General features: G+C 64.5%; 109 protein-coding genes, 1 tRNA gene and 2 pseudogenes (2 of these 112 running past the window's edge). 48 read left to right on the forward strand and 64 right to left on the reverse strand.

The genetic code is table 11. The annotated features are described in order from the left end of the window. The 3 genes in view from AADV58_RS06300 to AADV58_RS06310 are tightly spaced (each overlapping or abutting the next) and all read right to left on the reverse strand, a layout consistent with a single transcriptional unit that may run on beyond the window. Positions 1-2,571, reverse strand: the 5' portion of a protein-coding gene (locus AADV58_RS06300) for a PAS domain-containing hybrid sensor histidine kinase/response regulator (protein WP_341744335.1). The gene continues 1,728 nt to the left of window position 1, outside the view; only the first 2,571 of its 4,299 coding nucleotides appear in the window; it begins with the start codon at positions 2,569-2,571; its stop codon lies beyond the left edge, outside the window. Beyond that, positions 2,550-3,191, reverse strand: a complete 642-nt coding sequence (locus AADV58_RS06305) for a histidine phosphatase family protein (protein ID WP_341744336.1) — start codon at positions 3,189-3,191, stop codon at positions 2,550-2,552. Before AADV58_RS06305 ends, AADV58_RS06300 begins: the two co-directional genes overlap by 22 nt. Next, complete coding sequence (locus AADV58_RS06310) at positions 3,188-4,342, reverse strand: response regulator (protein ID WP_341744337.1); 1,155 nt, start codon at positions 4,340-4,342, stop codon at positions 3,188-3,190. Before AADV58_RS06310 ends, AADV58_RS06305 begins: the two co-directional genes overlap by 4 nt. 214 nt (positions 4,343-4,556) lie before the next feature. Here AADV58_RS06310 and AADV58_RS06315 point away from each other — a divergent pair, with 214 nt between their 5' ends. Then, positions 4,557-5,393: an SIR2 family protein gene (locus AADV58_RS06315; RefSeq protein ID WP_341744338.1), complete on the forward strand. Its 837-nt coding sequence runs from the start codon at positions 4,557-4,559 to the stop codon at positions 5,391-5,393. Position 5,394: 1 nt separating this feature from the next. On the opposite strand, the gene AADV58_RS06320 is transcribed toward AADV58_RS06315, so the two are convergent. Genes AADV58_RS06320 through AADV58_RS06330 form a run of 3 tightly spaced genes read right to left on the reverse strand, consistent with a single transcriptional unit; the run spans position 5,395 to position 9,406 of the window. Next, a complete protein-coding gene (locus AADV58_RS06320) occupies positions 5,395-7,794 on the reverse strand; it encodes a putative bifunctional diguanylate cyclase/phosphodiesterase (RefSeq protein ID WP_341744339.1) in 2,400 nt (799 codons plus the stop codon). An 8-nt stretch (positions 7,795-7,802) separates the two neighbouring features. Continuing rightward, positions 7,803-8,219, reverse strand: coding sequence for a hypothetical protein (locus tag AADV58_RS06325; protein ID WP_341744340.1), 417 nt, complete (start codon positions 8,217-8,219; stop codon positions 7,803-7,805). Positions 8,220-8,230: 11 nt separating this feature from the next. Next, positions 8,231-9,406 (reverse strand): porin, encoded by a 1,176-nt coding sequence (locus tag AADV58_RS06330; RefSeq protein WP_341744341.1) that lies wholly within the window; start codon positions 9,404-9,406, stop codon positions 8,231-8,233. Between the two features lie 269 nt (positions 9,407-9,675). Here AADV58_RS06330 and AADV58_RS06335 point away from each other — a divergent pair, with 269 nt between their 5' ends. From AADV58_RS06335 to AADV58_RS06350, 4 genes are all read left to right on the forward strand, one after another. Next, complete coding sequence (locus AADV58_RS06335; protein ID WP_341744342.1) at positions 9,676-10,227, forward strand: hypothetical protein; 552 nt, start codon at positions 9,676-9,678, stop codon at positions 10,225-10,227. Then, positions 10,227-10,607 (forward strand): hemerythrin family protein, encoded by a 381-nt coding sequence (locus AADV58_RS06340; RefSeq protein WP_341744343.1) that lies wholly within the window; start codon positions 10,227-10,229, stop codon positions 10,605-10,607. The genes AADV58_RS06335 and AADV58_RS06340 overlap by 1 nt, the downstream gene beginning before the upstream one ends. Positions 10,608-10,703: 96 nt before the next feature. Next, positions 10,704-11,918 carry a cache domain-containing protein gene (locus tag AADV58_RS06345; protein WP_341744344.1) on the forward strand — a complete coding sequence of 405 codons (1,215 nt, stop codon included), beginning with the start codon at positions 10,704-10,706 and terminating at the stop codon, positions 11,916-11,918. A gap of 12 nt (positions 11,919-11,930) precedes the next feature. After that, complete coding sequence (locus AADV58_RS06350) at positions 11,931-13,700, forward strand: putative bifunctional diguanylate cyclase/phosphodiesterase (RefSeq protein ID WP_341744345.1); 1,770 nt, start codon at positions 11,931-11,933, stop codon at positions 13,698-13,700. Between the two features lie 7 nt (positions 13,701-13,707). Here AADV58_RS06350 and AADV58_RS06355 read toward each other — a convergent pair whose 3' ends face one another. Continuing rightward, complete coding sequence (locus AADV58_RS06355) at positions 13,708-14,916, reverse strand: YbfB/YjiJ family MFS transporter (protein WP_341744346.1); 1,209 nt, start codon at positions 14,914-14,916, stop codon at positions 13,708-13,710. Positions 14,917-15,009: 93 nt separating this feature from the next. Here AADV58_RS06355 and AADV58_RS06360 point away from each other — a divergent pair, with 93 nt between their 5' ends. Beyond that, on the forward strand, positions 15,010-15,852 hold the full coding sequence (locus tag AADV58_RS06360) for a LysR family transcriptional regulator (protein ID WP_341744347.1): 843 nt from the start codon (positions 15,010-15,012) through the stop codon (positions 15,850-15,852). Between the two features lie 75 nt (positions 15,853-15,927). Here the strand turns inward: AADV58_RS06360 and AADV58_RS06365 are convergent, their stop codons facing one another. The 15 genes from AADV58_RS06365 to AADV58_RS06435 all read right to left on the reverse strand — a co-directional run bounded on the left by AADV58_RS06365 (position 15,928) and on the right by AADV58_RS06435 (position 26,093). Continuing rightward, positions 15,928-16,512 (reverse strand): YkgJ family cysteine cluster protein, encoded by a 585-nt coding sequence (locus AADV58_RS06365; protein ID WP_341744348.1) that lies wholly within the window; start codon positions 16,510-16,512, stop codon positions 15,928-15,930. A 74-nt stretch (positions 16,513-16,586) separates the two neighbouring features. Then, positions 16,587-17,540 (reverse strand): ADP-ribosyl-[dinitrogen reductase] hydrolase, encoded by a 954-nt coding sequence (draG, locus tag AADV58_RS06370; protein ID WP_341744349.1) that lies wholly within the window; start codon positions 17,538-17,540, stop codon positions 16,587-16,589. Continuing rightward, positions 17,519-18,091 (reverse strand): nitrogen fixation protein NifQ, encoded by a 573-nt coding sequence (locus AADV58_RS06375; protein WP_281984741.1) that lies wholly within the window; start codon positions 18,089-18,091, stop codon positions 17,519-17,521. Before AADV58_RS06375 ends, draG begins: the two co-directional genes overlap by 22 nt. A gap of 4 nt (positions 18,092-18,095) precedes the next feature. Beyond that, positions 18,096-18,458 (reverse strand): 2Fe-2S iron-sulfur cluster-binding protein, encoded by a 363-nt coding sequence (locus AADV58_RS06380; protein WP_281984743.1) that lies wholly within the window; start codon positions 18,456-18,458, stop codon positions 18,096-18,098. Positions 18,459-18,523: 65 nt separating this feature from the next. Next, positions 18,524-18,811, reverse strand: a complete 288-nt coding sequence (locus AADV58_RS06385) for a 2Fe-2S iron-sulfur cluster-binding protein (protein WP_281984746.1) — start codon at positions 18,809-18,811, stop codon at positions 18,524-18,526. Between the two features lie 16 nt (positions 18,812-18,827). Then, positions 18,828-20,120, reverse strand: a complete 1,293-nt coding sequence (locus AADV58_RS06390) for an FprA family A-type flavoprotein (protein WP_341744350.1) — start codon at positions 20,118-20,120, stop codon at positions 18,828-18,830. Then, the gene (locus AADV58_RS06395; RefSeq protein WP_281984750.1) at positions 20,077-20,544 is read right to left on the reverse strand and encodes an ArsC/Spx/MgsR family protein; all 468 of its coding nucleotides are present in this window, start codon (positions 20,542-20,544) and stop codon (positions 20,077-20,079) included. The genes AADV58_RS06390 and AADV58_RS06395 overlap by 44 nt, the downstream gene beginning before the upstream one ends. Further along, complete coding sequence (locus AADV58_RS06400; protein ID WP_298398669.1) at positions 20,544-20,834, reverse strand: 4Fe-4S binding protein; 291 nt, start codon at positions 20,832-20,834, stop codon at positions 20,544-20,546. Before AADV58_RS06400 ends, AADV58_RS06395 begins: the two co-directional genes overlap by 1 nt. Beyond that, positions 20,835-22,337 (reverse strand): nitrogenase cofactor biosynthesis protein NifB, encoded by a 1,503-nt coding sequence (nifB, locus tag AADV58_RS06405; protein ID WP_341744351.1) that lies wholly within the window; start codon positions 22,335-22,337, stop codon positions 20,835-20,837. 105 nt (positions 22,338-22,442) lie between these two features. Further along, on the reverse strand, positions 22,443-22,976 hold the full coding sequence (locus AADV58_RS06410; RefSeq protein ID WP_341744352.1) for a YgjP-like metallopeptidase domain-containing protein: 534 nt from the start codon (positions 22,974-22,976) through the stop codon (positions 22,443-22,445). Positions 22,977-23,057: 81 nt separating this feature from the next. Then, complete coding sequence (locus AADV58_RS06415) at positions 23,058-23,450, reverse strand: bacteriohemerythrin (protein WP_281984756.1); 393 nt, start codon at positions 23,448-23,450, stop codon at positions 23,058-23,060. Positions 23,451-23,605: 155 nt separating this feature from the next. After that, positions 23,606-24,754, reverse strand: a complete 1,149-nt coding sequence (locus tag AADV58_RS06420) for a Fic family protein (RefSeq protein WP_028996151.1) — start codon at positions 24,752-24,754, stop codon at positions 23,606-23,608. Between the two features lie 102 nt (positions 24,755-24,856). Further along, the gene (locus AADV58_RS06425; protein WP_028996150.1) at positions 24,857-25,084 is read right to left on the reverse strand and encodes a zf-HC2 domain-containing protein; all 228 of its coding nucleotides are present in this window, start codon (positions 25,082-25,084) and stop codon (positions 24,857-24,859) included. After that, positions 25,078-25,716, reverse strand: a complete 639-nt coding sequence (locus tag AADV58_RS06430; RefSeq protein WP_341744353.1) for a sigma-70 family RNA polymerase sigma factor — start codon at positions 25,714-25,716, stop codon at positions 25,078-25,080. The genes AADV58_RS06425 and AADV58_RS06430 overlap by 7 nt, the downstream gene beginning before the upstream one ends. Beyond that, the gene (locus AADV58_RS06435; protein ID WP_341744354.1) at positions 25,713-26,093 is read right to left on the reverse strand and encodes a thioredoxin family protein; all 381 of its coding nucleotides are present in this window, start codon (positions 26,091-26,093) and stop codon (positions 25,713-25,715) included. Before AADV58_RS06435 ends, AADV58_RS06430 begins: the two co-directional genes overlap by 4 nt. Before the next feature lie 293 nt (positions 26,094-26,386). Between AADV58_RS06435 and AADV58_RS06440 the strand changes: the two genes are divergently transcribed. Then, complete coding sequence (locus AADV58_RS06440; protein ID WP_341744355.1) at positions 26,387-26,863, forward strand: J domain-containing protein; 477 nt, start codon at positions 26,387-26,389, stop codon at positions 26,861-26,863. Between the two features lie 243 nt (positions 26,864-27,106). Here the strand turns inward: AADV58_RS06440 and AADV58_RS06445 are convergent, their stop codons facing one another. From AADV58_RS06445 to AADV58_RS06465, 5 genes are all read right to left on the reverse strand, one after another. After that, entirely contained in the window at positions 27,107-27,835 is a 729-nt protein-coding gene (locus AADV58_RS06445; protein ID WP_341744356.1) for a DNA-binding domain-containing protein, read from the reverse strand. A 2-nt stretch (positions 27,836-27,837) separates the two neighbouring features. Beyond that, positions 27,838-28,680, reverse strand: a complete 843-nt coding sequence (locus AADV58_RS06450; protein WP_341744357.1) for a DUF692 domain-containing protein — start codon at positions 28,678-28,680, stop codon at positions 27,838-27,840. Then, entirely contained in the window at positions 28,680-29,213 is a 534-nt protein-coding gene (locus AADV58_RS06455; RefSeq protein WP_028996145.1) for a peroxiredoxin-like family protein, read from the reverse strand. Before AADV58_RS06455 ends, AADV58_RS06450 begins: the two co-directional genes overlap by 1 nt. Positions 29,214-29,267: 54 nt before the next feature. Further along, positions 29,268-29,582, reverse strand: a complete 315-nt coding sequence (locus AADV58_RS06460) for a hypothetical protein (RefSeq protein ID WP_341744358.1) — start codon at positions 29,580-29,582, stop codon at positions 29,268-29,270. An 85-nt stretch (positions 29,583-29,667) separates the two neighbouring features. Next, the gene (locus AADV58_RS06465; protein ID WP_028996143.1) at positions 29,668-30,402 is read right to left on the reverse strand and encodes a cytochrome c biogenesis CcdA family protein; all 735 of its coding nucleotides are present in this window, start codon (positions 30,400-30,402) and stop codon (positions 29,668-29,670) included. Between the two features lie 230 nt (positions 30,403-30,632). Here AADV58_RS06465 and AADV58_RS06470 point away from each other — a divergent pair, with 230 nt between their 5' ends. The 7 genes from AADV58_RS06470 (at position 30,633) to AADV58_RS06500 (ending at position 36,785) form a co-directional block, all read left to right on the forward strand. Beyond that, positions 30,633-31,421, forward strand: coding sequence for a DeoR/GlpR family DNA-binding transcription regulator (locus AADV58_RS06470; protein ID WP_043421927.1), 789 nt, complete (start codon positions 30,633-30,635; stop codon positions 31,419-31,421). Then, a complete protein-coding gene (locus AADV58_RS06475) occupies positions 31,418-32,440 on the forward strand; it encodes an ABC transporter substrate-binding protein (protein ID WP_245580575.1) in 1,023 nt (340 codons plus the stop codon). Before AADV58_RS06470 ends, AADV58_RS06475 begins: the two co-directional genes overlap by 4 nt. A 62-nt stretch (positions 32,441-32,502) precedes the next feature. Then, the gene (locus AADV58_RS06480) at positions 32,503-33,315 is read left to right on the forward strand and encodes an ABC transporter permease (protein ID WP_028996140.1); all 813 of its coding nucleotides are present in this window, start codon (positions 32,503-32,505) and stop codon (positions 33,313-33,315) included. 9 nt (positions 33,316-33,324) lie between these two features. Further along, the gene (locus AADV58_RS06485; RefSeq protein WP_121458384.1) at positions 33,325-34,149 is read left to right on the forward strand and encodes an ABC transporter permease; all 825 of its coding nucleotides are present in this window, start codon (positions 33,325-33,327) and stop codon (positions 34,147-34,149) included. After that, positions 34,146-35,183, forward strand: coding sequence for an ABC transporter ATP-binding protein (locus AADV58_RS06490; protein WP_341744359.1), 1,038 nt, complete (start codon positions 34,146-34,148; stop codon positions 35,181-35,183). The genes AADV58_RS06485 and AADV58_RS06490 overlap by 4 nt, the downstream gene beginning before the upstream one ends. Before the next feature lie 9 nt (positions 35,184-35,192). Next, positions 35,193-36,008: a phosphodiesterase gene (locus AADV58_RS06495; RefSeq protein ID WP_341744360.1), complete on the forward strand. Its 816-nt coding sequence runs from the start codon at positions 35,193-35,195 to the stop codon at positions 36,006-36,008. Between the two features lie 15 nt (positions 36,009-36,023). Further along, positions 36,024-36,785 (forward strand): HAD family phosphatase, encoded by a 762-nt coding sequence (locus AADV58_RS06500; protein WP_341744361.1) that lies wholly within the window; start codon positions 36,024-36,026, stop codon positions 36,783-36,785. Here the strand turns inward: AADV58_RS06500 and AADV58_RS06505 are convergent. From AADV58_RS06505 to AADV58_RS06520, 4 genes are all read right to left on the reverse strand, one after another. Next, positions 36,693-37,322 (reverse strand): LysE family translocator, encoded by a 630-nt coding sequence (locus AADV58_RS06505; RefSeq protein WP_341744362.1) that lies wholly within the window; start codon positions 37,320-37,322, stop codon positions 36,693-36,695. The genes AADV58_RS06500 and AADV58_RS06505 overlap by 93 nt on opposite strands. A gap of 68 nt (positions 37,323-37,390) precedes the next feature. After that, positions 37,391-38,215 carry an AraC family transcriptional regulator gene (locus AADV58_RS06510; RefSeq protein WP_028996136.1) on the reverse strand — a complete coding sequence of 275 codons (825 nt, stop codon included), beginning with the start codon at positions 38,213-38,215 and terminating at the stop codon, positions 37,391-37,393. A gap of 106 nt (positions 38,216-38,321) precedes the next feature. After that, positions 38,322-39,713, reverse strand: coding sequence for a cytochrome c oxidase accessory protein CcoG (gene ccoG / locus AADV58_RS06515; RefSeq protein WP_341744363.1), 1,392 nt, complete (start codon positions 39,711-39,713; stop codon positions 38,322-38,324). 110 nt (positions 39,714-39,823) lie between these two features. Further along, positions 39,824-41,236, reverse strand: a complete 1,413-nt coding sequence (locus AADV58_RS06520; RefSeq protein ID WP_341744364.1) for a PLP-dependent aminotransferase family protein — start codon at positions 41,234-41,236, stop codon at positions 39,824-39,826. A gap of 84 nt (positions 41,237-41,320) precedes the next feature. Between AADV58_RS06520 and AADV58_RS06525 the strand changes: the two genes are divergently transcribed. Together AADV58_RS06525 and AADV58_RS06530 are read left to right on the forward strand one after the other, a co-directional pair. Continuing rightward, complete coding sequence (locus AADV58_RS06525; protein WP_341744365.1) at positions 41,321-42,046, forward strand: uracil-DNA glycosylase family protein; 726 nt, start codon at positions 41,321-41,323, stop codon at positions 42,044-42,046. 126 nt (positions 42,047-42,172) lie between these two features. Beyond that, positions 42,173-43,516, forward strand: a complete 1,344-nt coding sequence (locus tag AADV58_RS06530) for a (Fe-S)-binding protein (RefSeq protein ID WP_341744366.1) — start codon at positions 42,173-42,175, stop codon at positions 43,514-43,516. A gap of 27 nt (positions 43,517-43,543) precedes the next feature. On the opposite strand, the gene AADV58_RS06535 is transcribed toward AADV58_RS06530, so the two are convergent. Next, positions 43,544-44,035 carry a hypothetical protein gene (locus AADV58_RS06535; RefSeq protein WP_341744367.1) on the reverse strand — a complete coding sequence of 164 codons (492 nt, stop codon included), beginning with the start codon at positions 44,033-44,035 and terminating at the stop codon, positions 43,544-43,546. A gap of 90 nt (positions 44,036-44,125) precedes the next feature. Between AADV58_RS06535 and AADV58_RS06540 the strand changes: the two genes are divergently transcribed. The 3 genes from AADV58_RS06540 (at position 44,126) to AADV58_RS06550 (ending at position 46,985) form a co-directional block, all read left to right on the forward strand. Continuing rightward, entirely contained in the window at positions 44,126-45,352 is a 1,227-nt protein-coding gene (locus AADV58_RS06540; RefSeq protein ID WP_341744536.1) for an IS256 family transposase, read from the forward strand. Between the two features lie 333 nt (positions 45,353-45,685). Next, positions 45,686-46,036: a hypothetical protein gene (locus tag AADV58_RS06545; RefSeq protein ID WP_341744368.1), complete on the forward strand. Its 351-nt coding sequence runs from the start codon at positions 45,686-45,688 to the stop codon at positions 46,034-46,036. 13 nt (positions 46,037-46,049) lie between these two features. Continuing rightward, positions 46,050-46,985 (forward strand): GlxA family transcriptional regulator, encoded by a 936-nt coding sequence (locus AADV58_RS06550; protein WP_341744369.1) that lies wholly within the window; start codon positions 46,050-46,052, stop codon positions 46,983-46,985. Positions 46,986-46,995: 10 nt separating this feature from the next. Here the strand turns inward: AADV58_RS06550 and AADV58_RS06555 are convergent, their stop codons facing one another. The 10 genes and pseudogenes from AADV58_RS06555 to nifL all read right to left on the reverse strand — a co-directional run bounded on the left by AADV58_RS06555 (position 46,996) and on the right by nifL (position 54,968). Beyond that, the gene (locus tag AADV58_RS06555) at positions 46,996-48,630 is read right to left on the reverse strand and encodes a diguanylate cyclase (protein WP_341744370.1); all 1,635 of its coding nucleotides are present in this window, start codon (positions 48,628-48,630) and stop codon (positions 46,996-46,998) included. A gap of 63 nt (positions 48,631-48,693) precedes the next feature. Then, on the reverse strand, positions 48,694-48,999 hold the full coding sequence (locus AADV58_RS06560; protein ID WP_281985348.1) for a hypothetical protein: 306 nt from the start codon (positions 48,997-48,999) through the stop codon (positions 48,694-48,696). Beyond that, positions 48,996-49,529: a flavodoxin gene (locus tag AADV58_RS06565; RefSeq protein ID WP_341744371.1), complete on the reverse strand. Its 534-nt coding sequence runs from the start codon at positions 49,527-49,529 to the stop codon at positions 48,996-48,998. Before AADV58_RS06565 ends, AADV58_RS06560 begins: the two co-directional genes overlap by 4 nt. Before the next feature lies 1 nt (position 49,530). Further along, a complete protein-coding gene (locus AADV58_RS06570; protein WP_341744372.1) occupies positions 49,531-49,797 on the reverse strand; it encodes a nitrogen fixation protein NifZ in 267 nt (88 codons plus the stop codon). A gap of 4 nt (positions 49,798-49,801) precedes the next feature. Beyond that, positions 49,802-50,131 carry a (2Fe-2S) ferredoxin domain-containing protein gene (locus AADV58_RS06575; protein ID WP_028996125.1) on the reverse strand — a complete coding sequence of 110 codons (330 nt, stop codon included), beginning with the start codon at positions 50,129-50,131 and terminating at the stop codon, positions 49,802-49,804. Positions 50,132-50,251: 120 nt separating this feature from the next. Continuing rightward, positions 50,252-50,641 carry a CZB domain-containing protein gene (locus AADV58_RS18635; RefSeq protein WP_424243844.1) on the reverse strand — a complete coding sequence of 130 codons (390 nt, stop codon included), beginning with the start codon at positions 50,639-50,641 and terminating at the stop codon, positions 50,252-50,254. 66 nt (positions 50,642-50,707) lie between these two features. Beyond that, a pseudogene (locus AADV58_RS18640) lies at positions 50,708-51,409 on the reverse strand (methyl-accepting chemotaxis protein); the annotation flags it as partial. Continuing rightward, positions 51,404-51,721 (reverse strand): annotated as a pseudogene (locus AADV58_RS18645) (HAMP domain-containing protein); the annotation flags it as partial. The pseudogenes AADV58_RS18640 and AADV58_RS18645, both read right to left, overlap by 6 nt. Before the next feature lie 98 nt (positions 51,722-51,819). Further along, a complete protein-coding gene (gene nifA, locus AADV58_RS06585; protein ID WP_341744374.1) occupies positions 51,820-53,433 on the reverse strand; it encodes a nif-specific transcriptional activator NifA in 1,614 nt (537 codons plus the stop codon). 14 nt (positions 53,434-53,447) lie between these two features. Then, positions 53,448-54,968 carry a nitrogen fixation negative regulator NifL gene (nifL, locus tag AADV58_RS06590; RefSeq protein ID WP_028996123.1) on the reverse strand — a complete coding sequence of 507 codons (1,521 nt, stop codon included), beginning with the start codon at positions 54,966-54,968 and terminating at the stop codon, positions 53,448-53,450. A gap of 275 nt (positions 54,969-55,243) precedes the next feature. On the opposite strand from nifL, the gene rsxA reads away from it, so the two are divergent. From rsxA to nifS, 19 genes are all read left to right on the forward strand, one after another. Next, on the forward strand, positions 55,244-55,822 hold the full coding sequence (rsxA, locus tag AADV58_RS06595; protein ID WP_028996122.1) for an electron transport complex subunit RsxA: 579 nt from the start codon (positions 55,244-55,246) through the stop codon (positions 55,820-55,822). Positions 55,823-55,834: 12 nt separating this feature from the next. Further along, positions 55,835-56,362 (forward strand): RnfABCDGE type electron transport complex subunit B, encoded by a 528-nt coding sequence (locus tag AADV58_RS06600; protein ID WP_028996121.1) that lies wholly within the window; start codon positions 55,835-55,837, stop codon positions 56,360-56,362. 11 nt (positions 56,363-56,373) lie between these two features. Continuing rightward, positions 56,374-57,921, forward strand: coding sequence for an electron transport complex subunit RsxC (gene rsxC, locus AADV58_RS06605; protein WP_341744375.1), 1,548 nt, complete (start codon positions 56,374-56,376; stop codon positions 57,919-57,921). Further along, entirely contained in the window at positions 57,918-59,003 is a 1,086-nt protein-coding gene (locus AADV58_RS06610; RefSeq protein WP_281985331.1) for an RnfABCDGE type electron transport complex subunit D, read from the forward strand. Before rsxC ends, AADV58_RS06610 begins: the two co-directional genes overlap by 4 nt. Further along, the gene (gene rsxG, locus AADV58_RS06615; protein WP_028996118.1) at positions 59,003-59,617 is read left to right on the forward strand and encodes an electron transport complex subunit RsxG; all 615 of its coding nucleotides are present in this window, start codon (positions 59,003-59,005) and stop codon (positions 59,615-59,617) included. Before AADV58_RS06610 ends, rsxG begins: the two co-directional genes overlap by 1 nt. 9 nt (positions 59,618-59,626) lie before the next feature. After that, a complete protein-coding gene (locus tag AADV58_RS06620; protein WP_043421917.1) occupies positions 59,627-60,301 on the forward strand; it encodes an electron transport complex subunit E in 675 nt (224 codons plus the stop codon). A gap of 11 nt (positions 60,302-60,312) precedes the next feature. After that, positions 60,313-60,585 carry an RnfH family protein gene (locus tag AADV58_RS06625; protein WP_028996116.1) on the forward strand — a complete coding sequence of 91 codons (273 nt, stop codon included), beginning with the start codon at positions 60,313-60,315 and terminating at the stop codon, positions 60,583-60,585. A 118-nt stretch (positions 60,586-60,703) separates the two neighbouring features. Next, positions 60,704-61,732 carry a helix-hairpin-helix domain-containing protein gene (locus AADV58_RS06630; RefSeq protein ID WP_341744376.1) on the forward strand — a complete coding sequence of 343 codons (1,029 nt, stop codon included), beginning with the start codon at positions 60,704-60,706 and terminating at the stop codon, positions 61,730-61,732. Positions 61,733-61,853: 121 nt separating this feature from the next. Continuing rightward, complete coding sequence (gene nifE / locus AADV58_RS06635) at positions 61,854-63,251, forward strand: nitrogenase iron-molybdenum cofactor biosynthesis protein NifE (RefSeq protein WP_341744377.1); 1,398 nt, start codon at positions 61,854-61,856, stop codon at positions 63,249-63,251. A 361-nt stretch (positions 63,252-63,612) separates the two neighbouring features. Next, positions 63,613-65,016, forward strand: a complete 1,404-nt coding sequence (nifN, locus tag AADV58_RS06640; RefSeq protein ID WP_341744378.1) for a nitrogenase iron-molybdenum cofactor biosynthesis protein NifN — start codon at positions 63,613-63,615, stop codon at positions 65,014-65,016. Next, a complete protein-coding gene (locus AADV58_RS06645; protein WP_281983604.1) occupies positions 64,979-65,458 on the forward strand; it encodes a NifB/NifX family molybdenum-iron cluster-binding protein in 480 nt (159 codons plus the stop codon). The genes nifN and AADV58_RS06645 overlap by 38 nt, the downstream gene beginning before the upstream one ends. 8 nt (positions 65,459-65,466) lie before the next feature. Continuing rightward, positions 65,467-65,925 carry a SoxR reducing system RseC family protein gene (locus AADV58_RS06650; RefSeq protein WP_157272561.1) on the forward strand — a complete coding sequence of 153 codons (459 nt, stop codon included), beginning with the start codon at positions 65,467-65,469 and terminating at the stop codon, positions 65,923-65,925. Next, the gene (locus AADV58_RS06655; protein WP_028996108.1) at positions 65,915-66,364 is read left to right on the forward strand and encodes a NifX-associated nitrogen fixation protein; all 450 of its coding nucleotides are present in this window, start codon (positions 65,915-65,917) and stop codon (positions 66,362-66,364) included. The genes AADV58_RS06650 and AADV58_RS06655 overlap by 11 nt, the downstream gene beginning before the upstream one ends. An 11-nt stretch (positions 66,365-66,375) precedes the next feature. Next, a complete protein-coding gene (locus AADV58_RS06660; protein ID WP_245580574.1) occupies positions 66,376-66,597 on the forward strand; it encodes a CCE_0567 family metalloprotein in 222 nt (73 codons plus the stop codon). A 25-nt stretch (positions 66,598-66,622) separates the two neighbouring features. Next, complete coding sequence (locus tag AADV58_RS06665; protein ID WP_043421913.1) at positions 66,623-66,964, forward strand: hypothetical protein; 342 nt, start codon at positions 66,623-66,625, stop codon at positions 66,962-66,964. Then, positions 66,961-67,377, forward strand: a complete 417-nt coding sequence (locus tag AADV58_RS06670) for a hypothetical protein (protein ID WP_157272560.1) — start codon at positions 66,961-66,963, stop codon at positions 67,375-67,377. The genes AADV58_RS06665 and AADV58_RS06670 overlap by 4 nt, the downstream gene beginning before the upstream one ends. Before the next feature lie 122 nt (positions 67,378-67,499). After that, on the forward strand, positions 67,500-67,823 hold the full coding sequence (locus tag AADV58_RS06675) for a HesB/IscA family protein (protein WP_028996105.1): 324 nt from the start codon (positions 67,500-67,502) through the stop codon (positions 67,821-67,823). 10 nt (positions 67,824-67,833) lie between these two features. Continuing rightward, complete coding sequence (gene nifU, locus AADV58_RS06680; RefSeq protein ID WP_028996104.1) at positions 67,834-68,730, forward strand: Fe-S cluster assembly protein NifU; 897 nt, start codon at positions 67,834-67,836, stop codon at positions 68,728-68,730. A 42-nt stretch (positions 68,731-68,772) separates the two neighbouring features. After that, positions 68,773-69,978, forward strand: coding sequence for a cysteine desulfurase NifS (nifS, locus tag AADV58_RS06685; protein ID WP_341744379.1), 1,206 nt, complete (start codon positions 68,773-68,775; stop codon positions 69,976-69,978). 144 nt (positions 69,979-70,122) lie between these two features. On the opposite strand, the gene secF is transcribed toward nifS, so the two are convergent. Genes secF through AADV58_RS06715 form a run of 6 tightly spaced genes read right to left on the reverse strand, consistent with a single transcriptional unit; the run spans position 70,123 to position 76,052 of the window. Beyond that, on the reverse strand, positions 70,123-71,070 hold the full coding sequence (gene secF, locus AADV58_RS06690) for a protein translocase subunit SecF (RefSeq protein WP_341744380.1): 948 nt from the start codon (positions 71,068-71,070) through the stop codon (positions 70,123-70,125). Positions 71,071-71,082: 12 nt separating this feature from the next. Continuing rightward, the gene (secD, locus tag AADV58_RS06695; RefSeq protein WP_341744381.1) at positions 71,083-72,960 is read right to left on the reverse strand and encodes a protein translocase subunit SecD; all 1,878 of its coding nucleotides are present in this window, start codon (positions 72,958-72,960) and stop codon (positions 71,083-71,085) included. Positions 72,961-73,008: 48 nt separating this feature from the next. Continuing rightward, positions 73,009-73,332, reverse strand: coding sequence for a preprotein translocase subunit YajC (gene yajC / locus AADV58_RS06700; protein ID WP_028996100.1), 324 nt, complete (start codon positions 73,330-73,332; stop codon positions 73,009-73,011). A gap of 45 nt (positions 73,333-73,377) precedes the next feature. Beyond that, a complete protein-coding gene (gene tgt / locus AADV58_RS06705) occupies positions 73,378-74,487 on the reverse strand; it encodes a tRNA guanosine(34) transglycosylase Tgt (RefSeq protein WP_341744382.1) in 1,110 nt (369 codons plus the stop codon). Then, entirely contained in the window at positions 74,477-75,523 is a 1,047-nt protein-coding gene (queA, locus tag AADV58_RS06710; RefSeq protein WP_028996098.1) for a tRNA preQ1(34) S-adenosylmethionine ribosyltransferase-isomerase QueA, read from the reverse strand. The genes tgt and queA overlap by 11 nt, the downstream gene beginning before the upstream one ends. Positions 75,524-75,536: 13 nt before the next feature. After that, positions 75,537-76,052 (reverse strand): TIGR00645 family protein, encoded by a 516-nt coding sequence (locus tag AADV58_RS06715; RefSeq protein WP_028996097.1) that lies wholly within the window; start codon positions 76,050-76,052, stop codon positions 75,537-75,539. A gap of 231 nt (positions 76,053-76,283) precedes the next feature. On the opposite strand from AADV58_RS06715, the gene AADV58_RS06720 reads away from it, so the two are divergent. Then, positions 76,284-77,627 (forward strand): hemolysin family protein, encoded by a 1,344-nt coding sequence (locus AADV58_RS06720; protein ID WP_341744383.1) that lies wholly within the window; start codon positions 76,284-76,286, stop codon positions 77,625-77,627. 3 nt (positions 77,628-77,630) lie between these two features. Then, complete coding sequence (locus AADV58_RS06725; RefSeq protein ID WP_051295542.1) at positions 77,631-77,948, forward strand: hypothetical protein; 318 nt, start codon at positions 77,631-77,633, stop codon at positions 77,946-77,948. Between the two features lie 77 nt (positions 77,949-78,025). On the opposite strand, the gene AADV58_RS06730 is transcribed toward AADV58_RS06725, so the two are convergent. From AADV58_RS06730 to AADV58_RS06775, 10 genes are all read right to left on the reverse strand, one after another. Beyond that, entirely contained in the window at positions 78,026-78,337 is a 312-nt protein-coding gene (locus tag AADV58_RS06730; RefSeq protein ID WP_028996094.1) for a HigA family addiction module antitoxin, read from the reverse strand. 10 nt (positions 78,338-78,347) lie between these two features. Then, positions 78,348-78,626 (reverse strand): type II toxin-antitoxin system RelE/ParE family toxin, encoded by a 279-nt coding sequence (locus AADV58_RS06735; protein WP_341744384.1) that lies wholly within the window; start codon positions 78,624-78,626, stop codon positions 78,348-78,350. Between the two features lie 142 nt (positions 78,627-78,768). Next, positions 78,769-78,912 carry a hypothetical protein gene (locus AADV58_RS06740; protein WP_341744385.1) on the reverse strand — a complete coding sequence of 48 codons (144 nt, stop codon included), beginning with the start codon at positions 78,910-78,912 and terminating at the stop codon, positions 78,769-78,771. Positions 78,913-78,977: 65 nt separating this feature from the next. Further along, positions 78,978-79,062, reverse strand: a tRNA-Leu gene (locus tag AADV58_RS06745). 25 nt (positions 79,063-79,087) lie between these two features. After that, on the reverse strand, positions 79,088-79,489 hold the full coding sequence (locus AADV58_RS06750; RefSeq protein WP_028996092.1) for a Rap1a/Tai family immunity protein: 402 nt from the start codon (positions 79,487-79,489) through the stop codon (positions 79,088-79,090). Then, complete coding sequence (gene cobA, locus AADV58_RS06755; protein WP_341744386.1) at positions 79,486-80,250, reverse strand: uroporphyrinogen-III C-methyltransferase; 765 nt, start codon at positions 80,248-80,250, stop codon at positions 79,486-79,488. Before cobA ends, AADV58_RS06750 begins: the two co-directional genes overlap by 4 nt. After that, positions 80,243-82,825 carry a cyanophycin synthetase gene (gene cphA, locus AADV58_RS06760; RefSeq protein WP_341744387.1) on the reverse strand — a complete coding sequence of 861 codons (2,583 nt, stop codon included), beginning with the start codon at positions 82,823-82,825 and terminating at the stop codon, positions 80,243-80,245. Before cphA (AADV58_RS06760) ends, cobA begins: the two co-directional genes overlap by 8 nt. Before the next feature lie 21 nt (positions 82,826-82,846). Beyond that, positions 82,847-85,087: a cyanophycin synthetase gene (gene cphA, locus AADV58_RS06765; protein ID WP_341744388.1), complete on the reverse strand. Its 2,241-nt coding sequence runs from the start codon at positions 85,085-85,087 to the stop codon at positions 82,847-82,849. Between the two features lie 128 nt (positions 85,088-85,215). Next, on the reverse strand, positions 85,216-85,686 hold the full coding sequence (locus AADV58_RS06770) for a DUF1854 domain-containing protein (RefSeq protein WP_028996089.1): 471 nt from the start codon (positions 85,684-85,686) through the stop codon (positions 85,216-85,218). A 10-nt stretch (positions 85,687-85,696) separates the two neighbouring features. Beyond that, on the reverse strand, positions 85,697-87,988 hold the full coding sequence (locus AADV58_RS06775; protein ID WP_341744389.1) for an ABC transporter ATP-binding protein: 2,292 nt from the start codon (positions 87,986-87,988) through the stop codon (positions 85,697-85,699). 115 nt (positions 87,989-88,103) lie between these two features. On the opposite strand from AADV58_RS06775, the gene AADV58_RS06780 reads away from it, so the two are divergent. From AADV58_RS06780 to AADV58_RS06790, 3 genes are read left to right on the forward strand one after another with little or no spacing between them, the layout of a single operon-like run. Then, positions 88,104-88,655 carry a pseudouridine synthase gene (locus tag AADV58_RS06780; protein WP_341744390.1) on the forward strand — a complete coding sequence of 184 codons (552 nt, stop codon included), beginning with the start codon at positions 88,104-88,106 and terminating at the stop codon, positions 88,653-88,655. Continuing rightward, the gene (locus AADV58_RS06785; protein ID WP_043421907.1) at positions 88,639-89,106 is read left to right on the forward strand and encodes a DUF192 domain-containing protein; all 468 of its coding nucleotides are present in this window, start codon (positions 88,639-88,641) and stop codon (positions 89,104-89,106) included. Before AADV58_RS06780 ends, AADV58_RS06785 begins: the two co-directional genes overlap by 17 nt. Positions 89,107-89,156: 50 nt before the next feature. Next, positions 89,157-89,648: a chorismate--pyruvate lyase family protein gene (locus AADV58_RS06790; protein WP_341744391.1), complete on the forward strand. Its 492-nt coding sequence runs from the start codon at positions 89,157-89,159 to the stop codon at positions 89,646-89,648. Here the strand turns inward: AADV58_RS06790 and AADV58_RS06795 are convergent. The 3 genes from AADV58_RS06795 to AADV58_RS06805 form a co-directional block, all read right to left on the reverse strand. After that, positions 89,602-90,009, reverse strand: a complete 408-nt coding sequence (locus AADV58_RS06795; protein ID WP_051295540.1) for a hypothetical protein — start codon at positions 90,007-90,009, stop codon at positions 89,602-89,604. The two genes, AADV58_RS06790 and AADV58_RS06795, sit on opposite strands and share 47 nt — an antisense overlap. Before the next feature lie 126 nt (positions 90,010-90,135). After that, positions 90,136-91,992 (reverse strand): sodium:solute symporter family protein, encoded by a 1,857-nt coding sequence (locus tag AADV58_RS06800; protein ID WP_028996085.1) that lies wholly within the window; start codon positions 91,990-91,992, stop codon positions 90,136-90,138. 9 nt (positions 91,993-92,001) lie between these two features. Continuing rightward, complete coding sequence (locus AADV58_RS06805) at positions 92,002-92,256, reverse strand: DUF4212 domain-containing protein (protein ID WP_028996084.1); 255 nt, start codon at positions 92,254-92,256, stop codon at positions 92,002-92,004. A 383-nt stretch (positions 92,257-92,639) separates the two neighbouring features. Between AADV58_RS06805 and AADV58_RS06810 the strand changes: the two genes are divergently transcribed. The 3 genes from AADV58_RS06810 to AADV58_RS06820 all read left to right on the forward strand — a co-directional run bounded on the left by AADV58_RS06810 (position 92,640) and on the right by AADV58_RS06820 (position 104,960). Beyond that, entirely contained in the window at positions 92,640-94,325 is a 1,686-nt protein-coding gene (locus tag AADV58_RS06810; RefSeq protein ID WP_028996083.1) for a ShlB/FhaC/HecB family hemolysin secretion/activation protein, read from the forward strand. A gap of 13 nt (positions 94,326-94,338) precedes the next feature. Further along, positions 94,339-104,415 carry a hemagglutinin repeat-containing protein gene (locus tag AADV58_RS06815; RefSeq protein WP_341744392.1) on the forward strand — a complete coding sequence of 3,359 codons (10,077 nt, stop codon included), beginning with the start codon at positions 94,339-94,341 and terminating at the stop codon, positions 104,413-104,415. 101 nt (positions 104,416-104,516) lie between these two features. Then, positions 104,517-104,960, forward strand: a complete 444-nt coding sequence (locus AADV58_RS06820; RefSeq protein WP_051295539.1) for an SET domain-containing protein-lysine N-methyltransferase — start codon at positions 104,517-104,519, stop codon at positions 104,958-104,960. Positions 104,961-104,967: 7 nt separating this feature from the next. Here the strand turns inward: AADV58_RS06820 and AADV58_RS06825 are convergent, their stop codons facing one another. The 3 genes from AADV58_RS06825 to xseA all read right to left on the reverse strand — a co-directional run bounded on the left by AADV58_RS06825 (position 104,968) and on the right by xseA (position 110,668). Next, positions 104,968-108,723: an AAA family ATPase gene (locus AADV58_RS06825; RefSeq protein WP_341744393.1), complete on the reverse strand. Its 3,756-nt coding sequence runs from the start codon at positions 108,721-108,723 to the stop codon at positions 104,968-104,970. 95 nt (positions 108,724-108,818) lie between these two features. After that, entirely contained in the window at positions 108,819-109,406 is a 588-nt protein-coding gene (locus AADV58_RS06830) for a superoxide dismutase (RefSeq protein ID WP_028996082.1), read from the reverse strand. A gap of 38 nt (positions 109,407-109,444) precedes the next feature. Continuing rightward, complete coding sequence (gene xseA / locus AADV58_RS06835; protein WP_341744394.1) at positions 109,445-110,668, reverse strand: exodeoxyribonuclease VII large subunit; 1,224 nt, start codon at positions 110,666-110,668, stop codon at positions 109,445-109,447. Between the two features lie 285 nt (positions 110,669-110,953). Here xseA and AADV58_RS06840 point away from each other — a divergent pair, with 285 nt between their 5' ends. Both AADV58_RS06840 and AADV58_RS06845 read left to right on the forward strand, forming a co-directional pair. Further along, the gene (locus AADV58_RS06840) at positions 110,954-111,559 is read left to right on the forward strand and encodes a MotA/TolQ/ExbB proton channel family protein (protein ID WP_028996080.1); all 606 of its coding nucleotides are present in this window, start codon (positions 110,954-110,956) and stop codon (positions 111,557-111,559) included. Positions 111,560-111,562: 3 nt separating this feature from the next. Continuing rightward, a protein-coding gene (locus tag AADV58_RS06845) for an ExbD/TolR family protein (RefSeq protein ID WP_028996079.1) crosses the window boundary here: on the forward strand, positions 111,563-111,576 show its 5' portion. It continues 403 nt past the right edge of the window; the window shows 14 of its 417 coding nt (coding positions 1-14); it begins with the start codon at positions 111,563-111,565; its stop codon lies off the right edge, out of view.

Raw genomic sequence — 111,576 nt, forward strand, 5'->3', positions numbered from 1 at the left:
GTTCATGCCGATCCCGCTGTCCTGGACTTCGAGGCGGATCAGCAGGTCTTCCGGGGTTTCGTCGAGGATGCTGCCGCGCACGACGATGCTGCCGCGCTCGGTGAACTTGACGGCATTACTCAGGAAATTGATCAGGATCTGGCCGAGCCGGAGACCGTCGCCGTGCAGGGCGGGGGGCAGCGAGGAAATGTCGGCGACCAGTTCGAGGCCCTTGGCCTGGACCTTTTCGCTGACCAGCGTGCACACGTCGCCGATGACGCGGTCGACGTCGAAATCGGTGGGTTCGAGCGACATCTTGCCGGCCTCGATCTTCGAGAAGTCGAGGATGTCGTTGATGATGCCGAGCAGGTGGGTGGCGGCACCGGCCACCTTGTCGAGTTGCTGGGCCTGGCGTTGATCGCCGATTTCGCGGCGGAGCATGTGGGTGAGGCCGATGATGGCGTTCATCGGGGTGCGGATTTCGTGGCTCATGTTGGCCAGGAAGGAACTCTTGGAGCGGCTGGCCGCCTGCGCGGCATCGCGCGCTTCAGCCAGTTCTACGGTACGGGCGGTGACCAGTTCTTCGAGGTGATTGCGGTAGCGTTCGAGGTCTTCTTCGGCTTGCTTGCGCTCGGTGATGTCGCTCCAGACAATGGCGGCCTGCGGCGTGTCGTCGAGATGGATGGCCTTGACCGACAGCGAGAAGATGCGGCTCGAGCCGTCCTTGCAACGGTAACTTCTCTCGAACGAGGCGTTGCCGTCACGGAGTACCAGGCGGATGTCGTCATCGACCTCGGTGCGCTTGCCGGCATCGGTCTGGATCGCATACAGGTCGAGGTCGGCGAACTCCTCGCGGCTGTAGCCAAGGTGGCGGCAGGCGGCGTCGTTGAACTCGACGAAGCCCATGCGCTTGATGTCGATCAGCAGGATGCCGTGTTCGGCCTGGCCGACGATGGTCGAGAACAGTTCTTCGCGACGGCGCAGCGCTTCGGTGGCGATCTTGATCGACGTGATGTCCTGGACCATGCCGTTGGCCCGGCGGGCCTTGCCGTTTTCGTCGAATTCGATCTCGGCGCGCTGGCGGACCCACTTGTTGCGGTCGCCGGCGGTGATCCGGTGTTCGACGTCGAAAATGCCGTGATGCACGGCCTGCTGCCAGTTTTCCCTGACCCGTTCGCGGTCGGCGGCGTCGATGGCGGCGAAGAAATCCTGCGGGGCGATGCCGCCCTGCAGCGGCAAGCCCATGATGCTGGCCGCCTCGGCTGAACCGCTCAGGCGATTGCCGGAAAAATCGAAACTCCAGCTGCCGATCCGGGCAATCGCCTGGGTGCGGGCCAGGACTTTCTGGCTGGCAAAGACCTCCTCCTCGGCCAGGTGTTCGGCGGTGATGTCGCGACCGACGCCGAGGATGCCGTAGAGAAAACCGTTTTCGTCGCGCACCGCGACCTTGTGAATGGTCTGCAGTTCGCGGTGGCCGTCGTGGAACTGCCGCCATTCCTGATGGGCGACCGGGTAGCCGGCGTCGATGGCGATCCGGTCGAGCTTGCGATAGCGCTGGGCGTCTTCCTCGGGAAACAGTTCGAGGTCGGTCTTGCCGACGATCTCGGCCTCGCTGCGCCCGGCAAAACTTTCGAAACGCGGGTTGCAGCGTTGATAGCGGCCGTCGGCATCCTTGAACCAGATCAGGTCGGGCATGCTGTGCAGCAACAGCGTCAGTTGCTGGCGTTCCTGGCGCAGGCCGGCCTCGGCTTGCGCCCGGCCGCGCAGGCTGTCGCCGAAGGCCATGACCGCCTGTGACAAATCCTTGAGGAAGAAGCCCTTGACCTGGCGCAGTGCGCTGACATTCCCCGCTTCCAGGGTGCCGCCCTCGCCCAGGCGCTTGAGGGCGGTGGCGACAATCGCCATGTAGCGGGCGGTGGCCCAGACGACGGCCACCCAGAAAAGGACCATCAGCAAGAACAGCAACCAGGAAGTGCTGGCTGCGCGCGCCATGCTTTCCTGGCGCTGCTGCTGGGCAATGGCCATGCGCTCCAGCGACGCCTGGCTGAGGTTGGCGGCCAGTTCGTGCATCTGGGTCGCGAATTTCATGTAGAAGACGTAGGCGTTTTCCACGTGTGTGCCGGCCACGGTCGGGTCGATGCTGACGATGTCGGTGGTCGAAATCGCCTGTGCCCGGTAGTCGAGAAAGGCGCCGTGGGCGCGCTTGAACGCTTCCTCCAGCTCAGGGTGCGGGTTATCACCTTGCAGCGTGGCCAACCGTCTTTCAATCGTGGCCAGGGCATCGACGACTGCGGTATGGACCTCGTAGGCCCTGCCTTCGCTGGTCTTGCCGGCACGGGCTTCGCCCAGCAGATCGATGAGCAGGCCCTGGATTCTCTGCATGTCGAGCGCCAGGCGGCCGGCATCGGCCTGGACGCGCAGGTCGCCGGCGTGGGCGTCGGCCTGGCGGCGGTTGTCGTCTTCATACTGCGTCAGCGTCTGCCAGCCAAACAGGAATGCCGTGGCGATGCCCAGCACCACGGGCATGAAGAACAGCAGCAGGAATTGCAGGCGACGCAGCAGCATCGGGGTCAGCGCAGCAGTTGCGGCCACAGCCCCGGCGGAATGCTGGCGACGTATTCGTAACCGGCGTCACCGCGCTGGGCAAAGATCACGACCGTGCCTTCGGGTTTGACGAAGAATCCGATCAGGTCGGCGAGGTTGGGGGCGTGGGCGACCAGTACCCGGTTGCTGCCGGCGGCGACCGGGTCGCGCAGGATACGGGCGAGCGCGGCCAGGCGCGGCTTTTTTTCTTCGCTGGTCATGTTGGCCGAATACATCAGCGGTTCGCTGACCGTAAAGCGTTCGCCGAACATCAGGTTGGCCGATTCGCGGGTGCAGCACATCGGGCTGGCGAGAATCTCGCCGACCGGAATCTTCGCCACGCGCAACTGCTTGCCGATATCGCGCATCAGCTTGCGGCCGTCATCGTTGAGGATGCGTTGTGTCTCGCAGTCCTTGAGATCGACGTTGGGGAAACGGTCGGCACGGCTGTTGTCGGTATTGCCATGGCGGATGTACAGCACATGACCGCCGGCACGCAGCTGATCGAGGGTGGCGCGGGTGGCCATGACTTCGGTGAACGCCTTCTTGCCGTTTTCAGGGGTGGCCTGGGCAAAGGCGAGGGTGGGCAGGCAGGCCAGTACGGCCAACAGCAGGCGGCGTGCGTTCATGGGGTTTCCTTTCCGGCTTCGTCGGGATGGTCTGCATAGCGGTCGGCGATGCTGGTGAAGTCTTCGATGCGCTGCAGGAAGCAGTCGACGATGCGCGGGTCGAAGTGCTTGCCCCGGCCGTCGACGATGATGCGAATGGCTTCCTCGAGCGGGAAGGCGATCTTGTAGTGCCGTTTGGAAATCAGCGCGTCGAAAACATCGGCCAGGGCCATCAGGCGGGCCGACAGGGGAATTTCGTCGCCCTTGAGACCGCGCGGGTAGCCGCTGCCGTCCCATTTTTCGTGGTGTCCGCCGGCAATTTCGCGGGCGGCTTCGAGAAAGTCGAGCGAATAGCGATCCTCTTCGGCTGGCTGATTCTGCTGGCGATCGGTGAGCACGCGGGCGATGGCTTCGTCGAGCGCGTCGGCGCCGATGCGTGCGTGCGTCTTCATGATCTCGAACTCTTCCGGCGTCAGGCGGCCGGGCTTGAGCAGAATGGCGTCGGGGATACCGACCTTGCCGATATCGTGCAGCGGTGCCGCCTTGGCAATCAGCTTCTGGCGCAGCGGCGTCAGTTCGGCGAATTCGGGGCGTTGCGCCAGATCGGTCATCAACACCTCGATGTAACCGCGCGTGCGCAGCAGGTGGTTGCCGGTCTCGTTGTCGCGCTTTTCGGCCAGCGTGGCCAGCGCGTGCATGCCGACATCCTTGATCAGCTCGACTTCTCGTGTGCGCTTGGCGACGCGGGCTTCGAGGATTTCGTTCTGGCGGGCCAGGTGGTCACGGGCGGCCTGCAGTTCGAGGCGGGTGCGGATGCGGGCGAGCAGGATGGCTGGGCGGATCGGCTTGGTCACGTAATCAACGGCGCCCATCTGCAAACCGACGGCCTCGTCGTTGTCGGCGTCCATGGCGGTGACGAAGATGACCGGGATGTTGCGGGTGGCCGGGTCTTCGCGCAGGCGGCGCAGGGTTTCGTAGCCGTCCATGCCGGGCATCATGATGTCGAGCAGGATCAGTTCCGGGCGCGGGTCGCTGTTGGCGACATGCAGGGCGCGCTCGCCAGAGTTGGCAACCCGGACGCGGTATTCGCTGCCCAGTATGCCGCCGACGACGGCCAGATTATCCGGTGTGTCGTCGACGACCAGGATGGTGGGACGGGATTCGTTCGCCATTAGGGTTTTGCTCCGCCTGTTGTTTTTGTTAATTGTTGGTCATTAACAGATTTTTGCCTAGTTTGCACTTATGCCTGTGGTTTGTCTAACGCTCTTCCCTGTCGTAAATCCGACATGTTGCAACGGGGGAAAACGCAATTGACGGTATATGGTCGATAACGGATGGGCCTGGATTTTGCATTGACGGTGATCGACCCAACTCAAGAGAAAAAACATGACTCCCGAACTGCGTGAAAAATTGCTGGCCGGCCTGCGCGACGGCAGTATCGTTCCTTATCTTGGCCCGGGCGTGCTCGCCGATGTCAGGGATGCCGCCAGCGGTGCGCCGATTCCCGCCGACAGCGACTCCCTGATCATCGCCATGAACGGTGGCAAGCCGATGGCGCCCAAGCTGATGTACGAATTCCCCCGGGCGGCGATGAATGTCGAACTCAAGCGCGGACGCAGCGCCGTCACCCGCTTCCTGAACAAGACCTATGGCGACACCCAATGGACGCGGGCGGCGGTGCATGACTGGCTGAAGACGATTGCGCCGGCCTACGTCATCGACATCAATCGCGACACCCAGCTACAGGCCTCCTACGCCGGGGTGCCGCATACCCTGATCGTCGGCATCGCCCGCATCGCCGGGACGGCCTTCCGCTACAAGATATTTTCCTGGGACGGCAGCAGCTACCAGCGGGTCGAACAGATCCCGCCGGGCCGGCCCATCCTGTTCAAGCCCATGGGCACGCCCTTGCCGGAAGGCGACTACATCGCCTCGGATGCCGACTACGTCGACTTCATCACCGAGCTGATGGGCGGTTTCTCGATTCCGCCCGAGGTCAAGGAGTTGCGTAAGGGCAAGCAGTACCTGCTGATGGGCATGCGCCTGAACCGCGACACCGAACGCATGGTCATGGCCGACATGATCTACTCCGCCGCCCAGCCGGCCGGCTGGGTGTTCATTCCCGAGCCGACGGCCAAGGAGCAGCGCTACTGCAAGAAGATCGGGCTGGAGATCATCGACGGCGACATCTTCGAATTCATCGGCGCAGCGGTGCCGGCCTGAATCAGCTCACTGGCTCGGTCTGCGCCAGCCGGCGGTCGATTTCCTGCAGTGCTTCGGAAAATTCCGCCGGCGGTAGCGGGCGCGCCAGGTGATAGCCCTGGGCGTGGTGGCAGCCCATGCGGGCCAGCATGCCCAGTTGTTCCGTGGTTTCCACGCCTTCGGCCACGACCTTGAGCCCCAGGCTGCGGGCCATGGCGACGATGGCTTCGACCAGTGAGTATTCACTGTTGCCGACCTGCATGTCCTGGACGAAGGAGCGGTCGATCTTCAGCGTATCGAGCGGGAAGCGCTTGAGATAGGAGAGCGACGAATAGCCGGTGCCGAAATCGTCGAGGTAAACGCGCAGCCCGAGCTGCTTGATCGCCTGCAGCCAGGCCTGGGCTTCGGCAATGTTGTTGAGCAGGACGCCCTCGGTGATTTCCAGAACCAGGCTTGCCGGCGATACGCCGTGGCGTTGCATGGCCTCGGCAATGGCCGCCGGCGGCAGCCCATTGGGTATCTGGCGACCGGAAACGTTGACCGACAGGTAGCAGGGAATGCCGGCCGCCCGCCAGTCGGCCAACTGGCGGCAGGCGGTCTCGATGACCCACAGGCCGATTTCGTTGATCAGGCCTGTCTGCTCGGCAATCGGGATGAAACGGTCGGGTGGCACCAGGCCGCGTTCCGGGTGGCGCCAGCGAATCAAGCCCTCGGCGCCGGTGACGCGACGGCTGGCCAGGTCGGCGATGGGCTGGCAGTAAAGTTCGAATTGCCCGCCGGCGACAGCCAGACGCAGATCGTTTTCCAGGTGTCGCCGTTGCTCGGCGGCCTCGGCCAGGTTCGGCGCGAAAAAGGCTGGCTGGTTGCCACCGGCGTTCTTGGCCTTGTCGCAGGCCAGTTCGGCATTGCGCAACAGGCTGGGGGCGTCGGTCGCATCGTGCGGGAACAGGGTGATGCCGATGCTGGCGGTCAGCTGGATCGGTGAGCCGTCGAGCAGGTAGGGCTGGCGCAGGCTGAGCATCAGACGCTCGACCACCTTGCCGATGGTCTCGTCGTCGCCGAGATTCTGCAGAACCACGGCAAAGATGTCGCCGGACAGCCGGGCCAGTGTGTCGTTGCCCTTGACCTGGGCGCCCAGGCGGGCAGCGACCACGCGCAGGATTTCGTCGCCAGCCGGCACGCCGATGCCTTCGGTGATCTGCCGGAATTTGTCGAGATCGACATGCAGCAAGGTGAAGCAGGGGGTGGCCTGCTGGAAATGCTGGCGAATCCGCGTGCCCAGCAGATGTTCCAGGCTGGCGCGGTTGGCCAGCCCGGTCAGCGGATCGGTCATCGCCTGCCGTCTCGCTTCCGCTTCGGCCTCCTTGAGCGCCGAGACATCATGCGCGACGCCTTGCAGGAGATCGTCGCCAACCGGGCTGAGCATGATGTTGAGCCAGAAGTGCGTGCGGTCCTGGCGTTGCAGCATCAGGTCGCGCTCGGCTGCCTCGCCGGTGACGAACACCCGTTCGATCAACATGCCGATGGCGGTCGGTTCGGACCAGGGCAGGTCGAGCAGTAGTAGTTCGCCGGTGAACTTGTCGGCGCGGGCAATACCCAGCAGGCGCGCCAGTGCCGGATTCCAGGAGGCGACGCGGCCATTGCGCCTGACCAGGAAAATGCCGCTCTCGGCATTTTCGAAGATGGCGTGGTACTTCTGTTCGTCCAGTTCCTGCTGCAAGCGCAGGGCATGCTCTTCGTCGAGGGCACGGACCAGGTCGCCGGCCAGTGCATTGACGTCGGTGACCAGTCGACCGATCTCGGTCTTGGCGTGGCCGGGCGGGATTTTCAGCCGGTCGCCGGCCGTCGGGCTCATCCGGTGCAGTTCGCGGGAAATGGCGCTGATCGGGTGAATCACGAAAGCCAGCAGGGTGACCACCATGACGCCCGAGATCAGCGCCAGTTGCCAGACCAGTTGCCAGGTCCGGTCAATGACTTCGGTCCGGATGTGTCGTTCGATGACGTCAGGGTCGGGTGTCAGTCGTATCTCGCCGATGACTTCGCCGCCGACGAAAGGCGAGTGGATGTCGCGGACCAGGTTGTCGGCCTGTATCTCGCCGGATGGCGGCTGGCTTCGGCGTGCCAGGTCGGCCAGCAGGTTTCCGTTTTCGCGGATGGTGACGCGCAGGACCACCGGGTTGCTGAGCAGCCCCTGGGCAACCTCGCGGGCCAGTTCCCTGTCCTTGACGAAGCCGGCAACCTGCAAGGTGCTCTGGACAGTGTCGAGCAACTGCTCGATGCGTTCGCGGGATTGTGCTTCGGCCTGGGCGCGCGCCGATTGCATCGTATAGGCCACAGTAACCACGCCGACCAGGCAGAAGGCCAGGATGGTGACCAGGATGGAACGGAGCAGGATGCCGTCGCGGACGAATGCGGTTTTCATCGGCAGACCTAGGGTGGAAGCTCGAACACGATGCGCAGCCGGCTATCGACCTGGGCGCGCCTGACATAGGCTATGCCCCCGGGCTGGCGCAGCACCTGGCGGATGACCTCGTCTTCACTGGCGGTCTGCAGCGGCGGACTCGCCTTGCCGGAGAAGTGCAGTCGGCTCCAGTAGGCGTTTATGCTGGTCTGGTCCTTGTTGACCAGACGTTGATAGAAGTGGGCGCGCAAGGGGGAATCCCGCGGCTGGTCGATTGGCTGGGCCGGGTTGCCGGAGGGCAGTGCGCGGAAACGGCCCATGAAGATGTTGGTCACGGCTTCGTGGCTGAGGGTTTCCGCCGTCTGGGCGCGCATCACGACGACCGGTTCCGCCTGCACAGCAAGGTGAACCGACAGGATCAGGAGGGCGATGAGTGCGCGCAACATGATCGTGGTGCTCAGAAAACGAAGTCCAGCGTCAGGCTGAACACGTTCAGCCGGCCGTCCCAGTCACGCTGGGTATTCCGTTGCGGGAAACGCGAGTCGGATTTTCCGTGCACCATGTCGATCTGGGCCTTGAGCGCCATGTTCTGCCTCAGGTCCCAGCGGGTGCCAAGTGTCAGGGTAGCTTGGTCGGCGTGGGTTTCGGCGATGAAGTCGCGGACCGCGGTGGCCAGTGCCGGTGCCATCGGCGTGGTCAGCCGGGCCGCCGTCGAGCGGGTGCGCGAATAACCGATATAGGGTGTGGTCTGGCCGATCCGGTAGGCGAGGGTCAGATAGCCGGCATGGGTGTCCTCATAGGCGGCCGTGTCGTAGCGAATCCGGCTGATCTGCCCCTGGGCCTGAAAGCGCCCCTCGTCGTAGGCGAGACCCACGGAGTCGTAGGTGGCCGTGCGACCGACGACTGAAAGCTCCGGGGCCGCAGCCAGGATGTCGAAGCCGGCGACCTCTCGCAGTGGTTGCTGATGCTTGAAGCGGATCTGCGAGCGTCCGACGCGTAATTGCCAAGGGCCGTTGAGATAGTCGAGATGCCCGCCAAGCATGCGCGAGCCGCGCAAGTCCCAGGTGTGAGGCTCGACGAAGGGGGTTTTCTCCGCTGCCCAGCCGGCGAACAGCTTGCCGCGCAGCAGGCCGCTGCCGGTATCGGTGGTCAGGCTGGCATCGATGCCGTCAAACCAGGAAACGACGATGGGCCCGAAATAATCGGCGGGAGGACGCACCGTCAGGTTGGCGTAGCCGATCATCCGAGAGTCGGCCTGCAGGTAGAACTCGGTACCCATGCGACCGAGGCGCACGGTGAAATCCGGCGAAATGTCGTGGCGCAGGAAAGCCCAGCTCAGTTCGGGGCGCCAGCTGCCGTCGTAACGATAACGGGCAATGCCCTGAACGACGGCTTCTGTCCTGGCGTTCAGCCGCAGATTGGTCTGCAGGCCGAGGATGGAATCGATCTTGCCGCTCCAGTGTCGCCCCAGACCATCTGGTTGCGACAGGTCGCGAACGTACTCCGTCCTGTCTTCGTCGGAACGGGCAAGACCCAGCGTACCAAAACCCTTGATTTCGAGTGCTGACCAGAACGTCTCGTTGCTCGCCGTTTCGGCGTAGGCCGCTGGCGTTCCAGCCAGACTGAGGGTCATCAGGAGTGGGAGCCAGGCGCAGCGTTTCATGGAAAAGCCGATCTGTTTGCTATTCGAATTCTATTGAAATGGATTATGCGCTTTCTCTTATGGATTTGTCGCCGGGATATTCCAGGAATGCCGTCATCCGCTTTGTCCGGAATCCGACATTCGGCTTCGCGCATTGTGCCGATTCCGCGTGGTTGGTGGCTTCCAGCGAAGGCAAGAAAATTGCTAACTAGCTGCTACCAACAATATTTCAACTCAGGGAAGGAAAAAGCAAAATGCTGATGGATCGTTACGAATCGTTGTTTTTCAACGCCAATTTCAAGGAAGCCGCCAGTGAAGCCGGCTGGGTCGCCTACCGTGGCGAACTGATCTTGAAGGAAGGCGAAGTTGCCGATGCCCAGGGCCGCCGCAAGCCGCCGGTCGAAGTCCTGAAACAGGCCATCCTTCTCACCGCCGGCGACGAACTCAAGCTGCTGGTCGGTTCCATCGACGAGCTGCAATTCTTCCCCGCGCTAATGGATAAATACGGTGCCGATATCAAGCCGGGCAGCCTGGTCGTGCTGTACACCGTCAATATCGACAATCCCTTCGTCTACACCGTGAATGGCGCACCGGTCGTCTTCATTCCCATGGTTCAGGGCATGGTGTGGACCGAACTGTGCGAAGTCCTTGGTCTCGAAAAGGGCGATTTCAAGGGCATGGGCGCTGCCGACAAGGTGGTCAAGGTGTACGAGGAGCTCAAGAGCCATGACTTCAAATGCCCGGAGGTGGCAATTGAGGAAGCACTCCGCAAGACCAATGCCAACAAGCGCGAAAACCACGGCGCCATCTGATGCCCTGGGATGAGCGTATGGCGCTCGGGGTGGCGGACATGGACGCCACCCATCAGGAATTCGTTGCCCTGGCCGATGCCTTGCAGACGGCTTCGGACGACGAATTTCCCGCCCTGTTCAAGCAATTGGCTGAACACACCCGGGCGCACTTCGAGCACGAAGGCAAGTTGATGAAAGCCTGTCGTTTTCCTGCCATCGGCGAGCACAACAGCGAGCATCTGCGCGTGCTTGGCGAACTGGCGCATTTCGGCCGCGGTGTCGCTGCCGGTCGCCTGAAGTCGGCCCGTGATTACGCCCGCGGCCTACCCGCCTGGTTCGCTACCCATCTGGCAACCATGGATGCCGCGCTGGCAGCATCTCTCAAGCGAATGCCGCCTTGAGCTAAACCGTCCCTTCTTTCCTGCGCTGATGAGGTTTAGACATGTAAGTCACATGCTAGACTGCAAAAAAAATTCAACAGATTGCAGGGGAAAATAATGGCAGCCACGTGGTCGTTGCGTGTCGGGACCTTGTTCGTCACGGCTGTTTTTCTCGGAATGTTCGCTTGGGTTGGACTCGATCTCCAGCAGTCACGCGAGCGGGAGTTACTGGCGGCAGAACAACAGGGTGGCACGCTGACCAGGCTGCTTGAAGGCCATTTCCAGGGCTCGGCCCGTCAGATCGATCATTACCTTTCCGATTTTGTTGAACGTTTCCAGCATGCTGTGGCAGACCGTCAGTCGCGTGCCGTTATCGAATACGAGCTGCAGCGCTACCAGCAACATTTTCCCGAAGTGCATAGTTTCCGGGTGGCCGATCCGGAAGGCCGTTATCTCTACGATGCGAGCGGCGTCCTGGCCGCAGCCAATATTGCCGACCGTCCGTATTTCATGCGCCTGCGCGATGATCCCGACGCCGGATTGGTCATTTCGCCGCCCATCGTCTCCCGGGTGACGGGCGATGTAGTGATCGTTTTTGCCCGGCGCCTCGAGGATCGTGACGGGCAGTTTGCCGGCATCATTCTAGGGGCCTTGCGTGCCGACTATTTCGAACGTTATTACCAGTCACTGGATATCGGGAAGCACGGCATCGTCGCCCTGTGGAGCCGGGATCTCGAACTGTTCGCCCGCTGGCCGGGAATTCCGGGACAGCAGATACGACGCCTGGACAACAGCGTGATTCCGGAGCGCCTGCAGGCCGGCGAGGTCGCCGGCAGTTTCCGGCGCACCGGCGAGCTTGATGGGGAGTCCCGGGTGTTTGCCTATCGTGTGGTCGAAGGTTTTCCCTTCATTTTCACCGTCGGTCTGGCCGAGCAGGAAGTCCTGCGCGAATGGCAGCGTCGGGCGTTGATCTACGCGGTACTCGGTACGGTTCTGCTGCTTGCCCTGATCGCCTTGATGCGTTCGTGGCGTCGCGGTTATCGCCAGGCCGAGGCGCTGGCCGAAAAGATGAGTCGCGCCTATACCGAGAAAACCCGTCAGGGCCGGGCCTTGCTCGACTCGATTCCCGATCCGGCCTGGTTGCTTGATAACGACGGGCGCTTCCTGGCAGTCAACGAGGCTTTTTGTCGCCAGCGGGGCCTGCCGATGGAGGCGGTCGTCGGCAGCACGGTGGATGATCTGTTTTCCGCCGAAGAAGCACGGCGGTTGCGCGAAGGCCAGCTTGAGGTCTATCGCAAGGGGGCGCCGGTGCGTCAACTGGTCTGGTTGTAGTTGAAGGGAGAGTTGCGGCCCTTCGAGTTCCTGCGCGTTCCGGTCTATGGTGATGCCGGTGAGGCCTGCGGCCTGGCTGGCGTTGCCTGGGACATGAGCGAGCGTTTCGAAGCCGAGGAGCGCCAGCGCCTGATCACGCACTTCTTCGATCATGCCAGTGACGCCGTGCTGATTCTCGACAAGGAGCGTCGTGTGCTGACGCTGAATCAGGCCGTCACCAAGATGAGTGGCTATGAACTGGCCGACATGCAGGGGCGCTTGCCACGTTTCATCGTCGAGAGTTTCGAGGATGCCGCGAAGCTGGAGAGCATTGTTCATATGCTTGAGGAGCAGGGGCGCTGGCAGGGTGAGTTACGGGCGATGCGCAAGGATGGCAGTCCTCTGCCGATCAGTTGCAACATCAGCGCGATCCATAACGACGCCGGTGAACTGGTCAACTGGTCGGTATTCGTCGCCGACCTGAGCGAGCGCAAGGCCGCCGAGGCGCGCATCGAGTCGCTGACGCATTTCGACCAACTGACCGAACTGCCGAACCGGCAGGGCTTTGCCCGCCTGATGGGGGAATGGCTGGCCGCCGGCAGACAGGGGATTTTGATCATCATCGATCTCGATGACCAGCTCAGCCGCATCAATGATGCCTTTGGGCATGCTGCCGGTGACGCCGTATTGCGCCGGATGGGCGCGCGCCTGAGTCGCTCGCTGCGCGATGGCGATGCGCTTGGTCGTCTCGGTGGCGACCAGTTCGGTGTTCTGGTGCTGCAAGGCAACAACCCGAAAACTGCCGAAGTGGTTGCCCGCAAATTGTTGGACAACCTGGCGCGGCCGGTTGCCATCGAAGGCAGCGATGTGGTCCTGACAGCCTGTGCGGGGATCTGCAGCCTGTTCGAAGATGGTGCCGACGTTTCCACGCTGCTGCGCAATGCCGATGCCGCCTTGCATCACGCTCGCGCGTCGACCGGCCAGAACCGTTTCCGTTTCTTTGCCGCCGACATGAATGTGCGCATGGCCGAGCGGCTGCGACTGGAAAGCGAGTTGCGTGGTGCGCTGAATCGCGGTGAACTGGAATTGCACTATCAGCCGCAAGTCGATCTGACGAGCGGCGAGATCGTCGGTTTTGAAAGCCTGTTGCGCTGGTTTCATCCCGAGCTTGGCATGGTCTCACCGGTCAAGTTCATTCCGATTGCCGAGGAAAGTCGCCTGATCCTGCCGATCGGTGTCTGGGTGCTGGAAGAAGCCTGTCGCCAGAACAAGGCCTGGCAGGATGCCGGGATGCCGCCGAAGGTGGTGGCGGTCAATCTTTCCGCCGTGCAGTTTCACGGGGTCGACATCGTCGCAATGGTCAAGAATGCGCTAGAGATGTCCGGGCTGGAAGCACGTTATCTCGAACTGGAAATCACCGAAAGCGTCATCGTCGAGGACCCGGAGCGGGTCATCCAGTTGATGCAGGCCTTGAAGGAAATCGGCGTCAGCCTGTCGATCGACGATTTCGGCACCGGCTACTCCAGCTTGTCCTACCTCAAGCGTTTCCCCATCGACAAGATCAAGATCGACCGCGCTTTTGTTCGCGATCTCGAACACAACACCAACGATGCGGCGATCGTCCGTATGGTGATCGGGATTGCGGCCGAACTGGAGCACAAGGTCATTGCCGAAGGGGTCGAGACCGACGAGCAGCTCGACTTCCTGAGGCGGCACAAGTGCGACGAATACCAGGGCTTCTACTGCAGCCCGGCCTTGCCGGCCGGGCGTATTCCCGAACTGGTTGCCGAGTGCCAACGCTGAAGGCCAGTCAAGGCTGCAGGACGCTGGCCAGCGGCGCGTCGGCCATGGCCTCGCGCCGCTGAACCACCTTCAGCACCAGCAACAGCACGCTGCCGACCAGCATCACCCCGGCCGCCAGGTAGAGGCCGACCGCGTAGTCGCCGGCACGGCTGGCGGCCAGCCAGCCGGTGATGGCCGGCGCCAGGATCTGGGCGACGCCGTAGGAAACGGTCATCTTGCCCATCATCTTGGCCGGGCGGGTCGGGTAGTAGCGGCCGGCCATGGTCAGCACCAGGCTGACCATGCCGATGAAGGTGCCGCCGAACAGCATCGCTCCGGCCAGCGCCGCCGGCAGGCCGCCGGCCAGCGGTAGCAGGATGCCGGCGATCTGCAGCACGGCGGCGGCGATCAGTGCGTTGAGATCGCCGATGCGCCGCGCGATCAGATCCCAGACGATGCAGGCCGGTGCGGCGCCGACGCCGAGCGCGAGGAAGACCAGCGTGCCCTGGCCGGCCATGCCGGGCAGGCGGTCGACGATGGCGACGATGAAGGTGGCGCTGACCACGTAACCGACGCCGGCGCAGAAGTAGGCGGCCATGAACAGGCGCATGAACAGCGGCGACGGCGGGTTGTCCTCGAGCTTTTCGCCGCTGCGCGTCAGACCGCTGGTGTCCGGTGCCGGCAGCCAGCGCAGCGCCGGGATGGCGAGCAGGCAGCCGAGGGCGGTCAGCGCGAACCACTGCTCGCGCCAGTCCAGCCAGTGCTGCATCAACGCCACGGCAGCGGCACAGCCGGCAATGCCGAGCCCGATGCCGGCAAAGTGGATGCCCAGTTCGCTGCGATGCTGGTGGCGGATCAGCCAGTTGAGGATCAGCCCGGTGCCGAACAGCATCGCTGCCGCGCTGCTCAGGCCGGCGACGAAGCGGGATATTGCCCACACTGTTGGATCGGTGCTCAGCCCCATCATTGCCGTACTGGCGATGGCCAGGATCATGCCGATCCGGTAGAGCTTGTCCTTGAGCACCAGATCGCTGACCAGCGAGGCGAGCAGGGCGCCGCACAGGTAGCCGCCGTAATTGATCGCCGCCAGCCAGCCGGCGTCGGCGATGCCCAGGCCGGCCTGCTGCTGCATCAGCGGCAGCAGTGGCGTGTAGGCGAAGCGGGCGACGCCCATCGCCAGCAGCAGGCTGAATATCCCCGCGCCCAGTACCTTGAGCCGTTCTCGTTGTTCGTTCATTGTTGTCTCCTGTTGGTGCGACAACGATAAACGGGCTAAGCTATCTCAACAATTGATTTATCAAGAACGAATCGTTCGTTATTGGAGATGGTTATGGAACTGGTCGCGCTCAGAACCTTTCAGGCGGTGGTCGAGGAAGGCGGCATCCTGGCTGCGTCGCGCAAGCTGAATACGGTGCAATCCAACGTCACCGCGCGCATCCGCCGGCTGGAAGAAGAGCTCGGTGCCGAGCTGTTCTTCCGCAAGGGACGCGGGCTGGAACTGGCACCGCCGGGCCGCGTGCTGCTTGACTACACCCGGCGCATGCTGATGCTGGAGCGGCAGACGACGGCGGCGGTGCGCCAGGTCGGCGAGAGCACCGGCGAGTTGCGTATCGGCGCCATGGAAACCTTTGCCGCCCTGCATCTGCCGCGCGCGCTGAAGGCGGTGCGGGCCAGCCATCCGGGCATGGAGCTGCGGGTGTTTACCGACACCAGTGCGGCGCTGGCCGACAAAGTTCGCCAGCACAAGCTCGACTGCGCCTTCATTGCCGGACCGGTGGTCGATCCCGATCTGCAGTTCGAGGAACTGGTGGTCGAGGAACTGGTACAGGTGCATGCCGCCGGCAGCGATCCGCTGCAGCAGCCCCTGATCCTGTTCCGCGAGGGCTGTGCCTACCGGGCCCGGGCGCAGGCCTGGCAGCGCAGCCAGGGACATACGCTGAGCGATGCGATGGAATTTGGCACGCTCGAAGGCATTCTCGGCTGCGTTTCGGTCGGCCTCGGCTGGACGCTGATGCCGCGCCGGGTGGTCGAGCAGTCGCTGCACGCCGACGATCTGGTCGTGGAAACGGTGCCGCCGGAAATCGCCCGGGTACCGACCGGCATGATCAGCCTGCGCGAAGCGCCGCCGCTGGCCGCCCTGAAAACCCTGGCCTCGGCGCTGCTGCCCACCTGAAAGGGCGAAAGCCTCGCACCGGGGGGAGTACGAGGCTTTCAGGACGGTTTGGGGGAGGGGGAGGAGACCCGACCGTCAGGGCTGATGTCTGTTCAGCTCATGGATCACAGCATAAGGGGGCGCCGGCTCGCCCTCAAGTAACGGTTTGCAACAGTCGGTATCCGCCTGTGCGGGGGCGCTTGGCAGGCATTCGCTCAGGGTGGCGAGCGGGTCGCTCAGCTGCACCGGTTCGCTGGTGTGCGGCGGGGTCGGCGCCACTGGTTGCAGCGGCGGCAGGCCGATGGTGGCTCGCAGGCGCTGGCAATCCGGGTTGGGGCTGCCGTCGTCGAGCCAGGTCGGAAATTCGCGGCAGGGGGTCGGCCGGTTGGCATAGATGCCGCAGGCAATGCCCGGCTGGCCGATGGTGCCCTGCAAGGCAACGCAGCGGGCGCCGCCGGCTTCGGTGCCTTTCATGCAGGCCATCACCGGGTTGAGCATGGTCACCAGTTCGGCCGGAACGAAGCCGCCGCTGCCGCCGGCAACCTCGCCGCAGTAGAAGGAAACACGGAAATGCTGGCAACAGGCCCCGCAGGAAAAGCAGGGGTTATCCGGGGTATCCGGCATGTCGAGAAAAACGCGGTTGTCTTCCTGAATCAGGCGAATCTGGATGTCGTTGTCCATGGCGTAACCCGTGTGAGCGGCGCGCGAATTTACCCAATCCGCCGGAAAAAGTCATCCACGCCCGGAGAGGCTTGTCAGACAGCCTTTTCCGCCAGCGCGATCAGCGCTTCGGCCTGCTTTTCACAACGGACGCGGGTCAGTTCGTCGAGACCGCGCAACCAGCGCCGCGGGATGCCCTCCAGCCCGTAACGGGCGCCGGCCAGCATGCCGGCGATGGCGCCAGTGGTGTCGGCATCGCCGCCCCGGTTGACGATGTCGATCAGGCAGTCCTCGAAGCATTCGGTGGCAAACAGCGACTGGAAAACCGCCTGTATCGTGTCGACCACGTAACCGCTGGGATTTTCGCTGTGCTTGCGATCCCAGGCGAAGACCGGGAAGGCCTGGACCAGGCCGCCGGCGCGTTCGCGTTCGACGTCGATGACATCGCGGCCGGCGAGGAAGTCCTGGACCATGAAGATCAGGGTTTCGCAGGCGGCGTCGGACAGCAGGTTGTGGTGCGTGACATGGGCCTGCGCCCGGCTGGCGGCGCGGACTGAGGATGCCGGTTGACCGTAGCAGGCCAGCGCCACTGGCAGCACGCGCATCGCCGCGCCGTTGCCGGCGTCGTGCTCGGACAGCGGGGCTTCCGGCTGGCGCGTGCTGCGGAAGCTGACCAGGTTGCGGCGCACGGTGTTGCCGATGTCCACCGGCTTGGCGCGCATCCAGGCGTCGAAGGCGTCGGCGGCGGCCAGTGCATCGACACGGCCTGCAGCGAGGATGGATTCGCCGAGCGCCAGCGCCATGGTCGTGTCGTCGGTGACCTGGCCGGCCTTGAGGCGCAGCCAGCCGCCGCCGACGATGTTTTCGTGGACGCCGTGGTGGGCGCGGATTTCCTTGGGCGTCATGAACTCGACTGTGGCGCCGAGGGCGTCGCCGATGGCCAGGCCGACATAGGCGGCGACGGCACGCTCGGTCAGCGGCGAGCGTTCGGCGGTGACGCGGCGGCGAACCGGCGCGTTGCGGGCGATCAGTTCTCCGGTCCAAAACATTTGGCGTAATCCTTGCAAACCCCGCAGGAGGGGGCGGGGCAGACGTAAATGCCTTCCCTTGAACAGAACTGGCGATAGAGGAATTTCTTCCATTTCATGTCGCCGGTGTTGGCCGCGGCCAGCGTCGGGAAATTGACCTGCATCAGGCGGGTCAGTTCGTCGCGCCCGGTGAAGCCGAGGTCCTGCCACAGATGGTCCATGCCGACGCAAGCCGTGGTCAGGATGTCGACGACCCACAGTTCGGATTCGCGCAGGCCGGCGCGATGGTCGAGCAGCAGGCGCTGCAGTTCCTCGAATTCGGGCAGATCGACCGCTGGCGTATTTCTGCGGTCAACCGTCTGGCCGGGGAAAAAACCGGCCAGCAGGCTGGCGTAACGGGCTTCGCCCAGGCCGAGGTCGGCGGGCAGGCAGCCGGCACCGTCAGCCTGGCCGGCGACGATGCTGGCGAGCAGCGGGCGATTCGGATCGCATGCCGCCGCACCGACTGCCGGCGCGGCCAGCAGTCCGGCGAAGAGCATTGCCCGGGTGGGCAGGCGATCCGGACCGTTCATGACATCACTTGCTCGGATACTCGACCAGGATGTCCTCGTCGCGGACGATCATCTGGCAAGCCAGGCGCCACTGGGTCGGCGGGATGTCGTCGAGGTACATCTGTTCGACTTCGGCCTTGGTGATGTGGCCGAGGTCGAGCAGCGCGGCAACTTCGCGGACGTTGAGCGGGCCGCCCATCGGACGGCGCTTGCCTTCAACGGAGGAGACCTTGACCAGGCAGGTACCGCAGTTGCCTTCCTGGCAACCGAAGTCGATCGGGATGTGATGTTCCTTGGCCAGCGCCAGGATGGTCTGGGTGTGGCTGCCAGCAACGGCATAAACGGTTTTGTCCTTGTGCATCGGACTGCTGAAAGTAATGAGGGCCATGTTCGGTTTCTCCGGTTGAGCGGGTTGATTGGGATTTCTCTGTTGGGGTTGGCGTGCTTTTAGTCTTATGCGGGTTTGACGACGATTTCGCCGCCAAGAATCTGGGCCTGGCAGGCCAGGCGGTGGCCGCGCGGGGCCATGTTGTCCTTCAGCACCTGGTCTTCAAGGACGCTCGGCGGGGCGAGGTTTTCGCCGCCTTCGATCACCTTGGTCAGGCAGGTGCAGCATTCGCCTTCGCGGCAGCCGTAGGTGATGCCGGCACCGACCTTCTCCGAGACTTCGATCAGCCGGGTGCCGGCGGGAACGGTCACGGCGACGCCGATATCCTGGAAGGTGACTTTTGCTTTGGGCATTGTTTTTTCTCCTGTTTCAGGCCAGTTCGGCCATGTCGATGACGCGCGTTTCGAGGCGGCCGGTCAGGTGGCGCGCCAGTTGTTCGCCGAGGTCGCGGCAGGCGTCGAGTTCGCCGGCATCGGGGACGAGCTTGATGCGCAGGCCTTCGACCGGCACCCGCAGCTTGAGTCCGCGCAGGCGATCCTCGATCAGCCGCACCGCTTCGCCGCTCCAGCCGTAGGAGCCGAAGGCGGCGCCGAGCTTGCCCTTGACGTTGACCGTGGTCAGCGACGAGAGCACGTCCCACACCGGCTTGACCGCGTCGGCGTTGATCGTCGGGCTGCCGAAGGCGAGGCCGTCGGCTTCCTCGATCAGGTCGGTGAAGATGCCGTCCTCGCCGCCTTCGAGGTCGTACAGCGAGACGCGCACGCCTTCAATGCGCTCGGCGCCGGCGGCCAGGGCTTCGGCCATGCGCCGGGTGTTGCCGTAGGCCGAGATGTAGAAGACGACCAGCGTCTTTTCACTTTTTGCTTCGTTGAACAGCCGCGGTGTCGCCAGTTCGCGGTAGCGGTGCAGGTAGTCACGCGGCTGATGGCGCAGGATGGGGCCGTGCGCCGGGCAGAGGGTGGCCAGCTCGAGCGGCTCGATCAACGCCACCGCGTCGAGCACGTGCTCGCGGAATGGGCGCATGATGTGCGCGTAGTAGTACTCGAAGGAAAAGCGGAAATCACCGACCCGGTCGTTGAACAGCCGGGCATCGCAGAAATGGCAGCCGAAGATGTCGCCGGAGAACAGGATGCCGTCCTCGACCAGGTAGGTGCATTGGGTGTCCGGCCAGTGCAGGTAGGGCGTGTGCAGGAAACGCAGGGTGCGCCCGCCGAGGTCGACTTCGTCGTCGGTGGTGACCGGGATGTATTCGGGCGGCTTTTCGCCGGTCGGCTTGAGCAGCGCCTTCAACATCATCTGCGCGCGGCTGGACAGGTACACCTTGGCCTGCGGCGCGCGCTTGAGCAGTTCCGGCAGGGCGCCGCTGTGATCCGGTTCGAGGTGGTTGAGGACGATGGTGGTGATTTCGTCGTAACGGGCCACCGATTCGAGCCGGGTGAAGAAGGTGTCGGCGAAGCTTTCCTTGACCGTGTCGATGACGGCCACGCCCTTTTCGCCGCGCACGACATAGCTGTTGTAGCTGGTGCCGTTGGCGGTTTTCAGGATGATGTCGAAGGAACGCAGGTGCGGGTCGAGGGCGCCCACCCAGTGGACGCCCGGGGCAATCTCGACGGCGCCGTCAGTGAGTCCCGCAACCGGCATGTTCTTCCTCGTCGTGCTCATGGCTGCCACAGCTGCCATGGCCCTCCGGCCCGTGCACGCAGGCTTCGATATTGCCAGCCGGCAGCTCGACGCCGTTGAGTCCGACCCAGGCGTCGACTGCGTCCGGATCGAAACCGACCATGCGTTCGTCGCCGATTTCCATCAGCGGGCGGCGGATCAGCAGCGGGTTCTCCAGCAGCAACTGCAGCGCGTGTTCGAAGCTGATGTTCTCGGGCACGATCTCGCCGCTCTTGATCGCCGGCGCCGCCGGGTTGAACCAGCGGGCGACCGGCAGCTTGCCGATGAACTGGAGCAGGCGCTCGGCCGTCCAGGCCTCGGTTTTCAGGCTTTTCGCCTGGACGGTGTGACCGGCGGCGGCAAGCAGCGTCTTCTGGCGCAGATTGCCTTTACAGCCGGGTTTTTCGTAAAAAGTGATGACCGCCATCAGGCTGCCTCCCGCCACAAGCCGAATTCCTTCAGCTTTTCGATTGGAATGCCGGTCAGTGATCCCGGCGGATTGAGGAATTCCCCGAGTTCATTGACGATTGCCATTTCGATCGGGCAGATCGCCGCGCATTGCGGATCGGCATGGTCGCCCAGGCATTCGGTGCATTTGTCCGCGCTGATCAGGAAGTGCGGTGCTTCGTCGCGATCCGGCTGGTAGATGGCGTCGTTCGGACAGACATCGACGCAAGCCCAGCAATTGACGCAGGATTCGGTAATCTGGAGTGCCATTTACGCCACCTTCAGAGAGTCGGTTTGCGGCAGCAATTTGCCGGTCGCCGCGATTTCCTTGTACACCGCCATCACCGCGTCCTCGATCGGCTCCATCGCGTGTTCGCCGTTCGGCGCAATGCCGGCGGCTTCCAGCTTGGCCCAGGGTTCGTAACCGACCTTGGAACAGAGCACGACCTCGCAGCCTTCGAGGATGCGGATGTTGCGGTCGAGCAGCGATTCGCTGGCGCCCGCCTCGACCACGTCGCCGTCGCCGCAGGCATCCATGCCGCCGCAGTAGAGCTCGGTCTTGCGGTGGCTGATGAAACGCACACCTTCCGGCGAAGCCTCGTAGATCAGGAACTCGCGGGCGTGGCCGAAGTGTTCGGCAACTAGGCCGTTCTTGCCGGCTACCGCCATCAGCACCGGGCGCGAACCTTCGGGGATGTCGGTCGGCTTCGGCTTGGCGACACCGCGCTCGGCTTCCAGCTTCTCGATGATCGAGTCATGCACCGCCTTGCGGCGGACCATGGCGGCTTCGTAATCGACGTCCATGACGTCGATCTTGTCCATGGTGAACTCGTCGCCGCGATCCTCGCCCAGCAGGCCGACCGCGTCGGCGCGGCACTGGCGGCAGTGGCGCATCATCGCCATGTCGCCGGCACAGGCATCCTGCAGCTCCTGCAGCATTTCCTGGGTCGGTTCCGGCTGGCCCATGATGCCGTAGTAGGTGCCGTGTTCGGCCTCGGCGATCAGCGGCATGACGTTGTGCAGGAAGGCGCCCTTTTCCTTGACCACCTTCGAGACTTCCTTGAGGTGCTGGTCATTGACGCCGGGGATCAGCACCGAATTGACCTTCACCAGGATGCCGCGGTCGGTCAGCATCTGCAGACCCTTTTGCTGCTGCTCGATCAGGATGCGCGCGCCTTCGATGCCGAAGATGCGCTTGTTCTCCCAATAGATCCACGGGTAGATCTTGGCGCCAACTTCGGGGTCGACACAGTTGATGGTGATCGTCACGTGGTCGATGTTGTGTTTGGCGATCTCGTCGACGTGCTCGGGCAGGGACAGCCCGTTGGTCGACACGCACAGCTTGATGTCCGGGGCCTTCTCGGAGAGCTGGCGGAAAGTGTCGAAAGTGCGGCCCGGATTGGCCAAGGGGTCTCCGGGTCCGGCGATGCCGAGCACCGTCATCTGCGGGATCTCGGCCGCCACCGCGAGCACCTTCTTGATCGCCTGGTCCGGCGTCAGCAGCTCGGAGACGACGCCCGGACGGGATTCGTTCGAGCAGTCGTACTTGCGGTTGCAGTAATTGCACTGGATGTTGCAGGCCGGCGCCACGGCGACGTGCATGCGGGCAAAGTAGTGGTGCGCCTGTTCCGAGTAGCAGGGGTGATCCTGTACCTTGGCACGGATGTGATCCGGCAGATGGGCCAGGCCGTCCGGCGCCGTGCCGCAACCGCTGGAAGAACAGCCGCCGCCTTCGGCGGCCGGTGCGTTGTTGCTGATGACTGGAAGTTCCACGATGAGGGCTCCAAGAAAACTGTTCGGAGTCCTTTCAGCAATCGCTGTGCCAGTGGTTTATTGTTCAATAAATCAATGGCTTGCGTGGTTTGTGTTTTTGCCCTGTCAGGCCGGATGTCGCAAACCGGACATCGCCGGCCACAAACCCTCGCCGCCGGTAGCGAGATGGCATAGATAGACGCGCAGATCGAATTCCAACTGGTGGTAATCCGGCTCGATGCGTCGGCACAACTGGTAGAAGGCCTTGTCGTGCTCGGCTTCCTTGAGGTGGGCGAGTTCGTGGGCGACGATCATGCGCAGGAATTCCGGCGGCGCCTCGCGGAACACGGCGGCGATCCGGATTTCATGCTTGGTCTTCAACTTGCCGCCCTGCACCCGCGCCACGCGGGTGTGCGTGCCCAGCGCCCGGCCGACCGACTGCAGCTTGCCGTCGAAAACGATCTTGCTCGGCTGCGGCGCATTGCGCAGGAACTCGCCACGCAAATCCTGCACGTAATCGTACAAGGCCCGGTCGGTGCGTACCGCGTGCGCCTCCGGATACTTCTTGCGCAAAGCCTCGCCCAGACGCCCCTGCTCAAGCAGGCGGGCGACCGGTTCGGTCAGGTTGGGCGGATAGCCGGCGAGGTAGGCGGTGGGCACGAATGGAGGCGGTCAGCGCTGAGGGCGCGATTGTCCCGGTAATTGACCGGTTTGGGTAGCACCCTCGGCTGGCCTCCGCCTTCAATGCAGACGCTGGATGAACGGGGCGAAATGGCGGTCGGATTCAAGAATATGGCCCATGCACCAGCGCGGCAGATAGTCACTCAAGGCCTCGGGCGTGATCAGTCCGGCGTGGGCGTCGGCAAACATCTTCGCCAGCGCTGTCTGGCACTGACGATGTTCTTCGCGATGGCGGGCGAAGGCAACGTAGCCGGTCAATTCCAGCACCTTTTCCTCGGCCGAAAAGTGCTCGGCCGTGACCACGAGCAATTCCTGCCCGACCGAATTGAAAGACAGGTCGTCGGCGATCCTGTCCATCGTTTGCTGGCAAAGGGCGAGGATGTTGCGGTGCTGGTTGTCGAGCATCCAGTTGCCAACGCTGTAACTGCGTTCCCAGTAGGACAGATCCTGCATGGCGGTGTCTCCAGTTCATGTGATGATGCTGGTGTCCAGTCAGGGGGCTCCGCGCAAATTCTTCCGGTCGGGGGCCCGCGTATGCCTTGATCATGCTTCTGACGCGTGTTTTGACTGGTGGTTGGAGCGATTGTTCCTGATAAGTTGCTCGGGGCTCAGCCCGTCAACAACGCGATGTAAGCCGGATAGCTGTAGCTGCGGTTCTTCTTCTGGCCGGTCAGTTCCTGCACGATGCCCAGACCCTCAAGCAGCTTTACTGCTGCGTTGGCTGTGGGGAAGGTGGTGTCGAGTGACTGTCGCGCCAGTTCGACAGTGAAGCGCGGCATCATCGGCAGTGTTTCGAAGAGGCGGTAACAGGCCGGGCCCGCCTTGGGCGAAGCGAGCAGGCGACGACGGTCGCTGGCGATCAGGCTGGCCATGGCAACGATGCTGCGCTCGGCTTCACTGGCCGCAGCGGCAACACCATCGAGAAAGAAATCGACCCAGCCTTCCCAGTCACCTTGAGTGCGGATGGCCGACAAGCGCTGGTAGTACGCTGTCTGATGCTGTTTCAGGTAACCGCTCAAGTACATCAACGGCTCGGGAAGCAGCCGCCAGTGTTCCATCAGTGCTGCGATCAGCAAACGCCCGATGCGCCCGTTGCCATCAAGGAAGGGGTGGATGGTTTCGAACTGGGCATGGACCAGGGCGATTTTTACCAGTGGCGGTAAGTCTGATGCCGCATCATCGTGGATGAAGCGTTCGATGTCGGCCAGCAAATCCGCTACCTGCTCGGCTGGTGGCGGCACAAATGCCGCGTTCCCCGGTCGTGTGCCGCCGATCCAGTTCTGCGAACGCCGCAATTCGCCGGGTTGCCTGCCGTTGCCGCGTACGCCGTCGAGCAGCAGCCGGTGGGCATCGCAAAGCAGACGCACGCTGATCGGCAGTCCGGCTGGATCGCGCAGATTGTCCTGGACCAGTCGGAAAGCCCGCAGGTAGTTGGTCACCTCTTCGACATCGTCAGCATTGCCGATGGCAAAGCCGGCCTCTTCTTCAAATAGATCGACCAGCGTTGCCTGCGTGCCCTCGATCTGGGATGTCAGCAAGGCCTCCTTGCGCACCGCGCCGTAGAGTAGCCAGTCCACTGACGGCACCAGCCCCGAAACACCGGACAAGCGTGCTAACGCCAGCTCCGCAGCGCGATTTCCTGCCACGAAACATCCGCTCGCCAAGGCTGGCTCGCGCGGCGGCAAGGGCAGCGGGACAAAGGCCTGAACGGTTTCGCCCAGCGTGGTGGAAACGGCGTAAGTGCCAGTACGGCGCATGGTGTGAAAGGAGGCTTTAAACGATGCTTAAGATATTAAAGCAATGTTTAATACAATGTCACGCCCTGTTTCCGTAAGCGGTTTGCCTTTGGGGCATGCTGGTCAGTGCTTCGATTCGCCGCCTTCCGCCGACGAACGTTCATGATTTTCTCCCGCCATCGTTTCGCGATATCCCCGGCAGGCATCGCGCAACACCTGCAGGTGCTGCTGGTAGTTGCGGCAGCCCTTGCACAGGGCGAGGTGCATGCCGAGTTCGAGACGTTCGCCGAGGCCGAGTTCGCGGTCTTCGGCTTCCGACATGCGGCGGGTGGCGTCCTTGCAGTTCAACATGGGCGTTCTCCGGCGAGGAACCAGCTTTTTTCCAGGCGACCGCGCAGCGCGCTGCGGGCGCGGTGCAGGATGACGTGGCAGTTGCTGGTGCTGATGCCGGCGGCAGAACAGACTTCGCCGGTATCGAGTTCGAGAAACTCGCGCATCATGAAGACGCGCGCGGTGTTCTTGGGCAGATGCGTCAGGCAGGCGTCGAAGACGGCCCAGAAGTGCTTGTCGCGCAGCGAGCTTTCCGGATCGCCCCAGGCGGCCGGGCGGTGCGCCGGCTGCCAGTGGGCGTTTTCCTTGAACAGGGCGTCGAAGGCCTGGTCCAGGCTGTCCTCTTCATCGCCGAAGGCCGAAATCGGCGTTGTCCGCGATTGCTGGCGGATCAGGTCGACGATCTTGTGGCGCAGGATGCCGAAAACCCAGGTCTTCAGCGCCGAGCGGCCGGCGAAATCCTTGCCGCTGGTCAGCGCGGCGGTCAGGGCGTCCTGGACGGCGTCTTCGGCGAGCGCGGCATCGCGCAACTGGAGCTGGGCGAAAGCCAGCATGTCGCGGCGGACCTGTTCGACAAAGGCGTTGTCGATGCTGGCTGGGGGAGCGATGGCGGCCTCCGTGGCACGGGCGTCAAAGCCGCCATGGTAGCTCAACGGGCGGCTTCCAGCGCAGCACGCAGCTTGGCCGGATCGGTGTCGCCAGCCAGGCGCGCGACTTCCTTGTCACCCTTGAAGACGATCAACGTTGATTGCATGCGCACGCCCAACTGGCGGCGTAGTTCGCGGGCGTTGTCGTAATCGACGACGAGCAGGCGGCCGGGTACGGCGGCATCGCCGCGCCAGCCGTCGAAAACCTTCTGCTGCGCCCGGCAGGTCGGGCACCAGTCGGCGTGGAAATGCAGAGCGACAGCCTTGCCGGCAGCCTGTTGCTGGGCAAAGTCGGCCGCCGACCACGGGGCGATGTCGAGCGCCTGGGCAAAACCGGCGATGGTGGTGAAGGCGAGGGCCGCGAGCAGGCGGATGGTTTTCATGTTGGACTCCGAGGGTTTGAGGATGGTGATGATTGGTCGGAGTTGGTGGGGGAATTCTTACACTGCGATGTCTGGATCGGGCTGAATGAACGCATAGCAATGCACTAGACCGGAAAATATCGTCGTGTTGGTCATTGGTTGTCAGGCGGCATTCGGCCAGAAGCGGCCTGTGGCGATATTGCCGCAAAGTTGTCGTTCAGGTAACAATCAGCGGCCACTTATACCCCATTTGGTTTACAGCGCGATGCATTTATGAAATAAGTTCTCCACAACGTCGTCATGCATCCTAAATCATGCCCAGCATTCACTCTCATTACGAAAATCTGCGTATAGCTCGCAATGCGCCGCCAGCCGTCATTCGTGCCGCTTATCGAGCGTTGGCGCAGGAGTATCACCCTGACAGAAACCATGGCTCAACTGACGCAGCTCGGATTATGGTTCTTCTAAATGAGGCATATCGAGTACTTTCAGACGATACACTCCGAAAGGAACATGATGAATGGCTTCGCCAAGCGGAAACAGCATTGGCGCCAGAACCAGTAAGTGAGGGCAATCCAACTTCGTCGAGCAGTAAAGACAATGGAGGGGCTTCAACGCGAGCTACTGGAAATCCTAGCGCAGCAGCGCATACATCTGGCCACTACGGTGAAACCAGCAATAGCGTAAATAGCGTCTTTGGGGAAATCACCAGTAATCCCAAACAGCATTTACCTTATCTCATTGGCCTTGGCTTACTCGCTTTACTGTTGCTTTGGGGATATGCGGGGTAATGCTTCGCATCCCGTCAGGCAACAACTAAGCCTATGCGTTTCAAAGAACTATCGGCTTTTCCTGGCTACCTGCTGCCGCAATTACTCGAGGCACTTGCACCACAACCCAGATGTCATTACATGTCTGACGGCAAAAAGTAGAACGAGTGAAGCGCCTCTCGTCGACACTCATGTCCGCTGTTTTCATTAACGTACTACCGCTTTGGGTCGATTCGAGCCGGTCAAAGTACTGTGATCCCGTGCTTACTCCGTGCCGAGCACTATCCCCTGGCGACGCAGGTCTGCGAGGAGTTCAAGGCCGAACTCGACTAGCCGTTCTGGTTCGGCGTGCTGTAGTTCGGCGGCGATCTGCCGGCAGGCGGCTTCGCCGCTTTGTGGCGTTTCCGCAAGCAGCGCGAGCAGGTGGGCGGTGACCGGGTTGGTTTCGCTGAAGCGGACGATGTCGTCGGCGTCGCGATAGACCAGCAGGTGCGTTGCCTGCGCCTTGCGCGGGCGCCAGTCGGGGCCGATGCGGTGGACCGGCCAGGCGTAGGCGAGGTTGAACAGCACCGGGTTGAGGATGATCGTGCCGTGGCGCAGGTCGCCGACCGGGTCGTGCGGCGGGATCGCTGCGTCGGCGATGTCGGCGGCCAGTTCGACCCATTCGTAATGCGCCAGTTCGGGCAGCCAGCGCGGCAGGCGCAGGCCTGGTGTTTGCGCCAGGAACTGTACGAACTCGCGCGGGATTTCGCGGAACCATGGCGTGCGCAGCGGCCAGTCGCGGCGGAAGCCGCGCCCCAGGCGTAGCCAGCGCGCCTCGCCGAGGATGGCGCGGCAGACCGGGAAGGCGCTGTCGACGAAGCCCTGCAGGTTGTTGCCGACCAGTTCGCGGTACACGCCCATGCCGCGTGCCGGCACGCCGGGCGGGCGGGGGGCGCGTTGCGGGTCGCGCAGGTGATTGGCGAAGGCTTGCTGGAAGCGCTGGAATTCCATGTTCAGACCGCCTTGCGCTGCTTCGCTGCGGCCTGCAGCCGGGCGATGGTGTCGACTTCGACGGTCAACGCAGCCAGATCGGGAAAATTGAAGTCGCGTTCAAGGCAGGTCGGCACCTCGCCGCCGATGCGCGCATAGGCGTCGGCGAGCAGCGCCCACACCGGGTCGATCACCGGCGCGCCGTGGGTGTCGATGATCAGCCCGTCCGGCTCGACGTAGTGGCCGGCGACATGGACGTAGCAGGTGCGTTCGAGCGGCAGCGCGGCGAGGAATTCGTGCGCGTCGAAGCCGAAGTTGCGGCTGTTGACGTAGATGTTGTTCACGTCGAGGTGGAGCAGGCAGTCGGCGGCCTCGGCCACGGCGCCGATGAATTCGGCGGCGTTCATCTCGGCACCGGGCGGCTCGACGTAGGTCGAGGCGTTCTCGATGCCGATCTGCCGGCCGAGGATGTCCTGGGCGCGCCGGATGCGTTCGGCGGCCCAGCGCACTGCCGCCTCGGTCTGCGGGATCGGCAGCAGGTCGTAGAGCTGGCGGTCGTCGGCGCACCACGACAGGTGTTCGGTGTACAGCGTCATCCCGTGTTCGCGCATGAAATCGCGGGTGCGGTAGAGCAGCGCTTCGTCGAGCGACCCGCTGCCGCCGAGCGACAGCGACAGGCCGTGGCAGACGAAGGGGTAGCGTTCGGTGAATTCGCGCAGTTGCCGCGCCGAGCGCCCGCCCATGCCGGCCCAGTTTTCCGGTGCCAGTTCGAAGAAATCGATGGCTGCCGGCACGCCGGCCTGCAGCGGGGCGATCAGTTCGCGCCGGAAACCGAGGCCGGCGCCGTGCGGCGGGCGGGCGTGCATCAGGCTTCTCCGCGCGCCGGGTAGTCCTTGGCGACGACAAAGTCGATGGCGCCGAGCATGTCTTTGAAGTGCGGCCGGGCGAAGGGCATGGTCTGGACGTTGGCCCAGTACAGCGTCAGGTCGGGGCGGATCAGGAAGACCCCGGGCTCGGAAAAACGCGCCGGTTCCTCGACGCCGGTCGAGGTCAGGCCGCGGCCGGTGGAAATGTACAGGCCCCAGGCGCGGGCGTCGGCCTCGCTCAGACCGTAGCCGAGATCAAGCCGGTCGAGCGACCATTCGTCGGCGGCGCGGCGGGCGCGTTCTTCGGTATCCGACGAGAGTACCTTGACGACCACGCCGCGGGCGGCGAATTCGTCATGCAGGCGGTTCAGTTCGCTCAGGTAGGTGCGGCACAGCGGGCAGTGGTAGCCGCGGTAAAAGACCAGCAGCGTGAAGGCAGGTGCTGCACCGGCGGCGAGCGTCAGGCGGCTGCCGGAGAGTTGCGGCACATCGAGCGCTGGGACCGGCTGGCGGGGAATCAGGGATTGCGGCATGAGGATATTCCTTGAAAGGGCCGGCATCGAGCGCCGGCCTGCTGGTTCAGCGTCTTACTTCTTGGCGCCGCACTTGGCTTCGCCACACTTGCCGTCAGCCTTTTTGTCGGCCGGCTTCTTGTCAGCGCCGCACTTGGCATCCGTTTTCTTGTCGGCGCCACACTTGGCGTCCTTCGCCTTCTTGTCGGCACCGCACTTGGCTTCACCGCATTTACCTTCCTTGCCCTTGGTGTCGGCCTGCGACAGCTGGTAGCCGGCCGACAGTTGCTTGGCGGCGAAGGGATTGTCGGCGGCGTGGGCAACCGGGGTCAGGGCGACGGCGGCAAAGGCGGAACCGATGGCCAGCGAGGTGAGGGTTTGCTTTTTCATGATGATCTCCATTGAGGTGGGGGTGATGGCAGAAAGCCTGCCTGTTGCTTGGTCGGCGTCACGGCCGACTTTCTTACAGAAGATTTCAGAACAGCGTGGTCAGTCGGACCCAGGAATCCGGCAAACGTTCGACGATGATGGCTTCCAGCCATTTGTCGGCGCCGCTGAGGATGGCGATGCCGGTGAGCAGCAGCAGGACGCCGAACACGGTCTTGATCCGACCGATGTGCTGCATGACCCAGCCACGGGCACGACCGAAGCCGGCGCGCGAGGCATAGGCGACGCCGACCAGCGGCACCGCCGCGCCGATGCCGAACAGACCGAGCACGACGCCACCGCGCAGGGCGCCGCCTTCAGCTGCGACCAGACTCAGCGCGGCGCCGAGCAGCGGGCCGGAACAGGGACTCCAGACCAGCCCGAGCACGCCGCCGAGCAAAAAGGCGCCGCCCAGCGAGCCGCCATTCAGCCGCGCCGACGCAGCATTGGCCTGACTGGCGATGGGCAGCATCCATTCGGTGAAGCGTGCGTTCAGCGCCGGCACCAGCATGACCAGGCCGAAAGTCAGCAGCAGCCAACCGCCAAACGTCCGCACATGGTCGCCGTCGATGCCCAGCGCCGGCCCGAGCGCGCCGAGCAGCATGCCGATCAAGGCGAACGACAGCGCCATGCCGACGCCCATCGCCACTGGCGCGAGCTTGTTCTGCTGCACGGCGCCGCCGACGACCAGCGGCAACACGGGAAAGACGCAGGGCGACAGCGTGGTCAGGCTGCCGGCCAGCAGGGCGAGGCCGAGAACGGCGGGGGAAAGGGTTTCGAGCATGACGTCTCCTTGAGTTGGAGATTGGTCGCGGCGGGGGGCGGATTTCTTACAGGGATTGTGGCGGTTGCAAATACGATCTGGCCGCTCTGTCTGCTGTGTTTCTTTGGTTTGTTTCAAATGAGTGTCAATGTTTTCATTTGAACGCAATCTTCCTGAAATGTCGGCTGCCTACTATTTCGAACGAACTTGCGCTAACGCGCATCAACGACATTTCACGGAAGAGGGCAGGCATGCTGGCGGAACAACGGGCTCGGGCAATCGTCGAGCTGGTCAATCAGAAAGGTTTCCAGACCATCGACGCGCTGGCCGGCGAATTCGGCGTTACGCCGCAGACCATCCGGCGCGACGTCAATTCGCTCAACGATCAGGGCCTGCTGCGCCGCCGCCATGGCGGCGTCGAACTGCCGCAGCAGGGCGAGAATCTCGCCTATACGGCGCGGCAGCAATTGAATCTGGCGGCCAAGCGGACGATTGCCCAATTGCTCGCTGAGGATGTACCCGAACGCGCCTCGTTGTTCATCGGCATCGGCACCACGCCCGAGTTGTGTGCGCTGGCGCTGGTTCATCATGCGCAATTGCGGGTCATGACCAACAACCTCAATGCCGCCATGCGTCTGGCCCGCAACCCAGACTGCGATCTGGTCGTCGCCGGTGGCCGGGTGCGCAATCTCGACCTCGACGTGGTCGCCGGTGAGGCGCACGACTTCTTTTCGCGTTTCAGCGTCGATATCGGGATTTTCGGCGTCGGTGCGGTGGCGCCCGACGGCACCCTGCTCGATTTCAGTCTCGACGAGGTGGCCATGCGTCAATCGTTGATGCGCCATTGTCGGCAGCGCTTCCTGGTCGTCGATCACAGCAAATTCACCCGCGACGCGACCGTGCGCGGCGGCCATATCACCGATGCCAGCGCCGTTTATAGCGACCGTCCGCTCCCCCCCTTGATCCGCGCGATGCTGGCGACGGCCGGCGTCCGCGTTGTCGTGCCAACCCTTCCCCCAACCTCTGGAGAACAACCATGATGCCCAAGCGTTTCGTCCGTACCCTGGCCGCTGCCCTCGTCGGTGGCGCCGCACTCTTCGCCGCCGGCGCCGCCAGCGCCCAGGAAACCGCCATCTGCTACAACTGCCCGCCGGAATGGGCGGATTGGGGTTCGCAATTGAAGGCGATTCGCAGTCGCCTGAACATCGTCGTGCCGCCGGACAACAAGAACTCCGGCCAGTCGATTGCCGCGCTGATCGCCGAGAAGGCCAGTCCGGTGGCCGACGTCACCTACCTTGGCGGCATCGCCGCCGATCCGGCGCGCGACGCCGGCGTGCTGACGCCGTACAAGCCGAAGGGTTGGGACAAGATTCCGGCCAGCCTGAAGGATCCGGAAGGTCATTGGTTCACCATCCATTCCGGCACCCTCGGCCTCTTCGTCAACAAGGCCGCGCTCGGCGGCAAGCCGGTACCGCAAAGCTGGAGCGACCTGCTCAAGCCGGAATACAAGGGCCTGGTCGGCTATCTCGACCCGACCTCGGCGGCGGTCGGCCAACTCGGCGTCATGGCCATCAATCTGGCGCTCGGCGGCAGCTACGACAACCTCGATCCGGCGATCCGCTTCTTCAAGGAACTGCATAAGAACCAGCCGATCGTGCCGAAGCAGACTTCCTACGCCCGCGTCATCTCCGGCGAGATCCCGATCCTGCTCGATTACGACTTCAACGCCTACCGCGGCCAGTACAAGGACATGGCGCCGGTCGCCTTCGTCATTCCCAAGGAAGGCACGCTGGTCTTCCCGTACGTGATGGGGCTGGTCAAGAACGGACCGCATGCAGCCAACGGCCAGAAAGTGCTCGATTTCGTCCTCTCCGACGAAAGCCAGGCGATGTGGGGCAATGCCTTCCTGCGCCCGGTGTTCGCCGACAAGCTGTCGGCCGAGGCCAAGGCCAAGTTCCTGCCGGAAAGCGAATACGCCCGCGCCAAGCCGGTCGACCTGAAGAAGCTCGCCGCCGCCCAGGCCGCGATCATCGAGCGCTACCGCAACGAAGTGAAGTGACCCTGCTGCGGGCGCCCCTGGCGGCGCCCGCAGTTTTTCCGCCGTCGATCGATCGAAACACCATGCCCCGTCGTCAGTTCCTGCTGCTGCTCCTGCCGGCAGCCTTGTTCTTCAGCGCCTTCTTCCTCCTGCCCATGGCCCGCCTGTTCTTCATCGGCGCCAGTGGCGAGAGCGGTTGGCTGGCCTACCTGGCGATCGTCACCGACGCCAATTATTTCCGCGCCCTGTGGACGACGCTGGCCGTTGCCGCCGTCACCACCGTGCTGACCCTGGCGATCAGCAGCATCGCCGGCGTCTTCCTCGAGCGCCACCGTTTTCCCGGACGCGCCGCGCTGGTCGCCGCGATGACGCTGCCGCTGGCCTTTCCCGGCGTCGTCGTCGGCTTCATGGTAATCATGCTGGCCGGCCGCCAGGGGATCATCGGCGAAGTGTTCACGATGTTCGGCGGCGAGCGGCCGATCTTCGCCTACTCGTTGGCCGGGCTGTGCATGGGCTACGTCTATTTCTCGATCCCGCGGACCATCCTGACGATCATGGCTGCCGCCGAAAAGCTCGATCCGCGCCTCGAGGAGGCCGCCCGCTCGTTCGGCGCGACACCCTGGCAGGTGGTCCGCGACGTGATCCTGCCCGGCTTGCGACCGGCCCTGATCTCGGCCGGCGCGATCTGCTTCGCCACTGCCGTCGGCGCCTTCGGCACCGCGTTCACGCTGGCAACGCGGATCGAGGTGCTGCCGATGGTTATTTACACCGAATTCACGATGTCGGCCAACATCGCCATGGCCGCCGCCCTGAGCTTTTCGCTGGGGGCAGTCGCCTGGCTGGCGCTGGCCGTGGCGCGCAGCGCCTCGGGCAGCACCGTGGCCGCGGCCGGTTGAGGAGGCGCGATGCAACACGGAAGATTCCTGTACGGCCTGCAGTTCGCCTTCACCATCGCGGTCTGCGCCTTTCTCGTCGTCCCGGTGGTGATGTCCATCCTCGCTGGTTTGACGGTCAACTACTTCGTCGGCCTGGAAAGCGGCTTGACGCTGCGCTGGGTCCTCGAGGTCTGGGACGGCTACCGCGATACGCTGTTCCTGTCGCTCGGGCTGGCGCTCGCCTGCCTGGTACTGACGCTGCTGCTCGGCGTGCCGCTGGCCTATCTGCTGGCCCGCTCGCGCGGCCGCCTGGCCCGCGCCATCGAGGAACTGCTGATGCTGCCGGTGGCCGTTCCCGGGCTGGCCACGGCGCTCGGCCTGATCGTCGCCTACGGCGGCCTGGCCGGTTTTCGCACCTCGGCCGCCTTCATCCTGGTCGGCCACGTGCTGTTCACGCTGCCCTTCATGGTCCGCTCGGTACTCGCCGTGCTCAGCGTGATCGACCTGCCGACGCTGGAAGAGGGCGCCGCCTCGCTCGGCGCCGGTTTCGCCCAGCGTTTCCGCGACATCGTCCTGCCCAACTGCCGCAACGGCATCCTGGCCGGCGCGCTGATGGTGGTGACGCTGTCGATGGGCGAATTCAACATGACCTGGCTGCTCCATACGCCATTCACCAAGACCCTGCCGGTCGGCCTGGCCGACGCCTACGCTTCCTTGCGCCTGGAGATCGGTAGCGCCTACACGCTGATCTTCTTTCTGCTCATCACCCCCCTGCTGCTCGCCCTGCAGGCGCTGGCTCGGCCGCGCCGCACCGTCTTCGCCGAGCGCGACCCTTCTGCCGAGAACGATTCATGATGCAAGCCGTCCCCATCTCCCTGGAAAACTGCGCCAAAACCTTCACCGACGGTACGCGCGCGCTGGAACCGGTCGACCTGGCCATTGCCGCCGGCGAAACCCTGGTCCTGCTCGGGCCGTCCGGCTGCGGCAAGACGACCACGCTGCGCCTGATCGCCGGCCTCGAACAGCCCGATGCCGGCGGCCGGGTCCTGTTCGGTGGCGAGGATGTCACCGCGCTGCCGATCGAGAAGCGCAATGTCGGCATGGTGTTCCAGTCGTATGCGCTGTTTCCGAACATGAGCGTGGCCGAGAACATCGCCTATGGGCTGCGCCTGCGCCGCCAGTCGGCCGCCGAACAGCGTGCCCGGGTCGGCGAGATGCTCGCCCTGATGCGTATCGAACGGCTGGCCGACCGCAGCATCGACCAGCTTTCCGGCGGCCAGCGCCAGCGCGTCGCCCTGGCCCGGGCGCTGGCCGTGCGGCCGCGCGCCTTGCTGCTCGACGAGCCGCTGACCGCGCTCGACGCCAAGCTGCGCGACACCCTGCGCTTCGAAATCGACAGCCTGCTGCGCGAACTGGGCATCACCGCGATCTACGTCACCCACGACCAGGCCGAGGCGATGGCGCTGGGCGACCGCATCGTCGTCATGGACCACGGGCGCATCGCCCAGGTCGGCGCGCCGCGCGACATCTACCAGCGGCCGGCCTCGCGCTACGTGGCCGAGTTCATCGGCACGATGAACCGCCTGAGCGGCCATGCCGAGGGCGAAGTCTTCCGTTGTCCCGGCGGCTACGTTGCCTGGCCGGAACTGCCGGCGACAGCCCGGGAAATCCTCTTTCGGCCGGAAGACACGCGCATCGCCGCCGAAGGCGAGGCAGCCAGCCTGCACGGCACGGTCAGCGCGGCCTTTTTCTGCGGCGACCATGTACGCTTGTTCGTCGATGTCGGCGAGGAACGGCCGCTGGTCCTCGAAACCCCGGCCCGCCGCGAATACCGGCACGGCGAAACGGTCGCGCTGGCGGTCGAGCGGCACGGCCTGATGGTGCTCTAGGAGACGACGATGCTGATTGCCCAACTTACCGATACCCACATCAAGAACGCCGGTCGCCTGGCTTATGGCCGGGTCGATACCGCTGCCTGCCTCAAGGCGGCGGTGGACGCGCTGCGCAAACTCGATCCGCAACCCGATCTGGTGGTCCTCACCGGCGATCTGGTCGATATCGGCAGTGCCGAGGAATATGCCTGCCTGCAAGCCATCCTGGCGCCCTTGCCGCAAGCGCTGGTCGTCGTTCCCGGCAATCACGACGAACGCGAGGCGATGCGCCGCGCCTTCGCGCCGGCCGGCTATTTTCCGGCCTCGGGATTCCTGCAGTTCGCGATCGACGATTACCCCTTGCGCATCGTCGGCCTCGATACCCTGGTCCCCGGCCAGGGCGGCGGCGAACTCTGCGCCGAGCGCCTCGACTGGCTGGCACGCACGTTGGCCGAACGGCCTGCGGCGCCGACGCTGATCCTGATGCACCATCCGCCCTTCGCCACCGGCATCGGCCACATGGACCGCATCGGCCTGCGCGGTCGTGAGGCCTTTGCCCGGCTCCTCGAGCAGCATCCGCAGGTGCAGCGGGTGCTGTGCGGTCACCTGCACCGGACCATCCACGCCATGGTCGGCGGCCGTGCGGCGCTGACCTGCCCGAGTACCGCCCACCAGGTCGCGCTCGACCTGCGCGAACAGGCACCCAGCGGTTTCCGCATGGAGCCGCCGGGCTTCATGCTGCACCGCTGGCACGACGGCGTGCTGGTCAGCCATGTCGCGAACATCGGCGATTTCGCCGGTCCTTATCCCTTCTTCGATGAAAGCGGCGCGCTCATCGACTGAGCGGCACCAACAAGCATGCATCTGGCACTTTTCGATCTTGACCACACCCTGCTCGACGGCGACAGCAACAGCCTCTGGCTGGCTTACCTGGTGGCTGCCGGGCAACTGCCTGCCGACGTGCTGCAGCGCCAGGCCGCAGAGTACGCACGCTACGAGGCGGGCAGCCTGGACATCGGCGCCTACCTGGCTTTTCACTTGTCGCTGCTGAGCACCCGGCCGCTCGCCGAATGGCGGGGCTGGCGCGACCGTTTCGTCGCCGAGGCGATCGCGCCGCGCATTTCGCGCACCGCTTTCGCCAGCGTCGACGCGCATCGCCAGCGCGGCGACCGGCTGGCCATCGTCACCGCAACCCATGATTTTCTCGCCGCCGGGATTGCCGAGCTGTTCGGCCCGCTGGCGCTGATCGCGCCGCACGCCGAAATCGTCGGCGACCGCCTGAGCGGGCGCGTCGTCGGCGAGATCAGCTTCGGCCCGCGCAAGCCGGCTGCGGTCGAGGCCTGGCTGACCGGGCAGGGGCTGAGCCTGGCCGGATTCGCGCAGGTGCACGCCTATTCCGACTCGCACAATGACCTGCCGCTGCTCGAACTGGCCACGTTGCCCTGTGCGGTCAATGCCGACCCGGCGCTGGCCGCGCACGCCCACCGCCTGGGCTGGCCGGTGCAGCAATGGCGGGCCTGGCCGGCTTCAGCGCAGGACGATGCCGGCGGCGATGGCGAGCATGACCGTGCCGGAGACCCGCTCGATGCCGCGCAGGTGGCGGTGGAACCAGGCCAGTAGCCGGGGCTGGCCGACGCTATGGGCGATCAGGGCGTCCCAGGCGAAGACGATGCTCGCCATCCACAGGCCGTAAAGCGCCTGTTCGCCGGCCGGCGTGTTTGGCGCGATGAGGGCGCCGAAGAGCAGGGCGTAGAACAGCGAGTTCTTCGGGTTGAGGATGCCGGAGAGGAAACCCTGCAGCAGATGCGGTGCCAGTCGGGCAAAGTGTTTTGTCGTCGCCGAGGGGGCTGCGTCGGTGATCGGCAGCCGACCGTTGCTGCGCAGAAACAGCAGGCCGAGCCAGACCAGATAGAGACAGCCGGCCCACTTCAGCACAGCAAACAGTTGCGGCCACTGCGCCAGGAGTGACACGCCGGTCAGCGCCAGGGCGATGTAGGCGGCGTTGGCCAGCGCGATGCCGAGGCTGGTGGCGATGGCCGGGCGCAGGCCGTGCACGATGCGCGTGCGCATGATCAGGAAGAAATCCGGCCCGGGGCTGAGCAGGGCGACGAAGTGGGCGCTGGCGACGAGGCCGAACTGGGTGAAGTCGAAGGGCATGGCGGCTTCCGCAAATGGGCGGAGTATCGCCAGCCGGTGCCGGTCGGTCTTGGACGAAATTGCGCGGCTCAGCGCCGCCTGGCGTACTGCCCCGGGGTGGCCGCGACGCGTTCGCGGAAGCTGCGGTGGAAGTGGCTCTGGTCGGCAAAGCCGGTAGCCAGCGCGGTATCGCAGATCGGCGTGCCGGCGGCGAGCAGGCGGCGGGCGCGCTGGATGCGGCGGTCGAGTTGATAGGCGTGCGGCGTCATGCCGGTGTGGCGGACGAAACGGCGGATCAACTGGTAGGGGCTGAGGCCGGCGCGGGCGGCGAGTTCGGTGAGCGGAATGCTTGCGTCGCAATGCGCGTCCAGCCAGTCGCGGACGTTGGCGATGGCGGGCGGCAGGGCGTCGATTGGCGGCGCGACGGCGAGCGGTTCGCTCAGCGCGACGAACAGTTGGCCGAGGGCCTCGGCAAAACGGCCGGCATCGGCGCCGGTGCGGACTGCTGCGAAAACCTCGGCGAAGCGACGGTAGGCGAGCGGGGAGCGGGCGTGCCGCCAGGCAGCGTCGGTCAATGCGGCAGCGAACGGGGTCGTCGCCAGGAAGTCGGCCATCCAGTCTGCGTCGATGTAGAGCATGCGATAGCTCCAGCGACCATGCGCCTGCGGGTTGCAGGCATGGACGCGCTCGGGCGGAATGACGACCAGGTCGCCGGGGACGAGCCGACGCTCCTCCGCGCCGACGGAAAATCGGCTGCTGCCGGCGTCGACCGCGCCGATCGACCATTCGGCGTGGGCATGCGGTCGGTAGCAGGCCTGCGAGTCGGCGGCACTGCGTGCTTCGACGAAAGGCAGGGCGGGCGTTCGGTGGAAGTGCGGCCGGCTGGCCGCTACAGGGCGGGGGCTTGCTTGCATGCGGCGATTTTCTCAGGAATCTTGCCTGTCGCGCGGAGAGTTTGCCGGTCAGCCGCTCATCAAGCTGCACGAATCGGGCTGAGCCGCCGCTTGGTTCCACTGGCCCTCAAGGCAGGACAAAACTGCTCTTTTCCAGCACCGAGCTTGCTGGCCGGTCTTGGTCCCAGACCCGGAACTGGATCGGCTGGATGCCGCTGGCGCCGCTGTCGGCGGGGACGGCGACGGTCAGGGAAACCGGCCGGATGCTGCCGGCCTCGACGGTGAACTCCCGTTCGCCGACGATGCCGATATTGGCCGGGCCGCTGACATCGACCGTGAAGCTGCGACGGTTCTCGTCGAGATTCATCAGCTTGAGCGTGTAGGCGTTTTCGATCGTGCCGTCGGCGGTTTCCCGGTGCAGGGCACCGCGGTCGCGCAGTACATCGACCAGCAGCAGCGAGCGCTCGGCCAGCGCCCACCCGGCGAGCAGCGAGAACACCAGCAACAGGGCGGCGTAGGCGGCCACGCGGGGTCGCCCGATCCAGCCCCTGGTTGGCGTTGCCCCGCCAACTTCGCGTTCGGACATGAAGCGGATCAGTCCGCGCGGCGCGCCGATCTTGTCCATCACCTGATCGCAGGCGTCGATGCACAGGCCGCAGTTGATGCACTGGTACTGCAGGCCGTCGCGGATGTCGATGCCGGTCGGGCAGACCTGCACGCAAATGCCGCAATCGACGCAGTCACCGCTGCTACCGGCCTGACGGCGGCTGTTGCGTGGTTCGCCACGGGCCGGGTCGTAGGCAACGTTGCGGGTGTCCGGGTCGAACATCACGCCCTGGAAGCGGGAATAGGGGCACATGTGCTGGCAGACGGCCTCGCGCGCCAGGCCAGCCTGGACGTAGGTGAAGGCTGCGTAGAAGATGAGCCAGAAGCTCTCCCAAGGGCCCAGCCGGCCTGCCGGCACGGCCGGCAGCAGTTCGCGGATGGGGGTGAAGTAGCCGACGAAGGTGATCGCCGTCCACGCGGCGAAGAGCAGCCACAAGCCGTGCTTGATCGCCTTGAGCCCGAGTTTGCGGGCGCTCAGCGGACTCTGGTCGAGTTTCAGGCGAGCCAGGTGGTCGCCTTCCACCCTGGCTTCGATCCAGGCGAAGATCGCGGTGTACACCGTTTGCGGGCAGGCAAAGCCGCAGAACAGGCGGCCGGCGATGGCGGTCACGAAGAACAGGGCCGTCGCCGCCAGGATCAGGCCAAAAGCCATCAACAGGGCGTCCTGCGGCCAGAGGACGAGGCCGAACAGGTAGAACTTCTCGTGCGCGATATCGAGCAGGACAGCTTGCCGCGTCACCCCGTTCGTCTCCCAGTTCAGCCAGCAAGTACCGTAGAAAACGATCTGGGTCAGCCAGACCATGGTCCAGCGCAGGCGGTTGAATTTCCCCGCGGTGGCTCTGGCGTGTATTTTTCCCTTGTTCCGATAGAAGGCCAGCCTGGCTTCCTGGGCTTTGGTGATGGGTTTGTGCATTCCGTTTCCTTCCGGTCGCGATGTCGAGACGATCGGGGCGGAGTAAATCACCCGGCCTGGAATGGGAACAGATTCAGATGCTGTGATTTCCGATAGGCACAGATTGCCGGCTATAGCTGCTGTTCGATCAACTGGCCGAGAACCGCCGTTGCCGCCGTCATTGCCGCGGTGTCGGGGTGGCCGAAATTGAGCCGCAGATAGTGGCCGAACTCCCGCTTGGCCGAAAAGATCGGTCCCGGGGCGATGCTGATGCCCTGCGCCAGCGCCTGCTGGTGGAGCCGCAGGGTATCGACCTGAGGCGGCAGTTCCAGCCACAGGAAATAACCGCCCTCGGGGCGCGCCAGCCGGGTGGCGGGCGGGAAATGCCGCTCGATCGCTTCGACCAGCGCCGCTTCCCGCGCGGCCAGCGTATTGCGCAGACGGCGCAGATGGTTTTCGTGGCCGCCCTGTCTGAGGTAATCGGCGATGGCGATCTGTACCGGCACCGTCGTCGCCAGGCTGAGCGAAAGCTTCTGGCGCTGGATGCTGCGCGCGTGACGGCCGGCAGCGACCCAGCCGATCCGGTATCCCGGCGCCAGGCTCTTGGCGAACGAACAGACATGCATGACCAGCCCGCGCCGGTCGGCGGCCTTGCTGCACAGCGGCGCTTGCGGGCCGAAATGCAGTTCGCCGTACACATCGTCCTCGATCAGCGGTACTTCGTGGCGATCGAGCAGTTCCAGCAGTTCCCGCTTGTGTTCGTCGGCGACCCGGCTACCCGTGGGGTTGGCGAAATTGAGCATGAACAGGCAGGCCTTGACCGGATGCCGGCGCAAGGCCTCGGCCAGCGCCGGCAGGCTGACCCCGGCGCGGGGGTGGCTGGGAATCTCGATGACCTTGAGCCCGAGCCGTTCGCTCGCCTGCAGGCCGGCGTAGAAAGTCGGCGATTCGACGGCGATCAGGTCGCCGGGCCGGGTGACCGCCTGCAGGCAGAGATTGAGCCCTTCCATGGCACCCGAAGTGATGACGATCTCCTGCGGCGAGACGTCGGCGCCGAGCGCCAGGTAGCGTAGCGCCAACTGCCGGCGCAGCTCCTCGTTGCCCGGCGGCAGGTCGCTGAGGCTGGCCAGCGGATCGAAGCGGCGGGCAGCATTGGCCAGATGACGCCCCAGCTTGTCGAGCGGAAACAGTCGTGGGTCGGGAAAGCTCGAACCGAGCGGAACGACAGCCGGGTCGCGCACGCTGTCCAGGATCTGGAAAATGAAATCGCTGACCTGAAGTTGCGTCGAGCCGCCGACCGGGTGGCTCATCGCCGGCTCGGCCAGGCGCTGGCCCAGCCGGGCGCGAACGAAATAGCCCGACTTCGGCCGCGCTTCAATCAGCCCGCGACTCTCCAGCAGATAGTAGGCCTGGGTCACCGTGATCGGGCTGACCGCGTGGCTGCGGCAGGCGCTGCGGACCGAAGGCAGGCGCTCGCCCGGACGAAGCAGGCCGTCGGCGATCAGCTTTTCCGTGTGCGCAGCGAGTTCCCGGTAGCGACTCATGGCCGGATGTTATCAGGTCCGTCCGCCGGCCATCGGCTGGATATCTGGGATAATCCCGGCCTTTCACCGTTGCCCCTTCTGCCGATGACTGCCATTGCCTCCCGCCTTGTTGACGCCGCCCAGATACTTTCACACGAAGTTGACGCGATGCGTTTCGCGGCGCCGGTCAGCCATGTCTATAACCCGCTCGACTACGCCTGGACGGTGCATCGCGCCTACCTGGAGCGTTTTGGCAGCAACAAGAAGCGGATCGTCTTCCTTGGCATGAATCCCGGCCCGTTCGGCATGGCTCAGACCGGCGTGCCGTTTGGCGAGATCGCCGCAGTGCGTGACTGGCTTGGCCTGTCCGGCGCGGTTGGCAAGCCGGCGCTGGAAAATCCCAAGAAGCCGGTGGACGGCTTTGCCTGCAAGCGCGGCGAAGTCAGCGGGCAGCGCCTGTGGGGCCTGTTCCGCGACCGCTTCGGTACGCCGGAAGCCTTCTTTGCCGAGCATTTCGTCGCCAATTATTGCCCGCTGGTCTTCTTCGACGAAGGCCGCAACCTGACCCCGGACAAACTGCCCGCTGCCGAAGCCGGGCCGTTGCAGGCTGCCTGCGACGCCCACCTGCGGCGCATGGTCGAGGCGCTACAGGCGGAATGGGTGATCGGCGTCGGTGCCTGGGCCGAGAAGCGCGCCACCATCGCCCTGGCCGGTCTGCCGGTCCGCTTCGGTCGCATCCTCCACCCCAGCCCGGCCAGCCCGGCCGCCAATCGCGGCTGGGCGCCGGAAGCCACCCGGCAGATGGTCGACATGGGTTTGTGGCCGGCCTGACCATCGGGGCGGCGTCTAGGGGCATCGCGATTTCTGCATTGTCGGGAATGCAACAGGTGTGGCGGCTTGTAGTGGATTGATTTAAATGGTTTTTATTGTGGCGCCGGTTTTGCTTGCCTGACAGTCATGAAAACCCATCTCGACTGGTCGGCCTACGACACCTACGGCGTTGGCGACGCCTATGCCGGCATTCCCGCCACCGGCGGCAACTACGCCAAGGCGGTGGCGGTGTGCATGAACAACCACCAGTGCCAGCGCGACGGCAAGGGCGTGATGTGCCCGAGTTACCGCATCACGTACGACCCGGCGCATTCCACCGGCGCCCGGGTCAAGGCGTTCAAGGCGGCGCTCAACGGCGAACTCGGCGACGATCCTTTCGACCATCCCGACCTCGCCGCCGCGATGGACCTCTGCGTGTCGTGCAAGGGCTGCAAGAAGGAATGCCCGAGCGCCGTCGACATGACGCTGATCAAGACCGAATACCTGGCGCAGAAGAACGAGCGCCAGGGCGTGCCGCGCCGGGCCCGGCTGTTCGGCGCGCTGCCCCGCTGGCTGCACGAATGGCGGCCGACGCTGCAGGCGCTGGTGCGCTGGCGCAACAATTCGCCCTGGGTGGCAAAGCTCGCCGAGCGCTGGCTCGGCATCTCGGCGCGGCGGCCGATCCCGCAGATCGTCGCCGCCGGCTTCCAGGCCGACGCCGCGCCAACGACCGGTGAGCGCGGCAAGGTCGTGCTCTTCGTCGACACCTTCACCCACTACTACACGCCCGAAATCGCCGCCGCCGCGTTGAAAGTGCTGCGCGCCGGCGGTTACGCGGTCAAGGTGCTCGAACCGGCAAAAACCGACGGTGAACCCGAGCGCCCGCTGTGCTGCGGCCGAACCTACCTGTCGCAAGGTATGGTCGAGGAAGCCAAGCTCGAAGCGCGCCGGGTCATGGCCGCGCTCGCCCCGGCGCTGACCGCCGGCACGCCCATCGTCGGCCTTGAACCCTCCTGCCTGCTGGCGCTGCGCGACGAGTTCTACAGCCTCGGACTCGGCCCCGAGGTCGGCCAGCTCTCGAAACAGGCCTTCCTGTTCGAGGAATTCCTGATGCGCGAAGGCAACAAGGGCTTGAAGCTCGACCTCAAGCCCATCCCCGGCGGCCGCGCGCTGGTGCATGGCCACTGCCACCAGAAGGCCTTCGGCGCGATGAAGTCGGTGAAGAAGGTGCTCGGCTGGATTCCAGAATTCGAGTTCGAGATTATCGACGCCAGTTGCTGCGGCATGTCCGGCAGCTTCGGCCTGGAAGCCGAACACCACGATGCTTCGGTACGGATGGGCGAACTCGCGCTACTGCCTGCGGTGCGCGCCGCCAGCGCCGATACCGTGATCGTCGCCGACGGCTTTTCCTGCCGGCACCAGATCAGGGATGGCAGCGGGCGCCAGGCGGTGCATGTGGCGGTGTTGCTGGAACAGGCACTGGGCTGCTGAAAATTTTTTGGGGTTACTCCGCGAGATTTAGTCGATGTGTCTGGTTCTTGGAGAAAGATACGCACCCTGCCAGCGTGCGCCGAGGAAGCCTGCATCCTCAATCTCCAGTTCTTGAGCGATGGCTCGGCGCAAGTTTTTCGCAGCGGCAGATTCGTCAAATTTCGATGGCGTGGACCATTGGCAGGGGAACTCGGCTACGGGAAGCGCCTCGCCTCCGTGGCTGGTAACGAGTTCGACCAGGTTTCTTGTTTTTCCCGGACCTGTGATGATGTAAGAACGTACTGATGAAAACTCTTCGATTTTGAACAAGTATTTCCGTTTGAACAGCAGAAAATACGGGCGAGTCAGGATGAGCTTTCCGGCTCGGGACTGGATTTCCAGATAGGTTGCCCGATCACGGAACTCCGTAAATGCGCAGACGAGCGTAATCATCAGCATGGTCAGAAAGGCGAACCAGCCTTCCGCTGTCGCAGTACCAAGCGGGAATAGGTTGATGACTGAAAAGAGCGTGAACGGCAAGCTTGCCGCAGTTTTAAACAGGCTGAGCGTGTAAGAATTGTTGTGTAAACGGTCACCCGGCAGGAAACTGCCACATTGCCAGGAGCGATGATGACCGTAGGAAAGAAAGCAGTACCCAAGGAGTTACTGGATAGCCTGTTGGCTGACTACCGCAAGCCGGAAGACCTGATTGGCGAGAATGGGTTGCTCAAGCAACTGACCAAGCTACTGGTCGAGAAGGCGTTGGAAGCGGAGATGGCCGATCACCTCGGCCACGGGAAGAATGAGCCGGTAGAGAATCCTGCCGGCAATACCCGCAACGGCAAGAGCAAGAAGACCTTGAAGGGCGAGTTCGGCGAACTGCCCATTGAGATTCCCCGTGACCGCCACGGTACGTTTGAGCCGCAGCTGATCCCGAAGCACCAGACCCGCTGGAGCGGCTTTGACGACAAGATACTGTCGCTCTACGCCCGAGGAATGACGGTTCGCGAGATACAGGCCCATCTTGAAGAGATGTATGGCACCGAGGTGTCGCCGACCTTGATTTCCTCCGTCACCGATGCCGTGATCGAAGAGGTCAAGGCTTGGCAGTCCCGGCCCCTGGATAGCATTTACCCCATCGTCTATCTCGACTGCATCCACGTAAAGGTCAGGGACGGCAGTGTGCGGGTCAAGGCGGTCTATCTCGCCATCGGCCTCAACATGGCTGGCGAGAAGGAAGTGCTGGGCCTATGGATTGCCCAGACCGAGGGCGCCAAGTTCTGGCTGCAGGTCATCACCGAGATGAAGAACCGTGGCGTACAGGACATCTTTATTGCCTGCGTCGATGGCCTCAAGGGCTTCCCGGAGGCCATTGAGGCTGTCTATCCCCGGGCTGCCGTTCAGCTCTGCATCGTCCATATGGTGCGGCATAGCCTGAACTACGTCTCGTGGAAAATGCGACCGGAGTTCGCCGCTGACCTGAAGCGAATCTACACCTGCGCCACCGCTGACGAGGCCGAGCAGATGCTCGGCGAATTCGAGGACAAATGGGACGATGCCTACCTGCCGATCAGTCAGTCTTGGCGTCGGAACTGGCCGAGGATCATCCCGTTCTTCGACTACCCGCCGGAGATTCGCAAGGTCATCTACACGACCAATGCGATCGAGTCGGTGAACATGAGTCTGCGCAAAATCACCAAGAACCGTGGTTCGTTCCCGAGCGATGAAGCGCTGCTGAAACTGTTCTACCTGGCGCTACGCAATATCAGCCGGAAATGGACCATGCCCATTCGGGATTGGAAGGCCGCACTGACTCGCTTTACTATCCAGTTCGAAGACCGGATGGACAACGCTTAATCCCAACCCCGTTTACACAAAATTCCGGACACCCTCAACAGGCTGTTGGCGTAGCGGATGATCAAGGCGATTCCAGTCGTTGTCGAGCTACAAGCTGGGGATGCGTGACCCGGCTCGGCCGCGAGAGTGGTCACTCAGGTCTCTCTCATTAGACGGCTAGCAGCCTTGGTATTTTGCCTGCATGGAAGCTATTTGTCATTTTGCGTTGTTTTTGGCCAACCTTTAGCCAAAAACATGTCCGATTCCGTCCGCTTCCGGTCCCGTTCCGGTCTGTCGCCGGTTCTGCTGCCCGCCTAAGCTTCGTCTCCAGGGAAACCGTCACGGGAGACGATCATGGAGCGCGAAGTCCTGTTGTTGTTGCCGCCGCCGGCCGGGCTCGATGCCGATTCGCCGCTGTCGCGGAGGTTGTTCGAGCGCTGGTGGCAGGGCGCGGCGGCGGTGGCGCTGGGGGCTGCCGAGGGCTGGCCGGTGCCGGTCGAGCGGCGCTTCGCCGGGGCCGGCGTGCCGCTGGCGCTGCACTTCTGGTTGTGGCGGCGGCGGGCGTCGCGGGTGATCGTGGCTGGCGTCGGCGCTGCCGGGCTGGTGGCCGAATTGCGCCGCCTCGGCTGGGCCGCCGAGCTGCTGGGCGGCGCTTCGTGCGACACTGGCGCGGCCGACGCGCCGGGTTTGCTGCGTCCGGCCTGATCGGGAGTTTTCCATGGACATGCTGTTCATCCTGCACCCAAAACACACGGCCTTCGATTTCGCCGGGCCGGCTGAGGTCATCCACATGGCGGCGCAGGCCGGCGCCCCGTTTCGTCTACGCGTGGTCGGGCCGCAGGCCGAGTGCGTCAATTCGCTGGGCGTGGTCAATCGCGTTGATCCGCTGCCGGAAACGCTGGCCGACGACACCCTGGTCTTCCTGCTCGGCACCGAGGACGAGCCGCGCGATTACGCGACGCCGGCGGCCCTGGCGATCATCGACTGGCTGCACGCGCAGTTCGATCCGGCCCGCCACCGGCTCGCCTGTATCTGCTCGGGCGCGCTGCTGGCGGCGCGCGCCGGCTTGCTCGACGGCCGCCGGTGCACGACGCACCACGCGCTGATCGACATGTTGCGCGACTGGGCACCACGCGCGCAGGTACTGGAGAACCGAATGTTCGTCGAAGACGGGCCGTTGTTCACCTCGGCCGGCATCGCTGGTGGCGTCGATCTGGCGTTGGCCATCGTCGAACGCTTTGCCGGCGGCCCGCTGGCGACGCAGGTGGCGCGGCGGATGGTGATCTATTTGCGGCGCACCGGCGCCGACCCGCAGCTGTCGCCCTGGCTGGCCCACCGCAATCACCTGCATCCCGCGGTGCACAAGGCGCAGGACCTGATTGCCCGCGATCCGGCAGCTGATCTGTCGGTGAGCGAGATCGCGGCGAAGGTGCATGTCAGTCCTCGCCACTTGAGTCGGCTGTTCCGCAACGAGGCGGGAGTCGGCATCCTCGATTACCGGCGCGGCCTGCGCGTCGAACTGGCGCGCCAGCTGATCGCTATGGGACAGAGCGTTGAGCGTGCGGCGACAGGGGCAGGCTTTGCCTCGGCGCGCGATTTGCGCCGGGTGTGGAAACAGCACACCAAGGGTTCGCCAGGATGTTCTGGCGATTGAAACAGTTTTTCTATTCCGCGATGTGCAGGATGCTGCGGTTGCGCCCTTCGCGCTTGGCCCGGTAGAGCGCAGCGTCGGCGCCGGCAATCAGCTCCCGGGCAGTGAGCGGGACGCGGTCGGGGGGCGCACAATTGACTCCGATACTAATGCTGACCCGTCCGTCGTCGCGGCTGGGATGCACGATGCCGGCGTCCGCGACTTCCCGGCGGATACGCTCGGCCAGCGCAAAAGCTTCGTCCGGCGTCAGCCCGCCGGCGACGATGGCGAATTCCTCACCGCCGATGCGGGCGGCGAATTCGCTGGCGCGCTGGGCGTTGTCGCGCAGGATGTCGGCGATCCTGCGCAGGCAGGCGTCGCCGGCCGGGTGGCCGAGGGCGTCGTTGTACTTCTTGAATTCGTCGACGTCGATCATCAGCAGGGCAATGGCCTGGGTGTGGCGGGTGGCGCGGGCCAGTTCGCGGTCGAGGGCGGCGTCGAAATGGCGACGGTTGAACAGGCCGGTCAGCGCATCGGTGGTCGATAGTTCGGCCAGGCCGGCATTGGCCGCTTCGAGCTGGGCGAGGCTGAGGCGCAGGCGGCGGTTGAGCGAAACGATGTAGGCGATCAGCAGACCGCCGAACAGCAGCACCAGCGCCGCCCAGGCCAGCGCCTGGTAGGCCCAGCCCGGCATCGGGGCGTCGGGGGTGAACAGGAAGCCGTCGAGCGTGTAACTGGCCGGCAGCAAGCCGGTTTCGGCGAATATCCGGGCAATTTCCTGCCAGCGCGTTCGACTCATGTAGCCGATGTCGACGATATCGGCGAGAAACAGGTTGTAGAGCGACTGGGCTTCCAGCGTCAGGGTCATCCGGTCCATCCTGGGATGATATTTCTCCAGGATCAGGTCGATGATTTCCGCCTGGTGGCGGTAGGCATAGCGCCAGCCTTCGGCCAGCGCGTCGCGCATGGCGGCGACGGCCTGCGGGTGCTCGCGGGCGAAGCGCTGGCTGGTGAACAGCGTGTCGCCGTAGAGATCGATGTTCAGTTCGCGGGGATTGAAGATCTGGTAGGGAATGCCGTACTGGCTGGCCTCGACCGGTTCGGTCGAGATGTAGGCGGTGGTCGCGTCGACCCGCTCGGGACCGTTCGCCGCCAGGCTCTTGACGCTGCCGCTGTGGATCACCTGGCGGACCTTGGCGAGATCGACGCCGGCCTTCTTCAGGTAGGCGGTCAGCTCGGCCGAGTGGCTTTCGCCCATCAGCGTCCGCCCTTCGAGGTCCTTGACGGTGCGGATTTTCGGATCAACCCGGGCGAGGATGACAAACGGCGAATGCTGGAAGATCGCGGCGACGGCGACCACCGGCAGGCCCTGGTTGAAATCGATCAGCAGCGAGGAGTTGCCGACACCGAATTCGGCACCGCCGTCGACGACGGTCCGCGCCAGATCGACTTCCGGGTGGCCTTCGATCAGTTCGACGTCCAGCCCGGCGCGCCGGAAGTAGCCCTGTTCAAGCGCGGCGTAGAAGCCGGCGAACTGGTACTGGTGGAACCATTTCAACTGGACCCGGACCTTCAAGGGGTTGTCGGGCGTGTTGGCCTGGGCCGATGGCGTGGCGATTCCCGCGAACAGGAAAATGACCAGGCAGGTAATCAGTCGAAAAAGGCCCATGGCTGGCGCCGACGAGAAAAGATTGATTCGAGTATAGCGCGGGAAAGCGCCGGCAACGGCGATTCAGGCGTCGAAATGCAGCGCCAGGCTGGCCAGGGCTTTGGGGAGCGGCAGGTTTTCCTCGGTTTCGAGGATGCCGGGCACCGGGTGCGGGTATTCGAAGAAGACGCCGTAGGTGCCGGGTCGCTGGCCGTGCAGGTAAACATGGGCGCGCAGGCGGTCCAGTTCGCTGTGGCGCAGGGTGACGATGTTGGGATCAACCCCGTCGTCGGGCGCGACGTCGCAGGCGTCGCCCAGCTTCTCGTCGAGGCTGACGAGCAGGCGGCGCAGTGAGCGGTCCTTGGGCAGTGACCAGGGGTTGGTGTTCATCGCAGCAACTCCGGTTTGATCTGTTCCAGCCAGGCGTCGATGCGGCTTTCGCTGAGCATCGCCTGATGATGCTGGTCGATGGCCAGGCCGAGGAAATGGTCGCCGTCGACCGCCCGCGACGCCTTGAATTCGTAACCGGCCACCGGCCAGCGACCAACCACCGTCGCCCCGCGGGCGACGAAGGCATCGTGGAGGATACCGATGGCGTCCACGAATTCGTCCGGGTATTTCTGCTGATCGCCGAGGCCGAAAATGGCGATGGTCTTGCCGGACAGGTCGGCGTCGGCCAGTTGCGGCAGGAATTCCTCCCAGCTCGGCTGGCTCAAGCCGGTCGATTCACCGGGCAGCTCGCCGTCGCCCAGGGTCGGACTGCCGACGATCAGGCAGTCATGGGCAAGGAAGTCGGCGAGGGTGGTGCGACCGATGTTGACCGGTGCGGCAGCCACCTCGCCGAGCTTTTTGGCGATCTGCTTGGCGACCAGCCGGGTGCGGCCGGTGTCGGTGCCGAAGAAGATGCCGATCTTGTCCATTTCAGGCGACCGCGACTTCCTGCGTCAGTTCTTCGGGCAGCACGCCGATCGGATTGCCGAGCGTGCCGTCGGGGCCGTTCTCGAAGCGCACCAGATAGATCTCCTGTTTTGGTTCGAGTTCGGTATGGCCGAAATGCACCACCACGCCGCGCGTACCGGTGGGGACCAGCAGCGCGTCTTCGTCATCGACGCCGGGCATGCCGCCGTCGTTGAACAGGTCTTCGGCGGCATAGACCAGGTCGCCGATTTCGTAGAGGACGGTTTCCATGATCTCAGGCCCAGACGTCGGCAGGGGCCTTGAGGCGCTCGACCGGCTGGTCGAACATCAGGTCCTCGTCGATGATCGCGCCGACATCCTCGGGCTTGACGCCCACGTACATGGTGCCTTCCGGATAGACGATGACGCTGGTGCCGAGATGACAGGGGCCGAGGCAGCCGGTGTTGGTCAGCTGAAAGCCGGCGTTCCACAGGTTGCGGGCGGTGAATTCGTCCTGGAAGGCCTGCCAGGTCTGGCCGCAGCCCTTTTCCTGGCAGGAACCGCGCGGGTGACCGGCGGGACGGCCCTGGACGCAGACGAGGACGTGTTTCTTCGGTTTGGGCATGGTGTTCTCCTTGTTGATGGCCTAGGCTTTCGCAAGGAAAGTGCCAGCTATTTGTCCTTTGTTTTCAATGAAATGGCTTGTGTCGGCCTTGTCGCGTTTGCGACAAGGCAGGGTTTTTCCTCAGCGCGCCCCGTGCTTCTCGACGACCATGCCGTCCAGCGCGTCGATGACGCCGTCGCTGCCCTGTTCCACCTGCAGGAAGGCGCCGTGGAGCTTTTCCTGGACGGCGTAATCGGTTTCCCAGCCCTGGCCCATGAAATCCATGGCCAGGTGCATGTTCTGGTGCACCTGCTTGTGCGGTTCGGCAATGCGCCGGAAGCTCTGGACCTTGCCGAAGACGGCCAGGGTTTCCTCGTTGTTCAGCCACTTGCCGAGGCGGCAGTTCAGTTCGTTGACCGTCACCGCCTGGGCGTTTTCCGAGTCGCTGCCGCGGTTGACCGCCATGTAGCCGTTCTGCTTGTAGATGAAGTGGTCGATCTTGGCCAGCGAGGCGAAGCTGACGTCATGCACGTAGCGGATCTGTGCCAGGGCATTGGCCGACGAGCTGGCGACGTCGGCGAAACGGGCGTCGAAATCGCCGATGGTGGCGCAGGATTCGGAGGCGATGCCGCGCATTTCGTCGGCGTTGGCGACCATTTTCCCGGCATCCACCTGCAGCGTGTCCATGACGCTGGAGATCGATGCCGAGGCATTCTTCGAGTTTTCCGCCAGCTTGCGCACCTCGTCGGCGACGACGGCGAAGCCGCGGCCGTGCTCGCCGGCGCGGGCGGCTTCGATGGCGGCGTTGAGCGCCAGCAGGTTGGTCTGGTCGGCGATGGTGGCGATCAGGCTGACCGAGCGGGCGATTTCCTCGCGGTGGGCGTTGAATTCGGTGATCGCATGGCCGGTGTCCTCGATTTTCCCGACCAGGCGGTTCATTGCCTCGACCACCTCGGCAATCGCCGCGCTGCTTTCCTGGGCAGCGCTGGCGTTGTCGGTCGATAGCCGGGCCAGTTCGTCGGTGGCGGCGACGATGCCGAGCATGTCGCGCTGGCTGGTACGCATGTTCTTCAAGAGGTTCTCGGCATTCAACTGGCCGAGGCGGGAGAGCAGGTTGTTGCGCATCTCCTGGTGGTAGTTGCGCATCAGGATGGCCAGCGATTCGTTGCCCTGATCGACGGCCTGGCGGAAGACGCCATGCAGGCCGGCGCTGTCGATCTGGTCGGCAAAACGGTTCTCGCTGGCGGCCTGCAGGGCTTCGCGCTGTTTGGTGAAGCAGCTTTCCATCTGTTCCAGCATGGCATTGACGTTGTCGCAGACCACGCCGAGTTCATCCTTGCGCCGCAGGTCGGGGATACGCTGGCCGATGACGCCGCGCGAGATTTCGGTGGCGACGCGGGAAATGTGGTTCAGCGGGGTCAGCGCGACGCGCAGCTTGTGCAGGTAGAAGAAGCCGCTGCCCAGGCCGAAGGCCATCAGGCAGCTGAACCACAGCCAGTCCAGCGGCAGCCAGCCGTGCGTGGCCATGCCGATGATGCCGGCGATGAACAGCAGCGCGTTGAGAAAGACGACCTCAACGAAGGCGCTGCGGATGAAGGGAGAACGCTGCATGCTTGGAATTCCTGATAGCTGTGAAATCTTGGCCGAACAAGGGCCGGGCACATTGTCGCCGGCCCTTGTTACGGAAATGGGTCGCTGCTCCGGGTGGGTCAGAACTGCTTGACCTCGATGTTCAGCGTCTGGATGCGGTAGGCGATCTGGCGCGGCGTCATGCCGAGGATGCGGGCGGCCTTGGCCTGGACCCAGCCGGCCTGTTCCAGCGCGGCGATGACGCGTTCGCGTTCGGACAGCGAGGGATCGTTGATATCGACTTCGCTCGCCGGCGGCGGCATCTCGCCGCTTGGCACCGCCGTCTTCAGCGGCCGGGCCGAACTGCGTTCGCGACTGCTCGGGAAGCGGATCAGGTCGACATCGATCAACCCGTCTTCGGACAGCACGGCGGCGCGTTCCAGGCAGTTTTCCAGTTCGCGCACGTTGCCCGGCCAGTCGTGGCTGGCCAGCCGGCGCTGGGCCATGTCGCTGAGCGTCAGCTTGCGCTTCTGGTCGTTGCCGATCTTGGTCAGCAGGTGGCGGGCGATTTCCGGGATGTCCTCGATGCGCTCGCGTAGCGGCGGCAGGAACAGCGGCATGACGTTCAGGCGGTAGAACAAGTCCTCGCGGAAGTCGCCCATCTCGACGGCGGTTTCCAGATCGCGGTGGGTGGCGGCGATGATGCGCACATCGACCTTGATCGTCTTGCTGCCGCCGACGCGTTCGAACTCGCCTTCCTGCAGGATGCGCAGTAGCTTGGCCTGGAAGGCGGCCGAGACTTCGCCGATTTCGTCGAGGAACAGCGTGCCGCCGTTGGCCTGTTCGAAGCGGCCCTTGCGCGCTTCGACGGCGCCGGTGAAGGCGCCGCGTTCGTGGCCGAAGAGTTCGGATTCGAGCAGGTTCTCGGGCAGCGCGGCGCAGTTGAGCTTGACCAGCATGTTGCGCGCGCGCGGCGAGTTGTAGTGGATGGCGTTGGCGATCAGTTCCTTGCCGGTGCCGGTTTCGCCGCGGATCAACACGGTGGTGTTCCACTTGGCGACCATGCGCGCCTGTTCGAAGACCCGGCGCATGACCGCCGAGCGTCCGACCATGCTGTCGAAACCGTGCTGGTGGCGGACGGTGCGGCGCAGCAGGTCGCGTTCTTCGAGTAGGGTCGATTTTTCCTGCTGAACGTCGAGCGAGAGCTTGAGGCTCTGGCCGATCAGGTTGGCGACCATCTCGACGAACTGGGCGCGTTCCTCGAGCAGGCCGTCTTCCGGTGCTTCCGGCTGGACCGCGAGGACGCCCTGGAGGTTGCCGCCGACCTTGATCGGCACGGCGATGAAGGGCAGTTCCGGTTCGTACAGCCCGACCCGGTTGAGGAAGCGTGGCTCGTCGGCGACGCGTTCCAGCTTGAAGGTGCGGGGCTTTTCCAGGATCAGGCCAATGATGCCTTCACCGGGGCCGTATTGGGCGCTGTCGGCAGTCGGGCCGTCGGGGTTGTAGATGGTATGGATGGCCAGCTTGCCGCTTTCGGCATCGACGACGCCGATCAGTCCGCGGCTCAGCCCGGCTTCGTCGTGCAGCACGCGCAGCAGGTCGTGCAGGGTTTCGTTGAAGGCCAGCGAGCGGCTGAGCACGCGGCTGACAGCGTACAGCGCCGACAGCAGCAGGATGTTCAGTTCGTGCGTTCGACAGTAGCCGCCCGGGGGCGGGCATTCGTCGGCAGCGTGGAGGGTGTGGTGGTCGTGCATGTTGTGTGTCCTGCTCAGATCGGGTCGCCGTCGACGCGGAATTCGACGATGGCGGCGCAGCCGCCAGCCGGACTTTCGTCGAGATCGATGATGCCGCCGTGGTCGGCGACGACCTGCTGGGCCCGCGACAAGCCGGTGCCGATGTGTTTGCCACTGCCGTTCTTGGCCGTGAAGAAAGGCTCGAAGGCCTTGTGCCGCCACTCCATCGGAATGCCCGGGCCGCTGTCGAGGATGGCGACGCGCAGGCAGTCATCGACGACTTCACTCTTGATCTGCAGTTCGCGGCGCGGCCAGCCCTTGACGTTCATGGCTTCGATGGCGTTTTCAACGAGGGCCTTGAACAGCATGCGCAATTGCAGTGGCCGGCCGTTCAGTGGCGGCAGCACCGCCGAGGGTTGCCAGTCGACGGTGATGCCGGCGCTGAGCAGGCGCGGCGTGCACACTTCGAGCACGTCGCGCAGGATTTCGTTGAGATTCACCCGGATGAGGATTTCATGCGGACTTTGCGGGATCACCTGGCGCAGCGATTCGATGTGCTCGCGGCTGTTGTCGAGCGCGTGCCTGAGCATTTCGGCGCTGGCCGGATCGCGGCGCTGGAGCACGGCGACTGCCGAAGCCATGACGTTGAGCGGCTCTTCCAGGCGGAACACCGCCGCCGACAGCCCTTCGCGGATCGCCGCCGTGCGTTCTTCCTCGGCCAGCGAAGCTTTCAGCGCGGCGCCCTTGGCTCGCTCCTGTTCCTCGCGCAGGTTGGTGATGTCGGAAATGACCAGCAGCAGGCCGGGCTGGCCGGCGGCGCAGAAGTAGCTGTCGGCGCATTCGCTGTGCATGGCGATCACCGAGGCGCTGACCGACAACCAGCGGGCGCGGCCGCCGGGGCTGTCGACGCGCATTTCGCGGTTGCTGAATTCGCAGAGCCTGGGGTCGCTGGCCAGGGCTTCGTACCATTCCGGTGCCAGGGCATCGAGCAGACGGTGCGCCGGCTCCTTGACCCGCATGTCGGTGAGCAGTTTCTTGTAGGCGTGGTTGTCGAGGACCACGCGGCCGGTCGGGTCGAGCAGGGCGAAGGCCACCGGCGAGGCGTCGATCACCGATTCGATCAACTGCTTCTGGTTGAGCACCGTGCGCTCCAGCCGATGCAGTTCGGTGATGTCGCGGTGCATGCCCAGGAAATGGGTGATTTCACCCTTGTCGTTGACGACCGGCGTGATCGACAGTTCGGCGAGATAGGTACCGCCGCATTTGCGCTTGTTGAGCAGCTTGCCCGACCACGGCCGGCGGGCCTTGAGCGAGGCCCACATGTCGGCGTACAGCGCCGGCGGTGTGGTGTGATTGGAGAGTACGGATTCGTTCAGGCCGACGATGTCCTCGGCGCTGTAGCCGGTGATCCGGCTGAAGCTGTCGTTGGCATAGAGGATGCGAGCCGACGGATCGGTGATCGAAATGGCCAGGTCGGCCTGATGAACTGCCTGGCGATAGACCTCGGGCGGCAGGATGTCTTTGAGGTCGTTCTGGGTCAGGGGCTGAGCCGACATGATCTAACTCCGGAAAGGGCCGGTAAGGGTCTGGATCGGTTAAAAGCAGATTCCATGCCGCCTTGTGCGGTTTGCTGCAAAGGCCCTGTTTGTCGTGGTCTCGGCGTGAATTCGACAATTTTCTGTGGGCTTTGCGACAAATTGTTTTGCCTGTAATGCACCAATTTGGTGTGTTGCCTCCAAAAACGGGGCTGGACGGGCATGGGGCGGGGAATCCCGGCGATGGCACGGCTTATGCAATGAAGTCGGCGAGGTCCAACCCGAGTCTTCCGTCCATGAGCGAAATCCTGTTACTGCTGCTTTCCACCGCACTGGTCAACAATGTCGTGTTGATCAAATTCCTTGGCCTGTGTCCGGTCATGGGCGTATCGAAAAGTGTCGATAGCGCCTTCGGCATGGGTTTGGCGACGACCTTCGTGCTGATGCTGGCCAGCGCCGCCTCGTGGATGCTCGACAACTGGCTGCTGCAGCCGCTCGGTCTGGGCTACCTGCGCATCCTGACCTTCATCCTGGTGATTGCGTCGGTCGTGCAATTCACCGAGATGTTCGTCAAGAAGACCAGTCCCGGGCTGTACCAGTCGCTGGGTATCTACCTGCCGCTGATCACCACCAACTGCGCCGTGCTCGGTGTCGCGCTGCTCAACGTCCAGCAGGAGTTCAGCCTGTTCAAGAGCCTGCTCTACGGTTTCGGCTCGGCACTCGGCTTCACGCTGGTGCTGCTGATCTTTGCCGGCCTGCGCGAACGCGTGGCGCTGGCCCGCGTGCCGGCCGCCTTTGCCGGGGCGCCCGTTGCCTTCATCACCATCAGCCTGCTCGCCCTGGCCTTCATGGGCTTCTCGGGCCTCAATGTTTAAGGGAGGACTGCCATGATCGCCGCCATCCTCAGCCTGACCGTGCTCGGTGCCATCCTCGGCATCGCGTTGGGCATCGCCAACAAGTTCCTCAAGGTCGAGGGCAATCCCATCGTCGATGAACTGGTCGACCTGATGCCCGGTTCCAATTGCGGCCAGTGTGGTTATCCCGGTTGCGTCGGTGCGGCCGAAGCCATTGTCGCCGGGACTGCTCCGGCCACCTGCTGCCCGCCCGGTGGCAAGGCGCTGGTTTCGGCGATTGCCGCCAAGCTCGGCCTGACCGTCGATCTCTCGGCGCTCGGCGACGACGGTCCGAAAATCGCCACGGTTGCCGAGGAGCTGTGCATCGGCTGCTGCCGCTGCGCCCGAGTTTGCCCGACTGACGCCATCCTCGGCGGGCCGAAACAGATCCACAACGTCTTCCGCGAAGCCTGTACCGGCTGCGAAGCCTGCATCGAAAAATGTCCGACCGAGGCGCTGGTCATGAAACCGGTGCCGGTCACCCTGCAACACTGGGTGATGCCCAAGCCCCGCCTGGCCTGAGAGTTCATATCATGGGATTCATGAATCTGTTCAAGCACTTCCTCGGCGACGACTGGGGCGTGCATCCCGACGACCGCAAACGCCCCGCCGCCGACCGGCCGCTACGCACGATGCCGGTGCCGGAAAAACTCTATCTGCCGCTGCAGCAGCATCTCGGCGGGCCGGCGCGGCCGGTGGTGCTGGTCGGCCAGCAGGTCAAGAAGGGCGAATTGATCGCTGAAGCACAGGGCATGATCTCGGCGCCGATCCATGCGCCGACGTCGGGCACGATTGTCGCCGTCACCGACATCACGGCGCCGCATCCCTCGGGCCTGACCCTGCCGGCGATCATCCTGGCGGCCGACGGGCGCGACGAATGGGTCGATTGCCAGGGGTGTGCCGACCCGTTCGCCCTTGATCCTGCCGAGATCGGCAAGCGGGTTGCCGCGGCCGGTGTCGTCGGCCTGGGCGGCGCGGCCTTCCCGTCGGCGGTCAAGCTGACTGGCGCCGCCCGCTCCAAGGTCAAAACCCTGGTTATCAACGGCGGCGAATGCGAGCCCTACCTGTCCTGCGACGACCGCCAGATGCGCGAGCGGGCGGCCGACATCGTCGACGGCATTCGCATCATGCTCCACGCCACCGGCGCCCGCGAGGCGCTGGTCGGCATCGAGGACAACAAGCCGGAAGCCATCGCCGCCATGCAGGCGGCTGCCGCTGGCGTGGCCGAGGTGCACATCCGGCCGATTCCCGCGCGTTATCCGATGGGTTCGGAAAAGCAACTGGTTCAGGTATTGACCGGCAAGGAAGTGGCGGCCGAGAGCCGTACTTTCGACATCGGCATTCTGGTTCATAACGTCGGCACGGCGCTGGCCGTGCGCGCGGCGATCCGCGACGGCCGGCCGCTGATTTCGCGGGTGGTCACGGTCAATGGCAACTGCGCCAACGACCCGGGCAACATCGAGGTGCTGGTCGGCACCCTGGCCGAGGAAGTGATCGCCTTTGCCGGCGGCCTCAAGGGCGACGGCATCGGCCTGGCGCGCCGGGTCATGGGCGGGCCGATGATGGGCATGCAGATTCCGCACTGGCGCGTGCCGGTGGTCAAGGGCACCAGCGGCATCCTGGCGTTCGACGCGCAGGAAGTCGCCGCTCAGGAACCCGATCCCTGCATCCGTTGCGGCAGTTGCGTGAAAGCCTGTCCGATGGGCCTGCTGCCGCTGGAAATGAGCGCCCGCATCCGCAATTCGGCTTACGACGAGGCGGTCGGTATCGGCCTCAAGGACTGCATCGCCTGCGGCTGCTGCGCCTATGTCTGCCCGTCGAAGATCCCGCTGGTCCAGTATTTCGTTCATGCCAAGGGCGAACTGGCGGCGCAGGACCGCAACAAGCTGCGCAACGACGCGACCAAGAAGCTGGCCCAGCAACGCCAGGAACGGCTGGATCGCGAAGCGCGCGAGAAAGCCGAAGCCGCCGCCAAGCGCAAGGCCGAGCGCGAAGCTGCCGCTGCCGCCAAGGCAGCGGCTGAAGCGGCAGCCAAGCAGGCCAGCGAAACCGCCGGCGCCACCGAGGGAGAAAGCGCATGACCCCCGCCACCCTGACCGCCCAGACGGTCGCCTCGCCGCATGCCCATGGCGGCAATTCGGTCAGCCGGACCATGTTCCGCGTGCAACTGGCGCTGCTGCCGGCGACCCTCTATGGCTTCTGGCTGTACGGTTGGCCGGCCTTCTTCCTGTGGGCGCTGACCATCCTCTCCTGCGTCGCCTTCGAGGTCCTGTCGCTGAAGCTGATGGGCACGCCGCGCGTCAAGGCAACGCTGTTCGACGGCTCGGCCGTGCTCACCGGCTGGCTGCTGGCGATGACCTTGCCGCCCTGGGCGCCGTGGTGGGTGGCGGTGGTTGGCGGCTTCATCGCCATCGTCATCGGCAAGCAGGTGTTCGGCGGGTTGGGCCAGAACGTGTTCAATCCGGCCATGGTGGCGCGGGTGGCGCTGCTGGTGTCCTTCCCGTTGCCACTGACGCTGTGGGTCGCGCCGCTGCCGATGGGCACGCTGCCGACGCCCGATTTCGTCAGCAGTCTGCGCATCTTCCTGACCAGCCTGCCGGTGCCGGACGCGATGACCAGCGCCACCCTGCTTGGCCACGCCAAGACCGAACTGGCCCGCGGCATCGACCTGGCAACGGCGCTGCACGCCGGCCCCGACCTGTCGTGGATCGGTATGCGCGCCGGCAGTTTCGGCGAGTCGGCGGCGGTACTGATCCTGTGCGGTGGCCTCTACCTGTTGATCACCCGCGTCATCACCTGGCATGCGCCGCTGGCCGTTCTGGCCGGTGTCACCATCCCGGCGGCGATCGCTCACGCCGTCGATCCCGGCCGCTTCCTGTCGGCCGAGGCGCACCTGCTGTCCGGCGCGCTGATGCTCGGTGCCTTCTTCATCGCCACCGATTACGTGACCTCGCCGAACACGACCACTGGCCAGATCATCTTCGGCCTGGGCATCGGCCTGCTCACCTGGGTGATCCGCAGTTTCGGCGGCTACCCGGAAGGCGTCGCCTTCGCCGTGCTGCTGATGAATGCCATGACGCCGGTCATCGACCGCTTCTGCAAGCCGCGCATCCTTGGCCGTGACCGTAAAGGCAAGCCGCTCGACATTCCGGAGAACGCCTGATGAACCTCGATACCCTGCGCGACAAACTCGGCTACCAGCCGCTGCTGCTCGGCATCGTTGCCCTGCTCGCCAGCGGTGCGCTGGCGGTGGTGTCCGACGCCACGGCGCCGGCCATTGCGGCGGCTGAAGCCAAAGACCTGCGCAATTCGCTGTCTGACGTGCTGCCGGCCGGTCTGGCCGACAATGATTTTCTCAAGGATACGGTCGAGCTCGACCGCAACGGCAAGACGGTGACCATCTATCGTGCCCGCCAGGGTGAGGCGCTCAAGGCAGTGCTGTTCAAGGTGGCCGAGCGCGGCTATTCCGGCGAAATCCAGGTGCTGATGGCGGTCGATATGGATGGCCGCACGCTCGGCGTGCGCGTCCTCAAGCATACGGAAACACCGGGCCTGGGCGACAAGATCGAGGTCAAGAAGGACAGCTGGGTGCTGAGTTTCAACGGCAAGTCGCTGCTCGATCCAACGCCGGAGCGTTGGGGCGTGAAGAAGGATAACGGCGTCTTCGACCAGTTTGCTGGCGCCACCATCACGCCGCGTGCCGTGGTCAAGGCAGTCAAGGGCGGTTTGGAGTTCTTCACTGCCCACAAGGCGGAAATCACCGGTCAGGCGGCCTAGGAGATAACGATGAGCGATATCCAGTACGGCAGGATCATCAAGGACGGGCTGTGGGAACAGAACGTCGTTTTCGCGCAGATGCTGGCGCTGTGCCCGCTGATGGCGGTGACCACCAGCGGCACCAACGGCCTGGGCATGGGACTGGCGAGCACGGCGGTGCTGGTGTGCGCCAATGTCCTGGTGTCGTTGATCCGCAAGGTGGTCAGCGCCCAGGTGCGGATTCCGGTTTTCATCGTGCTGATCGCCACCCTGGTGACCATCGTCGACCTGGCGATGAATGCCTGGCTGCATGAGCTGTACAAGGTGCTCGGCCTGTTCATCGCGCTGATCGTGGTCAATTGCGCCATCCTCGGTCGTTCGGAGTCCTTTGCAGTGAAGAACGGCGTCGTCGCCAGTGCCGTGGATGGGATTGCCATGGGGCTGGGCTTCACCGGTGCGTTGGTCCTGCTCGGTCTGGTCCGGGAATTTTTCGGCGCCGGCACGTTGTTCGCCCAGGCATCGCAACTGCTTGGCCCGTCGTTCGCCTTTCTCGAAGTGCAGGTGCCGGGTTACGGCGGCGCCCTGCTGATGATCCTGCCGCCCGGTGCCTTCGCCGCGCTCGGCTTTCTGCTGGCCGGCAAGCGCATCATCGACCGCAAGCTGGCCGAACGCGAAGCCGCCAGCGCCGAACCGGCCGCCGCCTGAGGAGTACAGTCATGCAGATTGGTGTCGCCTATTCCGAACCCGGCCAGCAGGTCTGGCTGAACATCGAAGTCCCGGACAGCGCTACGGTACAGGAGGCCATCGAGCGCTCCGGCATCCTCAAGCAGTTTCCGCATATCGACCTGGCAGCGCAGAAGGTCGGCGTTTTCGGCAAGCTGGCCAAACTGGACGCAGCCTTACGCCCCGGCGATCGCGTCGAAATCTACCGCGCCATCATCTGCGACCCGGCGACGGTGCCGCGCAAGGACAGCGACGAAGACGAATAGGATTGTCGTTTTTGCGACATTGGAATACCGGTTCATGCACCGTGTTTGTGCGTAAATAATTGATAATACTGAAATATTTCTGTCCTATAATGCGCGGCCTTGTCCCTGGGAGATGCCCGTGCATACGACGAATTATTCCGCCGCCGACGCCGTGACCGCGCTTGGTGCCAATCATGGTTACTGTCTGGATGGCGACTTCGTCCATCTCAACGCCGATGTCAGCCTGGCCGAAGCCGATCTGGCCGACGGCACCCACTGGGCCCTGCAATTGTGGGCCAGTCCCGGCGGTTTCGACGGCCTGGCGCTGAACGGCGTCAAGGTCGCCGAACTGGCCCTGCAGCCGACGCCGGGCAATTTCAACGTGGCCGCCTGTGTGACTGCCTTGCCGCCGGCCGGTTGCGCCGCCCAGGTCATGGCCATGGCCCTGGTTGGACAGCGCGTGGACGGCAGCGTCCAGGTTCGCGACTTGTCGGTCTATGCGACGCCGCAGACCTTCTTCCAGCCTTTCCTGCTCGGCGACGTGAGCTGCCGGGTGGCCGACGGCGTGGCGGAAATCGCCATCGAGCGCATCGCCAGCCCGCGCAGCCCGGACAACCTCAGCGGCACGCTGGCCCTCGAAGTCTGGGCGCTGGATGCGCCCTATCAAGGCGGCGCCTGGCAGGGGCAGCCGGTGGCCAGCGTGGTCCTCGGCCAGTTGTCCGGCGGCAGCGCCTGGGCCGATTGCCAGTACAGTGTGCCGGCGGTGAACGCCAGCGGCGCGCTGACTCTGATGCTGCGCGAATGGACGCCGGCCGGTTACCTGACGCGCGATTACCGCAACCTGGCGGCGGCAGTGATCGCCGAGCCGGTAGTGGCGGCGGTGAGTGAGCCGGTCAGCGGCGACGTCAAGGCAGCGGTCAAGCTGGCCGCCAAGGCGGGCAAGGGTGCGACCAAGAAAGCAGGCGCCAGCAAGTCCGCAGACAAGACCGGTCCGGTCAGCGTCAATACCGCCAGCGCGGCCGAACTGGCTGCTGTCAAGGGGATTTCCAAGGCGGTCGCCGAAGCCATCGTTGCCGCCCGGCCTTATGCCAGGCTCGACGACTTGCTGCGGGCCAAGGGCGTTGGCGCCAAGCTGCTGGAAAAGGTCGGCAAGTTGTTGAAGATTTGAGTTTTTTCGCAGGCTTGTCGTAAAGGCGACAAGCCTGCTGATGAAAATTATCAAATAAAACAAGGTGCTGCCCGGTGGCACCCATTTTGCTGAGTGTTAGCCAGTCATCTGGAGAACGCGCATGAAAGCCAGCGAAATCCAGGCCCTGCTCGACGAGCCGGCCTGCAGCCATAACACCAAGGAAAAGTCCGGTTGTTCGAAGCCGAAGCCGGGCGCCACTGCCGGCGGCTGCTCCTTCGACGGCGCGCAGATCGCGCTGCTGCCGATCGCCGACGTCGCCCACATCGTCCATGGGCCGATTGCTTGCGCCGGTTCTTCCTGGGATAACCGCGGGACGCGCTCTTCCGGCGTCACGCTGTACAAGATCGGCATGACCACCGACCTGTCGGAAACCGACGTGGTCATGGGGCGTGGCGAAAAACGCCTGTTCCACGCGATCAAGCAGGCGGTCGACAGCTACGCGCCGAAGGCCGTCTTCGTCTACAACACCTGCGTCACCGCACTGATCGGTGACGACGTCGAAGCCGTCTGCAAGGCCGCCAGCGAGCGCGTCGGCATCCCGGTGGTGCCGGTCGATGCCGCCGGTTTCTACGGCACCAAGAACCTCGGCAACCGCCTGGCCGGCGAGGCCATGTTCAAGTACGTCATCGGCACCGCCGAGCCGGCACCGGCCAAACCGCGCGCCGACGGCCTGCCGACTTACGACGTCAACCTGATCGGCGAATACAACATCGCCGGCGAGTTCTGGCACGTTGCGCCGCTGTTCGATGAACTCGGCCTGCGCATCCTGTGCACGCTGTCCGGCGACGCGCGTTTCCACGAGGTGCAGACCATGCACCGGGCGAAGGTGAACATGGTCGTCTGCGCCAAGGCCCTGCTCAACGTCGCCCGTAAAATGCAGGAAACCTACGGCCAGCCGTTCTTCGAAGGCAGTTTCTACGGCGTTCAGGATGTTTCCAACGCACTGCGCGATTTCGCCCGGCTGATCGGCGACCCCGACCTGATCGCCCGCACCGAGGCGGTCATCACCCGCGAGGAAGCCAAGGCCCACGCCGCGCTCGAACCCTGGCGCGCCCGCCTCAAGGACAAGCGCGTGCTGCTCTACACCGGCGGCGTCAAGTCGTGGTCCATCGTTTCAGCGCTGCAGGATCTGGGCATGAAGGTGGTCGCCACCGGTACCAAGAAATCGACCGAGGAAGACAAGGCGCGCATCCGCGAACTGATGGGCGAGGACACCAAGATGATCGACGACGGCAGCCCCAAGGCCCTGCTGTCGACCTATCACGAGTACCGGGCCGACATCCTGATCGCCGGCGGGCGCAATTTGTACACCGCCCTCAAGGCGCGCATTCCCTTCCTCGACATCAACCAGGAACGCGAATTCGGCTACGCCGGCTACGCCGGCATGAGCGAACTCGCCCGCCAACTGGCGCTGTCGATGGAAAGCCCGGTGTGGACCGCAGTCCGGAAGCCGGCGCCGTGGGCGCAGGGAGTTTCGGGAGCGGTGCTGACGGCCTGAGTCTTATTGCGCAATCCAGTTTTCCAGTATTAATCCCGGTACCCGGGAAAACTCGCTCAGCTTATGGCTGACTACCATCCTGCCGCCACTCCAGGCATGGGCGGCGACGGGCAGGTCGTTCGCCGACGGGTGTGCCCTGTCGTTCGACGGCGGCGCCAACCTTGAGCCTTTTTACGCTCGCTGGAAAACGTTTTCTGCCGGCTGAATGGGCACCTGGCCAATTGCGTTTGGCTTTGTCCGGCTTGCCGTGATTGTCGGGTTTGCTACACGTTGACAGAATTTAACTAACTGTTTTACTTGTTGTTTTATCTTGGCGCGCTCATTGCTTAGGAGTGGTTAATCTCTGAGGAGCGTTGCCCACATGGCCGAAATCATCCAATCCAAGAAAGCGCTGGCGGTGAATCCGTTGAAGGTCAGCCAGCCGATCGGTGCGTCGCTGGTTTTCCTCGGGCTGAATCGTAGTCTGCCGCTGATGCATGGTTCGCAAGGGTGCACGGCGTTCGGCAAGGTGTTTTTCGTGCGCCATTTCCGCGAGCCGATTCCGCTGCAGACGACGGCGATGGATCAGGTGTCGTCGATCATGGGCGCCGACGAGAATGTGGTCGAGGCCTTGCGCACGCTGTCCGACAAGAGCAAGCCGGACATCATCGGCCTGGTCACGACCGGGCTGTCGGAGACGCAGGGGACCGACATCCTGCGTACGGTCAAGGAATTTCGCGCTGCGCATCCCGAATATGACGGGGTGGCGGTGGTGCCGGTGAATACGCCGGATTACGTCGGTTGCCTGGAAAGCGGTTACGCGCTGGCGATCGAGGCGCTGATCCGCACGCTGGTGCCGGCGAGCGATTGTGCCGGCAAGCGGCCGAAGCAGGTCAATGTGCTGGCGTCGGGGATGCTGACGCCGGGCGATATCGAGGCGATCAAGGACTGGGTCGAGGCTTTCGGCCTGCGCCCGGTGGTGGTGCCGGATATTGGCGATTCGCTGGATGGTCACCTGGTCGAGGCCGAGTATTCGGCGCTGACCATCGGTGGCACGCCGCGCGCGGAAATCGAGGCGATGGGCGAGTCAGTGGCGACCCTGGTGATCGGGCCGTCGCTGTTCAATGCGGCGGATATCCTCAAGGGCCTGACCGCGGTGCCCGATCATCGCTTCGCTGGGCTGATGGGGCTCGATGATTGCGATGCCTTCACCCAGGCGCTGGCCGAGATTTCCGGCAAGCCGGTGCCCGAAAAAATTGAACGCCATCGCGCGCAGTTGCAGGATGCAATGGTCGATAGCCATTTCATGACCGGGTTTGCCCGGGTGGCGTTGGCGGCCGATCCTGACCTGCTCGGCATGCAGGTGCGTTTCCTGACCGGCATGGGCGCTGAGGTGGTGGCTGCAGTCAGCCCGCACAAACATGAAAGTCTGGCTGGCTTGCCGATCGACAAGGTGATCGTCGGCGATCTGGAAGACATGGAAAAGGCGGCACGTGCCGCCGGTGCCCAACTCGTCATGTCCAATTCGCATGCCGTGGATACCGCGCACCGCCTGGGTTTGCCCCTGATGCGCGCTGGTTTTCCGCAATACGACTACGTGGGCGGTTACGCCCGCACCTGGGTGGGGTACCGCGGTACGCGGCAGACCCTCTTTGATCTCGCCAACTTGATGCTGGGACAACATCATGAACTCGAAGCCTATCGTTCAATCTACTGGACCGACGACCGTGATGGTGTCGGACAACCCCATGTCGTCACGTCGTCTGCAGCTGGTCTGGTCCATTAAGCAGGCGCCGGAAGCCGTGCTCCGCATTGCCTTCGCCTCGACCGACCGGACCCGGGTCAATCAGCATTTCGGTGCTGCCGAGGGTTTTGCCATCTACGAGGTGACGCCGGACAAGGCGACGCTGGTCGGCGTCGGCGAGTTTTCGGAAGAAGCCATGGATGGCAACGAGGACAAGCTGATCGCCAAGGTCGATTTCCTGGCCGGCTGTGCCGCGGTCTATGTTATGGCCATCGGTGCGTCGGCGATAAAGAAGCTGATGGCCGCCGGCATCCAGCCGATCCGCGTGGGCGAGGTCGATGCCATCGACGAATTGCTGCTGGAGCTGTCCGGTGCCATGCGCGACGGCGGCGTAGCCTGGGTTGACCGGGCCATCGCCGCGCAGACCAAGGCGGCGGCAACGGATCGCTTCGCGGCGATGGAAGACGAAGGGTGGCAGGGATGAGCGCCGGCATGATCGAACATCGTGGCATCGTCCAGCGGATCGAGGACGGCCGCGCCATCGTCGTCATGGAAACCAGCGGCTGTTCGGCCTGTGGTCACGGCAGCAGTTGCGGCATCGGCAAGATCGCTGCCGGCCGTCCGGCGACTGTCCTGACCCTGCCGGCCAGCGCTGGCATCGCCGCAGGTGACATGGTCTGCGTGGCCTTGCCGGAAAGCCGGCTGACGTTGTCGGCGCTGCTCGGTTACCTGTTTCCGGCCTTCGCCATGCTGTTCGGCGCCTGGCTTGGCGCCGTGCTCGAAGGTAGCGACGGCGCAACGGCGCTGGGCGCCATCGTCGGCTTCGTTGCCGCCCTGATCATTGCCCGCGTCGCCATCGGCCTGGTTCCCGGATTGATGCCGGCGCCGCAACTGCTGCCGCTATCCCGTTCTTCACAAGTTTCCCCACAGGAGTTCCACCATGAGCACTGATCCCATCTTTGAAACCGATTTCGTCAAGGAAATGGCGCGCCAGATGCGCGCCTTGGATACCTACGGTACCTATTCCGGCTGGACCGTCGAGAAAATTCTCGACCCCTACATCATGACCAAGGAGCGCAAGGCGACCATTCCGCTGATCGGTGATCCGGATGATGAAACGATTTCGCGCGTCAAGGCCTTCTACAACGCCATCGCCGTGTTGATCGAGAAGGAATGCAAGCTGCTGGCCGTGCCGCTGGTGCACCTGACGCATGAAGGTTTTGGCCGCGCCATCATCACCGTTGGCAAGCTGGTTGCCGTCGAGAAGACGCTGCGCGACGTGCATCGTTTCGGCTTTCCCAGCCTCTCCAAGATGAAGGATGAAGCGGACAAGCTGCTCGGCATCGCTCTCGAACGCATCGGCCAATATCCGGACGTCGCCGGGCTGTAAGGACGGAGGAAATGATGACTGACGAAGAACTCGCCGCTCTCGACAAGGAAGTGAAGAAGTTGAAGCGTATTGCTTCGGAATGGGCGTCGCAAATGCACGACCTCGTGGAAGACCGCCTGCCGGCGGGCTACCAGGAAATTCCGGGCATCGCGCAGTCGACTTACGACGCTTGTCAGGCCTGGGCTGAAGCCAGCCAGCGCTTGGCGGCGGCGCAGAAGGCGCAAACGGTTTGAAGGTGGCTAGTGACGGGGGCGGGCGATGACACCGCCGTCCCCGGATATCGGCGAGTCGCTGTGCCAGGCACTGCGTGAGCAGGTCGGCAAACTCGGTCTGTCGATTGGCGACGAACCGGTGTGGGCTGCCGCCAGTTTCGAGATGGAGCGCGATCCCTACTCACAGCAAGAGAGTGTGATTGCCGTCTGGCGGGGTGGTCAGCGTTTTGGCAAGGCAACCTTTTTCCCGGACGGGCGGGTCTTCGCCGAATACCAGGTGCTGCTGCCGCATCCCGCGAAAGCGGGTAGTTACGTCGATGCCGTGCAGGTCTGGGGAAGGGCGCCAGTGTGGCGCGGTGACGCGGTTATTGCGGAGTATCCGGCATGAATATGGACACACGTGTGCTTCTCCTGCACAAGCAGGGCACCAGCGGGCGCTTGCGCTATCTGCGTCTGCCTTCTGGTGTCGCCCTGTTTACCCCCTTGCCGGCCGATGCCGCGCTACGGCCGGAAGACTGGTCGCCGACGGTGCAGGTACATCCGAGCGCCGTGCTGCGCGAGGCCGAGGTTCGTCTTGGCTTGGCCGAAGGGGCAATCGAGGCGGTGCCGGAATTCCAGTGCTGGGTGGATACCTCCGCCGGCGACGTCGCGGTGCTGCTCGGCGCTTTTGCCAGCATCGATCCGCCATTTGCCGCTGCCGAGCAACTGGATGGTCGATTCATCACGATTGCCGAGGCACGCTCCTTGAGCGCCATCGAGCGCGACCTGATGCGTCGTGCTTACGAACATGTTTTGGGGTGATTGTCGCAAATGCGACAAGCCGCTGCGCAGCAACAATTCATTTAATTCATAGGCTTGGCGATAGGTTTCGGGATGGCACAGGGCTTGCAATGAGTAAGCCATCAACCCCTGGGAGAATCGCCATGATCAATCTGACCCCCGCCGCCGTAAAAGCAGTACAACGTTTCATCCGTGGTTCCGAAACGCCGGTCGCCGGCCTGCGCCTGATGATCTCGGGCGGCGGCTGTTCCGGCCTGCAGTACGGCATGAAGCTCGAAGCCGAGAAGGCTGAAGATGACTGGGAAGTCGAAGTCGACGGCGTCAAGCTGCTGGTCGATCCGATGACCATGCCGATGATCGACAACGTCACTGTCGATTTCGTCGACACGCTGACCCACACCGGTTTCAAGTTCGACAACCCGAACGCCAGCGCGCAGTGTTCCTGCGGCTCGTCGTTCTCGGTCTGAGGGAAGAATCATGTGGGAATACTCTGACAAGGTTCGCGAACACTTCTTCAACCCGCGCAACTCCGGTCCGCTGGAAGAAGCCAACGGCATCGGCGATGTCGGCTCGATCCAGTGCGGCGACGCGCTGCGCCTGATGCTCAAGGTCAATCCGGAAACGGAAGTGATCGAAGACGCGCATTTTCAGACCTTTGGTTGCGGTTCGGCCATCGCCTCGTCGTCGGCGCTGACCGAGATGATCAAGGGCTTGACCCTGGACGAGGCGCTCAAGGTCTCGAACCAGGACATCGCCGACTTCCTCGACGGCCTGCCGCCGGAAAAGATGCACTGCTCGGTCATGGGCCGCGAGGCGCTGCAGGCTGCCGTTGCCAACTACCGTGGCGAGGAATGGTCCGACGACCACGAAGAAGGCGCGCTGATCTGCAAGTGCTTCGCCATCGACGCAGTGATGATCGAAGACGTGGTCACCGCCAACAACCTCAATACGGTTGAGGAAGTGACCTTCTACACCAAGGCCGGTGGCGGTTGCGCCGCCTGCCACGAAGGCATCGAGGAAATCCTGGCCAAGGTCAAGGCCTCGCGCGCCGGCCCCGGCGAAGTTTCGCCGCCGCCGCCGTGCCCGGCCACCCCGGAAGCCCCGAAGCCGCCGAGCAAGAAGCTGTCGATCGTCGAGAAGATCAAGATCATCGAGGAAGTGCTCGAATCGGTCCGCCCGATGCTCCAGCGCGACCACGGCGATGTCGAACTGGCCGACGTTCAAGGCAAGAAGATCTACGTGCATCTCAAGGGCGCCTGCTCCGGTTGCATGATGGAAGCGGCCACCCTCGGCGGCATCCAGCAGAAGATGATCGAAGCCTTGGGCGAGCTGGTCCAGGTGCTGCCTTCGTCGCACATGCCGGTCGAAGCCTGAGAACGCCCAACCCCAACAGAGAAACCGAAAAAGGACAGCGCCATGGAACCGATCTACCTGGACAATAACGCCACCACGCGCTGCGAGCCGGCCGTGGTCGAGGCGATGCTGCCGTTCTTCACCGAGCACTTCGGCAACGCTTCGTCGATCCACGCCTTCGGCAGCGAAGTCGGCAAGGCGCTGAAAAAGGCCCGCGCCCAGGTGCAGGCGCTGCTTGGCGCCGAGCACGACTCGGAAATCATCTTCACTTCCTGCGGCACCGAATCCGATTCGACCGCCATCCTGTCGGCGCTCAAGGCGCAGCCGGAACGCAACACGGTGATCACCACCACCGTCGAGCACCCGGCCATCCTGACCCTGTGCGAATGGCTGGAGAAGGAAGGCTACATCGTCCACAAGCTCAAGGTGGACAAGAAGGGCCGCATCGACATCGACGAATACAAGTCGCTGCTGCACGACCGCGTGGCGGTGGTTTCGGTGATGTGGGCCAACAACGAGACTGGCACGCTGTTCCCGGTCGAGGAAATGGCTGCGCTGGCTTCGGCCAAGGGCATCATGTTCCACACCGACGCTGTCCAGGCGGTCGGCAAGCTGCCCATCGATTTGAAGAACAGCAAGATCGACATGCTGTCCCTGTCCGGTCACAAGCTGCATGCACCGAAGGGCATCGGCGTCCTCTACCTGCGTCGCGGTTGCCGCTTCCGCCCGCTGCTGCGTGGCGGCCACCAGGAACGCGGCCGGCGCGCCGGCACCGAGAACTCGGCGTCCATCGTCGGCCTCGGCATGGCCTGCGAACTAGCCATGCAGAATATGGAAAAGGAAAACACCGAAGTCCGTCGCCTGCGCGACAAGCTGGAAAAGGGCATCCTCAGCCAGGTCACCCATTGCTTCCCGACCGGTGATCCGGGCAACCGCCTGCCCAACACCAGCAACATCGCCTTCGAATACGTCGAAGGCGAGGCCATCCTGCTGTTGCTCAACAAGATGGGCATCGCCTGCAGCTCGGGCTCGGCCTGTACCTCAGGTTCGCTGGAACCCTCGCACGTGATGCGCGCGATGGGCATTCCCTACACCGCCGCCCACGGCACGATCCGTTTCTCGCTGTCGGTGCACAACACCGAAGCCGAAATCGACCGGGTCATCGAAGCGGTTCCCCCGATCATCGCGCAATTGCGCAAATTGTCGCCGTACTGGCGCGACGGCGGCCCGGTCTCAGCCGAGCAAGCCTTCGCCCCGACCTACGCCTGACCCGGTTTTTGCATCAGTCTCTCTCTGTAGTAACTTCACCGCCCCGGAAGCGATTCCGGGGCGTTTTTTTTGTGCCCCAAAAAACAAAAACCCGGTCTGCGAAAACCGCAGACCGGGTCGGTAATTCCCTGGGCGCTCAGCGCCTCAGACGCACGCCCCGTCGTCAGCCACGCCTTCGGCGGCGGCCTTCTTCGGTTTGACGAACTGCTCGCGCGAGACACCGAGCCACATGACCAGCGGGCTGGCGACCAGCACCGACGAGTAAATGCCGAACAGGATGCCGATGGTCAGCGCCAGCGAGAAGTAATACAGGGTCTCGCCGCCGAAGATCAGCATCGACAGAACCATGACCTGGGTAGAACCGTGGGTGATGATCGTCCGGCTGATCGTGCTGGTGATGGCGCGGTCGAGGACCTGCGGCGTGGTCATGCCGCGGACCTTCTTGAAGGTTTCGCGGACGCGGTCGAAGACGACCACCGACTCGTTGACCGAGTAGCCGAGCACGGCCAGTACGGCGGCCAGCACCGACAGCGAGAATTCCCACTGGAAGGCGGCGAAAAAGCCGAGGATGATGATCACGTCGTGCATGTTGGCGATGATCGCCGACAGCGCGAAACGCCATTCGAAGCGGAAGGCGAGGTAGATCATGATGCCGATGATCACCACCAGCAGCGCCAGGGCGCCGTTTTCGGCGAGTTCGCGACCGACCTGCGGGCCAACGTATTCGACACGTTGCAGGCTGGCACCCGGTGCATCCACGGTCAGCGCCTGCATCACGCGGTCACCCTGCTGGGCGCTGTCGGCGGCGTCGCGCAGCGGCAGGCGGATCATGACGTCCTGGGACGAACCGAAGTTCTGCACCGTGTAGTCGTTGAAGCCGTTCTTGCCCAGCGCGCCGCGAATCTTTTCAAGATCCGCAGCTTGCTGGTATTTGACTTCGATCAGCGTGCCGCCGGTGAATTCGACGGACAGGTGCAGGCCCTTGGTGGCCAGGAAGAAAACTGCCAGGACAAAGGTGATCAACGAAATGACGTTGAATACCAGCGCGTGGCGCATGAAGGGGATGTCCTTCTTGATACGGAAGAATTCCATGTCCGTGTTCCCTTATTTCTGACCGTCGGCGGTTGCCGTGCCGGGTTTCCAGACATTGCCGATGGCGATCTTGGTGAGCTTCTTCTGGCGGCCGTAGATCAGGTTGATCATGGCGCGCGAAACGACCACGGCGGAGAAGATCGAGGTCAGAATGCCCAGGCAATGGACCACGGCGAAGCCGCGCACCGGGCCGGAGCCGAAGATGAGCAGGGCCAGGCCGGCGATCAGCGTGGTGATGTTGGAGTCGAGAATGGTGCCGAAAGCGCGCTCGTAACCTTCCGACAGTGCCGCTTGCGGTGGCATGCCGTTGCGCAGTTCTTCGCGGATGCGTTCGTTGATCAGCACGTTGGCGTCGATGGCCATACCCAGCGTCAGCGCGATGGCGGCGATACCGGGCAGCGTCAGCGTGGCCTGCAGCAAGGAGAGCAGGGCAACCAGCAGCAACAGGTTGGTGGCCAGGGCAATCACCGAGACCAGACCGACGACCTGGTAGTAGGCGATCATGAACACGGCGATGGCGACGAAGCCCCACAGTGTGGCGTTGAAGCCGCGTTCGATGTTTTCCTTACCGAGCGACGGGCCGATGGTGCGTTCTTCGACGATGTCCATCGGTGCCGCCAGCGAGCCGGCGCGCAGCAGCAGGGCGACGTCGTTGGCCTCGGAGGTGGTCATGCGGCCGGAAATCTGCACGCGACCGCCACCGATTTCGGTGCGGATGACCGGGGCGGTAACGACTTCGCCTTTACCCTTTTCGATCAGCAGGATGGCCATGCGCTTGCCGACGTTGTCGCGGGTGATGTCCTTGAAGATGCGGGCACCCGCCGAATCCAGCGTCAGGTGCACGGCCGGTTCGTTGGTCTGACCGTCGAAGCCGGGTTGGGCGTCGGTCAGGCGGTCGCCGGTGAGGACGACCTGCTTCTTGACCAGCAGCGGCGAGCCGCCGCGTTCGGTGTACAGCTCGGTGCCGAAGGGGATGTTGCCGGCCAGGCCGGCTTCGAGCGCACCGGGGCTGTCGTCGACCATGCGGATTTCCAGGGTCGCGGTACGGCCGAGGATGTCCTTGGCCTTGGCCGTGTCCTGCACGCCCGGTAGCTGGACGACGATGCGGTCGGCGCCCTGCTGCTGGATCACCGGTTCGGCAACGCCGAGTTCGTTGATCCGGTTGTGCAGGGTGTTGATGTTCTGCTTGATCGCGAATTCGGCGATCTTCTTTTCAGCTTCCGGCTTGAGCGTGGCCAGCAGGCGCAGGTCGTCGCCCTGGCCGGCTTCGGCCAGCGTCAGGTCGTTGCTGTTGTCGGCCAGCGTCTTGCTGGCGCGTTCGCGGGTTTCGGCGTCGCGGAACTTGATGACGATGCGGTCGCCTTCGCGGTTGATGCCGGCGTGGCGGATGTTCTTGTCGCGCAGCAGGCTGCGCAGGTCGGCCGCAGTCGAGTCGAGGCGCTTCTGCAGTGCGCCGGGCATGTCGACCTGGAGCAGGAAGTGTACGCCGCCGCGCAGGTCGAGACCGAGGTACATCGGCAGCGCGTTGAGCGAGGTCAGCCATTGCGGCGAGGCAGTCAGCAGGTTCAAGGCGATGACGTACTGCGGGTCGCTGCTGTCCGGGTTGAAGGCGCGCTCGATGGCGTCCTTGGCCTTCAACTGGGTGTCGGTGTCCTTGAAACGGGCCTTGACGCCGACATTGTCGAGCTGGATTCCGTCATGGCCGATGCCGGCGGCCTGGAGGACTTCTTCGACGCGGGCCAGGGTGGTCGCATCGACCTTGAGCGTGACCTTGGCGCTGGAGACCTGGACGGCCGGCGATTCGCCGAAGAAATTGGGCAGGGTGTAGATGAAGCCGAAGACCAGCGCAATGGCGACGGTGACGTACTTCCAGAGAGGATAACGATTCATGGCGGCTTTGAAGCGAAAAAGGCGGCCGTAGCCGCCCTTCGGGATGGATTACAGCGACTTCAGCGTACCCTTGGGCAGGGCGATGGCCACGGCGGGCTTCTGGACGATGACTTCCGTACCTTCGGCGATTTCCACGGTGACGTAGTTTTCATCGACCTTGGTGATGCGACCGACCAGGCCGCCGCCGGTAACCACTTCGTCGCCCTTCTGCAGTGCAGCGATCAGCTGCTTGTGCTCCTTGGCCTTCTTCATCTGCGGGCGGATCATCAGGAACCACAGCACGACGAACATCAGGATCATCGGCAGCAGTTGCATGAAGCCGCCAGTCGGGTCGGCGGCGCCAGCGGTCTGGGCGTGGGCAAGACTAATCATTGGGAAGGTCTCCGGATAACAAAAAATTCAGAACGGGGGATTCTATCACTGGCCGGACGTTCGGTCGCGGGCAAAGGCGGCTGACCATTCGTCCAGTTTTTCCGATTCGATGGCAGCGCGCATTTCGGCCATGATGGTTTGGTAAAAATGCAGGTTGTGGATGGTGTTGAGCATGCCACCGAGGATTTCGCCGTTGCGGAAGAGGTGGTGCAGGTAGCTGCGCGTGAAGTTGGTGCAGGTGTAGCAGGTGCACGATGGGTCGAGCGGGCCGGTGTCGGCGCGGTAGCGGGCGTTCTTGATCTTGACGTCGCCGAAGCGGGTGAACAGGTGGCCGTTGCGCGCGTTGCGGGTCGGCATCACGCAGTCGAACATGTCGATGCCGTGCTTGACCGAAAAGACCAGGTCTTCCGGCGTGCCGACGCCCATCAGGTAGCGCGGTTTGTGCGTTGGCAGGCGCGGCGCCGTGTGCGCCAGGATGCGCGCCATGTCTTCCTTGGGTTCGCCGACCGACAGGCCGCCGATGGCCATGCCGTCGAAGCCGATGTCGCACAGGCCGGCCACCGACTCGTCGCGCAGGTCTTCGTACATGCCGCCCTGGACGATGCCGAACAGGGCGTTGGTGTTTTCCAGTTGGTCGTGCTCGTCGCGCGAGCGTTTGGCCCAGCGCATCGACATGCGCATCGACTTGGCTGCTTCTTCGCGGCTGGCCGGGTAGGGCGTGCACTCGTCGAAGATCATGACGATGTCGGAATTGAGCACCCTCTGGATCTGCATCGAGATTTCCGGCGACAGGAAGAGCTTGGCGCCGTCGTGCGGCGAGCTGAACTTGACGCCTTCCTCGCTGATCTTGCGCAGCGCCCCGAGCGAGAACACCTGGAAGCCGCCGGAGTCAGTCAGGATCGGCTTGTGCCAGTTCATGAAGTCGTGCAGGCCGTTATGCGCCTTGACCACTTCAAGCCCCGGGCGCAGCCACAGGTGGAAGGTGTTGCCCAGACAGATCTGCGCGCCGATGTCGTTGAGGCTCTGCGGCGTCATCGCCTTGACCGTGCCGTAGGTGCCGACCGGCATGAAAACAGGCGTCTGGACGACGCCGTGAGCCAGGGTCAGGGTGCCGCGGCGGGCGGCGCCGTCGGTCTTGAGGAGTTCAAACTGCATCGGAGCGTTCCAGGAGCATGGCGTCGCCATAGCTGAAGAAGCGGTAACGTTCGCTGACCGCGTGCGCGTAGGCAGCGCGGATCGCGTCGTAACCGGCGAAGGCCGAGACGAGCATCATCAGTGTCGATTTCGGCAGGTGGAAGTTGGTGATCAGCCGGTCGACCACCTGGAAGCGGTAGCCGGGGGTGATGAAAATCTCGGTTTCACCGCTGCCGGCGACGACCGTGCCATCGGCCTGGCCGGCCGATTCGAGGGTGCGCAGGCTGGTCGTGCCGACGGCGATGACGCGTCCGCCGGCGGCGCGCGTCGCGGCGATGGCGGCAGCGGTTTCCGGCGTCACTTCGTAGCGTTCGCTGTGCATGCGGTGATCGGCGATTTTCTCGACGCGCACCGGCCGATAGGTGCCGGCGCCGACGTGCAGGGTGACGAAGGCGGTCCCGATACCCCGGGCGCGTAGCGTTTCGAGCATGGCCTCGTCGAAGTGCAGGCCGGCGGTCGGCGCAGCGACGGCGCCCGGTTCGCGGGCATAAACCGTCTGGTAGCGCGATTCGTCGGCAGATTCGGCCGGATGCTCGATGTAGGGCGGCAGGGGCAGGGCGCCGTATTGCTCGGCCACCGCCCAGAAATCGTCGTGGTCCAGCAGTTCGAGCGCGAACAGGTCGTCTTCCTTGCCGGTACGGCCGGTCATGCGGACCGTGAAGGCATCGGCCAGGCGCAGCAGGCAGCCGGGCTTGGGCGCCTTGCTGGCGCGGATCTGGCAGATCGCGTGTTTCGCATCGACGATGCGCTCAAGCATGATCTCGACCTGACCGCCGGTTTCCTTGATGCCGAAGAAGCGCGCCTTGATCACCTTGGTGTCGTTGAACACCAGCAGGTCACCGGTGCGCAGCAGATCGGGCAGGTCGGCAAAGCGACGGTCCGCGTGCTGGCTGCCGGCAACGTGCAGCAATCGGCTGCCGGTACGTTCCGCAGCCGGGTGCTGGGCAATCAGTTCGGGGGGGAGATGAAAGTCGAAGTCATCAACGGTGTACGTCATGCTCATCCCGGAATCATTCGTCGCTGCTGTGGTGCTTGCCGCCGAGCTTGTCCATGACCGCGAAAAGGACGCCGGAGACGACAAAAGTCATGTGCAGGCCGACCTTCCAGGCAAGCTGGTCGTTGGTGTAGTTCTCGACATGCATGAAGGCCTTGAGCAGTTCGATCCCGGAAATGGCGACGATCGAGCCGATCAGTTTCATCTTCAGATCGGCAAACCCGACGTGGCCCATCCAGCTCGGCCGGTCTTCAGTATCGCCGGTGTTGATCTTGGAGACGAAATTCTCGTAACCGGCAAAGATGATGATGATCAGCAGGTTGGCGATCATCACCACGTCGATCAGGGTCAGGATGCCGATGATCACGTCGCTGCCTTCGGCGGTCAGCACGGTCGGGGCGAAGCTGATGAATTCCTTGACGAACTTGATCAGCAGAATGACGATCGCGAAGATCAGCCCCAGGTAGAAGGGCGCCAGCAGCCAGCGGCTGTTGAACATCAGAAGTTCGAGTTTGTGTTCGAGGGATTTCATGGGTGTGTGGTCCGCGAGTGGGAGGCGGCATATTGTGCAGTGCGGCAACCGAGAAATCCAGTCGATTGAAGTGCGGCGATGGCCTAGGCTGCGGACCGGGCGCCGGGAGATGGCCGGCGGCTTGGTGATTTCGCGTTTATTGTCCGGTTTTTCCGAAGTGACAATGGGGTATTGTCTGAGGCAATATCGCCCTCCTCAACAACAACGAAAGCCCGGTTGCCGGGCTTGACCATGGAAATATTCCTACTGCTCGCCCTGATTCTCCTCAATGGCGCTTTCGCCATGTCCGAAATTGCCCTGGTCACCGCCCGCCGGGCACGTCTGGCCAAACTGGCCGAAGGGGGCGACGGCGCTGCCGCCGTTGCGATCAAGCTGGGCGACGATCCCAATCGCTTCCTGTCCACGATACAGATCGGTATTACCTCGATCGGCATCCTCAACGGTATCGTCGGTGAGGCCGCGCTGGCCGGGCCGCTGGCCCTGTGGCTGCAATCCTTCGGCGTCGAGCAGGGGGCTAGCGAGATTGGTGCTACGGTACTCGTGGTCCTGGTCATCACCTATGTCTCCATTGTGGTCGGCGAACTGGTGCCCAAGCGGATCGGCCAGATCAATCCAGAGGGGATTGCTCGCCTGGTCGCCCGTCCGATGAACCTGCTGGCCATGATCTCCCGGCCCTTCGTCCGCTTGCTGTCGAGTTCGACCATGCTCCTGCTGGGGTTGATGGGACAGCGTGAAACCAAGGGGCCGAGCGTGACCGAAGAGGAAATCCACGCCATGCTGGTCGAGGGTTCCGAGGCCGGGGTCATCGAAAAGAACGAACACGCCATGGTGCGCAACGTATTCCGCCTCGACGAACGGCAAATCTCCTCATTGATGGTGCCGCGTTCGGATATTGTCTGGCTCGATGTCGAGAACACCATGGAGCAGAACCTGGCGGTGATCACCGAGTCGGAACACGCTCGCTTTCCGGTATGCCGCGGTGGTCTGGATAACATCCTCGGCGTGCTCAACGCGCGCCAGCTGCTCGGCAAGACCTTGCGCGGCAGCGAGGCCAGCCTCAGCGAAAAACTGCAGCCCGCCGTCTATGTGCCGGAATCGCTGACCGGGATGGAATTGCTCGAACAGTTCCGCTCTTCGGGCACCCAGGTGGTGTTCGTGGTTGATGAATACGGCGAGATCCAGGGCATGGTGACGCTGCAGGATCTGGTCGAGTCGGTGACCGGTGAGTTCGTCCCGAAAAACAAGGAGGATGCCTGGGCGATCCAGCGCGACGATGGCTCCTGGCTGCTCGACGGCCTGATTCCCCTGCTGGAACTGAAGGACACGCTGAGCATGAAAACCGTGCCGGAAGAAGAGAAGGGGCGCTACCACACGCTTTCCGGCATGGTGATGCTGTTGCTCGGGCGCCTGCCGGTGACCGGCGACAAGGCTTGCTGGGAGGGCTGGTCGTTCGAGGTCGTCGATCTGGACGGCAAGCGCATCGACAAGGTACTGGCGGCACGTTTGCCCGATGAACTGGGCGGTCCGCTCGAGATGTCGGCGGCCGAAGCCCCCACGGCACGCTCGCAGGACTGAACGATGCGGGACACTTCCCCGGCGGTGACGGCCTTCGCCCCGATCCATTTCTTTCGGGCGCGCTGGCACGGCCAGGTGTCGCACCGCCGTCTGTTCTACTGGGACATGCTGGGCGTGGCAACGCTGCTCAATGCCGCGCTGGCGCTGGTGTCGCTGATCCTGCTGGCCAAGGGCTGGGACGGTTCGGTCTGGCTGCTGCTGCACGCCGTGCTGGTGCCCTACAACATCTTCCTGCTGGCCAGCCTGTGGCGGCATGTGCACGCGCCTGCACTGTTCCGCGTGATCGGTACCGGCTGGTTCGGCATGACCTTGCTGGTTTAGGTCCGGCAGATATTTTCCAGACGCTTGTAGACGCAAAAAAGCCGGCAAGTTGCCGGCTAGTGAGTGCAGACGTTTGGTTAGGTGGCATTACTCTGAACAGCCGCACGCTGCACGTTCGGCAGGCCTGCCGATCTTGCCTGCCAAAGGTCGTATGCGGTTTGCTGCGCCAGCCAGGCATCGGCGCTGCCGCCGTTCTCGACGCCAAGCCATCCCTCGATGCGCAGTGCCATGTTCGGGGAAATCGCCGCCCTACCGTTCAGCACACGGGAAAGGGCGGCACGGGTGACGCCCAGCTGCACGGCAGCATCGGTGACGGTTAGCCCCAGGGCTGGCAGTACGTCTTCCCGCAGCGTTTCGCCGGGGTGCGGGGGGTTGAACATTCGACTCATCTTCTACCTCTCAGTGATAGTCCTGGTAATTGACCAGAATGGCGTCGCCATCCTCGAAGGTGAAGGTCAGGCGCCAGTTGCCATTCACCGTAACCGCGTAGTACCCGGCCAGATTGCCGAGCAGGCCGTGGAATTTCCATCCGGGCACGTTCATGTATTCCGGGGTCTTCGCTGCATCAAGGCGGATCAGCTGGCGCGATAGTCGTGCCGCGTGGTGCGGCTGGATGCCTGCCTTGCTGCCGGTCTCGAAAAAAGCCTCGAGCCCCTTGTGCTGAAAACTTTTAATCATGATTGATTGTATAGCGTAGCGTATCGGGTTGCAATTGATTGAGGCAGGGCAAGCCTGGTAGGGCGTTCCCCGATTCGGGCCTTGCCGCTGTTGCTTGGGGTTGTTTCGAGTTCGGCCAGGACGCGGTCGACGTCTTCAGGCGTTAAGTCAGCCAGGGGCGTTGCGCCCAGGCGATCCCCCAATACTGCAGGCGGGGTTTGTACATACGGTCGCGCACCGGAGTGAACGACAGGAAAACCGCCGCGATTTCCGCGACTGTTTCGGGCGTTTTGAAACCATTCTGCATTTGGACATCCTCCAAATCCGCTTCGGATTGAAAAAATGTCCCAACGGCCGCTAGGCCTTGTCAGATGGTGCCCCGAGCCAGACTCGAACTGGCACGCCTTTCGGCGGCGGATTTTGAATCCGCTGCGTCTACCGATTCCGCCATCGGGGCGAATGGAGCGCGGATTATCCCCGAATCACTTCTTTGGTTCAAGCACTTCCGGGCAGGGGAAGGCTTTGGCCAGGGCACCGGCGACCAGGGTAGCGGTGGTCACCGTGGTGTCGGGCGGTACGCGTTCGACGTGGATGACGACGGCACGGACCAGGCGCAACGAGAGGTCGGCGTCGTTGGGCAGGCAGAAAGCGTTGATGCGGACGCCGATCCTTTCGGCGAGAAAGTCGCTGACCGCGTAGCCGTCGGCGAAGCCGGCGACGTAGGAAATGCAGCGGTTGCTGCGGATGGCGAAGAAGGGGTCGGTATTTTTCTCGCCGGCGTAAAGGCGTTCCGCGCTGCGACAGTCCTCCAGCATTTCCTGGGCGGTGTAGGCGTGGGCGTGGCCGGCAAACAGCGCGGCGCAGAGGATGAGCAGTCTGATCATCGGGATTCGAACCAGGAAAGGGTGTCGTGGAGGCCGACGACGCTGCCGACCACTATCAGCGCGGGCGGCTTGATGCCAGCCTCGACGATGCGTTGCGGTAGCTGGTCGAGCGTGGACAGCAGGGTTTGCTGATCGGGCAGGGTGCCGCGGCGGATGATGGCGGCCGGCGTGCTGGCCGGCAGGCCGTGGGCGATCATCTGCCGGCAGATTTCCGGGGCGCCGCCAACGCCCATGTAGAAGACGACGGTTTGGCCCGGACGCGCCAGCGCCGGCCAGTCGAGATCGATACTGTGATCCTTCAGGTGACCGGTGACGAAGGTCACCGACTGGGCGTGATCGCGATGCGTCAGCGGAAAGCCCGCGTAGGCGGCGCAGCCAGCGGCGGCGGTGACGCCGGGGACGACCTCGAAAGCGATGCCGGCGGCGTGCAGGACTTCCAGTTCTTCACCGCCGCGACCGAAGATGAAGGGATCGCCACCCTTGAGCCGGACCACGGCCAAGCCTTGGCGGGCCAGATCGACCAGAAGCTGGTTGATTTCTTCCTGTTTGAGCGTGTGTTTCGCTGCCTTCTTGCCGACATAGACCTGGCGGGCCGAGGCCGGAAAGAGCGCGCGTACGCCTTCGCCGACCAGGTGGTCGTAGACGATGGCGTCGGCGCTGCCGATCAGGCGGGCGGCCTTGAGCGTCAGCAGGTCGGGGTCGCCGGGGCCGGCGCCGACCAGCCAGACCTTGCCGGTGGTGAGTATCGTGTTTTCAGTCATCAGCCCGGCATTCTGCAATACGCCGGGTGATGTGCGCCAGTGCTTCCTCAACCTGATCGATCAGGATCAGGCACAAGTCGCCGGCTTGCAGGCGGGCGAGTGCCGTGTCGATGGCGAGGAATTCGCCGGTGATCTCGTCGATCCGGCTGACGCGGGGAGCGTTGGCCAGGCCGCTGCGCAGCAGCGCGATGACTTCGCCGTCGGCGCGACCGCGCTGGCAGGCATCCTGGTAGAGAATGACGTCGTCGAAGGCCGGGCCGAGGATTTCCGTCTGCTGCCGGATATCCTCGTCACGCCGGTCGCCGGCGCCGCTGATGACGACTGCCCGGCGTTTGGCCGGCATGGCTTCGACGGCCTTGACCAGCGCCAGCATGGCGTCCGGGTTGTGACCGTAATCGGCAATCAGGGTGGCGCCGCGATAGTCGAAGACATTGAAGCGGCCCGGTGCCGTGGAGGCATCGCTGACGAATCCGCCGACGGCCTGTTCGATCTTCGCCCAGTTATAGCCGAGCGCCCAGGCGGTGGCGATGGCGGCCATCACGTTTTCGACCTGGAAACCGATGCTGCCGTTGCGGGTCAGCGGCACGCGTGCCAGCGGGATGCGGTGCTTGCGCCGACCTTCGCCGCAGACGATGTCGCCCTGGTCCACGTAGAGAACGCGCTTGCCCTGCGCGCGATGGGCGGCCAGGACCGGGGTTGCCGGATCGAGGGCGAAGAAGGTGACCTGACCCGGGCAGTGCTGGGCCATGGCGGCCACCACCGGGTCGGCCGCATTGAGGACGGCGGTGCCGCTGGGGGCAACGTTCTGGACGATGACGCGCTTGATCACCGCCAGGTCGTGTACGGTGGTGATGTAGTTGAGGCCGAGGTGATCGCCCAGGCCCAGATTGGTGACCACGGCAACGTCGCACATGTCGAAGCCGAGGCCCTCGCGCAGCAGGCCACCGCGCGCGGTTTCGAGCACGGCGGCATCGACATCGGGATGGGCGAGGACGTTGCGGGCGCTGCGCGGACCGGAGCAGTCGCCGGTATCGATACGCCGGTTCTGCACGTAGATGCCGTCGGTGCTGGTCATGCCGACGCGCAGGCCGTTTTCCTCGAAGATGCGGCCGATCAGGCGGCTGGTTGTGGTCTTGCCGTTGGTGCCGGTGACCGCGACGACGGGAATACGCCCGTTATCGCCATCGGGATACATCATGCCGACGATGGCCTCGCCGACTGGCCGGCCCTTGCCGAACGACGGGTCGAGGTGCATGCGCAGGCCGGGGGCGGCATTGACTTCGACGATACCGCCACCCTGATCTTCCAGCGGCTTCAACATGGTGTCGCAGACGACGTCGATGCCGGCGATGTCGAGCCCGACCGTTTGCGCGGCGGCAACGGCGGCGGCGGCGAGCTCGGGATGAACGTCGTCGGTGACGTCGGTAGCGGTGCCGCCGGTGGACAGGTTGGCGTTGTTGCGCAGCACGACGCGGACCCCGCGTTCCGGGATGGAGTCGGCGTTGTAGCCCTGCTCGGCGAGGCGGGCCAGCGCGATTTCATCGAAGCGGATCTTGGTCAGCGAGGTGGCGTGGCCGTCGGAGCGACGCGGATCGCTGTTGACGATGTCCACCAGCTCGCGGACGGTGTGCGTGCCGTCGCCGACGACCAGCGGCGGATCGCGGCGGGCGGCGGCGATCAGTTTGTCGCCGATGACCAGCAGGCGCCAGTCGTGGCCCGGCAGGTACTTTTCGACCATGATGTCGTCGAAGAAACCGACGGCGACCCGGTAAGCGTGGCGTACCTGTTGCTCGGTCGTCAGGTTCACCGAGATGCCCTTGCCCTGGTTGCCGTCCTGCGGCTTGACCACGACCGGCAGGCCGATTTCCTGCGCGGCCTGCCAGGCATCGTCCTCGTCGTCGACCGGGCGGCCGGTCGGCACGGCGACGCCGGCGGCGTGCAGCAATTGCTTGGTCAGCTCCTTGTCCTGTGCGATGGCCTCGGCGATGGCGCTGGTGTGGCTGGTTTCGGCCGCCTGGATGCGCTTTTGCTTGCTGCCCCAGCCGAACTGCACCAGGCTGCCCTGGGTCAGGCGGCGGTAGGGAATGCCGCGGGCCTGGGCGGCGGCGACGATGGCCCCGGTCGAGGGGCCGAGGCGGATGTCCTCGTCGAGGTCGCGCAATTCCTTGAGCGTTCCGTCGAGATCGAAGGGCGTGTCGTCGAGTGCTGCCTGACACAACTGTTCGGCACGTTCGAAAGCGAGCCGGCCGACGTCTTCCTCGGTGTATTCGACGACCACCTGGTAGACGCCCGGGTCGACGGTCTTGGCGGTGCGGCTGAAGGTGACCGGGCAACCCGCCTGCGCCTGCAGGCCGAGGGCGGCGAATTCGAGGGCATGGGCCATCGAGACAGTATCGAGATGGTCGGTCGGAATCAGTTCGGCCAGTTCCGGGAAGCGGGCACGCAGGCGCGCCTCGAAACCGGGCAGGTCGGCGATGGCGCACTCGGCACCGGTACAGGTGACGATGGCCTGGATGGCGGTGTGGCGGCTCCACAGGTTGGGGCCGCGCAGGGCACGGATACGGGAAACGTCCATGGTGATCTTGTGTTCCGAGCGTTAGTTACGGCCGGCGCCGGCGGGCTTGCGGGCGCGGCGGGGCAGCAGGGCGAAAGGGTCGGCCAGTTCGAGGCCGTAGGTCTTGATGCCGGTGACGATGACGTCCTGGGTCAGGCCGAGCGCCCAGCCGGCGGCAACGGCGGCGAGCACGTTGGCGATGGTTTCCGGGCGCTTGGCCTTGCCGATCGCCGGTACGTCGCCGAGCCGGCACAGACGGATTTCGTCCTGGCCGGTGCCGAGGTAGATCCGGCTCTCGCTGACGTAAACACCACGCTTGCCCGCCTGCAGGTGGGCGTCGAGCGCCGGACAGTCGGGATCGGTGGCGAACAGGATGACCTCGCCGTCGCACAGTTCGGCGAAGTCGGCGGCTTGCGGGTCACAGGCGTTGAGCACGGCGTAGCCGGACTTGAGGACGACGTCGACCTGGGTGCGGTAAGTCGAGCGCCAGGTCGTGTAGTACTCGCCGCCGGTCGGCTGAATGTCCCATTGCGACAGGTCTTCGACCGCCGGCAGCACATTGGTGACGACGCCGACCGAGCAGCGATCATAGGCCAGACCTTCGCCGAGGATGACCTTGCCGCCGTTCTCGATCACCGCTGCCTCGACGGCGCGGTTGAGCAGCAGCCGGCGACCGCCGGTCCAGTTGGCGGCATCGTTTTTCTGTACCTGGCGGCGGCCGAGGTAGAGGCCGTCGCTACAGGCCAGGCCGACCTGCTTGCCGGACAGGTGGAGCATGTGGGCGACCAGGCGGGCGACCGGCGTCTTGCCGCGCGAGCCGGAAATGCCGACGATCGGGACGCGGCCGCTTTCGCTCTCGGCGAACAGGTTGTCGACGATCGCCTGGCCGACCGGGCGCGGTTTGCCGATGCCAGGCTTGATGTGCATCAGCAGGCTGGGGCCGGCGTTGACCTCGACGATGGCGCCGCCTTGTTCGGCGAGCGGTTTCGAAACATCCTGGCAGACCAGGTCGATGCCGGCGATGTCGAGGCCGACGACGCGGGCGGCCAGCGCGGCGACGGCGGCGGTCTCGGGATGGACGTCGTCGGTGCAGTCGAAGGCGTGGTTGGCGTTGCGCTGGATCAGCACTTCGCGGTCGGCGGCCGGGATGCTGTCGCCGGTCAGACCCTGGCGTTCGAGTTCGATCTTGGCGGCTGTGTCGATGCGGATGATCGAGAGCGGGTGAAGTTCGGTTTCGCCACGGCGCGGGTCGATGTTGATCTGGCTGTCGATCAGTTGCTGGACGGTGGATTTGCCGTCGCCGCTGACCGTGATCAGGTCGCTGCGATTGGCGGCGACGAGCTTGCCGCCAACCACCAGCAGGCGGTGCTCGATGCCCTGGATCGAGCGTTCGACGAGGACGCCGGAGCCTTCCTCGGCGGCAATCGGGTAGGCCTTGCGCACCGCTTCCGGGGTCACCAGGTCAATGAAGACGCCGCGCCCGTGGTTGCCGTCGGTCGGTTTGACGACGACCGGGTAGCCGATGTCCTCGGCGGCGTCGACAGCATCGTCGGCGCTATCGACTTCGCGGCCTTCGGGGACCGGTACGCCGACCGAGGAAATCAGTTCCTTGGTCAGGTCCTTGTCACGCGAGATGGTCTCGGCGATGGCGCTGGTGGCGTCGGTTTCGGCTGTCCAGATGCGACGCATCGCGGCACCGTAGCCGAGCTGAACCAGATTGCCGTCGTCGAGCAGGCGGATGTGCGGGATCTTGCGCGCCTCGGCAGCGTTGACGATGGCTGCGGTCGACGGGCCGAGGTACTTGCGGTCGACCCTGCGCCGCAATACCTTGATCGCCGCGTCGAGGTCGAAAGCTTCGTCGTTGATCGCCGCAAGCAGCAGTTCGCGGCCGGTGTCCAGCGCCAGGCGGGTGCATTCGCCGTGAAAGTCGCTGACGATCAGCTTGTAGACGCCGCGCGTGGTCGTCTCGCGGGTGCGTCCGAAACCGTCGGGCAGGCCGGCCAGACTCATCAATTCGAGCGTGATGTGCTCGAGGATATGGCCAGCCCAGGTGCCCTCCTGCAGGCGGCGCAGGAAGCCGCCGCGCTCGTCGTAGTTGCAGCGGTGCTCGACCAGCCCGGGCAGCCAGGCGGCGAGGCGTTCATGGAGGCCGGGAATCTTGTTCGACGGCAGGTCTTCGAGTTCGCCGATGTCGATCCAGGTTTCCAGGCTGGGCGGATAGGTCCAGATGCTGGGTCCGCGCAGGGAAAACTGTTTCAGGAAGATGATGTCTTGTTTCTTCATGGGGTGGGCTGTTGCCGGCTGGGTGGGATGCGTTGTGTCCGAATGCGATTATTAACGTTTTTGCCGTTCTGCGGCTGACCGTTTGCGGAAAGTGTTACTCGTTGCTACCGGGCGTTACCTCGCCGCCACTAGAGGAAGCGGTCGAGCAGCTTGCGACTGTGCCGGTCGAGCCGGCTGAGGTCGCGCACCAGGTACTGGATGCCGTTGCCGTCGGCGATCAGCAGCCGGGTCGCCGACAGGCGACGGATGTCCTCTTCGCCCTTGAGCACCAGCGCGGTGTCGCCGCGGTCGGTGCGGACCTGCCAGGTGCTCGGGCAGGCGAAGCTGGACACCGACAGCAGCTGGGCGATCTCGGGCACGAATTCGCGGCTGGCCAGTTCTTCCTCGATCAGTGCGCGGGTTGCCGCCGGCAGGTCGGCGAGGCGGTCGGCCCAGCCGATTTCGTGGCCTTCGGCGCTGAGGATGGAGATGCCGTCGTCGGGGGCAGCGATCGGAAAGGCGCGGACCGGGGTGACGGCCTCGTGGCGGTCGCCGTTTTCGGCCTGAAAGACCAGTCGCCCGAAAGCGTCGCGGGTTAGCGTGAAGTTGGCCTGGCTCATCGCGGTTTCCTCAGACGGTCGCGGTTTTCGGCAGGTCCGGGGCAGCCGGTTCGGGCGCCTCGGTGTCGACGTTGCGGAGTTGTGCCATGTACAGCTTGTGGTAGTGGCCTTCGGCGGCCATCAGCGCGTCGTGGTTGCCGACTTCGACGATGCGGCCACGGTCCATGACCACCAGCCGGTCGGCCTTCCTCAGCGTGCTCAGGCGGTGGGCGATGGCGATCGTGGTACGACCCTTGACCAGGTTGTCGAGCGCCTTCTGGATTTCCTTCTCGGTTTCGGTATCGACCGCAGAGGTTGCTTCGTCGAGGATCAGGATCTTTGGGTCGATGAGCAGCGCCCGGGCAATCGAGATGCGCTGGCGCTCGCCGCCGGACAGGCCCTGGCCGCGTTCGCCGACCAGCGAGTCGTAGCCGTGCGGCAGGCGCAGGATGAATTCGTGGGCGTGGGCGGCGCGGGCGGCGGCGACGATTTCCTCGCGCGTCGCGTCGGGCTTGCCGTAGGCGATGTTGTCAGCGATGGTGCCGAAGAACAGGAAGGGCTCCTGCAGGACCAGGCCGATGTGGCTGCGGAACTCGGCGACCGGCACCGAGCGCACGTCGACGCCGTCGATCAGCATCTGGCCCTCGGTGACGTCGTAGAAGCGGCAGATCAGGTTCACCAGCGTCGACTTGCCGGAGCCGGAATGGCCGACCAGGCCGATCATCTCGCCCGGTTCGATGACCAGGTCGACGTCCTTGGTGACGGCGCGGGTGCCGTAGCGGAAGCAGGCCTGCTTGAGTTCGATGCGGCCGGTGACTTTTTCCAGATGCACCGGGTTGGTCGGCTCGGGCACGCTGGAAACATGGTCGAGGATGTCGAAGATGCGCTTGGTGCTCGAGGCGGCGCGCTGGGTCGCCGAGACGATGCGGCTCATCGAGTCGAGGCGGGTGTAGAAGCGGCCGATGTAGGCGAGGAAGGCGGTCAGCGTGCCCACCGTCGAATCGCCGTGGGCGATCTGCCAGATGCCGAAGACCCAGACGACGAGCAGGCCGACCTCGGTGAGCAGCGTCACCGTCGGGGTGAACAGAGACCAGGTGCGGTTGAGCTTGTCGTTCATCTGCAGGTTGTGCTCGTTGGCGGCGCGGAAGCGCTCACCTTCTCGCTTCTCCTGGGCGAAGGCCTTGACCACGCGGATGCCGGGGATGGTGTCGGCCAGCACGTTGGTCACTTCGGCCCAGACGCGGTCGATCTTCTCGAAGCCGGTGCGCAGCTTCTCCCGGACGAAGTGGATCAGCCAGGCGATGACCGGCAGCGGCAGCAGCGTGACCAGCGCCAACCAGGGGTTGATCGAGAACAGGATGACGGCGGTCATCGTGATCATCAGCACGTCGGTGGCGAAGTTGAGCAGGTCGAGCGAGAGGAAGATGTTGATGCGGTCGGTTTCGTTGCCGATGCGCGCCATCAGGTCGCCGGTGCGCTTGCCGCCGAAATATTCGAGCGACAGGCCGAGCAGGTGGTCGTAGGTCTGGGTGCGCAGGTCGCGGCCCATGCGCTCGGAGACCAGCGACAGGATGTAGGTGCGGATCCAGCCCAGTCCCCAGGCGACGATGGCCGCACCGAGCAGGCCGCCGAGGTACATGCCGACCAGGTTCCAGTCAATCGGCTGGCCGTTCTGGAACGGGATCAGCACGTTGTCCATCAGCGGCATCGTCAGGTAGGGCGGCACCAGTTGCGCTGCGGTCGACGCCAGGGTCAGCACGAAGCCGAGGAAGAGCTGCCAGCGGTAGGGCCGGGCGAAACGCCACAGGCGGAACAAGGTCCAGGTCGACGGGGCGACCGTCGCCTCGCGATTGCAGATCGGGCATTCCTCGGCGCCCGGCGGCAGCGGGGTCTTGCACTTCGGGCAGCTTTCGGCTTCCGGGCGTTGCGGCGGCTGGCCGCAGACCAGACTGTCGCGGTGCAGGTCGAATTCGTCGATCAGGCGCAGCGCCGCCAGGTTGTTGGCCAGGGTGTAGCGCCAGCAGGCCAGGCGGCCATTGCCGTCGAGCAGTTCGAGTGTGCCGACGCCGGCATGGTCGTGGTGGTCAAGGCGCAGGCCGGCGGTGAGCGGCCATTCGCGAATCTGGCCGTCGGCATCGACGGCGATCAGGTGCAGGTCGGTGACGGCGATCAGGCCGCGGGCAAAGCGCAGGCGGCCATCGAGGTCGGTTTCCAGCCAGGCGGCCAGGGTTTCGGTGGGGGCGATTCGGCTTCCGATCGTTGCCGCCCAGGGTTCGGGCAATATCGCTGGGGCGACGGGAACGGAGATTTCGGCGTGCTGCATCAAGGGCTCGTAGGGGCGAGGAATGGGCTTTAACGTATCGGCGGGCGGACGGTTGACCGTCGCCTGCCTTAAAATCGCGACTTTGGTTATTTGTCCGGTCGACGTGGCGAAAATTGTGATCTTCAACAAGCCTTACGGCGTGCTCAGCCAGTTTACGCCGGAAGGTCGCTGGCGGGGGCTCGGCGAGTTCATTTCGCTGAAGGATGTCTATGTCGCCGGCCGCCTCGACGCCGACAGCGAGGGGCTGTTGCTGCTCACCGACGACGGGCGCCTGCAGGCGCGTATCGCCGATCCCAAACACAAGCTGGTCAAGACCTACTGGGCGCAGGTCGAGGGCGAGCCGGCGGAAGCCGATCTTGACCGTCTGCGCGCCGGCATCCGCTTGTCCGATTTCACCGCGCAACCGGCGCAGGTGCGTCGTATCGACGAGCCGCCCGGACTGTGGCTGCGCGATCCGCCGATCCGTTACCGGGCGGCGATTCCCACTTCATGGCTTGAAATCCGCATCGCCGAAGGCAAGAACCGCCAGGTGCGGCGGATGGGCGCGGCCATCGGTTATCCTGTACTGCGCCTGGTCCGGGCGGCGGTCGGCAAGTTGTCGGTGGCCGGACTGGCGCCGGGCGAATGGCGTTTAATGGAAGGAAATATCAATGATCTGCGTGCGTGAATCGCGATTGCTCAGGCATGGCCTGGCGGCCCTGCTGGCCATTGGCCTGAATCTGACGGCTTGGGCCCAGGAAGCCATGCCGGTGATCGAACTGAGCGCCGGCTTCCATCGCATCGAAGCCGAAGTGGCGGCGCAGGACCGGCATCGTCAGGTTGGCCTGATGCATCGTCCGACCATGCCGGCACAGCGCGGCATGCTGTTCGTCTTTCCGCAGGCCAATACGCACTGCATGTGGATGCGCAACACCTTTATCCCGCTGTCGGTCGCCTTCCTGGACGAGGAAGGGCGGATCATCAACATCGAGGACATGACGCCGCACAGCGAGGACAACCACTGTGCCCGGCGGCCGGCGCGTTACGCGCTGGAAATGAATCGCGGCTGGTTCGCGCAACGCGGTATCACACCGGGCAGCAAGCTGCGCGGTCTGGAACGCGCGCCGGCACCGCGTTGATGCGCCCAGGCTGGTTTTCCCGCTTACCCGCCCATGCGCCGGTGGGGAGCTTGCGCCGCTGGCTGACCGAGCCCGATTCGCTGACTGCGCGTTGTCAGCGTCATTGCCGGCAATTCCGGGTGCGCGTTGTGTTTCAGGGGCGCTGCCGGCCGCTGGCCGACGAAGCATTGCGGGCGCAATTGCCGGTGCGCGAGGTGTTGCTCGAGTGCGACGGCGTGCCGGTGATTTTTGCCCACAGCGTCCTGTCGCAGACGCGCAGCGGGCGTCTGGGGCGCTGGTTTGCAAATCTGGGTGGCCGTTCGCTGGGGTCGCTGTTATTTACCCATCCGGGTTTCCGGCGCGGGCCGATCGAATTCCTGCGGATCGACCGTCATCATCCGCTGCATCGGCGGGTTGCTGCCTTGGTCGGCGATGCGCCGGCCTTCTGGGCGCGGCGCTCACGGCATGTGCTGGGCAGCGGCAGCGTGCTGGTGACCGAAGTCTTCCTGCCGGTGATTACTTCTCTTCGCCGTCCTGTGGCGGTTTCTGCGGGCGGAAACTGATCCGGCGCTGCATGAAGCCAGGCAGGTTCATCGGGTGCGCCTGACGGCTCAGCGCGAAGCTGAGGAAGAACTTGCACCAGATGGTCGAGCCAGCAAGGGCCATCCAGGTATCGTATTCGAGTTCACCGGCCAGTACGCCAGCGATGGTGGCGGCGGTGATGCTGCCGGCAACCAGGTTGATCACGGCCTCGTAAGGCGCCCATTTCTCCGGATTGGGTGGCGATTCGCCGTGCTTGATCGCGACTTCGGAGAAATCCTTGTTGATGGCGATGCGCCAGGCCCGACGCAACCAGAAGAAGGTGATGGGAAAAAGCGCCAGGAAAAGAATCCAGGTCATTGCGATGTGGACATTGAAAGCCATTTGAACCTCGGTACTTCACGAGCCGGCAACAGGCCGGTCCGACAATAAAAAACCCCGCAGACATCGCCTACGGGGTTTCGAATCTCCCGCCCGATGTCCGGACGGGAGAGCTTACCTCAATACTGCTTAGTGTGCGCCATCAACAGCCTTGGCACCGCGCGGGATACGCACGTTTTCAACCATGGCCTGGATGTGCTCCGGCGGTTCCTTGGTCATCTTGTCGACGATGAAGGCCACCAGGAAGTTGACCAGCGCGCCGATGGCACCGAAGGCTTCCGGCGTGATGCCGAAGAAGCTGTTGGCGCCGCCGATTGCGTCGACGAACTCGGTGCCCTTGATGAAGAAGATACCCTTGTGAGCGAACACGTAGATCAGGGTGACAGCCAGACCAGCCAGCATGCCGGCGATGGCGCCTTCCTTGTTCATCTTCTTGGAGAAGATACCCATCATGATGGCGGGGAACAGGGAGGAGGCGGCAATACCGAAGGCCAGGGCAACCGTACCGGCAGCGAAGCCCGGGGGGTTGAGGCCGAGGTAACCGGCGATGACGATGGCGACCGCCATGGAGATCTTGCCGGCGCGCAGTTCGCCTTGCTCGGAGATGTTCGGCATGAACACACCCTTGACCAGGTCATGCGAGACAGCAGCGGAGATCGCCATCAGCAGACCAGCAGCGGTCGACAGCGCGGCAGCCAGACCACCGGCAGCAACCAGGGCGATAACCCAGTTCGGCAGCAGCGCGATTTCCGGATTGGCCAGCACGATGATGTCGGCGTTGACCGTCAGCTCGTTACCCTTCCAGCCAGCAGCTTCGGCCTTGGCCTTGGCATCGGCGTTCTTGGTCTTGTCGTTGTAGTACTGGATGCGACCGTCGCCGTTCTTGTCTTCGAACTTCAACAGGCCGGTCTTTTCCCAACGCTTCATCCAGTCCGGACGATTTTCGTAGACCAGGGAGGCTTCTTCGGCATATACGTCGCCGCGGGCCTTGATCGTTTCGGCATTGACCTTCATCGAACCGTCAGCAGCCGTTTCCAGACCAACAGCGGAGTTGACCGTGGCGTGCAGGTTCATCTTGGCCATGGCAGCAACGGCCGGAGCGGTCGTGTACAGCAGGGCGATGAAGACCAGTGCCCAGCCAGCGGACGAACGGGCGTCGGAAACCTTGGCCACCGTGAAGAACCGCATGATGACGTGCGGCAGACCGGCAGTGCCGATCATCAGCGACATCGTGTACACGAACATGTTCAGGGTGGAACCCGGAATCGAGGTCGTGTATTGGTTGAAGCCGAGGTCGGTGACAACCTGGTCAAGCTTGGTCAGCAGGGAGATATCGGTGCCGCTGATCGAGGCGCCCAGACCCAGTTGCGGGATCGGGTTGCCGGTCAGCTGCAGCGAGATGAACACAGCCGGAACCGTGTAGGCCAGGATCAGCACGATGTACTGGGCAACCTGGGTGTAGGTGATGCCCTTCATGCCGCCGAACACGGCGTAGGCGAACACGATACCCATACCGATGTAGATACCCATTTCGCTGGAAACGCCCAGGAAGCGGGAGAAGGCCACACCGACACCGGTCATCTGACCGATGATGTAGGTGATCGACGCGGTCAGCAGACAGATCACGGCCACCGTGGAAGCGGTTTGCGAGTAGAAACGGTCACCGATGAACTGGGGAACCGTGAACTTGCCGAACTTCCGGAGGTACGGCGCCAGCAGCATCGCCAGCAGAACGTAACCACCCGTCCAGCCCATGAGGAACAGGCCGCCGCCGTAACCCATGTTGGAGATCAGACCGGCCATCGAGATGAACGAGGCGGCAGACATCCAGTCGGCGGCAGTTGCCATACCGTTGGTCACAGGGTGAACGCTACCGCCGGCAGCGTAGAACTCGGACGTGCTACCGGCACGTGCCCAGATCGCGATCCCGATGTACAGCGCGAAAGATGCGCCGACCACCAGGTAAGTCATAGTTTGCAGATCCATGCTGGCTCCTTATTCTTCGTGCACGTCGAACTTGCGGTCGAGGTCGCCCATTGCCTTGGCGTAATAGAAAATCAAGGCAATGAAGATGTAGATAGAGCCCTGGTGAGCAAACCAGAAGCCCAGCGGGTAACCCCCGAGTGAAATGCCGTTGAGTGCGGGCGCAAATAGGATGCCGGCACCGAACGAGCACACGAACCAGATCGCCAGGATCTTACCCAGCAGACCGAGCGTGGCTGACCAGTAGGCCTTGCCTTGATCGTCCATTGTTATCTCCTCCAGAAAATTTAAAGGGACGGGCTGCGCTTTCACAGCACCGCCACGGTCCGCAGTTTGGGTGGGCAAGCTTACAGTTTGCTGACAGGCGTTTGATAAAGCGTAATTCGTTGCATGAAATATTTCGGACATGAAATAAGGGAGTCTCAGGCTCCCTTTATCGGTGGCGGCGAACGGCTTCTGGCTATGAGAACCAAGTGAATCTTGTGGGTGCTTTTGGCCACATTCATACCAGTTAACGGAGGCTTCACGCTCGCTTGTCATAGTTCCCCAACGATCATTCGTGTTGCACACAGGATGAGCTTCGAGGGGATGTCAAAGTGTCAGAGAATGTTTGGTTTGTCGATTTGGGGCGGCTTGTTTGCAGGCGGGCCTTGTGGCTCCTTGCCTTGCCGGTGCTGGCCGCGCACGCGCAGACGCCGGCTGACATCAATGCTGCCGGCCGCCAGGCCGATTTCGTCCAGCGCCAACTACAGGAGCGCCTGCAGGAAGAAATCGAGCGGGCGCGCAAGGCGGTGCCGGCGGTTGGCGGTGCCGATCTGCGCCAGGCGCCGCAGCCTGCCGTCAGTCCAGGCGGTGCCTGCCGGCAGATCGACGAACTGGTCATCGACGGCGGCGAGCGCCTGCGCCAGCGTACCGTGCTCGACCTGTCGGCGCGCTTCGTCGGGCGTTGCCTCGGCGTCGCCGAGATCGAGCAGATCCTGGCCGGAATTACCGCTGATTACATCGAGCAGGGCTACATCACCACGCGCGCCTACCTGCCTGCCCAGGATCTGGGTAGCGGTCGCCTAAGCATCGTCATCGTCGAGGGCGTCATCGAGGGCTATCAGCTCGAGGGTGAGGGCGCGCAGAAAATCTTCGTTCCCGGTGTCTTTCCCGGAGCGCCCGGCGACCGGCTCAACCTGCGCGACCTCGAGCAGGGTATCGATCAGATCAACCGTCTGGCTGCCAACCAGGCAACGATGGAGGTGCGTCCCGGCAGCAAGTCGGGGCAAAGCATTGTCGTCGTCCGCAACCGGCGCACGCTGCCCGCACACCTGTACATGAGCTACGACAATATGGGCGCCGAATCGACCGGCAGGCGCGCTTACGCACTGACCGCGACGATTGATTCGCCGCTGGCGCTCAATGAACGCTGGATGTTCACCAGCCGTCGCTCGCATCCGGGCGACGACGAGCACAAGTCGGGTAGCGACGCCTTCGATTTCTGGTTGCCGGTCGGTAACTGGTCGTTTGGTTTCAATGTCAGCCGCTCAACCTATGTCAACGTGCTGCAACTGGCCTCTGGGACCAGGATGCACACTAATGGCGAAACCCGTACTCAGACATTGACTGTGGATCGGTTGGCCTATCGCGACCAAGCGTCGAAGTTAACGGTATTCGGCCGGGTTTCGGTGCAGGACGCACGCAACTACATGATGCAGCAGCTACTCGAAGTGAACAGCCGCAAGCTGGCGATCGCCGAACTGGGCACCAGCGGCTTCCTGCTTGCTGGTGGCGGTGTGATCAATGCCCAACTGGTCTATGCCCAGGGGCTGAAGGCCTTTGGTGCGCTCGAGGACCCCAGCGACATCAACCACGATGCGCCGCGCGCCCAGTTCAAGAAGCTCAACCTTGATCTCGGTTTCAGTCGGCCGCTGGCCCTGGGTGATTTTGCCCTGAACTGGTCGAGCCAGCTCAGCTACCAGTATGCGCAACGTCCGCTCTACGGCTCGCAGCAGATTCAGATCGGCGGCATCGGCAGCGTCCGCGGCTTCATGCGCAACAGCATCGCCGGCGACCGTGGCTACTACTGGCGCAACGAACTGGCCTGGCCGTGGCAGACATCTTTCGCCGGCGAGAGCTGGCGCGGCCGGCTGTATGCCGCCTATGACACCGGTAGCGTCCGTGGCATCGCCAGCGGCACTGCCAGCGGGCAACTGGCTGGTGCCACCGTCGGACTCGCTGCGCAATGGCGCGGCGCCGCCTTGGAGCTGTACAACAGCCGCCCAGTCGACGTGCCGGCTACCTGGACGAGGGAAGCGCCGCAAACCTGGTTCCGTGTCTCTTATGCATTTTGAGGATTGATCGATCATGAACCGTATTTATCGAATCGTTTGGAATGCCAGCCGCGGTGTCTGGGTGGCCGTCGCTGAATGCGCCAGGAGCCACGGCAAAAGCAAGTCGGCGGCGGCGCTCGTGCTGCTCGCGCCGGCACTTCTGTCGGCGCAGACCCCGTCGGCGGTATCGGCCGGGGGGGCGACCACCACCTATGTCGCGCCGAACGGCGCGACCGTCGTCAATATCGCCGACAGCAATGCGGCCGGCCTGTCGCACAACAAGTTCACCCAGTACAACGTCGATCCCAAGGGGCTCGTCCTCAATAATGCCCAGGCGACGCAGCTGTCGGTGACCTCGCAGCTGGCCGGCCAGGTGATGACCAACACCAACCTGACGCGCCAGGCCACGGTGATCCTCAACGAAGTCGTCAGCAATCGCCGCTCGGAGCTCAACGGCTTCACCGAGGTGCTCGGCGGCAAGGCCGACGTCGTCGTCGCCAATCCCTACGGGATCACCTGCCAGGGCTGCGGCTTCATCAATAGCGACCGGGTCACGCTGACCACTGGCGCGCCTTTCCTCAACAACGACGGCTCGCTTGGCGGTTTCGAGGTGCGCCAGGGCGATATCGCGATCGCCGGCGACGGCCTCAACGCCAGCGCCCAGCAGATTCTCGACCTGGTCGCCCGGGCCGTGCGCGTGGACGGCAAGGTCAACGCCGCCGACCTCGGCGTCAGCCTCGGCGCCCATCGCTGGAGCTACGCCAGCCGCGCCGCGACCGCACCGCTGGCCGGCATCGGCAGCGTCAGCTACGCCCTCGATAGCTCGCTGCTCGGCGGCATGTACGCCGACCGCATCCGCATCGTCGCCACCGAAGGCGGCGTCGGTGTGCGCATGCTCGGCGAGATGGCGGCGACCGCCGGCGAGTTCACGCTCAGCGCCGAAGGGCGCATCGAGATCGCCGGCAAGCTCTCGGCCCAGACCGACCTGAGCCTGCGCAGCGGCGACCAGGCGGCGGATGCGATCCGTTTGACCGGCGGCGGCCTGGCGGCACGCCGCGACCTCGACCTGACGGCGGCCGGCGGCATCGTGCTGCGCGGCGGCGCGCTGGTCGCCGGCGACGATCTGACGCTGCAGGCGGCGCAGCTCGACGACGCCGCGCAGGGCGCTGGCGGTGCCGACGACAACCGGCGCTACGCTGGCGACAGCCTGGCGCTGACGGTCGGCGGCCGGGCGGCAATCGACGGCACCGCCTGGGGCAGTGGCCAGGGCTGGTCGGCGGCTTTCGGCACGACCGCGCTCGGCGGCGCCGGCACGCTGCTCTACGCCGGCGGACCGCTGCAGCTGCGCAGCGACGGCGGCACCGATCTCGGCGCGGCAACGCTGCGCGCCGGCAGCGACCTGACGCTGGCCAGCGGCGGCGCGCTGAGTCTGGCGGGCACCGTCCAGAGCGTTGGCGGCGACCTCGACCTGAGCGCCGGTGGCCTCGCCAACGCCGGCACGCTCAGCGCCGACGCCGGCGTGCTGACGATCCGCGCCGGCGGGACCAGCAACAGCGGCACGATCTACGGCAAAACCGCGATCGACATCGCCGACGCCGCCGGCAACGGCAGCGCCACCTTCACCAACAGCGGCCGGCTGCTCAGCGACGGCAGCCTCAACCTGCTTGCCAGCAGCGCCGGCAACGCCGCCGCCGGCTGGATCCAGGCCCGCGACGGCAGCACCGTCTCGGTCGCCAGCCTGAGCAATTTTGGCAGCTGGCTGCTGTCGACCGTCAACGTCGGCAGCGACCGGGTAACGGTGGCCAATGCCCTCGCCAACAGCGGCCTGCTGCAGTCGGGGCGCGCTCTCGAGTTGAGCGCCGGCAGCACCGACAACGCCGGCAAGCTGCTCGCCACCGGTGCGTTCGACCTGAACAGCGGCAATTTCACGAATACCGCGGGCGGCGTGCTCCAGGGCGGCGCCCTGGCGCTGACGGCGGCCCGCGTCGACAACCAGGCCGGCGCCACGCTCAAGGGCGACAGCGTCGCCCTGAGCGCGAGTGCCGGGCTCGACAACGCCGGCACCTTGAGCGCCGGGAACGGCGCACTGACCATCCGTGCCGCCGGCACCACCAACAGTGGCACGGTCTATGGCAAAACCGCGGTCGATATCGCCGACCGCGCCGGCAACGGCAGCGCCGCCTTCGTCAACCGCGGCACGCTGATCAGCGACGGGACGCTGGCCCTGCTCGCCAGTAGCGCCGAGAACCAGAGCGCCGATCCTCTGCAAGCCGACAACGCCTGGATTCAGGCCGCGACCGGCAGCACCGTCTCGGTCGCCAGCCTGAGCAATTTTGGCAGCTGGCTGCTGTCGACCGTCAACGTCGGCAGCGATCGGGTGACGGTGGCTGACGCCCTTATCAACCGCGGCCTGCTGCAGTCGGGGCGCGCGCTCGAGGTGAGCGCCGACAGCACCGACAACGCTGGCAAGCTGCTCGCCGCCGGGGCTTTCGACCTGGGCACCGGCAATTTCACGAATACCGCGGGCGGCGTCCTCCAGGGCGGCGCCCTGGCGCTGACTACGGCCCGTGTCGACAACCAGGGCGGGGCGACGATCAAGGGCGACAGCGTCGCCCTGAGCGCAAGCGCCGGGCTCGACAACGCTGGTACCTTGAGCGCCGAGAACGGTGCGCTGACCATCCGCGCCGCCAGCACCAGCAACAGCGGAACGGTCTACGGCAAAACTGCGGTCGATATCGCTGACGCCGCCGGCAACGGCAGCGCCGCCTTCGTCAACCGCGGCACGCTGATCAGCGACGGGACGCTGGCGCTGTTCGCCAGCAGCGCCGAGAACAAGAGCGGCGGCTGGATGCAGGCCGCCGCCGGCAGCACCGTCTCGGTCGCCAGCCTGAGCAATTTCGGCAGCTGGCTGCTGTCGACCGTCAACGTCGGCAGCGACCGGGTGACGGTGGCCAATGCGCTCACCAACAGCGGCCTGCTGCAGTCCCGGCGCGATCTGGTTCTCGCTGCGGCAAGCGTGGACAACGCCGGCAAGCTGCTTGCCACCGGTGCCTTCGACCTGAACAGCGGCAATTTCACGAATACCGCCGGTGGCGTGCTCCAGGGCGGCGCGCTGGCACTGACGGCAGCCCGTGTCGATAACCAGGGCGGGGCGACGATCAAGGGCGGCAGCGTCGCCCTGACGGCGAGCGCCGGGCTCGCCAACGCCGGCACGCTGAGCACCGAAAAAGACGCACTGACCATTCGCGCCGCCGGCACCAGCAACAGCGGCACGATCTACGGCAAGACCGCGGTGGACATTGCCGACGCCGCCGGCGACGACAGCGCCGCCTTCGTCAACAGTGGCACGCTGATCAGCGACGGCAGTTTCAAGCTGCTCGCCAGCAGCGCCGAGAACAACAGCAGCGATGCCCAGCAGCCGGACAAGGCCTGGATCCAGGCGCGGAGCGGCAGCGTCGTCAAGGTCGCCAGCTTGAGCAATTCTGGTACCTGGCTGCTGTCGACCCTCAGCGTCGCCGACAAGGAAGACCAGTTGGACGTCGGCAACACCCTGAACAACGCCGGCAAGCTGCTGGGGGCAAACGACCTGACGCTGGTCGCCGGCGCACTGAACAACAGCAAATCGCTGGCTGCCGGCGGCACCCTGTCGATCGCCGGCGACAACCTCGACATCGATAACGCCAGCGGCGCAGCGATCCAGGCCGAACGCCTGGTCCTCAGCGGCAATCGCCTGGTCAACAAGGGCACCATCCAGGGCGGTGCGGCGGCCGACAGCACGCTCAGCTTCGATACGCTGGAAAACGCCGCCGACGCCACGCTGACGCTGGCCGACGAGGCGACCGGCGGCGGTAGCATCAACGTCCGCCGGCTCGACAACGACGGCACGCTGCAGTCCTACGGCAGCCTGACGGTCAATTACAGCGAGGTGATCGACAACACCAAGACGCTGCTCAGCGGCGGCGCGATGACGCTGCGCAGCACATCGGCCGGCGGCCGCATCGATGTCGGCGGCAGCGGCACCCTCCAGGCCGGCGGCGTGCTCGACATCGACGCCGTCGAGGGCGGTCGCGGCGTCGTCCTCGACATCGCCAAGGGCGGCCTGGTCCTCGGCGACACCGTCGATATTGCCGTCGGCACGCTGGCGCTGGCTGACGAGGCCCGCCTGTCGTCGACGCGCAACATGCAGGTCTACGCCAACACGCTGACGCTGACCGGCGCCAACAGCCAGATCCTGGCCGTTACCGGCGGTAGCGGCTGGGCCGACATCCAGTTGGTCAACGATTTCGCCAACAACGGCCTGGTCTATTCGGCCGGCCAACTGACTTTCGCCACCGACGGCAAGCTTGATAACAACCAGAACGGCGCCTTCGCGGCGCAGAAGGATCTGGTCGTCAAGGCGCTTGGCGGGAACGTGACCAACCGCGGCGCCATCTGGAGCGGCAAGACGGCCTCGGTGACGGCGTCGAAGCGGCTGACCAACGTCGGCACGCGCAGCGGTGCCGTCGGCACCATCGACGCCGACGAGGCGGTCAAGCTGATCGGCTATGAAATCGTCAACAGCAGCACGATCAGCAGCCTGGGCAACATCACGCTGCAGGCCGGGACGATCTACAACGAGATCGATGGTGGCGATGACCGGGTCTGGGGCGCTGACAGCGCCAAGACGACAACCTATCTCAGCCAGTACTACAAGGCAGATGCAGTCGAGAGCGAATTCTGGGCTTACTACAAGGATGAGTGGCACCGCGACCAGTACTACGCCGGCGGCAAGCCAACCTTCAAGCCGCAGATCGTCGGTGCTGGCACCGTCAAGCTGACTGGCTACAGCAATGCCTACAACACCGGCGGCGTCATTTCGGGCAAGGATGTGGTGATCGGCAGCGCTTCCGGTGGACACTTCCATCTCAACGAGATGGCGCTGCAACGTATCAATTACGTTGATAACTATTCCGACTACATTTCCTGGTACGGTCTGAAGACGGATATCGCGATCGTCAAGAAAACCGATTCGCACCATGGCTCTGTCGTCATCCCCAACACGCAGCAAATCGACAGCATCGGTGCCGGAGTGTTTGCCAGCAATTCGCTGCAGATCGACGGCGCCGGACTGAATGTCACTGGTTCGACAGCAACGCCGGTCAGCGGCGCCAAGTCGGCGACGGCGCCGACTGGCACGTCCACGAAGGGAACAAGCGACATCGGGGTCGATGCCGGTCGCAGCTACGACGGCGGCGAAGACGCGGGCGGCGGACAGACCGCCACCTATACCAGCAGCGGCAAGATCGATTCCCGCACCGGTGCCGTGGTGGCGCCGTCGACCCCGGCGACGCCGCAGGGGCCGGTCAGCTTCGGCGGTATCACGATCAACCTGCCGAGCAGCCCGAACGGCTATTTCGTCATCGCCACCGCGCCGAATGCGCGCTACTTGGTCGAGAGCAATCCTCGCTACCTGTCGGCCGGCAACTTCGCCGGTTCCGACCTGCTCGCCAAGCAGCTCGGCTACGATCCGGACACCCTGATCAAGCGCCTCGGCGACGGTGCCTACGAGGCTTATCTGATCCGCCAGGAGCTGGTCGCCCAGGTCGGCCGGGCGATGCTCGCCGGCTTCTCCAGCGAGAGCAGCCAGATGCAGTACCTGATGGACAATGCTGCCAAGGAAGCCAAGCAGCTTGGCCTGGAATGGGGCAAGGCGCCCAGCGCAGCGCAGGTGGCCGCGCTGAAGAGCGATGTCGTGTGGATGGTCGAGCAGGAAGTGTCCGGGCAGCGCGTATTGGTCCCGGTCGTCTACCTCTCGGCCGAGACCCGCGCCAGCATCGAAACGGGCTCGGTGATCGCCGGTGCCGACGTGAACATCAACGTCGACCGCTTCGACAACGTCGGCGGCACCGTCGCCGGCACCAAGACGCTGACCGTCGTCGCCAAGCAGGACATCACCAATCTCTCGGGCACGATCAAGGGCGGCAACGTCAGCTTGACCTCGACCGAGGGCAGCGTCGTCAATCGTACCTACAGCAGCGGGTCGGGCAACGACGAGTTCTACACCACCGATATCGGCCGTACCGCCCAGATCATTTCGACCGGCGATCTGAGCATCGACGCCAAGCGCAGCATCGATGTCATCGGCGCCCAGGTCAATGCCGGCGGCAATGCGACGCTGAATGCTGGTGACGGGGTCAATTTCGACAGCCTCGAGAAGCTTACGACGACCTCGAGCAAGTCGGGTTCTGAAGGTGCTCTCGGTGGCAGCAGCAAGAGTTCGACGATGACCACCGTCGAGCAGTTGAAGTCCGGGCTGACCGTCGGCGGCAACCTGGCCGCCAAGTCGGGCAAGGACATCACCTTTGCCGCCACCGACGTCAAGGTCGGCGGCGACGCGGCGCTCGACGCAGCGGGCGCGGTCAACATCGTCAGCAAGGCAGATACCACCAAGACCACCGAGACCAGCAAGGAAAGCGGTCTCGGCGTCGGTGGCGGGCTCTGGGGCGAAACCTCGACGACCAAGACGCAGACGGTCAGCAAGAACGTCGCCAGCAGCTTCGCGGTGGGCGGCGACGCCAGCATCAAGGCCGGCAAGGACGTCACGCTGCAGGGCTCCAGCCTCGAGGTTGGCGGCGATGCCGACATCAAGGCGAGCAACATCAACGTGCTGGCCGGGCTCGACAAGGTCGAGACGCATACCGAGACGACGACCACGACCTTCCTCCGGGTGACCGACGGCAAGGGCTCGGCCGATGCCTCGGCCGGGGCGGTGGCCAAGGGTGAGGCCGGCAAGGCCGGCCTGAGCGGCAACGTCGGCGCCAGCGCACAGGCCTCGGCCGAAGGCAGCGGCGGTCTCGAACTGATGGCCAATGAAAAGACGGTGACCGACAGCCTCTCGGCGCGCAATGTGGCGTCGACGATCAAGGTCGGCGGCAACACCCGCCTGAGCGCCGACGGCACCGTCAAGGTCCAGGGGTCGAGCATCGACACCGCCGGCAACACGACGATCCAGGCGCGCGATGTCGAGGTGCTTGCCGGGCGCGACGTCGACATCTCGGTGACGACCAGCGACAAGACCTCGATCGGCCTGATGGCCAGCTCGAGCAACAGCGCCGGCGCCGGGGCGTCGGTCAACGGCAGCGTTGGCGTCGGCGGCATCGCCGTCGGTGCCGGCGTTGGCGCCAGCGCCCGCAGCGAGAGCAGCGTCAACTTCCTCGAATCGACGCAGAGCAAGGAAACCAGCCTGGAGATCCGCAACCAGGCCGCTGGCATCAAGAGCGGCGGCAACATGAGCGTCGATGCCAAGAACAAGGTCGTGCTCGAAGGCAGCCAGCTGGCTGCCGGCGGCAACATGGATCTGCGCGCGGCGAGCGTCGATGTGCGGACTTCCGAGGATGTCTCGCTGAAGACCACCGAGACCACCAGGACCAGCGTCGGCCTGATGCTCGGCAGCAACAACGAGGCCGGCGCCGGCGGTTCGGCGGCGGCCGGGGGCGCAGCCCTGCTGCCGTCGGCGAAGGCATCGGCGAGTGCCGGTTCCGACAACACCCTTGACCTGCTGAGGGTCGAGACCGGCAAGACCAGCACGCTCGAGACGCGCAACAACAAGTCCGGGATCAGCGCCGGCGGCGACCTGTCGCTGACGGCCAAGGATCTCACCGTCAAGGGCTCGGACATCGCCGCCGGCGGCGATGTCGCGCTGAAGGCCGAGAACATGCGCTTCCTGGCTGCCGACGACCGCAAGGAAACGAGCAGCAGCAAGAACACCACCTCGGTCGGTCTCTACGCCGGCGCCAACGCCGGTGCCAATGCCGAGGCACAGTTGAACGCCAAGGCCGGGGCCTCGGCCGAGATCAGCATGGGCTACCGCGTCAACAACGTTGACGAGAAGTCGGTCAGCGGCAGCACGACGGCCGTGGTGTCGACGATCAAGGCCGGCGGCGATCTCACCCGCGACGCCAGCGGCGGCACCATCCGCGATGTCGGCACGCAGATCGACGTCGGCGGTTCGATGAGCCAGCGCGCCGGCACCATCGAATCGCTGGCGGCCCGCGATACCACCTACGAATCCTCGACCAAGCTCGACAACACCGCCAAGGTCGGCATGTACGCCGGTGCCTCGGCGCAGGCCGGAGTCACTTCCGGGGCCGGCTACGATGCCTCGGTCGGCGGCCGCGTCAGCGCCAGCTCGTCGTACGAGAAGACCAGCGCCGACACCTCGACCGCGATCGCGTCGACGATCCGCGTCGGCCAGGGCTTCAGCAGCGAGTCGTCGGGCAAGACGACACTCGAGGGGACGCGCATCGCGGCCGGCGGCGACGTCGCCATCCAGGCCGCTTCGCTCGACTACAAGGCGGCGCAGAACACGGCCAGCAGCCGTTCCGAGAAAATCGATGCCGGCGCGGTGTTGACCGTCAACGTCAATGCCCAGAGCGTCGTCGGCGGCAGCCTCAGCGTCAGTGCCTCGGGCGCGACGGCCGACAAGTCGCGCGTCCAGGAAGTCGGCGGTTCGATCCAGTCGGGCGGCAACGTCCGCATCAAGACCAGCGGCGACACCACGCTCAAGGGCACCAGCATCGAGTCAGCCGGCAGCACGACGCTCGACGCCGGCGGCAAGCTCAACCTGCTGGCGGCAGAAGACCGGACGACGGCGAGCAGCCGCGGCGCCGACGCCTCGGTCAATATCGGCATGAGCACCGGCGGCAAGGCCGGCAGCGGCGGCAAGTCGCAGACTGGCGGCATGCTCGAGGTCAGCGCAGGCTACAACCAGTCGGACAGCAGCAACTCGACCAAGAGCGGCGTGAACATCCGCAGCGGCGGCGACACCGCGCTGCGCAGCGGCGGCGACATGGACCTCGAAGGGACCAAGATCGCCAGCGCCGGCGATACTACGCTCAACGCCGGCGGCAATATGCAGCTGCGGGCGGCGCAGAACACCAGCAGCTCGACCGCCTTCGGTCTCAGCGCCGGTGTCGGCGTCAGCCAGGAGACCTCGCGCGGTGCCACAGAAACGAGCACGACGCGCAAGGCTAACCTGAGCGGTGCCGCCAACCTGGATATCGAACGCAGCACCAGCTACGACGCAGTTTCGATCAACAGCGGTGGACGTTCGCAGGTCAGCGCCGGCAAGGATCTGCGCAACGAGGGGGCCTCGGTGGGCGGTGCATCGACGTCGGTCACCGCCGCCGGCAAGGTCACCGATGTCGTTCAGAAGGACTCGTCGATGGCGCTCTCGCTCGGCATCCAGGCCGATGTCACCTTGAGCAAGACGACCACCAAGCCGAATAGTCCGGCTGCCGGCGACAGCGGCGATCAGGGCAAGGGCGCCGCGCCGGAGGATAAATCGGCGTCGCCCAAGGACGACAAGGCTCCGCCGGCGGGCGACGACGCCGGCAAGGCCGCCCCGCCGGCCCCGGCCGATGATGGCAAGGGGCCGGGCGCCAAGGGCGACGACGACGCCAAGGGGGCTCCGGCACCGTTACCGCAACCAGCGCCAATCGACGGTGGCAAGGGGACCGACGCCGGCAAGGGTGGCGCCGACGACGGCAAGGGGGCTCCGGCACCGCTGCCGCAACCGGCGCCAATCGACGGTGGCAAGGGGGCCGACGCCGGCAAGGGTGGCGCCGATGATGGCAAGGGGGCTCCGGCACCGCTGCCGCAACCGGCACCGATCGACGGCGGCAAGGGCTCGGACGCCGGCAAGGGCGGTGCCGATGTCGCACCGATCGACCTGAAGATTCCGTTGCCGCCACCGATCGACAGCGGCAAGGGCTCGGATGCTGGCAAGGGGGGTGCGAATGCCGCACCGATCGACCTGAAGATTCCGTTGCCGCCGCCGATCGACAGCGGCAAGGGCTCGGATGCTGGCAAGGGGGGTGCGAATGCCGCACCGATCGACCTGAAGATTCCGTTGCCGCCGCCGATCGACAGTGGCAAGGGCTCGGATGCCGGCAAGGGTGGTGCGAATGCCGCTCCGATTGACCTGAAGATTCCGTTGCCACCACCGATCGACGGCGGTAAGGGCTCGGATGCTGGCAAGGGGGGTGCGAATGCCGCCCCGATTGATCTGAAGATTCCGCTACCGCCGCCGATCGACGGTGGCAAGGGCGCGGGGCGTCCGGGCGCGGCCTGAGGCGAGGGGATCGGTTATTCTTGACGCGGCCAGCTCGTCTGGCCCTTACCCGGGCTGCCTGCTGCAGGCAGCCCGCTTGCGTATTTTTGCGGAGTTCTTGCGTGAAAAAAGTCTTGCCACCGACGATCCATGTGGCGCAGACCGGGACCGCCAGGGGGCGCGGGGTCTTTGCCGGGAAGGTATTCCTGCCGGGCGAACTGGTCGAAGTGTCGCCGGTCGTGCTGGTCGATTGCAAGCATTTCGATCTGCCGGTGGAAATCACCCACTATGCCTTCAGCTGGCAAGGCCTGACCGGCGGCGCATCGCTGCAGGCCCTGGCCCTCGGCTACGGCAGTCTGTACAACCATGCCAATCCGGCGAACATGGTTTACCGCGGCGATGTCGAGAACAACGCCATCGTTTTCCTGGCGGCGCGACGGATCGAGGCCGGCGAGGAATTGACGATCAACTACAGCGCACCCGGCGGCGGCGCCGCCTGCGAGGGCGAGCGCTGGTTTGCCCAGCACGATGTGCTGCCTTGCCCGGATACGCCTGCCGACAGCTGAGCAGCGGTCAATGGGGCATTTGGTCCAGCAGGGCCTTTGCCTCGACCAGGTCGGGAATGTCGATTTCCTGATCGCAGCGGGACAGCCAGTGGCGCAAGATTGCCCGGTTGTCCGGCGAAGGGCTGTGGCGGACCAGACTGCTGGCGGCGCGCAGCGCCAGTATCGTCGCACCCTGTTCGCGGGCCTGTTCCAGGGCTTCGCCAAATAGCGCGAGTGCCGTCGGGCGCCCGGCGCTGCCGCGGGCGAGCTGGATTTCGCCCTGAATGCGGCGTATTTCCGGAATCAGGTAGTTGTCCTGGGTGTGGACGATGACGCTCATGCAGCGGGCCGCCAGCTGTTCGGCTTCGTCAAGGCGTCCGAGCAGGTGCAGGGCGTCGAGCCAGAAGGCCAGGAAGGTCGCCTCGACCGCGGACATCGCACGGTGCGCCGCCTCGGCAGCCTGTTCGATGAAGGCCAGGCCGCTGTCGTCGCCGGTGGCGCAACGGACCCAGCCGGTGACCAGGGCGGCGGTTGCCTGCCAGAGCTGCAGGCCGTTGCTTTGTGCCAGTTCGGCGAGTTCGCCGAGGTGTTGGCCAGCCAGCTCGGGACGGCGCAGGTGCTTGCCGAGCACGGCGGCAAAGGTCAGGGCGAAGGCCAGCGTGTGCGCGTGCTTGCAGGCGCGGGCCTCGGCAATGGCGGCGTCGGCTTGCGCCAGCGCCAGTGCCGGACGTCCTTCGATCCACTCGATCCAGGACAGGAAGGCGCGGGCCGGTACGGCGCTATTTTCACCGAAGCGTTCGATCCGTTGCCCGCCATCGTCCACCCGTCCGAACTCGATGGCGGTTTCGAGGTGGCTCCTGGCTTCGTCGTAGCGGGCCAGCCAGAAATAGTTGTTGCCGTAGGCGTAGGCTACTTGCAGGCGGATGCCCGGATCGTCGCTGCCGCGGGCTGCCTGCTCGAGGTGTCGGGCCAGTGCCAGCGGATGTTCGGTCGAGCCGGTCGAGCGACCACCCAGCCAGAGGCCCCAGAGTACGCGGATGACCTCGATGTCGCTGCCCAGGCGGTCGGAGAGTGCGAGCGCCCCGGCCAGCAGTTCGCGGCTTTCGGCATTGCCGTAACCCTGGGTGGCAAGCAGCGCGGTGCCCAGGCCGACGCGGAGGTGAAACTCGGTTTCGCGCGCTTGTCGGGCGTCGCCGATGAAGCGCAGCGCCGCCAGGCCGTTGCGGAAGAAATGCGCGGCCTGCTGCTGCAGCGAGGCGCCGGCGGCTCGGTGCCCGGCTGCCAGCCAGGTGGCGGCGGTTTCCGGGGCTTCGCCGTCGTCCAGATGGATGGCCAGCAGTTCGGGATGGCGATTGACCCTTTCGCTGAACTGCGATCGCAATACCCGCGCCAGGCGTAGGCGGATGCGCCGCCTTTCCTCGTTGGGAATCGACTGCAGCGCGGCATCGCGGATCAACGCGTGACGGAACGACGGCAGGGTCTGGTTGGCGGTGATCAGTCCGTTGCTGCGCAGGGCGGCCAGGCCGGCGTGGAGGTTTTCCTCGGTATCGTCCCAGAGCGCGGCGAGCAGCTGCGGCTCGAACTCCCGGCCGATCACCGCGGCTTGCTGGGCCAGCTTGCGATGACGTCCCTGGGCGTCGATCCGGGTTGCGAGGAGGTCGTGCAGGTTGCCGGGAATGCCCTCCTCGGCCAGTCCCTGGTCGAAGGCGTAGAGCAGCTGTTCGACGTAGAGCGGGACGCCGTCCGAACGCCGGACGACATCGGCGATGCGGGCTGCGTCGAGGCTGTCGTTGACCAGGCTGCGGGCGAGTTCGGCGGTTTCTTCCCCGGGCAGCGCGGCGAGGGCCAGTTGCGGTGCGTAGTCGCCGATGTGTTCGGGGTGGCGCGAGGTGGTGACGATCAGCAGCGGCTGCCGGCGCCGGCGCCAACGTTCGCTAGCCAGCCGGCGCAGCAGTGCCAGGGTTTCGCTGTCGCACCAGTGGGTGTCTTCGACGACCAGCAGCCAGGGTTCGCCTTCGGTCATGTCGTCAAGCAGGCGGCTGATGCCGTCTTCGATGCGTCCGGTCAGCTGTTGCCCGTCGCTGATGGCGTCGAGGGCGGAGGGCAGGCCGAGCAGGCGCTGGATGACTTCGGCATGATCGGCAAGAAAACCCGGGCCACGCTCGATTCGTTTCTTCAGGCGAGCCTGGCGTTCGGCTTGGGGCTGGTTGGCGTCGTCACGCAGCATTCTGGCCAGCGCGGCGGCAATCGGCTGGTAGGGTGCGTGCTGGGTTTCCGGCAGGCAGTGCAGGGTACTGGCGCGCGCGCCGCGGCTGCGCAGCTGGCGAACCAGGGCTTGCAGCAGGCGCGATTTGCCGATGCCGGGTTCGCCGGTGATCTGGACGCAGGCGATGCCGAGATTGGCCGCGTCGCGCCAGCATTCGAGCAGGAAATGCATTTCCTGGCGGCGGCCGACCAGCGGGTGGCTGAGCGCCCGGCGTCGGGTCAGGGGGCGCTCGCGCCGTTCGCGGATGCGGATGTTGCCATCGTCCACAGGCTGGCCGCCGATGTGCTCGCGAATCTGTTCGAACATCCCGGGCGAGACGTGGATATCGTTGCGCTGGACTTTGCCGAGCATGGCGATGGCCTGCTGGCTGATGCCGCCATCGACGTCGGGAAAGGCGTAGCGCTCGTCGAGCAGACTCAGTCCCCGATGCAGTGCCTGGCGGCATTCGATGCGGGAAAAGCTGGAAATGCAGGCACGGGTTTCCAGGGCAGCGTTGATCGCTTCGCGGGCGGCTTGCTCGCGGGCTTTCGGAAAGCCGAAGTAGCCAATCAACAGGTTGGCGTGGATTGCCGAAAAACGCCCGTTGTGCCGCTGGACGACATCGCGGACGCTGCCGGCGGCGGCAGCCAGTTCGGAGAAATAGTCCTCGCTGGCGGCGCCGTCTGGCGGCGAGATGCGGCAGGCGAGTACGGTCAGCGGACTGCGCTGGAGCACGCGCGCCGGTTGCTGTGGGGGAATGGCCTGTTCGCGGCACAGGCGCTGGGCCAGTTCTGTGGTCCGGCTTTCCGGTTCCAGGCCCATTTCCCGCTGCAGGTAGCGCTGGCAGTCGAGATAGGTCTGCCAGATCTGGCCGTAGTGGCCGTCTTCGGCCAGCAGTTCCATCAGCTGGCAGTAATTGGCCTCGATCCACGGCGTCAGTTCGAGCTTGCGCCGGACGTGGCGGATCGCGGCCTCGCGCTGGCCCTGGCGGGCATGCCAGGCGACGAGCCGGTCGAGCATGCCGATCGCCCGCTGCAGCAGCGCTTCGCGGCGGACCTGGAGCCAGTGGTCGAACTCTGCCGAATCGGCGACCTGCACGCCTTCGAGGAAATTGCCCCAGTACAGCGCGGCTTGTCTGGCCAGCGCCTGCATCGCGGCCGTCGTCTCGTGGTCGCCCGGCGCGTCGGCGATGAATTCGACGAGATCGATGCTGACTCGCCGGTCGGGGAAGAAGCCGATCGAGTTGCGGTTGGCCTGGAGCGGGTCGATGCCGATTGTCTCGAACAGTTGGCGCAGCTCGTAGAGGGCGCGGCGCAGGCTGATCCGTGCCGCTTCGCCGCTGGCGTTGGGCCACAGCAGTTCGGCCAGCGCGTCGCGGCGAAACCACTGGCCCGGCGCGGCGGCCAGGTAGCCGAGCAGGGCGCGGATCTTGTCGTAGGCGAAATTGCCGTGCTCGACGCCGTCCAGGCTGAGCGAAACCTTGCCGAGAAGCTGGATCTTCAGTTGCGTTTCGGGACTGGCGCTGGCGGGTGCGTTCATCGTTGCCGTCGGGCGGGAGAGGTGGCTTTGTCGCCCGGCGGGCGGGCAAAAAAAGGGGGAGCTCTTGTCTCCCCGGGGATTGCGTTGGCAGTGGCTTAGCCGGCGAAATTGGCTTCCGCGAACGACCAGTTAACCAGATTGTTCAGGAAGGTTTCAACGAACTTCGGACGCAGGTTGCGGTAGTCGATGTAGTAGGCGTGTTCCCAGACGTCGACGCAGAGCAGGGCCTTGTCGCCGGTGGTCAGCGGGGTGCCGGCGGCGCCCATGTTGACGATGTCGAGCGAACCGTCGGCCTTCTTGACCAGCCAGGTCCAGCCGGAACCGAAGTTGCCGACGGCCGAGGTCTGGAAGGCGGTCTTGAAAGCGTCCAGCGAACCCCACTTGGCGTCGATGGCGGCAGCCAGGGCGCCGCTCGGGGCGCCGCCGCCGTTCGGCTTCATGCAGTTCCAGAAGAAGGTGTGGTTCCAGACCTGGGCGGCGTTGTTGTAGATGCCGCCAGCCGGCGCCTTCTTGACGATGGCTTCGAGGTCGAGGGCTTCGTATTCGGTGCCCTTGATCAGGTTGTTCAGGTTAACCACGTAGGCGTTGTGGTGCTTGCTGTAGTGGTAGTCGAAGGTCTCGGCCGACATGTGCGGGGCCAGGGCGTCCTTGGCGTACGGCAGGGCGGGCAGTTGATGTTCCATTGTTTTCTCCGTTGTGTTTGAGGGGGTAAAGCAAAATTCTAGTCAGCTTGCGATGGTGCCACAATCTGCGTCACGGCGGCAGCGAGGCGACCGTTTGCCAGGCGGATATCCAGGTTGTCGCCGGTACTGACCGAGCTGCCGTCGCGCAGGGCGCGGCCGTCCGGGCCGGTGACCAGCGCGTAGCCTCGCGACAGCACGGCAAGCGGATCGAGTTGCTTCAGACTGCCGTTCAGGGCATTTAGTTTCATCTGTCGGCGCGTGGATTGCCATTGGCCGGCCTGTTGCAGGCGCCGGGCAAGCTCGCGGATGGTCTGGCGCTGTCGCTCGATGCGTTCGGCCGGATGCACCAGCCGACTGCGCAGCCAGTCGAGCGCCTGCTGGCGGTCAGCCAGACGGCGCTGGCCGAGTTGCTGCAGGCGTTGCTGCTGCCGGGCGAGCAGGGCCAGCAGCTGCTGGCGTTCCGGCGCGGCCTGTTCGGCCGCGGCGGTGGGGGTGGCGGCGCGATGGTCGGCGGCGAAGTCGGCAATGGTGAAGTCGGTTTCGTGACCGACGCCGCTGATCACCGGCAGGCGACTGGCGACGATGGCGCGGGCGACACATTCCTCGTTGAAGGCCCACAGATCTTCGATGCTGCCACCGCCGCGACAGAGGATGATGGCGGCGCAATCGCTGGCCGCGGCTGCGGCGATGGCGGCAGCAATGCGCGGGCCGGCGCCGTCGCCCTGGACCGGGGTGGGGAACAGGCTGATGGCGACATGCGGTGCGCGTCGGTGCAGGGTGCTGAGCACGTCACGCAGGGCGGCGGCCTGCGGGCTGGTGACGATGGCCAGGCGCGGCGGGAAACTTGGCAGCGGACGCTTGCGGCCGGGATCGAACAGGCCTTCGGCTTCCAGTTGCGCCTTGAGCCGCAGGAAGCGTTCGAACAGGTCTCCCTGGCCGGCGCGGCGGATGGCTTCGATGTTCAGCTGGAACTCGCCGCGTGGCTCGTAAAACGAGACCAGTGCCCTGGCCTCGACCTTCTGCCCGTTCTCCAGCCGCCAGCCGAGGGTCTGTGCGCGGCTGCGCCACATCACGCAGCGCACCTGGGCGCCGGCATCCTTGAGCGAGAAATAGACGTGTCCGGAGGCGGCGTAAGTCAGGTTGGAAATTTCGCCGCCGACCCAGCTCAGGGGAAAGGCGGACTCCAGGCAGTCGCGCACCAGACGGTTGAGCGTGCTGACGCTGAGAACAGAGTTATTGACAGGGAGTGTGGTCTCGGGCATGGGCGGATTCTACCCGGGCTTTTGGCGCAGTGATAGACGCTTGACATTTTTGATAGTGTTTAAGATGTTGAATATTAAGCGTTTTAATTTTATGCCTCGTTTTTTGGCAGGGTAAGGGAAATCCTTGTTTTTTGCGGGTTTGCGGCGAGTGGGCACAGTTGTTCCACAGACTTATCCACAGCTTCTGGGGATAAGCGCCGGCAGGGCCGGGAATTCGTTATGCTTGCCCCGGGGGCGATGGGGAGGCAGAATTGCGGACTGAATTCTCCTCAAGGACAATGTCACGTGTTTGAAATCGTCAAAGCGGCCGGCTGGCCCATCTGGCCCTTGTTGTTGGCTTCGGTCATCTCGGTGGCGCTGATCATCGAACGTTCTATCGCCTTGCGTCGTGCCAAGATTGTTCCGCCCGGTTTGTTGCAGCGGGCCGTCGGGGAATTTCGTCGCGGTGCCGACAACAGCAAGCTGCTTGACGAACTGAATCGGCACTCGCCACTGGGTCAGGTGCTGGCCGCCGGCCTGCGCAATGTCAACAATTCCCGCGAGATCATGAAGGAATCGATTGAGGAGGCCGGCTCGGCGGTTGCCCATGAACTCAATCGTTACCTGACGACGCTCGGGACCATCGCCTCGATCAGCCCGCTGATGGGCCTGTTCGGCACGGTGGTCGGGATGATCGAGATCTTCGCCTCGCAGGCGCCGGGAACCGGCAGCCCGCAACAGCTGGCGCACGGTATCTCGATCGCCCTGTACAACACCGGCTTCGGTATCTTCATCGCCATCCCGAGCATGATCTTCTGGCGTCACTTCCGCGCCCTGGTCGACGGTTTCGTCGTCGAGATGGAGCAGCAGGCGGTGCGCCTGGTCGAAGTGATGCACGGCGACCGGAAGTAAGTCATGAATTTTCAGCG

This window comes from Azonexus hydrophilus (assembly GCF_038368255.1).
Classification (GTDB): Bacteria; Pseudomonadota; Gammaproteobacteria; order Burkholderiales; family Rhodocyclaceae; genus Azonexus; species Azonexus hydrophilus.

Excerpts from the sequence above, each read along its gene's own strand:
- AADV58_RS06375 (WP_281984741.1), bottom strand. The coding sequence starts at position 18,091 with ATGAACGGTCCGGATCGCCTGCCCACCCGGGCAATGCTCTTCGCCGGA.
- AADV58_RS06775 (WP_341744389.1), bottom strand. The coding sequence starts at position 87,988 with ATGCAGCACGCCGAAATCTCCGTTCCCGTCGCCCCAGCGATATTGCCC.
- AADV58_RS06460 (WP_341744358.1), bottom strand. The coding sequence starts at position 29,582 with ATGAAAAAGCAAACCCTCACCTCGCTGGCCATCGGTTCCGCCTTTGCC.
- AADV58_RS06575 (WP_028996125.1), bottom strand. The coding sequence starts at position 50,131 with ATGCCCAAACCGAAGAAACACGTCCTCGTCTGCGTCCAGGGCCGTCCC.
- cphA (WP_341744388.1), bottom strand. The coding sequence starts at position 85,087 with ATGAAGAAACAAGACATCATCTTCCTGAAACAGTTTTCCCTGCGCGGA.
- AADV58_RS06390 (WP_341744350.1), bottom strand. The coding sequence starts at position 20,120 with ATGAGCACGACGAGGAAGAACATGCCGGTTGCGGGACTCACTGACGGC.
- AADV58_RS06440 (WP_341744355.1), top strand. The coding sequence starts at position 26,387 with ATGCCCAGCATTCACTCTCATTACGAAAATCTGCGTATAGCTCGCAAT.
- AADV58_RS06720 (WP_341744383.1), top strand. The coding sequence starts at position 76,284 with ATGGAAATATTCCTACTGCTCGCCCTGATTCTCCTCAATGGCGCTTTC.
- AADV58_RS06435 (WP_341744354.1), bottom strand. The coding sequence starts at position 26,093 with ATGAAAACCATCCGCCTGCTCGCGGCCCTCGCCTTCACCACCATCGCC.
- AADV58_RS06565 (WP_341744371.1), bottom strand. The coding sequence starts at position 49,529 with ATGGACAAGATCGGCATCTTCTTCGGCACCGACACCGGCCGCACCCGG.
- nifE (WP_341744377.1), top strand. The coding sequence starts at position 61,854 with ATGAAAGCCAGCGAAATCCAGGCCCTGCTCGACGAGCCGGCCTGCAGC.
- AADV58_RS06500 (WP_341744361.1), top strand. The coding sequence starts at position 36,024 with ATGCATCTGGCACTTTTCGATCTTGACCACACCCTGCTCGACGGCGAC.
- AADV58_RS06655 (WP_028996108.1), top strand. The coding sequence starts at position 65,915 with ATGAGCACTGATCCCATCTTTGAAACCGATTTCGTCAAGGAAATGGCG.
- nifN (WP_341744378.1), top strand. The coding sequence starts at position 63,613 with ATGGCCGAAATCATCCAATCCAAGAAAGCGCTGGCGGTGAATCCGTTG.
- AADV58_RS06380 (WP_281984743.1), bottom strand. The coding sequence starts at position 18,458 with ATGGCCCTCATTACTTTCAGCAGTCCGATGCACAAGGACAAAACCGTT.
- AADV58_RS06345 (WP_341744344.1), top strand. The coding sequence starts at position 10,704 with ATGGCAGCCACGTGGTCGTTGCGTGTCGGGACCTTGTTCGTCACGGCT.
- AADV58_RS06670 (WP_157272560.1), top strand. The coding sequence starts at position 66,961 with ATGAATATGGACACACGTGTGCTTCTCCTGCACAAGCAGGGCACCAGC.
- AADV58_RS06320 (WP_341744339.1), bottom strand. The coding sequence starts at position 7,794 with ATGAAAACCGCATTCGTCCGCGACGGCATCCTGCTCCGTTCCATCCTG.
- ccoG (WP_341744363.1), bottom strand. The coding sequence starts at position 39,713 with ATGCACAAACCCATCACCAAAGCCCAGGAAGCCAGGCTGGCCTTCTAT.
- AADV58_RS06555 (WP_341744370.1), bottom strand. The coding sequence starts at position 48,630 with ATGGGCCTTTTTCGACTGATTACCTGCCTGGTCATTTTCCTGTTCGCG.
- nifU (WP_028996104.1), top strand. The coding sequence starts at position 67,834 with ATGTGGGAATACTCTGACAAGGTTCGCGAACACTTCTTCAACCCGCGC.
- secF (WP_341744380.1), bottom strand. The coding sequence starts at position 71,070 with ATGGAATTCTTCCGTATCAAGAAGGACATCCCCTTCATGCGCCACGCG.
- AADV58_RS06625 (WP_028996116.1), top strand. The coding sequence starts at position 60,313 with ATGCAGATTGGTGTCGCCTATTCCGAACCCGGCCAGCAGGTCTGGCTG.
- AADV58_RS06400 (WP_298398669.1), bottom strand. The coding sequence starts at position 20,834 with ATGGCACTCCAGATTACCGAATCCTGCGTCAATTGCTGGGCTTGCGTC.
- AADV58_RS06815 (WP_341744392.1), top strand. The coding sequence starts at position 94,339 with ATGAACCGTATTTATCGAATCGTTTGGAATGCCAGCCGCGGTGTCTGG.
- rsxG (WP_028996118.1), top strand. The coding sequence starts at position 59,003 with ATGAACCTCGATACCCTGCGCGACAAACTCGGCTACCAGCCGCTGCTG.
- nifL (WP_028996123.1), bottom strand. The coding sequence starts at position 54,968 with ATGTCGGCTCAGCCCCTGACCCAGAACGACCTCAAAGACATCCTGCCG.
- AADV58_RS06730 (WP_028996094.1), bottom strand. The coding sequence starts at position 78,337 with ATGAGTCGAATGTTCAACCCCCCGCACCCCGGCGAAACGCTGCGGGAA.
- secD (WP_341744381.1), bottom strand. The coding sequence starts at position 72,960 with ATGAATCGTTATCCTCTCTGGAAGTACGTCACCGTCGCCATTGCGCTG.
- AADV58_RS06310 (WP_341744337.1), bottom strand. The coding sequence starts at position 4,342 with ATGGCGAACGAATCCCGTCCCACCATCCTGGTCGTCGACGACACACCG.
- AADV58_RS06530 (WP_341744366.1), top strand. The coding sequence starts at position 42,173 with ATGAAAACCCATCTCGACTGGTCGGCCTACGACACCTACGGCGTTGGC.
- AADV58_RS06610 (WP_281985331.1), top strand. The coding sequence starts at position 57,918 with ATGACCCCCGCCACCCTGACCGCCCAGACGGTCGCCTCGCCGCATGCC.
- AADV58_RS06570 (WP_341744372.1), bottom strand. The coding sequence starts at position 49,797 with ATGGAAACCGTCCTCTACGAAATCGGCGACCTGGTCTATGCCGCCGAA.
- AADV58_RS06325 (WP_341744340.1), bottom strand. The coding sequence starts at position 8,219 with ATGTTGCGCGCACTCATCGCCCTCCTGATCCTGTCGGTTCACCTTGCT.
- AADV58_RS06805 (WP_028996084.1), bottom strand. The coding sequence starts at position 92,256 with ATGGACGATCAAGGCAAGGCCTACTGGTCAGCCACGCTCGGTCTGCTG.
- AADV58_RS06330 (WP_341744341.1), bottom strand. The coding sequence starts at position 9,406 with ATGACCCTCAGTCTGGCTGGAACGCCAGCGGCCTACGCCGAAACGGCG.
- AADV58_RS06525 (WP_341744365.1), top strand. The coding sequence starts at position 41,321 with ATGACTGCCATTGCCTCCCGCCTTGTTGACGCCGCCCAGATACTTTCA.
- AADV58_RS06735 (WP_341744384.1), bottom strand. The coding sequence starts at position 78,626 with ATGATTAAAAGTTTTCAGCACAAGGGGCTCGAGGCTTTTTTCGAGACC.
- AADV58_RS06510 (WP_028996136.1), bottom strand. The coding sequence starts at position 38,215 with ATGCAAGCAAGCCCCCGCCCTGTAGCGGCCAGCCGGCCGCACTTCCAC.
- AADV58_RS06445 (WP_341744356.1), bottom strand. The coding sequence starts at position 27,835 with ATGGAATTCCAGCGCTTCCAGCAAGCCTTCGCCAATCACCTGCGCGAC.
- AADV58_RS06315 (WP_341744338.1), top strand. The coding sequence starts at position 4,557 with ATGACTCCCGAACTGCGTGAAAAATTGCTGGCCGGCCTGCGCGACGGC.
- AADV58_RS06725 (WP_051295542.1), top strand. The coding sequence starts at position 77,631 with ATGCGGGACACTTCCCCGGCGGTGACGGCCTTCGCCCCGATCCATTTC.
- AADV58_RS06645 (WP_281983604.1), top strand. The coding sequence starts at position 64,979 with ATGTCGTCACGTCGTCTGCAGCTGGTCTGGTCCATTAAGCAGGCGCCG.
- tgt (WP_341744382.1), bottom strand. The coding sequence starts at position 74,487 with ATGCAGTTTGAACTCCTCAAGACCGACGGCGCCGCCCGCCGCGGCACC.
- xseA (WP_341744394.1), bottom strand. The coding sequence starts at position 110,668 with ATGCCCGAGACCACACTCCCTGTCAATAACTCTGTTCTCAGCGTCAGC.
- AADV58_RS06560 (WP_281985348.1), bottom strand. The coding sequence starts at position 48,999 with ATGAACACCAACCCCTGGTCACTGCCCAAGGACCGCTCACTGCGCCGC.
- AADV58_RS06795 (WP_051295540.1), bottom strand. The coding sequence starts at position 90,009 with ATGGCTTTCAATGTCCACATCGCAATGACCTGGATTCTTTTCCTGGCG.
- AADV58_RS06495 (WP_341744360.1), top strand. The coding sequence starts at position 35,193 with ATGCTGATTGCCCAACTTACCGATACCCACATCAAGAACGCCGGTCGC.
- AADV58_RS06715 (WP_028996097.1), bottom strand. The coding sequence starts at position 76,052 with ATGAAATCCCTCGAACACAAACTCGAACTTCTGATGTTCAACAGCCGC.
- cobA (WP_341744386.1), bottom strand. The coding sequence starts at position 80,250 with ATGACTGAAAACACGATACTCACCACCGGCAAGGTCTGGCTGGTCGGC.
- AADV58_RS06520 (WP_341744364.1), bottom strand. The coding sequence starts at position 41,236 with ATGAGTCGCTACCGGGAACTCGCTGCGCACACGGAAAAGCTGATCGCC.
- AADV58_RS06415 (WP_281984756.1), bottom strand. The coding sequence starts at position 23,450 with ATGCAGGATCTGTCCTACTGGGAACGCAGTTACAGCGTTGGCAACTGG.
- AADV58_RS06480 (WP_028996140.1), top strand. The coding sequence starts at position 32,503 with ATGCCCCGTCGTCAGTTCCTGCTGCTGCTCCTGCCGGCAGCCTTGTTC.
- rsxA (WP_028996122.1), top strand. The coding sequence starts at position 55,244 with ATGAGCGAAATCCTGTTACTGCTGCTTTCCACCGCACTGGTCAACAAT.
- AADV58_RS06600 (WP_028996121.1), top strand. The coding sequence starts at position 55,835 with ATGATCGCCGCCATCCTCAGCCTGACCGTGCTCGGTGCCATCCTCGGC.
- AADV58_RS06830 (WP_028996082.1), bottom strand. The coding sequence starts at position 109,406 with ATGGAACATCAACTGCCCGCCCTGCCGTACGCCAAGGACGCCCTGGCC.
- AADV58_RS06650 (WP_157272561.1), top strand. The coding sequence starts at position 65,467 with ATGATCGAACATCGTGGCATCGTCCAGCGGATCGAGGACGGCCGCGCC.
- nifA (WP_341744374.1), bottom strand. The coding sequence starts at position 53,433 with ATGCACGACCACCACACCCTCCACGCTGCCGACGAATGCCCGCCCCCG.
- AADV58_RS06305 (WP_341744336.1), bottom strand. The coding sequence starts at position 3,191 with ATGAACGCACGCCGCCTGCTGTTGGCCGTACTGGCCTGCCTGCCCACC.
- AADV58_RS06545 (WP_341744368.1), top strand. The coding sequence starts at position 45,686 with ATGGAGCGCGAAGTCCTGTTGTTGTTGCCGCCGCCGGCCGGGCTCGAT.
- AADV58_RS06490 (WP_341744359.1), top strand. The coding sequence starts at position 34,146 with ATGATGCAAGCCGTCCCCATCTCCCTGGAAAACTGCGCCAAAACCTTC.
- yajC (WP_028996100.1), bottom strand. The coding sequence starts at position 73,332 with ATGATTAGTCTTGCCCACGCCCAGACCGCTGGCGCCGCCGACCCGACT.
- rsxC (WP_341744375.1), top strand. The coding sequence starts at position 56,374 with ATGGGATTCATGAATCTGTTCAAGCACTTCCTCGGCGACGACTGGGGC.
- draG (WP_341744349.1), bottom strand. The coding sequence starts at position 17,540 with ATGTTTTGGACCGGAGAACTGATCGCCCGCAACGCGCCGGTTCGCCGC.
- AADV58_RS06360 (WP_341744347.1), top strand. The coding sequence starts at position 15,010 with ATGGAACTGGTCGCGCTCAGAACCTTTCAGGCGGTGGTCGAGGAAGGC.
- AADV58_RS06450 (WP_341744357.1), bottom strand. The coding sequence starts at position 28,680 with ATGCACGCCCGCCCGCCGCACGGCGCCGGCCTCGGTTTCCGGCGCGAA.
- AADV58_RS06420 (WP_028996151.1), bottom strand. The coding sequence starts at position 24,754 with ATGCGCCGTACTGGCACTTACGCCGTTTCCACCACGCTGGGCGAAACC.
- cphA (WP_341744387.1), bottom strand. The coding sequence starts at position 82,825 with ATGGACGTTTCCCGTATCCGTGCCCTGCGCGGCCCCAACCTGTGGAGC.
- AADV58_RS06540 (WP_341744536.1), top strand. The coding sequence starts at position 44,126 with ATGACCGTAGGAAAGAAAGCAGTACCCAAGGAGTTACTGGATAGCCTG.
- AADV58_RS06455 (WP_028996145.1), bottom strand. The coding sequence starts at position 29,213 with ATGCCGCAATCCCTGATTCCCCGCCAGCCGGTCCCAGCGCTCGATGTG.
- AADV58_RS06750 (WP_028996092.1), bottom strand. The coding sequence starts at position 79,489 with ATGATCAGACTGCTCATCCTCTGCGCCGCGCTGTTTGCCGGCCACGCC.
- AADV58_RS06475 (WP_245580575.1), top strand. The coding sequence starts at position 31,418 with ATGATGCCCAAGCGTTTCGTCCGTACCCTGGCCGCTGCCCTCGTCGGT.
- nifS (WP_341744379.1), top strand. The coding sequence starts at position 68,773 with ATGGAACCGATCTACCTGGACAATAACGCCACCACGCGCTGCGAGCCG.
- AADV58_RS06385 (WP_281984746.1), bottom strand. The coding sequence starts at position 18,811 with ATGCCCAAAGCAAAAGTCACCTTCCAGGATATCGGCGTCGCCGTGACC.
- AADV58_RS06365 (WP_341744348.1), bottom strand. The coding sequence starts at position 16,512 with ATGGACAACGACATCCAGATTCGCCTGATTCAGGAAGACAACCGCGTT.
- queA (WP_028996098.1), bottom strand. The coding sequence starts at position 75,523 with ATGACGTACACCGTTGATGACTTCGACTTTCATCTCCCCCCCGAACTG.
- AADV58_RS06675 (WP_028996105.1), top strand. The coding sequence starts at position 67,500 with ATGATCAATCTGACCCCCGCCGCCGTAAAAGCAGTACAACGTTTCATC.
- AADV58_RS06505 (WP_341744362.1), bottom strand. The coding sequence starts at position 37,322 with ATGCCCTTCGACTTCACCCAGTTCGGCCTCGTCGCCAGCGCCCACTTC.
- AADV58_RS06740 (WP_341744385.1), bottom strand. The coding sequence starts at position 78,912 with ATGCAGAATGGTTTCAAAACGCCCGAAACAGTCGCGGAAATCGCGGCG.
- AADV58_RS06620 (WP_043421917.1), top strand. The coding sequence starts at position 59,627 with ATGAGCGATATCCAGTACGGCAGGATCATCAAGGACGGGCTGTGGGAA.
- AADV58_RS06485 (WP_121458384.1), top strand. The coding sequence starts at position 33,325 with ATGCAACACGGAAGATTCCTGTACGGCCTGCAGTTCGCCTTCACCATC.
- AADV58_RS06425 (WP_028996150.1), bottom strand. The coding sequence starts at position 25,084 with ATGTTGAACTGCAAGGACGCCACCCGCCGCATGTCGGAAGCCGAAGAC.
- AADV58_RS06335 (WP_341744342.1), top strand. The coding sequence starts at position 9,676 with ATGGATCGTTACGAATCGTTGTTTTTCAACGCCAATTTCAAGGAAGCC.
- AADV58_RS06465 (WP_028996143.1), bottom strand. The coding sequence starts at position 30,402 with ATGCTCGAAACCCTTTCCCCCGCCGTTCTCGGCCTCGCCCTGCTGGCC.
- AADV58_RS06770 (WP_028996089.1), bottom strand. The coding sequence starts at position 85,686 with ATGAGCCAGGCCAACTTCACGCTAACCCGCGACGCTTTCGGGCGACTG.
- AADV58_RS06355 (WP_341744346.1), bottom strand. The coding sequence starts at position 14,916 with ATGAACGAACAACGAGAACGGCTCAAGGTACTGGGCGCGGGGATATTC.
- AADV58_RS06785 (WP_043421907.1), top strand. The coding sequence starts at position 88,639 with ATGATCTGCGTGCGTGAATCGCGATTGCTCAGGCATGGCCTGGCGGCC.
- AADV58_RS06470 (WP_043421927.1), top strand. The coding sequence starts at position 30,633 with ATGCTGGCGGAACAACGGGCTCGGGCAATCGTCGAGCTGGTCAATCAG.
- AADV58_RS06550 (WP_341744369.1), top strand. The coding sequence starts at position 46,050 with ATGGACATGCTGTTCATCCTGCACCCAAAACACACGGCCTTCGATTTC.
- AADV58_RS06825 (WP_341744393.1), bottom strand. The coding sequence starts at position 108,723 with ATGAACGCACCCGCCAGCGCCAGTCCCGAAACGCAACTGAAGATCCAG.
- AADV58_RS06660 (WP_245580574.1), top strand. The coding sequence starts at position 66,376 with ATGATGACTGACGAAGAACTCGCCGCTCTCGACAAGGAAGTGAAGAAG.
- AADV58_RS06800 (WP_028996085.1), bottom strand. The coding sequence starts at position 91,992 with ATGGATCTGCAAACTATGACTTACCTGGTGGTCGGCGCATCTTTCGCG.
- AADV58_RS06395 (WP_281984750.1), bottom strand. The coding sequence starts at position 20,544 with ATGGCGGTCATCACTTTTTACGAAAAACCCGGCTGTAAAGGCAATCTG.
- AADV58_RS06340 (WP_341744343.1), top strand. The coding sequence starts at position 10,227 with ATGCCCTGGGATGAGCGTATGGCGCTCGGGGTGGCGGACATGGACGCC.
- AADV58_RS06665 (WP_043421913.1), top strand. The coding sequence starts at position 66,623 with ATGACACCGCCGTCCCCGGATATCGGCGAGTCGCTGTGCCAGGCACTG.